Raw genomic sequence first — 109,229 nt, 5'->3', positions numbered from 1 at the left:
GGCGACCGCCACGGTGAAACCGGCGAGCTGGACCGGGCTGAGGGACTGGTCCAGCACCAGCCAGCCGAGCGTGGCGGCGGTCAGCGGGCTGAGCGCGCCCAGCACCGACACCCGGGCGGCCGGCAGCCGGGCCGCGCCCCGGAACCAGAGCACGTACGCCAGCGCGGTGCCGACCAGCCCGAGCCAGGCGTACCCGAGCAGGGCGGGTCCGTCCGGCGCGGGCGGCGCGCCCTCGACGGCGGCGGCGACCGGCACGATCATCAGGCCGCCGGCGACGAGCTGCCAGCTCGTCGCGGCGAGGGTGCCGACGCCGGCTGGCCGACCCCAGCGGCGGGTGAGCACGAGGCCGGTGGCCATCGCGGCGGTGCCGGCGAGCCCGGCGGCGACGCCGAGCGGGTCGAGCCCGGCGCCGTCCCGCAGCACCACCAGGGCGACGCCTGCCGGCGCGGCGAGCGCGGCGAGCAGCGCCCGGCGTCCGGGCCGCTCGCCGAGCGCTGCCACGCCGAGCGCCGCGACCAGGAGCGGCTGGGCCGCCCCCAGCACGGCCGCCGTGCCGCCGGGCAGCCGGTACGCGGCGACGAAGAGCAGCGGGAAGAACGCGCCGATGTTGAGCGCGCCGAGCACCGCGGCCCGCCACCACCAGCGGCCGTGCGGTCGTCGGCGGGTCAGGGCGAGTAGCAGCAGCCCGGCCGGCAGGGCGCGCAGCGCGCCGGACCAGAGCGGCCGGCCGGCCGGCAGCAGCTCGGCGGTGACCAGGTACGTCGTGCCCCAGGTGGCGGGAGCGGCGGCGGTGAGCGCGACGTCGGTCCAGCGGCGGTCCATGGCAACCCTCTTTCCTCGCTGCTAAGTAGCTTAGCGCTAAGCTAATCAGCGTCGAGCGAAAGGGGAAGTGCGAGGTGCGGCACAATCCGTACGTGGCAGCGGACGAGGTGGACGTGATCGTCGAGCAGTGGCGGCGGGAGCGCGCCGGGCTGCGGCCCGAGCCGATGGCCGTCTTCGGGCGCATCTACCGGCTGGCCCGGCTGGTCGGCGACCGCCAGGAGCGGGTGTACGCCGGCTGGGGCATCGGCCGGGGCGAGTTCGACGTGCTCGCCGCGCTGCGCCGCTCCGGTGCGCCGTACACCCTGGCTCCCAAGGCGCTCGCCGCCGCGTTGATGCTCACCTCCGGCGGGATGACCGGCCGGCTGGACCGGCTGGAACGGGCCGGCCTGGTCCGGCGCGCCCCCGACCCCGCCGATCGGCGCGCGCTGCGGGTCAGCCTCACCGACTCCGGCCTGCGGGTGATCGAGGAGTCGGTCGAGGCCGGCCTTGCCGTGCAGCGCCGGATCCTCGACGTGCTGCCTCCCGACGACCAGCAGCGCCTGGCCGACCTGCTCCGGACGCTGCTCGCCGCCGCCGAGGCGGACGAGCCCGATCGGGCAGGATGATCTCGACCGTCACCGACCGGAAGGACGACCATGCCCGCCAGCGAACCGACCATCGTCGCCACCAGCATGGGCTTCAGCGGCCGCCGTCGCGGCCCGTGGGACGCCAAGCCCGGGCCGGTCTTCGACCTGATGGCCGAGCTGGCGCAGGCCGGCGACGCGCCGAAGATCTGCTACCTGAACCAGGCGGTCGGTGACCAGCCCACCTCGTTCACCGTCTTCCACGGCGCGTTCGCCGGCACCTGGTTCCGCGCCTCCCACCTGGCGCTGTTCCCGATGCCCAACGTCGACGACATCCGGGCCCACCTGCTCGCCCAGGACGTCATCTGGGTCGGCGGCGGCAGCGTCGCGAACCTCTGCGCCGTGTGGCGGGTGCACGGCCTGCCGGACATCCTGCACGAGTGCTGGCAGGCCGGGGTGGTGCTGGGCGGCGTCTCCGCCGGGTCGATCTGCTGGCACCGCGGCGGCGCCACCGACAGCTTCGGCCCGACCCTGCGGCCGTTCACCGAAGCGCTCGGCTGGCTCCCGTACGGCAACGGCGTGCACTACGACAGCGAGGAGCAGCGCCGGCCGCTGATGCACCAGCTGGTCGGCGACGGCACCCTGCCGACCAGCCACTGCACCGACGACGGGGTCGGGCTCGTCTACCGGGGCACCCGGCTGGTCGAGGCGGTGGCGGACCGGGAGGGCGTGGCCGCGTACGAGGTGAGCCGTGCCGAGGACGGTAGCGTCCGGGAAACCCGGATCGAGCCCCGGCTGCTGACCGCCCAGCCGGCCTGAGCGCGGCGGGGGCGAGCGCCGCGGAGATCCGCGGCAGCTCGTGGTCCGCCGTGACCGCCGTCCCTTTTCCGGCCCCGGCGGACCTGCCTGCCCGGGACTCGCGGCGAACCGCGTAAGCTGGCTCGTCGTGAGTCTCACCATCGGCATCGTCGGCCTGCCCAACGTGGGCAAGAGCACCCTGTTCAACGCGCTGACCAAGAACGACGTGCTCGCCGCGAACTACCCGTTCGCCACCATCGAGCCGAATGTCGGCGTGGTCGGGCTCCCCGACGAGCGGTTGACCACGCTCGCCGAGATCTTCTCCTCGCAGAAGGTGCTGCCGGCGCCGGTGTCGTTCGTCGACATCGCCGGCCTGGTCCGGGGCGCCTCCAAGGGGCAGGGCCGCGGCAACGCCTTCCTGGCGAACATCCGCGACGCCTCGGCGATCTGCCAGGTGGTGCGCGCCTTCTCCGACCCGAACGTGGTGCACGTTGACGGCAAGGTTTCCCCGGCCGACGACATCGAGACGATCAACACCGAGCTGATCCTGGCCGATCTCCAGACCCTCGAGAAGGCGCTGCCCCGGCTGGAGAAGGAGGCCAAGCTCCGCAAGGACCGGGCCGCCGCCGTCGAGGCCGCCAAGAAGGCTGTCGAGGTCCTTGACACCGGCGTCACCCTGTACGCGGGCGCGGCCGCCGCCAAGATCGAGCTGGAGCACCTGCGCGAGCTGCACCTGCTCACCACCAAGCCGTTCCTCTACGTCTTCAACGTCGACGAGGCGGAGCTGGGCAACGCCGAGTTCCTCGACGAGCTGCGCGCCCTGGTCGCCCCGGCCGAGGCGGTCTTCATGGACGCCAAGATCGAGTCCGAGCTGGTGGACCTCCCCGAGGAGGAGGCCCGCGAGCTGCTGGAGTCGATCGGGCAGTCCGAGCCGGGCCTGGACCAGCTGGTCCGGGTCGGCTTCCGCACCCTCGGGCTCCAGACGTACCTGACGGCCGGCCCCAAGGAGGCGCGGGCCTGGACCGTCCCGGTCGGCGCCACCGCGCCGGAGGCCGCGGGGGTCATCCACAGCGACTTCCAGCGCGGCTTCATCAAGGCCGAGGTGGTCTCCTACGCCGACCTGGTCGCGGCCGGATCGATGGCGGCGGCCAAGGCCGCCGGCAGGGTCCGGATCGAGGGCAAGGAGTACGTCATGCAGGACGGCGACGTCGTGGAGTTCCGCTTCAACGTCTGAATCCGGCCCGTTCCCGCAGGTCAGGAGGGTGTGCCCTCGCTCTGGGGCACACCGGGGGCACAACCCCACGCCTCATCGACCGCCCGGCGGGTGCGCTCCTCCGAGCCCGGCATCAGGTGCCCGTTCGTCGACCATTGACACGTCCCAGACCCCTCCGGGCCTGGCAGCAGAGCTGGTCGACCAGGCAGTGCGACACGGTCAGCCCTGTCACGTTCGCGCGTGGCTCGTCGCCCACTCGAGCGCGTAGTCGGCCACCTGCTCCCAGCCAGGCTCGACACCGGTGAAGTGTGAGCGGTCCGGAAACTCGTAGGTCTCTGTCGTCGCCTCGGAGTTGCGGTATTTCTTCGCGTTCGAGCGGATCACCGAGGGCGGCATCAGGTGGTCTTTGCCGCCGATGATGAACAACAGCGGAGCACGGTCGTCCAGGTCGTAGTCGACCCAGGTCTCCTGGTGGCCCGGCTTCCAGTTGGCTATCAGGCCATAGGCCCAGACCCAGTTGCCGGGCGCCGGGATGTGGAGGCGGTCGTACGCCGCGTCGGATTCCTCCCGGCTGACCGTGTTGGCGAAGGCATAGTGGAACTGCTCCTTGGTGAAGCCCACTGCGCGGTGCCGGTTGGCCGGGTTCTTGAGGATTGGGAACAGGGACTTGATCTGGGACGGCGGGTTCACCCGCACGCCCTCGGGTGGCGCCGAATCGATCACCACTGCGGCGGCGCCCAACCCGCGGTTCACTAGGAGTTGGGTGAAGGTCCCCCCGAAGGAGTGGCCCATGATGATCGGCGGACGGTCCAGGCGTTCGACCACCTCGCTGAGATGGTCGAGCGTTGCGGGAACGGAGGCCTCGGCGATGACCTCGGGCTTTTCCCGCAACGCCTCTACCTCGATCTCGAATCCCGGGTACGTCGGCACGAAGACCTCATGGCCCTTTGCCCGGTAGTGCTCCACCCAGCGGTCCCAGCTTCGGGCGGTCATCCAAAGCCCGTGGATCAGCACGATCGGCAGGGCATTGGTCGTCGGCTCGCTCATGATGCTCCTTCCGATGGCTGCAGCAATCGTCGGAACCCTCGGACAGCGGTAACCTCACGCCGCAGGGATGAAGTCGCGGCCCGCCGGCGAACGCTCTGCACCGCCGCCGGGTCGCCGGTTGCTCCCGTGAAATCCTAGCCGTCCGCACATCGGCCGGAGGCGGAAGCGACGTGTACGCCCGGACGCGTCGTCAGTTCGGCGCATCTGGTCACGGACGGTTACGCGCTAGCCCGGCCGGCTGCTGATCGGGTCACCCGTCAGGTGAAGCCGCCGTGTCACCCATCGGCCGGAGTCGGACAGCCGGCTGCCGCTGTCGGGTCTCAGGACCTGCGTGATGACAGATCAGTCTCCGGACGTGCGTGACACGCCCGGCTAGACGATCTTCGTTTCAGGGTACTGTTCAGGGCTCAGGTGGCCGCTCGTGACGCCCTAGGATCGGCGGGTGCTGGCTGACGAGGAAGGTCTTCCGCAGTTCCCTTATCACCCGGATCCGGTGGGGACGGGTTCGATCGTGGCCGCTGAGGTGGTGTGCGCGTGTTGCGGGCGGCGGCGGCCGTTCACGTATGTCGGCCCGGTCTATGCGGTGGAAGAGCTGGCGAGGGCGCTGTGCCCGTGGTGCATCGCGAACGGCACCCCCAGGTCCCGAGCGATCGCAGCCCGCGTCCACCCGCGGGCGGCGCGCTGCGCCACGGCGAGCTGATGCGGCGTCAGGGCCGGCCACCGGCTTCGCTGTGCGGGTACGGATGCGGCGTACGTGACGTCCCACAGTCGTCCCCGATCACCGGCTCGGCCCACGCCGCGTGGTCGAACTCCCAGGTCCACGTCGTGCCGTCCGACCTGCCCAGGGACCAGTCGACGGCGGCGGCGATCAGGTGCCGCCCGGGCGGCACGTACTCGACCCGCTGGCGGACCCGCGGCGCGTGGCGGATGCGGTAGCGCAGGCCCTCGACGTCGACGACACCGCACTCGTCACCCGGCTCGTCCACCGAGGACGACTGCACTGTCACGGGCCAGCCTTCCTTCTCGGCCTTGTAGCGCCAGACCTCGAAGGCACGCTGCTTCCCGTGCTGCTCCGACACCCGAGCGATGATCTCGATCGGGTCCGTTCGGTCGTCCATCCTCGTCCTCTGCCGGCCGGCGAAGACTGCACCTTAACCGGGTCGGGTGGTCCGGGCTGTCCCGTGGCGGCGTGGACGTCAGCCCCCCGGGCACCGGGTGTCGCCGCCGCTGAACTCCACGCAGTGGCCGGGTGGCCCCGGGGGCGGCGGTGGTGGGGTGAGGTCGCGGTAGGCGTGCGCGGCGACCCACAGACCAGGAATCCCGATCGCGACGGCCAGCACGAGGAAGACCAGCCCGGTGCGGACGAGCCGCATCCGGTACGCCACCAGCCCGATGACGGCCGGACCGCCGGCCCCGGCCGCGACCAGGACCAGCAGCAGCACATCCCCTTGCCGGCGCAGGTCCGCCGCGCGGGCGCCACCGTTCGAGTGCTGGTCGGCCCAGCCTTCCATGCCGAGGGTGAACCCCCACCAGACCAGTGCGAGCAGACCCAGCACCCAGAGCAGGACCAGGAACCCGATGACGGATCTCCAGCGGGTGGTCGTGGGCGAGGACGTCATGCGGTCCAGGCTGGTCCAGCCGGGCCGACCACGCATGAGCCGGCGTACTCAGGCCCCGGGCTCCCGCTCCCGCAGGCGGAGTTGATGGCTTCGCTTGTCGACGAGGTCCACCGCCTCGGGGAGCGAGGGCCGAGGGTTGACGCCGGACTCCTGCCACACGAGCCTGATGGCCAGGAATGTCTCGCGGCGACGGATCAGCTCGTCGATCCGGTCGCGAAAGTCCTCCGGCAGTTCAATCCAGCTGCGACGGACGCCGTCCGCCATGGTGTCAGCGCCTCAGGCCACGTTCGACGGCGCGTGGACCAACTCATGCAGGGCGTCCCGACAGCGGAGCAGGCGTGCGGTGATCTCGTCGAACATCCCCGGGTCGGTCCGGCCGCCCGGCCGCCACATGGCCCGCAGGGCGGCCTGGCTCACGGCGAGCTGGGTGCCGGCGCCCTCGACCATGTTGACGTGGTCGTCGCGATAGGCAGGGGGCGCGGACCGGACGGCCTCGCGCGCCGCCCGCAACGCCGCTCCGGGCTGTGCGAAGAGCGCGTCGGCGTCGCCGTCGGCCTCGTCCGCGCCGATCGAGGCCAGCGCGTGTTCCAACTCGGTCGCCGCGACGGTCATCCGGCCGATCGCCGCCAGTGTCTCCCCGGCCAGTTTCACCACGCCCCGACCATACTGCCGGCCGACTGGGCTGATCCAAATCCGGCACGTTAGCCTCGCCGCCGTATGACTCGACGGCGACGGGTGGGTGGGCAGGGTGGACGGGTACGACGTCGCTGCCGCGTTGCGGGACGGGGTCGCCGACCGACGTGCGGCGTGGCGGTTCATCCGGACCTTCGCCGCCGCCTGGGCCGAACCCCTGCGGGACAACGACGGGGTCGATCCGCAGGAGCTCGGCGCGGCGCAGAAACGGCTGGGGATTCCGCTGCCGGCCGCGCTGCGCGAGGCGTACCTGTTGTTCGGCCGGCGCGACGACCTGACGAGCAACCAGGACTGGCTCGTGGCCCCGAACGGGCTCGCGGTCGACCGGGATGTGCTGGTCTTCCGCCACGAGAACCAGCACGCCGCCTCGTGGGGAATACCGGTGGCGGCCGCCGCCGACCCGGACCCGCCCGTGCTGGTGGAGCACGATGCCGGCTGGCAGCCTTTCCTGGACCGGGTGTCACTGGCCTGCGTCGAGATGGTGCTCTCCGAGACGCTGTTCGCCCCGGGTGACTGGGACAACGCCGCCGAGGTGCCGGCGGAGCTGATCGAGCTGGTGGAGAAGAACTACCGGCGGGTCAACTTCCCGGAATATCCGTCCTGGGCCGATCCGGCGGACCCGATCCGGTGGTACTCGGCTCCCGGGGAACTGTTGCGGATGGACGGCGAGGGCGAGTGGGCGTGGCTCTACGTCCGGGGCCGGACAGCCAAGGACCGGGAGCGGATCGAGCAGGCCGTCCCGGCGCGGTGGACGATCCGTCACTCGTAGCCGGTGGCCATCACCAGAGCTTCGGCGAATTGCTTCCAGGTCGGCGGGTCGGCGAAGTCCTCACCGTGGTTCCGATAGAGCTGCGGCAGGCCCTGGAGCGACCTCGACAGGGCATCGAGGAAGGTCTCCAGGCTGGTGTTCTCCCACTCGCCGGGGTGCGCCTCCAGATCGCAGAGCATCTCGTCGACGATTCGGGCGACGTCCGCTGGGCAGGCCACGCCGTCGAGGTCGCTGGTCTCGGCGAACCGGCCGCTCTCGTACGGGCTCACGCCGGACGGGTCAGCTCGACCTCGTCGGCGGCGAAGACCTCGACGCCGCCCTTCGGGTCGCGCACCTCCAGGACGGGTACGCCCTCGTCGAGCTGCATCGACCGGCGCTCGCCGCCGTTCGGCATCCGGGCGGTGACCGACGCGCCCGGTGCCAGCTCGACCTGCCGCCGCTCCGGAGCCTCCCGGACCCGGGTCCCGTGCCCGCGGCTCGTGGTGACGAGCCCTTCGGAGCGGAGCAGCGCGATGCCCATCCGGACGGCGTCCCGCCCGATCCCGTACTCCTGAACCAGGCGGGATTCGCTCCCGACGTTGGCTCCCGCTGCCAGGTCGCCGGACTCGATGCGCTGCCGCAGCAGGTCGGCGAGCTGCACATAGACCGGGGTGTGCGAGTACGGATCGATGGTCATACGGTGAGCCTTGTAGCCCTATCGGTAAAACCGGGTGCGGCCCTATGGGCATAAGTACTTGTGTCCCGATGGCTCCATGTCTAGAGTCTCAGTCACAGTCCGTGCTCGGGCGGAAACGCTCGAATATGCGGCTGTTGCTGACCAGCCCTGCTGCCGTACCGCTGATCGGAGCTGCGGTGGTGGGGCGGGGTGGTCGGCCCGCGCGCGGCGGGCGGGCACGGCCACCCCTTCCAGTCCTGAACCGAAAGAGGTGGGGCGTCCATGCGTGCCTTCTTCCGTTCGCTGCGCCGGAACGAGCGGCCGCGGCCCGGCGCGTCGACCTGTTACCGCTCCTCGACGTACGTCCCACTGTCGCCTTGGCAGGTGAAGCAGCGGCGGTTCCGGCCGACCCGGTTCGGTCGGCGCGGCCTCGACCCGGGCGAGGTGCAGGAGTTCCTGGACCGGGTGGCCGACGACCTCGCCGCCGCGTACCGGGCGCTGGGCGACAGCCGGCAGGAGACGGCCCGGATCAAGGACGCGCTGCGGCGCTGGCAGTCCGAGCAGGCACAGCAGGCCAATGCCGGGCGGTACCGCTGATGGTCGAGCGGGAACGCTTCGTCATCCACCTGCCCGTGGCCGCCGGGGACCTCACCGCCGCCGTACACCTGGCCCGGGTGGTCGCCCGTTGGGCGGGACTGCTGTCCCAGACCGACCCGGGGGAGACCACCGTCTCGGCCGAGGACGACCAGGGCGTACGCCATCGGGTCTTCTGCGACCTGCGGCTGCCCGGCGGTCGACGCTGCGTGTTGCGGGCCGACCACGGCGGACCGTGCGCCCGCCGGCTGACCCGCTGAGCGCGCCGTGTGCCCGGCTGTTGGCAGTCGTGGGGCGCTGCCCGGTGGCTGCGATAGGTTGCCGGCCGTGAGTTGGGTCAAAGACGCGCCCTCGTACGCGACCCGTCGGTGCCGCGCGCCCGGCGGGTGGCGGCGTGGCGGCGGTGCCTGCGCCGGTACGCGCCGTACGGATTCGACGCGACCCTGCGCCATCTGCACGACCGGTTCGGGTCGCTCGACGATCCCGCGGCGCTGATCGACGCACTGTCCGCCCTGGAGCGCAGCCGAGCGGTGTGGCTGGCGGAGGTGGACGAGTTCCGGCAGCATCGGCGGGCAGCCAAGGCCCGGGGCCGGCGTCGGCCGACCGCGGCAGACCTGGACCGGTACCGGCAGCAGGGGTGGCCCGGCGGCACGATGGCGGGCGGTCCCGTGTCGGGCAGTCTCGCCGACCGGCCGGTCGCCGCGGAGTTCCTCGCCCGGCACGGCATGACGCCGTGGATCCCTGCGCCGGTCAACCACCGTCGGAGGGTACGTCGGCTGCCGCAGGTCGAGACGATGCGCGAGGAAATCATCCCGCTGCTCGGATGCAGCGGCTTCCCGCTGGTGCTCATCGCCCTCGTCGTCGGGGCCCTCGCTGACGTGCCGGCGATCGCCTGGTGGACGTTCGGCACCGTGGCGCCGGTGGTGCTGGTCTTCCTGTGCTGGCGGGCGGCAGTGGAGAACGCGGCCCGGCGACGCGAGATCGTCGCCGAACGCGCTCGCGTCACCGCGCTGGCTGACGCCGCCGAGGAGCGGTGGCGGGCCGACCGGAGCCGCTCGTTCAATCTGCGGCCGGACCGATAACCGCGATGGGCCCGTGGTCGTGGCGGGGGCCGGTGGTCAGCGGGCGCGGAGGGCGTCCTCGACGCCGGTCTCGTGGCGGCCGAGGTGGACCGGGTCGCGGCCGGAGAGCAGGTCCACCGCCGCCTTGACGCAGGCGCCGTACTCGCGGGTGGAGCTGACCCGCCACCGCTCGGTGTACCGCCGGGCGGTGTCGTCGCCGACGCCGTTGGCTTCGATGCCGAGACGCCGGCACAGCGAGACGGCGCGGGGGAGGTGGAAGGACTGGGTGACCACCGTCGCGTGGTCCACCCCGAAGATGCGCTTGGCCCGCGCGCACGAGTCGTACGTGTCGAAGCCGGCGTAGTCCATGACCACTTTCCCCGCCGGCACGCCCCGGTCGACCAGCCAGCGCCGCATCGCCTCGGGCTCGTTGTAGCCGACGTTCATGTTGTCGCCGGACACCAGGACCACGCGGACCTTGCCGGCGTCGAAGAGCCGCCGTGCGATCTCCAGCCGGGCGGTGAGGAACGGCGACGGCGTGCCGTCCGGGTCCACCTTGGTGCCCAGGACCAGGGCGACGGGCGCCTCCGGCACGTCAGCCTCGGTGAAGACGTGGCCGTCGGCGCCACCGCGGACCCACGCCACGCTGGCGACCGTGGCGGCGGTCAGCAGCGCCACGCCGACGACCGCCGCGGCGAGCGCCCGGCGCAGGAGCGACCTGTGCGTCCGGCACCAACGCTTGACCACCGCGATTCGCCCCCGCATGCCGACGATTATTCCGGCGCGAGGGCCGGCACGCCGCCCCGGCCGCCGTTAGCGTGGGACTCTTCGACAGCGGGAGGAGGACGAGATGGCGGAGCGGCATCCCGCGCTCGCGCGGCTCGACGTGCTCGTCGGACGGTGGACCGTGCAGCCGAAGGTGGCGGGCCTCGGTGCCGGGTGGACGGAGTTCACCTGGATCGAGGGTGGCCAGTACCTGCGGCAGTTCACCGACGCGGAACCGGTGCCGGACACGGCCCCGCAGGCGTGGCGCGAGAACAACCCGCTGCCCGCCACGCAGCTGATCGGCCTCGACGACACGGCCGAGGCGTTCAGCGTGCTGTACGGGGACGCGCGCGGCGTGCACCGGGTGTACCAGATGACCTTCGCCGACGGTGTCTGGCGGATGTGGCGGGACGCACCCGGCTTCCAGCAGCGCTGGGTCGCGACGGTGGGCGACGACGCCATCGACGGACGCTGGGAGAAGTCGGCGGACGGCGCCGACTGGGCGCTCGACTTCGAGTTGACGTACCGCCGCTGACGAGCCGACTTCCTGGGAGCGATCTCCCCCGGGGCGGGGAGTCGGAACACGGCCGACCGGTGCAGACTTCCGCCGTGGAAAAGCCTGCGGTATACGGCAGCGACGTCGTTCGTCGGCTCTGCGTCTGCGCCCTGGTGACCCTGGTGGTCCGGCCGGTGACCTGGGTGGTGACCTTCGGCTTTCTCGGCCCCGCCTTCGGGTGGTTCGACTACCTGGCGTGGGACGCCACGGACGGCGACGGGCAGCGAGCCATCATCGTGGCCATCTGGCTGCTTCCCGCCGTCGCCGTGGTGGTCGCACTGAAGGTGGCCCAACAGGTCCACCGGGGATCCGAGCGGGCCGCCCGGGCCGTTCCGGCGCTGGGCTTCGTCTTCCTGGCCGCCACGGCGGTCTACCTGGCGGGCATCGCCGTGGTGGGGCTGCGCTACGCCCCCCTGGTTCAACCGGCCGTCCTGGTGGTGGTCGTGCCGGTGGCGGCCGTGCAGCTCTACCTGCTGCGGCTGTCCTGGCGAATCTGGCGGTGGCGCCCCGAGACGGCGTGAGTCAGGGCGCCGCGCGGGCGACGACGATCAGCTCGCCGTCGGCGCTCGTGCCGACCGGCTCGCCGGACCAGCCGCCGTACACCCGCTCGACGGTGAAGCCGGCGTCGCCGAGGGACGTCCGCAGCTCCGCCTCGTCGCGGAAGCGCAACGTGCCCGGGCTGCACAGCTCCCCACCGTCAGGGAAGACGTAGTGCTGGCGGAAGCTGACCAGCCCGTCGCGCACCTCGGTCAGCTCGGTCCAGGCGTCGACGACGGTGCCGTCCGGCAGGGCGAGGCGGCGGCGGGAGGCGTCCGGGGTCCAGCGTTCCCAGCGGCGGGCCGCCGGGTCGCGCGAGTCGAACGCCAGCCGGCCGCCCTCGACCAGGGCCCGGCGCAGGTCGGCCAGGGTACGCGCCCACTCGTCGTCGTCCCGGATCTCCTGCGCCACGTGGCTGGTCAGCAGGGCCAGGTCGTACGCGGCGTCGGGCAGGTCGGCGGCGGTGCCGTGGCGCCAGGTGACCCGGTCGGCGCCGGGCTTGGCGCGGGCCGCGTCGAGGGAGGTGCGCAGCGGCTCGACCCCGGTCACGGCGTGGCCGGCGGCGGCCAAGGCCAGGGTGAGCCGTCCGGTGCCGCAGCCCAGGTCGAGGACACGGGCCCGGGTGCGGCCGGCGACGCCCAGGAAGAACTCGTCGTCGCGCCCCCAGCGGTTCTCCACGTCATAGAGCGCGGTCAGCCGGTCCGTCATGACCGGTCAGGCTAGCGGTCAGGAGATGTGGTGGAGGATCACGTTGTGCACGTGGTGGCTCTTCTGCGCGCCGCGGAATTCCACCTCATAGGTGTGCGCGCCGACGTGGATGGCGATCGCGCCGGTGGAGAAGAACGAGCCGCCCCAGGACTTGTTGCTGACCACGCTGACGCTGGTGATCTTCGAGTACGGGATGCTGGTGATGGCGTACCGCTTCCCGACGAACGAGCGGTCCTGGATGATCACCCGGCGGTCGGTGAGGCCGATGAATCCGGTGCCGCCGCCGATGGCGTCGTAGACGGCGATGATCTGCTCGCCGGCCAGCAGGCCACTCTGGATCTGCTGGAACTGTTCCCTGCGGTCGTACGTCGGATCAGCCATGCCGCCGACGGTAGGTGGGGCGTGCCAGTCGGCTCAGGGTTCGGTGACCGCGCGGACCGCGTCCTCGATCCGGGCGGCGAGGAGTACCTCACCCTCGGTGAGTGGCTCGCCGTCGCCGTGGCCCACCCTGATCTGCGTGCGGCCGGCCCGGCGGCTGATCTCGGGGCGCAGGCGCAGCGCGTCGGCGACCACCGCGACCCGCTCGGTCAGTGCGGCGTGCTGGGTGTCGTCCAGGGCGAGAGTGCGGCGGATCTGCTCACCCTCGCGGGTCCACCCGGACAGCAGGGCGAGAGCGTCGTCGAGGTAGTCGCGCTTCTGCCGGCTGTTGAACAGCACACGCATCACCGCACCTCCCTGGCGCCGTTGCCGGCTTGTGGCCAAATCGTCGCCATCCCGTGTCCTCGTCGACGCCCTCTAGTCTCTCGTCTGCCCAGATGGTGTGTCCACGCCCACACTTCCGTGTTCTGTTGACCTGACGTCGGCCTCAGGTACCCAAACCGCCGATTGATCTGGCACCCTGGACGCCCGTGCGGACCGAACGGGTAGGCGGAAGCGGGCAGGCCGATCGGCGTGAGCCGAAGGTCGTCGTCGGGGCGGCGATCATCGCGGACGGCAGGGTGCTGGCCTGTGAGCGGTCGGCGCCCCCGGAGGCTGCCGGCCGCTGGGAGTTCCCCGGCGGCAAGGTCGAGCCGGGGGAGAGCGAGACCGCCGCGCTGATCCGCGAGTGCGCCGAGGAGCTCGGCGTACGGGTGGAGATCGGCGCGCGGGTCGGCCGCGACGTACGGATGGCCCACGGCCGGTCCGTCCTCCGGGTGTACGTGGCCCGCCTTCTCCATGGTGACCAGCCGAAGGCGCTGGAGCACTCCGAGCTGCGCTGGCTCTCCGCCGCCGAACTCGACACCGTGCCCTGGCTCCCCGCCGACGTGCCGGTGGTCGCCGCACTGCGCCCGCTGCTCACCACCGCCTGAGCGCCGGAAGCCGACACGGGGGCGAAAACAGGACGGGGGCCGGCGGCATGTGCCGCGGCCCCCGTCGTCGTCGCCGTGCTGTTCAGTGCTTCGGCTCGTCCTGCTGCGGGTGAGCGAAGTTGAGGTGCTCGGGCGGCAGCGGGAAGGTGACGTCGTCGCCGAAAGGCGACGGCGCGGCCGCCCTGTCGAGGGTCAGCTCCGTGAGCGGCAGCTTGCCGTTGGCGTCGACCGGCGGGGCCGTCGGGTGCGGCACCTGCCGGTGCCAGTTCACGCCCCTCTGCGCCTGCGCCTCGGACCGCGGGTCGTGCGAGCCGCCGGCGTGCGAGTGCACCACGGTCTGGGGGTCACTGGCGGTCGCGGGGCCGCTGTGGTGCCCGCTGGTCACGCTGGTCTGAGGCACCTGACCCCTCCGGAAGATCTTGCTACCAAGCCACACAAGGGGATCGTACCTGCGGTCGACGACCCGCTCCTTCATGGGGATGATCCCGTTGTCAGTGATCTTGATGTGCTCGGGGCAGACCTCGGTGCAGCACTTGGTGATGTTGCAGTAGCCGAGCCCCATCTCGGACTGCGCGTACTCCTTGCGGTCGGTCTTCGCGTCGAGCGGGTGCATGTCCAGCTCGGCGGCCCGGATGAAGAACCGGGGGCCGGAGAACGCCTGCTTGTTCTCCTCGTGGTCGCGGATCACGTGGCAGACGTTCTGGCACAGGAAGCACTCGATGCACTTGCGGAACTCCTGCGAGCGCTCGACGTCCACCTGCTGCATCCGGTAGTCGCCGGGGGCCAGGTCGGCCGGCGGCGCGAACGCCGGGGTCTCCCGGGCCTTCTCGTAGTTGAACGAGACGTCGGTGACCAGGTCCCGGATGACCGGGAACGTCCGCAGCGGCGTGACCGTGACGGTCTCGTCCTCCTCGAACGTCGACATCCGGGTCATGCAGCTCAGCCGCGGCTTGCCGTTGATCTCCATGGAGCAGGAGCCGCACTTGCCGGCCTTGCAGTTCCACCGGCACGCCAGGTCCGGCGCTTCGGTGTTCTGCAGCCGGTGGATGACGTCGAGGACGACCTCGCCCTCGTTCACCTCGACCGTGTAGTCCTTCAGGTCGCCGCCGGTGTCGTCGCCCCGCCAGATGCGGAACTGTCGCTTGGTCCCCATTACTTGCCCGCCTCCTCAGCGAGGGCGTCGAACTCGGCGAGTTCCTCGTCGGTCAGGTACTTGGCCAGCTCCGCCCGGTCGAACAGGCTGATCAGCTCCGCACGCATCTCCGGCAACGGCTTCCGGGTCAGCCGGACCGCGTCGCCGTCCAGCGCGCAGACCAGGTTCACCTGCCGCCACTTCGGGTCCATCTTCGGGAAGTCCTCGCGGGTGTGCCCGCCGCGCGACTCCCGCCGCTCCACCGCCGCCTTCGCGGTGCACTCCGAGACCACCAGCATGTTGCGCAGGTCCAGCGCCAGGTGCCAGCCCGGGTTGTAGCGGCGGCCGCCGGCCGCGCTCACCTTGGCCACCCGCTCGCGCAGCTCGCTCAGCTTGCCCAGGGCGTCCGCAAGCTCGCCCTCCCGCCGGATGATCCCGACCAGGTTCCCCATGACGGCCTGGAGGTCCGCCTGCAGGGTGTAGGGGCTCTCCCCGGTGTCCCGCTGGAGCGGGGCCAGGGCCATCTCCACCGCGGCCTCCACCGTCGCCACCGACACCGCCGGGCGCGAGGTGAGCTGGTCGGCGTACGAGGCGGCGTGGCCGCCCGCCCGCTTGCCGAAGACCAGCAGGTCGGAGAGGGAGTTGCCGCCGAGCCGGTTGGAGCCGTGCATGCCGCCGGAGACCTCACCGGCGGCGAAGAGCCCGCGCACGGTGCCGTACGCCGCGCCGGAGTCCGGGTCCACCTCGACGCCGCCCATCACGTAGTGGCAGGTCGGGCCGACCTCCATCGGCTCCTTGGTGATGTCGACGTCGGCCAGCTCCTTGAACTGGTGGTACATCGACGGCAGGCGGCGGCGGATCTCCTCGGCCGGCAGCCGGGAGGCGATGTCCAGGTAGACGCCGCCGGCCGGCGTACCCCGACCGGCCTTGACCTCGCTGTTGATCGCGCGGGCGACCTCGTCGCGGGGGAGCAGCTCGGGCGGGCGCCGGTTGTTGTCCGGGTCCTTGTACCAGCGGTCCGCCTCGGCCTCGTTGTCCGCGTACTGCTTGCGGAATACGTCCGGTACGTAGTCGAACATGAACCGCTTGTCCTCGGAGTTCTTCAGCACCCCGCCGTCGCCGCGGACCGACTCGGTGACCAGGATGCCCTTCACCGAGGGCGGCCAGACCATGCCGGTCGGGTGGAACTGGAGGAACTCCATGTTGATCAGCGTCGCCCCGGCGCGCAGCGCCAACGCGTGACCGTCCCCCGTGTACTCCCAGGAGTTCGAGGTGACCTTGTAGGAGCGGCCGACGCCGCCGGTCGCCAGCACCACGGCCGGCGCCTCGAAGAGGACGAACTCGCCGGACTCCCGGTAGTAGCCGAACGCGCCGGCGACCCGGTCCCCGTCGAGCAGCAGCTCGGTGATGGTGGTCTCGGCGAAGACCCTGATCCGGGCCTCGTAGTCGCCGAACTCCCGCTTGTCCTCCTGCTGGAGGGAGACGATCTTCTGCTGGAGGGTACGGATCAGCTCCAGGCCGGTGCGGTCACCGACGTGCGCGAGCCGCGGGTACTCGTGACCGCCGAAGTTCCGCTGGGAGATCCTCCCGTCCTTGGTGCGGTCGAAGAGCGCGCCGTACGTCTCCAGCTCCCAGATCCGCTGCGGCGACTCCTTCGCGTGCAACTCGGCCATCCGGAAGTTGTTGAGGAACTTGCCGCCGCGCATGGTGTCGCGGAAGTGCACCTGCCAGTTGTCGCGCGGGTTCACGTTCCCCATCGCGGCCGCCGCGCCGCCCTCGGCCATCACCGTGTGCGCCTTGCCGAACAGCGACTTGGAGATGATCGCGGTCTTCTTGCCAGCCAGCCGAGCCTCGATCGCCGCGCGCAGGCCGGCGCCGCCGGCCCCGATCACGACGACGTCGTAGTGGTGTCGTTCGATTCGCGTCTCAGTCATGTCCAGGGCCTCTAGTTGATGAACCGCAGGTCGTTGAACCAGCCGGCCGCCACCGCCATGACGTAGAAGTCGGTCAGCGCCAGGGTGCCGAGGGTGATCCAGGCGAGCTGCATGTGCCGGACATTCAGCCAGGAGATGAAGGTCCAGCTCTTGTAGCGGAGTGGGTGCTTCGAGAAGTGCTTGAGCCGGCCGCCGATGATGTGCCGGCAGGAGTGGCAGGAGATGGTGTACGCCCAGAGCATCACCACGTTGCCGATCAGGATGAGGTTGCCCAGGCCGAAGCCGAAGCCCTTCGGCGAGTGGAAGGCGTAGACCGCGTCGTACGTGTTGATGATCGAGATGATCGCCGCGGCGTAGAAGAAGTACCGGTGCAGGTTCTGGCCCAGCAGGGGGAACCGGGTCTCGCCGCCGTACGCCTGGTGCCCGTCGGGAACGGCGCAGGCCGGCGGGGACAGCCAGAACGATCGGTAGTACGCCTTGCGGTAGTAGTAGCAGGTGAGCCGGAACAGCAGCAGGAACGGCAGGGTCAGCGCCGCGTCGGGGATGATCCACCAGCCGGGCAGGAAGCTGCCGAAGTGCGAGGAACCCTCGACGCACCGGTCGGTCACACAGGGGGAGTAGAACGGCGTCAGGTAGTGGAACTCGTCCACCCAGTACCACTTGTGCATGAAGACCCGGACCGTCGCGTAGATGACCCAGGCGCTGAGCCCGACGACGGTGATCAGTGGCTGGAACCACCAGCGGTCGGTCCGCAACGTCTTCGCCACAATCGCGGCGCGTGCCCGCGCCCCTCGCGGCCTCGTTGCCGTTGATGTCATTCGAGTCGTCTCCCTGACGGCGCCCTCGCGGGGCGGCGGATCACCTTCCGTACCGGTCAGCGGACCGGGCGAGACCGCGTCCACTGCCACGTCTTGCGCACGGATGCGGCCGCACCGGCGAACCGGCGCAGCTAAGTGACACACGTTACGCCGATCTTCGCGGCCCGGCCGCGCAACGCAGTGTCCCGTGTGGTTCGCGGGTTGGAAAGACCCGGGCCATGATCAATATCTGGGCGGCCCGCCCGGGCGCGCGTCCGCCGGCCGACGACGCACCGTCAGCCCGACGCGCCGCCGGTGAAATGCCATGACGCCAGGCGCAGCGGCGGTGCCTCCCACCAGTTGCCGTCCACCCGGTCCGGTTGGCGGACCGGGTGTCGGCCCAGGCCGAGCACCCGGCCCGGACCCAGGGCCCGGGGGTACGACTCGGTGAACCGGAAGTCGCGGGCCGCCCGGGTGGGCACCCCGTCCTCGACCAGCCACACCCCGTTGCGGGTCAGCCCGGTGATGACCAGACGCTTCGGGTCGAGCACCCGGGTGTACCAGAAGTCGCTGACCAGCAGCCCGCGCGCCACCCCGGCGACCAACGCGGCGGTGTCCGGGTCGGCCAGCGCCCCCGCCGTCCCGCTCGCCGCCGACCCCCCGACGGGCGCGGGGCTGTCGCCACCGACCGCGCGGGCGGCGGCGGGAAGCAGGCGGAGGTTGTGCGGGATCGGGCCGAAGGTGGCGGCGCCGGGCATGCCGTGACCCGTGGACGCCACCCCCGCCTCGGCGCCGCTGCGCCGGTCGTGGGTCACCGCCGTGGTGGTGCCGGCGTCGACCAGGGTCAGCGCGTGTCGGGGGGTGCCCTCCAGGTCGTACGGCAGGGCCGAGCCGTGTAGCGGGTCGTCCACCAGGGTCACCGCCGGGTCGAACTGGGCCGTGCCCGGCTCGGCGAAGGACTGCCGCTCGGCGTACCGCTTGCCGTTGAAGCCGAACCAGGCGAAGTTCTGCAGCAGGTCGGCGACGGCGGCCGGTTCGAGCACCACCTCGTACCGCCCCGGGGGCAGCTCGACCGGATCGGCCGCGGCCCGCGCCTTCGCCGCCGCCCGGACACCGAGCGCGGCGCCGTCCACCTCGGCCAGCCGGTCGGCGCAGCGCCGGGCCACCCCGTCGGCCCCGCCGGTACGCGCGATGCCGTCCATCGCCGCCTCCGCCGTCCGCCCCACCGCCGAGTGCCCCGCCGAGTTGGCGAACGCCCCCGACCGGTAGGCAGTCCGGCAGTAGCCGGCTGCCTCCAGACCGCCGACCGCGTCCACGAACGCGCGTACCCGGGCCGCCCGCTCGTCGGGCGACGCGTACGCGGTGGCCTCGTCGAAGACGCCGGCCGGCGGGACCGGCGACGCCGGGGCGAGCCCCGGCCAGGCCGGGTCGGGCGGGCCGAGCCGCGCCGCCGCCAGGGTCCGCTCGACCAGCGCGGTCAGCCCGTCGGGGTCGACCAGACTGCCACTGCCGGCGGCGGTCCGCCCGTCGACGTGCAGCCGCAGCCGCACCGCGGTCCCCGACTCAGCGACGTTCTGGTGGATGAACGAGTTCGCGAACCGGGTCAGTGCCAGGTCGGCGCGGGTCACCACCACCTCGGCCTGCGCGTCCGGCCCGGCGAGCCGCCGGGCCAGCTCCACCACCTGACCGGCGAGGTCCAGTTCGGTCATGCCCGCACCCCCACCCGGACGTTGCGGAAGCGGGCCGGGGCGGCCGGGTGGCCGGTGTGCCCGACCTGGCCGGGCTGCCCCTTGCCGCAGTTCGGTGTGCCCCACGGGACGATCTCCGAGGAGAGCATGTCCATCGAGCGCCAGAAGACCGGCCCGATCCCGGTGTACGTGGGGTTGCGCAGCATCCGCCCCCGCCGGCCCTTCTTCACCTCCCAGCCGATCTCGCAGCCGAACTGGAAGTTGAGCCGCCTGTCGTCGATCGACCAGGATCGGTTGATGTCCATCAGCACCCCGTCGTCGGTGGCGTCGATGATCTCGTCGAGGGTGTGCGGGCCCGGCTCCAGGCCCACGTTGGTCATCCGCACCATGGGCAGCCGGGCCCAGCCGTCGGCCCGTACGCTGCCGCCGTAACCGAGACCGGCGACGGCGGCCGAGTCCCGGCCGGCGAGCACCCCGACCCACCGTCCGGCGCGGACCGCGTCCCGCTTGACCGCCGGGGAGCCCTCGTCGTCGAAGCCGAAGCTGCCCAGCGCGCCGGGGATCGTCGGGTCGATGGTGACGTTCATCAGCTCGGAGCCGTAGCGCAGCGAGCCGAGCCGGGTCAGGTCCAGCCAGGACGTGCCGGCGAAGGCCGCCTCCCAGCCGAGGATCCGGTCCAGCTCGATGGCGTGCCCGACCGACTCGTGGATCTGCAGGGCGAGCTGCTCGCCGCCGAGGATCAGGTCGGTCTCGCCGGCCGGGCACTCCGGGGCGGTGAGCAGCTCCCGGGACTCCTCGGCGATCCGCGCGGCGTGCGCGGCGAGGTCGAGCGAGGTGACCAGCTCCCAACCGGTGGTGCCGTACTGGCCGCGGTAGCTCGGGTACGACCGGCGCTGGGTCTCGCCGTCGCCGATCGAGGTGGCGGAGATGCCGCCGCCGCACTCCCGGATCCGCTGGTCGATCCGGTGTCCCTCGCTGGAGACGAACCACTTCGCGGTGTCCCAGATCTGGTAGAGCCCCTCGGCCAGGTCGGCGCCGTGCGCGCGCATCGTCTCGGTGGCCCGGACCAGCAGGTCGCCCTTGTCGGAGAGGGGGACGCCGAGCGGGTCCACCGCGCAGCCGGAGGCCCAGCTCGCGACCCTGGCCTCGACGGGGACCAGGTCGATCGGCGGGCCGGGGACCCGCGCGCTCGCGGTGGCGGTCGCCGCGGCGCGCCGGCCGGCGTCGCGGGCCGCGGCGTCCGACAGGCCGGGTACGGCGTGGAAGCCCCAGCTCGAGCCGACCAGCGCCCGGACGCCCAGCCCGATGCTCTCGTCCTGGGTCAGCTCCTCGATGTCGCCGTTGCGGGCCGACATCGACTCGTACCGGCGGTGCATCGCTCGGGCGTCCGCGTACCGGGCTCCCGCGTCGAGGGCGGCCTGGACGGCGGCGGTTGCCGCGTCGAACTCGGTCATGCGCCGACCCTAGGCGAGCAGACCGACATCCGTCAGCGGACGAGATCCTCCGGCCGGATCGTCGCTCGCACGGGGTCGCTCAGCTCCAGCACCTCGCCCCGCTTGGCAGTTGACTGTTCCGCGTAGTGGCCGCCGCGGCGACGGTAGAGGCGCAAGCTGCCAGTCTCCTGCTCGACCAGCAAGTACCACTCGATGCCGGCGGCGGCATAGTAGTGCATCTTGAGCACCTTGTCGGTGGCCGCATTGCTTGGCGAGATGATCTCGCAGACCAACCGCACCGCGTCCGCCTCGATGATGAGTTCGTCGAGGTCGACCGGCTCGGTGACGACGAGGTCGGGGATGGGGATGCGGCCGTGCCGGAGCCGCACGTTCACCGCCTCCAGCAGTTCCAAACCCACGGCTTCGGCTGCCGCTTCGAGAATGTTGCCGAGCTTGCGTGAGATCCGCTGGTGCCGTGGCGTGGGGGCTGGGGTCACGTGGAGGCTCCCGTCGAAGAGTTCGACACGCTGCTGCGTCTCGCCGAGGGCGAGGTACTCCTCTTCGGTCCACGGGCCGTCGTGGCCGAACACCGCCGCGGTCATGGTCACCTCCACCTCGTGTCGGCCGGAATCCTCACCTGAGCCTCACGACCATGGTCGCACTCGCCGTGCGACGGTGCGGCGGAGACATCGAGTTGTGGACGTGAATCTCCTGCTGAGGGCTGGTCAAGCCCGAAACCCACTCGTTACGCTCAGGCCGCTGACAGCCCGCGTTTTGTAGCTTATTTTCGCCTCCAGAACTTTGTTGTAAGTTCTCTTCGTCACTGAGGGAGGCGGTCGTGGGCAGGTCGGAGTCGGCGCCGTCCGGGGAACCGGACCGCCCAGCGGTGCCGGAGCAGCGCTCCGGAGAGGGTCCCTATCTGCGGGTCAAGGACCTGCGGGTCCGGTTCGACACCGAGGACGGCGTGGTCCGCGCCGTCGACGGGGTGTCCTTCTCGGTCGAGCGCGGTCGCACCCTCGGCATCGTGGGGGAGTCCGGCTCGGGCAAGAGCGTCACCTCGCTGGCCATCCTCGGCCTGCACAACGCCAAGCGCACCACCATCAGCGGGGAGATCTCCGTCGGCGGCCGCCAGCTGGTCGGCCTGCCGGACGAGGAGGTACGCCGGCTGCGCGGCCGGGACATGGCGATGATCTTCCAGGACCCGCTGTCGGCGCTGCACCCGTACTACACGGTGGGGCGGCAGATCGCCGAGGCGTACCGGGTGCACCACCCGCGGGCCGGCAAGCGGGAGGCCCGTAGCCGGGCCGTTGACATGCTCGGCCGGGTGGGCATCCCGCAGCCGGCGAAGCGGTACGACCAGTACCCGCACGAGTTCTCCGGCGGCATGCGGCAGCGCGCGATGATCGCGATGGCCCTGGTCAACGACCCGGACCTGCTGATCGCCGACGAGCCGACCACGGCGCTGGACGTGACGGTGCAGGCGCAGATCCTCGACCTCCTCGCCGACCTCCAGCAGGAGTTCCAGTCGGCGATCATCCTGATCACCCACGACCTCGGCGTGGTGTCGCAGGTCGCCGACGACGTGCTGGTGATGTACGGGGGACGGGCGGTCGAGCACGGCAGCGTGGAGCAGGTGCTGCGCCGGCCGCAGCATCCGTACACCTGGGGGTTGTTGTCGAGCGTGCCGTCGTTGCACGGTGACGCCGACGCGGACCTGGTGCCCATCAAGGGCAACCCGCCGTCGCTGATCAACCTCCCGTCGGGGTGCGCGTTCCACCCGCGCTGCCGCTACGCGGACCGCAACGGCGACCGCTCGCGGACCGAGGTGCCGGAGCTGCGCCCGGCCGGGGAGGCGGGCCACCTGGTCGCTTGCCACCTGCCGGCCGAGGAACGCACCCGGCTCTACCAGCAGGACATCGCCCAGGTGGGGGTGGCGCAATGACGGAACCACTGCTGAAGGTGCGCGGGCTGACCAAGCACTTCCCGGTTCGCGACGGGTTCCGCTCCGGCGGCGCCGTGCGCGCGGTCGACGGGCTGGACTTCGACGTCCGCCCGGGTGAGACGCTGGGCCTGGTCGGGGAGTCCGGCTGCGGCAAGACCACCACCGGCCGGATGCTGGTCCGGCTGCTGGAACCCACCTCGGGCAGCATCGAGTTCGACGGCCGGGACATCACCCACGCCCGGCGGCGGGCGCTGCGGCCGCTGCGGCAGGACCTCCAGATCATCTTCCAGGACCCGTACGCCTCGTTGAACCCGCGCCACACGGTGGGCCGGATCGTGGCGATGCCGTTGCAGGTCAACGGCATCAACCCGCCCGGCGGCACCAAGAAGCGGGTGCAGGAGCTGCTGGAGCTCGTCGGCCTGAACCCGGAGCACTACAACCGCTACCCGCACGAGTTCTCCGGCGGCCAGCGGCAGCGCATCGGCATCGCCCGCGCCCTCGCCCTGCGGCCCAAGCTGATCGTCGCCGACGAGCCGGTCAGCGCGCTGGACGTCTCCATCCAGGCCCAGGTCGTCAACCTGCTGCGCGACCTGCAACGCGACCTCGGCCTGGCCTTCGTGTTCATCGCCCACGACCTGGCCGTGGTCCGGCACTTCTGCCACCGGGTCGCCGTCATGTACCTGGGGAAGATCGTCGAGATCGGTGACCGGGACGACATCTACGAGCGCCCGCAGCACCCGTACACCCGGGCGCTGCTGTCCGCGATCCCGGATGTGACCACCCTCGGCCCGGCCGGGCGGATCCGGCTCACCGGGGACGTGCCGACCCCGCTCAACCCGCCGTCGGGATGCCGGTTCCGGACCCGGTGCTGGAAGGCGCAGGAGCGGTGCGCCGAGGAGGAGCCGGCGCTGGTGACCCGCGGTGGCAACCAGGCCATTGCTTGCCACTTCCCGGAGACGGGAACGATCAGCCAGGACTCTGGACCGGTCGCCGCGACCGCCGAGGAGGTGTCGAAGTGAGCCTGTCCCCGGTCGAGGGCGTGGCACTGGCCGAGATCCAGTCGACCGGTGAAGGCCCCGAGGAGAAGCAGCTCGTCGGGCGTTCACCGGGCCAACTGGTCTGGAGTCGGCTGCGACGCGACCGTACCGCCCTGATCAGCGGCATCGTGTTGGCCGTGTTCGTGCTGGCGGCGTTGGCCGCGCCGCTGCTCCAGCGGCTCTATGGGATGTCGCCGAACCAGCAGTTCGGTGACCTGCTGGATGCCACCGGGATGCCCCTCGGCTACGTGGGCGGGGTCAGCGGCCACCACTGGTTCGGCCTCGAACCCGGCCTGGGCCGGGACATCTTCATCCGGATGATCTACGGCATCCGCACCTCGCTGCTGATCGCGCTCGGGGCCGCCGTGGTGACCACGACGATCGGCGTGGTGCTCGGGATCATCGCCGGTTACCTGGGCGGTGTGGTCGACGCCGTGATCGGCTGGGTCACCGATGTCGCACTGGCGATGCCGTTCCTCGTCTTCGCGCTGGCCGTGGTGCCGACGTTCTCGCTGCGCTTCTACGGTCCCCGCGACGCGATCCCGACCTGGTTCGCGGTCACCACGTTGATCGTGGTGTTCGCCGCCTTCGGGTGGACCGGAACCGCCCGCCTGGTACGCGGGCAGGTGGTGTCGCTGCGCGAGCGGGAGTTCGTGGAGGCCGCCCGCGCCAGCGGGGCGGGGCTGGGACACATGCTGTTCCGGCAACTGCTGCCGAACATCTGGGCCCCGATCCTGGTGGCGTTCTCGCTCGCCGTGCCGTCGTACGTGACGGGCGAGGCGGCGCTGTCCTTCCTCGGCGTCGGGTTGCCCGAGTCGGTGCCCAGCTTCGGCCGGATGATCTACCGCAGCATCGACTACCTGCAGACCGACCCGGCCTACGTCTTCTTCCCCGGCATCACGATCTTCGCGCTGGTGCTGGCGTTCAACCTCTTCGGCGACGCGCTCCGCGACGCGCTCGACCCGAAGTCGTCACGGTAAGGGGTACGGCGCATGATGCGGTTCCTGCTGAAGCGGCTGCTGCTGGCGGTCTCGGTGCTGCTCGCGGTCAGCATCGTCAGCTTCCTGATGTTCTTCGCGCTGCCCCGCGACCCGGTGACCGGGATGTGCCCGAAGAACTGCAACGCCGAACGCCTGGAACGGGTGCGTACCGAGCTTGGGCTGAACGACCCGAAGCCGCAGCAGTACGTCAACTACATGAAGGGCATTTTCGTCGGCCGTGACCTGGGCAGTGCGCAGGGTGGCAAGTGTGAGGCGCCCTGTCTCGGCTACTCCTACGTCAACAGCGAGGCGGTCAGCGACACCTTCGCCCGGGTGCTGCCGGTGACGTTGAACATCGTCATTCCGGCGGCGGTGCTGTGGCTCGCCATCGGGGTGGGGCTCGGCATGATCTCGGCGCTCCGGAGAGGTTCGCTGCTCGACCGGATCTCGATCGGGCTCACCCTGACCTTCGCCTCGTTGCAGCTCTACTTCGTCGGTGCCGTGCTGTTGCTGATCTTCGTCTACTCGCTGAAGATCCTGCCGACCCCGCGGTACGTGTCCCTCTTCGACGATCCGGTGGAGTGGGCGCGCGGGCTGGTGCTCGCCTGGGTGACCCTGGCCCTGCTCTTCTCCGCGATCTACGCGCGGCTGTCCCGGGCCCAGATGCTCGAGACGCTGTCCGAGGACTTCGTGCGGACGGCCCGGGCCAAGGGCATGTCGAAACCGAAGGTCTACGGGCGGCACGCGCTGCGGGCGGCGATCACGCCCATTGTGACGATCGCCGGCCTGGACGTGGGTGCGGCGCTCGGCGGCACGGTCATCACGGAGACCACGTTCGGCATCCAGGGGCTGGGTCGCACGGCCGTGGAGGCCGTCCGCCAGGGCGACCTGCCGACCATCATGGCCACCGTGTTGATCTCGGCGTTGTTCGTGGTCGTCGCGAACATCGTGGTCGACCTGCTCTACGCGTTCATCGACCCACGGGTACGCCTCGGCTGACCTCCCGCGTCGTGGGTGGTCGATCGTTGTGGCCCCGTTATCTGCTCGAAATTTACCGCGGATGAAAGCTAGGCGAAGCTTTCCTTCATCGGACCCGGAGGAGTGAGTATGCGAGCAAGACTCGCCACCGCCATGGGCGGTGCGATGGCACTGGTGGTTGCCCTCAGTGCATGCAGCAAGAACACCGGCGACAACGACAACGGCGTGGACACCAACAAGGCGCGCACCGGCGCCATCGCGACCGACCCCAAGGACTCGCTGGGCCCGGCACCGGAGGTGCCCGGTGCCGCCAAGGGCGGGACCTTCTACATCCTGCGGGAGAACAAGATCTCCCACCTGGACCCGCAGCGGGTCTACTCGTTCGCCGGCCTGATGGGGAGCCAGCTCTACGCCCGCTACCTCACCACCTTCAAGGACGACGGCAAGGGCAACGTGACCCTGGTCGGCGACCTGGCCGAGACCCCCGGCAAGAACGTGAACAACGACTGCAAGGTCTGGGAATTCAAGATCAAGCAGGGGGTGAAGTTCGAGGACGGCCGGCCGATCACCTCCAAGGAGATCGCCTACGGCATCGCCCGCTCGTTCGACCCAGACCTGACCGGTGGCCCGACCTACCTTCAGGAATGGCTGGCCGACAGCCCGCAGTACGACACCAAGTGGAACTTCAAGGCCAACAAGACGTCGCTCCCGCCGGGCCTCAGCACGCCGGACGACCGCACGCTGCGCTTCGAGTTCGACAAGCCGCGCTGTGACCTGCCGTTCGCCGCGTCGCTGCCGGCCACCGCGCCGCTGCCGCCGGACAAGGACACCGGCGTCAACCTCGACATGCAGCCGTTCTCGTCCGGGCCGTACAAGATCACCAAGCACCAGCCCGGTGTGGAGATGGTGCTCGAGCGCAACCCGAACTGGGACCCGGCGACGGACCCGGTGCGGCACGCCTACCCGGACAAGTTCATCTGGTCGTTCGGCGCGGACAACGCCACCCAGACCAACCGGGTGCTCGCCGGCACCGGCAACGACGCCGCGGCGGTCGCCACCGGTGGCGTGCCGACGGAGCTGATCGCCAAGGTCACCGGCGACGCCGCGCTCAAGGAGCGGATGATCGTCGCGGCCACGCCGAACGCGTACCGGCTGAGCATCAACACCTCCAAGGTCACCGACCTGTCCGTGCGGCAGGCGATCAACTACGCGATCGACCGGAGCAGCATCACCAAGAACCTCGGCGGCCCGTACGGCGCCGTGCCGCTGACCACGCTGCTGCCGCCCACCACGCTCGGCTACAAGAAGTTCGACGCGTACCCGGCCGGTGACAGCGGCAACCCGGACAAGGCGAAGGCGCTGCTCGCCGGCAAGACGGTGAACCTGGTGCTCGGCACCTCCGACGACACCCCGTCGCAGGAGACGGCGACCCAGGTCAAGAACGCCCTGGAGAAGGCCGGCTTCACCGTCACCGTCAAGCCGATCCCGGAGGACGGTTACCTCGACTTCGTGAAGAAGAAGAGCAACCCGTGGGACCTCTGGGTCGACTCGTGGGCGGCCGACTGGCCCAGCGGCGCGTCGATCCTGCCGGTGCTCTTCGACGGCCGCAACATCAAGGCCGAGGGCAACAGCAACACGTCCCAGCTCAACAACGACGCCATCAACGCCGAGTTCGACCGGGTGCTCGCGCTCGACCCGGCCAAGCAGGCCGACGAGTGGAGCAAGCTGGACGAGCGGCTCATGAAGGAATCGGCGCCGGCGGTGCCGCTGTACAACGAGGTCGTCTCCGTCGCCCACGGCGAGAAGGCCGGCGGCGTCTTCATCGGCAGCATCTTCGGCTGGACCAGCTTCGTGAACGCCTACGTGAAGCAGTGACGGCCTGAAAGCAGGGGCCCCTTCTCGACGCCAGGCGTGGAGAAGGGGCCCCTCCTCACAGGTGCCGGCGGAGGAAGTCCAGCTCCAGGCGGAGCAGGCGTTCGGCGACGCCGCCGGCGGCCATGTGGCTGGCCCCGGTCAGCGGCAGCACCGCGTGCGGCCGGCCGGCGCCCAGCAGCGCCGCCGAGAGGCGCAGCGTGTGCGCGGCCAGCACGTTGTCGTCGACCAGGCCGTGCACCAATAACATCGGCCGGGCGTGCGCCGGGTCGCCGACCGGCTCGGCGGCCAGCTCCACCAGCGAGTGGTGGGCGTAGACGTCCATCCCGTCGTCCGGCATGCCCAGGTAGCGCTCGGTGTACGCGGTGTCGTACAGCGTCCAGTCGGTGACCGGTGCGCCGACCACCGCGCAGCGGAACAGCTCCGGGTGGCGCAGCAACGCCAGCCCCGCCAGCCAGCCGCCGAACGACCAGCCGCGCACCGCCACCCGATCCAGGTCCAGGTCCGGGTGCTTGCCGGCGAGCGCGGTCAGCGCGTCCACCTGGTCGGTCAGGATCACGTCCGCCATCCGCCGGTGGATCGCCTTCTCGAACGACGGGGCGATGCCCGGGGTGCCCCGGTTGTCGATCGTCACCACCGCGAAGCCCTGCTCGGCCCACCACTGCCGTTCCAGCCACGCCGACCGGGCGGCGATCACCTCCTGGTGCCCCGGCCCGCCGTAGACGTCCAGCAGCACCGGTAGCTTCGTGCCCTTGACGTGCTCGATCGGGTAGAGCACCGCGCTGGGCAGCCGCCGGTCGGTCACCCGGACCATGGTGGGCCGGGGCGCGTACGGCGGGGGCGCGGCCAGCGAGCGCAGCTCGCCCACCTCGCGGTCGCCGTGCCACACCCGCCAGCGGGTACCCGGGTGCTCCAGCGAGGCGACGCCGACCACCAGGGTGGCGCCGCCGATCGCCGCGGTGTGCCAGCCCGGGTCGCTGCCCATCCGGCGGGCGTCCACGCCGCCGCCGATCACCGTCCGGACCCGGTAGAGGTGGCGCTGGCTCGGCTCCCCCTCGCTCGCCTCCACCAGCAGTTCCGCCGGGGCGTTCGGCCCGGCGGGCAGCCGCCCCACCACTCGGCGCACGTAGAGCGACGGCGGGGTGAGCAGGGTGCCGTCGGCGAACAGGCAGCGAGCGTCGTACCCGTCGTGGGCGAGCTCACCGCCGACCAGCACCCGGCCGTCGGGCAGGTGCGCCGGGGTGCCGGGGATCGGCTCCACCCAGCGCGGGTCGGCCAGCTCGGCGTGCACCTGCGTCTCGCCGGTCCGCGGATCCACCGCGAGCACCAGGCCGTGCTGCTGGGACCGGCGCAGCACGGTGATCAGCGGCCCGCCGTCCGCCCAGTCGACCGAGGTCAGGTACGGATAGGTCTCCCGGTCCCAGTGCACGTCGACCCAGCCGCCGTCGAGGTCGAGCAGGTGCAGGCTGACCTGCGCGTTCGGCCCACCCGCCCGGGGGTACGCGACGGTCGTCGGCGGGCTCGCCGGGTCGGCCGGGTCGTGCAGGTGCCAGTGCGGCAGCCGGGACTCGTCCACCCGGGCGGCCAGCACCGAACGCCCGTCCGGCGCCCACCAGTAGCCGCGGAACCGGTGGAACTCCTCCGCCGCGATGTGCTCGGCGAGCCCCCAGGTCACGCCGCTGTCCTCGCCGGCGAGGAGGTTGTCCGTGCCGTCCGGTTCGACCACCCGCAACTGGCCCCGGCGGACCCCCTCGGCGGCGTCGGTGACGTAGGCCAGCCGCTCGCCGGTGGGATCGGGACGCGGGTCGATCACCGGGCCGACCGCGGTCACCTCGACCACGTCGCCGTGCACCAGGTCGGCCCGGAACAGCCGGCCGGCCAGGGCGAACGCGGCCACCCGGCCGGCGGCGTCCAGGGCGTACGAGCCGATGCCGGCGGCGGCCAGCCGCAGCCGCTCGCGCAGCGCCCGCTCGCCCGGCGAGAGCGCGGTGGCGTCGCCGTCCGAGCCGAGCAGCACCGCCGGGTCGGCGACCAGCCGCTCCTCGCCGGAGGTGACGTCCAGCAGCCAGAGCGCGTCGGCCGGATCCTCCGGTCCGGAGGAGCGCAGGAAGATCACCCGGGAGCCGTCGTCCGCGACGGAAACGGCGCGCGGCGCCCCGTGGCTGAACCGACGGGTACGGGCGGCCAGCTCGGGAAAGTCCACGCTTCGGATCGTAGGCGCGCGTCGGGCGTGATGTGGCCGACCTGCGCGGACGCGTAAACGTCGGCAAGGCAGGACCGCCGGATAGAGTGACGGTCGTGACGACCCTGCCCGATCGACGCCTTCTGCTGGTCCACGCGCATCCCGACGACGAGTCCATCGGCACCGGCTCGACGATGGCCCACTACGCCGCCACCGGCGCCCACGTCACCCTGGTGACCTGCACGCTCGGCGAGGAGGGCGAGATCCACGTACCGGAGCTGGCCCAGCTCGCCGCGGCCGAGGCCGACCAGCTCGGCGGTTACCGGATCGGTGAGCTGGCCGCTGCCTGCGCCGCGCTCGGCGTCACCGACCACCGCTTCCTCGGCGGGGCGGGCCGCTACCGCGACTCCGGCATGATGGGCCTCGCCACCAACGAGCACCCCCGGGCCTTCTGGCAGGCCGACCTCGACGAGGCCGCCGGTCACCTGGTGGAGGTCATGCGCGAGATCCGTCCGCAGGTCATGATCACGTACGACCCGAACGGCTTCTACGGCCACCCCGACCACATCCAGGCGCACCGGGTGGCGATGCGCGCCGTCGAACGGGCCGCCGCCGAGGGGTTCGCCCCGGCGAAGGTCTACTGGACGGCCATGCCGCGCAGCGTGCTGGCGGCCGGCCTGGACGCCTTCACCGAGTCCGCGGACAACCCGTTCGCCGGCATCGAGAGCGCCGACGAGCTGCCCTTCGGCACCCCGGACCCGGAGATCGCCGCGCGGATCGACGCCACCGACCAGCACGTCGCCAAGGAGGCGGCGATGCGGGCGCACGCCACCCAGATCCCGGCCACCTCCTGGCTCTACTCGATCGCCGGCAACTTCGGCGCCGAGTTCATGGGCGTGGAGTACTTCACCCTCGCGGTCGGCGAGAAGGGCCCGGGCAACGGCCCGTACGGCTGGGAGGACGACCTCTTCGCCGGGCTGGCGCTGGACGGGCCGGACCGGTCCCCGGTCGCGGCGGCCGGCCTCCGGTGACGCTGCCGGCCGTACCGATGTCGGTCGCCCCCGATCAGCAGCCCGCCGCGCCCGCCCGGTCGGGGCGGGCCCTCGACCTCGCCCTGCGGATCGCCGGCGGCGTGGTGACGGTCTGGGCGGGCGTGCTCGCCGCGGTGCTGGAGCTGCTCTTCGCCACCTGGGCCTGGGAGGTGGTCAAGGGTCGGGCCGGTGGCCTGCCGAAGGCGGTGGTCGGCCTCTCCGCCACGCTGGGCGGCCTCGCCGCGGTGGTCGTCCTGACGGTGCTGGTGGGCTGGTTCGCGCACGCCGCCGTCGGGACCCGGTGGGCGGTGGCGCTGGCCGCCCTGCCGTGGTTCGTGGTGATCCTCGCGGGTGGCACCCGGACCACCGAGGGGGACCTCGCGCTCCCCAGCGACAACGTGCTCGGCCTCGCGCTGGTCGTGGCGGGCGCGGTCACCTTCGCGGTGCTGGGCTTCCGGCAGCTCGTGGTGCCGCCGCCCGCGCCTCGCTGAGGGTGCAGACGCGGCACCGGTCGCGGTGGTAGATATTCCTGCCAGGAGCCTGCCGTGGGGCGGGCGTACGGCGGGAGGCGTGCGATGAGGGAGCGGTGGCGCGCGATCGGCGTGCTGGCGGCGGCGCTGTTCGTGGTCAATGTGGTGGCCCGGCTGGTCATCAAGTTCGGCTTCCCGAACGACGACGCCGCCGCCGATCGGGTCTCGTGGCTGATGTTCCTGGCGATCGGGCTGATCCTGGCCGTGGTCGCGTTCCGCTGGGGGCGGGACCGTCCGGTGGGCCGCTGGCTCGCCGACCTGGCCGGCGGGGTCGCGGTGGCCCTGGCGTTGACCGTGTTCGTCGGCCCGCTGCTGGTCGGGGAGAACCCGTTCGGCGGGGGCGCCGGGCTCTTCTTCGCGCAGATCTGGCTCTACCTGGCCGCCACGGCGGCCGGGGTGCTGGTGGGCTTCCTGACCCTGACCGCGCTGGGTCGGGACTACCGCTCCCAGCAGCTCAAGCGGTACGCGGAGCTGAAGGCCGCGAAGCCGCGCAAGATCGTCCGCCGCTGACCCGTGCCGGTCAGGCCGGGGCGACCCGGGTCAGGTACGTGTGGTGGGTGGTGAAGCCGAGCCCCCGGTAGAGGGCCACGGCGGGGGTGTTGCGCTGCTCCACCTGGAGGAAGGCGTGCGTGGCACCCTCCGCCACGCCCCAGTCGACCAGCGACCGGATCACCCGGCCGGCCAGCCCCTGCCGGCGGGCCTCGGGCAGCACCTCGATCAGGGTCAGGCCGAGCCAGCGCCCCTGCCCGGTCACCGTGCCCCGGCCGACGGCGAGCAACCGCCCGTCCAGGTGGACCTGGGCGAAGCGGATCCGCTCCACCGCGGTGAGCACGTGTCGCGCGGCGTCCGGCAGGCCGCCCTTGCGTCCGGCGGCGACGGTCAGCCAGTCGTCCGACGGGGTGGTGGTCAGCTCGACCGGCGGCAGGTCGGCCCGGCCGGGCAGCAGCGCGCCGAGCGGGACGGTTTGCACCAGCACCGGCGGTCGAGCGTCCCAGCCCCGCGCCTCCAGCTCCGCGCCGACCGGCGCGGCCAGCGGCAGCGGGGTGTTCACCAGGGCTGGCTGGCCGTGCTCGGCGTACCAGCGCTGCACCGCGTCGAGCGCGGCGGGCAGCGGGCGGTCCGGGTCGCCGACCGGGAGCGCCGAGTTGGCCCGGCCGGTCCAGCCGTCCGCGCTGCGCAGCAGCCAGTCGCCGAGCCGTTCGCGTACCGGGGCGGGCCACGCCTCGTCGGCGGCCAGCTCGAGGGCGACCACCGCGGCGGCGGTGGGCCGGCGGGCCGGCGGTACGCGCTTCGCGCGGTGCACCTCGCCGACCGGGACCTGGAGCCGGCCCGTCTCGGTGGCGAGCGTGATATGGGTCTCGCTCAGTTCGACGAGCTCGCCGAGTGCGTCGGTGAACAGCGGCCGGCCTTCGCGAATACCCACAATCCGGCGGACCACGATCCGGTGTCCCACATCCTGCTGTCGGAGCACGATCGACCCCCTCCCCGGCGAGATACTAGGCTCTTACCGTCGCGGGTGATCGCGATGAGTCTTGCGGAGGAGAAGACCGGTGACCTACATCATCGCCGAGCCGTGCGTGGATGTGCTCGACAAGGCATGCATCGAGGAGTGCCCGGTCGACTGCATCTACGAGGGCAACCGGATGCTCTACATCCACCCCGACGAGTGCGTCGACTGCGGTGCCTGTGAGCCGGTCTGTCCGGTCGAAGCGATCTTCTACGAGGACGACGTCCCGGAGCAGTGGAAGGACTACACCGGGGCGAACTACGAGTTCTTCGAGGACCTGGGTTCACCCGGCGGCGCCTCCAAGATCGGCAAGGTGGAGAAGGACGCGTCGTTCGTGGCCGCCCAGCCGCCGCGCGGAGAGGGCCACTGAACCGGCCCGCGCCGGTCTCGTCGCGGCTGCCCGACTTCACCTGGGACACCCTGGACGCCGCGGCCGCGACGGCCGCGGCGCACCCGGGCGGTCTCATCAACCTCTCGATGGGCACGCCGGTCGACCCGGTGCCTCCGGTGATCCGGCAGGCCCTCGCCGACGCGTCGAACGCGCCGGGCTACCCGCTGACCGCGGGCACCCCCGCGCTGCGCGGCGCCATCGCGGCCTGGGTGTCCCGGGCCTGCGGCGCGGGCCTCGACGGGCTCGGCGTGCTGCCGACGATCGGCTCCAAGGAGCTGGTCGCCTGGCTGCCCACGCTGCTCGGCGTCGGCCCCGGTGACGTGGTCGTGGTGCCCGCCATCGCCTACCCGACCTACGAGGACGGGGCCCGGCTGGTCGGCGCCACCACGGTGCGCGCCGACTCGCTGACCGCGGTCGGGCCGACCCCCCGGGTACGCCTGGTCTGGGTCAACTCGCCCGGCAACCCGACCGGGCGGGTGCTGCCCGCCGCCCACCTGCGCAAGGTGGTCGACTGGGCCCGCGAGCGCGGGGCGGTGGTCGCCAGCGACGAGTGCTACCTCCCGCTGGGCTGGGACGCCGAGCCGGTCTCGATCCTCTCGCCCGACGTCTGCGGCGGATCGTACGAGGGCGTGCTGGCGGTGCACTCGCTCTCCAAGCGCTCCAACCTGGCCGGCTACCGGGCCGGGTTCGTCGCCGGTGACCCGGCGCTGGTGGCCGAGCTGCTCAAGATCCGTAAGCACGCCGGCATGATCGTCCCTGCCCCGGTGCAGGCGGCGATGGTGGCCGCGCTGGGCGACCAGGCGCACGCCGACGAGCAGCGGGAGCGGTACCGGGCCCGGCGGGAGCGGCTGCGCGCCGCGTTCACCGGCGCCGGCTTCACCGTCGAGCACTCGGAGGCCGGGCTCTACCTCTGGATGACCCGAAACGAGGACTGCTGGGACACGGTCGACTGGCTGGCCCGCCGGGGCATCCTCGTCGCCGCCGGCGTCTTCTACGGGCCGGCCGGCGCCCGGCACGTCCGGGCCGCGCTGACCGAGTCCGACGAGCACGTCGCGGCGGTCGCCGACCGGCTGCGTGACTGACGCCCGGGCGGTGGCGGTGACGGGCGGCGTGACCGAGCGGGGCGGCCCAGCCGGCGTCGACCCCGCGGTGGTCGGCGTCCGCGCCGCGGTGGTCGGCACCGGACTGATCGGCGGCTCGCTGCTGCTGCGGCTGCGGGACGCCGGGCTGGACGTGGCCGGCTGGGATCCGGATCCGGTCACCCGGGGGCACGCGCGCCGGTGGGGCGTACCGTGCCCGGACACCGTCGAGGAGGCGGTGGCCGGCCGGGACCTGGTGTTCCTCTGCGGTCCGCTGCCCACCCTGCCCGAGATGTTGCCCCGGGTGGCCGCCGCCACCGGTGACGAGTGCGTGCTCACCGACGTGGGCAGCACGAAAGCGGAGGTGGCCACCGCCGCCACGGTGCAGGGGCTCGGGCACCGGTTCGTCCCTGGTCACCCGATGGCCGGCGCGGACCGGGCCGGGCTGGCCGCGGCCGATCCCGGCCTGCTCGTCGGGGCCGCCTGGGTGCTCTGCCCCGGCCCGAACGGGATGGCCGCGTTCCGTCGACTCGCGGCGCTGCTGATCGAGGTGCTCCAGGCCCGGGTGGTGCCGATGTCCGCGCCCGAGCACGACGCCGCGGCGGCACTCAGCTCGCACGTGCCGCACCTGCTGGCCGGTGCGCTGGCCGGGGCGGTGCAGCGGTCGGCGCTGCGCGACGCCGTGCTCGCCCTCGCCGCCGGGAGCTTCGCCGACGGCACCCGGGTGGCCGGCGGGCCGGCGCAGCGGACCGCCAACATGTTGCTCGGCAACCGGGGCGACGTGCTGACCGGTCTCGCGTCCGTCCGCGCGGTCCTCGACGAGCTGGCCGCCGCGCTGCGGGCCGGGGACGCCGCCGCCCTGACCGCCCGGCTGGACGAGGGGCGGACCGCCCGCGCGGCACTGGCGGAGCGCTCGTTCGACACCCACCAGCGCGAGTTCCCGGCCACCGCCGACCACGCGGGGGAGCTGGCCTACCTGCGGCAGTTGGGGGCGGCCGGTGGTCACCTGACCGGCTGCCGGATGACGGCCGGTGGCGTCACCTACACCGGGCACCTGCCGCAGCCGCCCGATCCTGCCTGAGCCGGGCGCCGGGCACCGCGGACAGGTCATAGGGTGAGAGGCATGGTGGACGCACCGGTCGTGGCGGTACGCGGTGAGGCGTACCGGGAGGTCGCTCCCGAGCTGGCCCGCTTCACGGTGACCGCGACCGCCCGGGACCGCAGCCGGGAGACCACCCTCGCCAGGCTGGCCGAGCGGGCCGCCGCCGTCCGGGTGCTGCTGGACCGCGCTGAGCCGACCGTGGAGCGGCGGGAGACCGGCCAGCTCCGGGTGTGGCCGGAGACGAAGCGGTCCGGTGAGCGGGTGGTGGCCTACCGCGGCAGCGTCAGCACGACCGTCACCGTCGGCGACTTCACCGCGCTCGGCGAGCTGATGCTCCGCCTGGCCGACCAGGACCAGGTCGAGGTGGCCGGCCCGTGGTGGTCGCTCCGGCCGGACAGCCCGACGTACCGGGAGGCGCGGCACGCCGCCATCGGGGACGCGCTGGCCCGGGCCCGGGAGTACGCGGAGGCGCTCGGCGCCCGGATCACCGGGCTGCTGGAGCTGTCCGACAGCGGGCTGTCCGCCGCGCCGCCGATGTTCGCCCGGGCCGCCGCCGCCCGGGGTGGCGGGCCCGGTGGCGCCCCGCCCGAGCTGGAGCTGGACCCGTCTCCGCAGCCGGTGCAGGCGGCGGTCGAGGCCCGGTTCACCATCAGTGAGCCGGTGCTCGGCTGATGCCGCCGGCGCGGGAGCTCCCCCTCGACGAGCTGGTGGCCCGGGCGCGGGCCCTGGCCGACGCCGGCCCGCGGCAGCTGCTCGGCATCGCCGGCGCACCCGGGGCGGGCAAGTCCACCCTGGCCGAGCGGATCGTCGCCGAGGTGGGGCCGATCGCCCGGCTGGTGCCGATGGACGGTTTCCACCTGGCCCAGTCGGCGCTGGTCCGGATCGGGCGGGAGGGGCGCAAGGGCGCCCCGGACACCTTCGACGTCAACGGGTTCGTCTCCACCCTGCGCCGGCTGCGCCGGCTCGAGCCGACCTCGGTCTGGGCGCCGCTGTTCCGTCGTGACCTGGAGGAGCCGGTAGCCGGGGCGATCGAGGTGCCGCCCGAGGTCCGGCTGGTGGTCACCGAGGGCAACTACCTGCTGCTTCGCGACGACCCGTGGGAGGAGGTGCGCACGCTGCTGCACGAGGTCTGGTTCCTGGACCTCGATGCCGACCTGCGGATACGCCGGTTGACGGCCCGGCACGAGGCGTACGGGAAGACCCCGGAGCAGGCGCGCGCCTGGGCGCTGGGCAGCGACGAGGCGAACGCCCGCCGGGTAGCGGCCACCGCCGACCACGCCGACCTGGTGGTCCGGCTGACCGACCCGCTGCCGGGGTGACGGGCTCGCCCGGAGCGGCAGCGTTCTGGCACCTCAGGTGGGCTGTTCGAGGGTGCGTACCGGTCGAGCGGGATTGCCGAGCGCCACCACATTGGCGGGAAGGTCCCGGGTCACCACGGCGCCCGCACCGACCACCGTGTTCTCGCCGATGGTGACGCCGGCCAGCACGATGGCCCCACCGCCGAGCCAGACGTTGTCGCCGATGGTGATCGGCTTCGCCGCCTCCCACTTGGCTCGTCGGGCCTCCGGTTCGACGGGATGGGTGGCGGTGAGGAGCTGGACGTTCGGTCCGACCTGGACGTCCGCGCCGATGGTGATCCGGGCGACGTCGAGGAAGACCGCGTTGAAGTTGACGAAGCTGCGCGGCCCGATGTGGGTCTGCCAGCCGTAGTCGCAGTAGAACGGCGGCCGCACCCAGGTGTCCTCGCCGACCGAGCCGAGCAGTTCGCGCAGCGCGGCGAGCCGTCCCGCCGGGTCGTCGGCGGAGCTGGTGTTGAAGCGCTCGGTGAGCCGGGCGGCCCGATCCAGGTCGGCGATGATCTCGGGGTCGTCGGCGATGTAGAGCTCGCCGGCGAGCATGCGTTCCTTCATCGAGGCCATCGGTTTCGTCCGCCGTCAATCATTGGCGTGCAGCGCCGCGTTCAGCTCGATGCCCCGGCCGGTACGCGGCTTCGCCTCCAGCGCGCCGGTCACCGAGTTGCGCCAGAAGAGCAGGCCGTCCACTCCGGAGAGCTCGCGGGCCTTGACCACCCGGCCGTCCGGCAGAGTGATCTTGGAGGCGACAGTGACGTAGCAACCCGCCTCCACCACGCAGTCGTCGCCGAGCGAGATGCCGATGCCGGCGTTCGCGCCGACCAGGCTCCGCTCGCCGATCCGCACCTTCTCGGTGCCGCCGCCGGAGAGGGTGCCCATGATGGACGCGCCGCCACCGATGTCGGAGCCGTCGCCGACCACCACGCCCTGCACGATCCGCCCCTCGACCATCGAGGTGCCCAACGTGCCGGCGTTGAAGTTGACGAAGCCCTCGTGCATCACGGTGGTGCCGGCGGCCAGGTGCGCGCCGAGCCGGACCCGGTCCGCGTCGGCGATCCGCACGCCGGAGGGGACCACGTAGTCGGTCATCCGGGGGAACTTGTCCACCCCGTACACGGCCAGGTGGCGGCCGGCGGCGCGCTCGATGACGCGCAGCTCGTCCACCCGCTCCGGGGGGCACGGGCCGGCCGAGGTCCAGGCCACGTTGGCCAGCTTGCCGAAGATGCCGTCGAGGTTGAGCTCGTTGGGCCGCACCAGGCGGTGGGAGAGCAGGTGCAACCTGAGGTACGCGTCGGCGGCGTCCTTGATCGGGTCGTCCAGCGAGCCGATCACGGTGATCACCTGGACCGTACGCAGGCCGGGCAGCGCCCGCTCGCCGATCGCGCCGGGCGGCAGGTCGAGCACGTCGGCCTGGTCCTCCCCGGGGACCAGCGGCAGCTCGCCGAGTCCCAGCTTGCCGGTCGGGTACCAGGTGTCGAGCACCTGGTCGTCAGCGGTGATCGTGGCCAGGCCGATGCCCCAGGCAGACTGTGCGGTCGTCACGAAAATGACGGTACCGTGCGACACATGCAGAACCCGCTGACCCCCGAGGTCTTGGCTGATCCGGTGGCGCTCACCCGCGCGCTGGTCGACATAGAGTCCGTCTCCCTCAACGAGAAGGCGATTGCCGACTGCGTCGAGGAGGTGCTGCGGGGCGTGCCGCACCTGACCACCTTCCGGCACGGCAACACGGTGATGGCGCGTACCGACCTGGGCCGGGCGCAGCGGGTGGTGCTCGCCGGTCACCTGGACACCGTCCCGCTCAACGACAACTTCCCGTCGACCATGCGCGGCGACCTGATGTACGGCTGCGGCACCTCGGACATGAAGTCCGGGGTGGCCTTCGCGCTGCACCTCGCGGTGACCCTGCCGGACCCGCGTTACGACGTGACGTACTTCTGCTACGAGGCCGAGGAGATCGAGTCGCAGTACAACGGGCTCACCCTCGTCTCCCAGGCCCACCCGGAGTGGCTCCAGGCCGACTTCGCGGTGTTGCTGGAGCCGACGTACGGCCTCGTCGAGGCCGGCTGCCAGGGCACCATGCGGGCGATCGTCACCACGCACGGCGAGCGGGCCCACGCGGCGCGGTCCTGGCACGGGGTGAACGCCATCCACGGCGCCGGTGAGGTGCTGCGCCGGCTGGGCGCGTACGAGGCGCGCCGGGTGACCATCGAGGGCTGCGACTACCGCGAGGGCCTGAACGCGGTGCGGATCACCGGCGGGGTGGCCGGCAACGTCATCCCGGACCGCTGCGAGATCGAGGTCAACTACCGGTACGCCCCGGACCGCGACCCGGCGGCGGCCGAGGCGCACCTGCGCGAGGTCTTCGCCGGCTTCGACCTGGCGATCACCGACGCGGCGGCCGGTGCGGCCCCGGGCCTGGACAACCCGCCGGCTCAGGAGTTCCTGGCCGCGGTCGGTGCCGCGCCGATCGGCAAGCTGGGCTGGACGGACGTGGCCCGGTTCGCGGCCATGGGGATCCCGGCGTTGAACTTCGGCCCCGGCGACCCGAACCTGGCCCACCACAAGGACGAGCACGTCGAGCTGACCAAGATCCGCGACGGCGCGGCCACCCTGCACCGCTGGCTCGCCTCCGCCTGAGCCGGCCCGGAAGATGCGATCGGGGGGTCCGCGTCACCGACGCGGACCCCCCGAGGTCGTGCCGGCGGGCCGTCAGGCGGTCGTGGTCAGCGAGGAGTCCGTCTCGCTGGGCTCGCCGGTGAGGTCGGTTTGGTGGGCTTCCATCATCCGGGCACGGCGGCGCTCGGCCACCACGTCGCGGATCCGCCGCTGCATCTGCCGGCGGATCCGGATCATCTCGGTGTTGCTGATCAACGCCTGCTCCTCCCCCGAAGGCCACGCGCCGGGGCATACCCCGTATGTGAATAGTAAGACGTACGAGCGACCGAATTAGTTGCCCAAGATCGCGAAGAATTTCGCCGGCGCGCCGGCCTCCGCACCCGACCGGCGTGCCTCCACTACGGTGGCTCCATGAGCCAGAGCAACGGGCGCCAGCCCGGTCGCGGCCCGGGCGCGGAGCGGCACCGGGGCGCCGTGACGCTGCGCAACCGGGCCATCCCGACCAGCACCGCGGACCAGCGGCTGCTGGACTCCCGGGGTCGGGGCGACTGGAAGACCAAGGACGCCTGGCGGGCGCTGCGCATCCTGTCGGAGTTCGTCGAGGGCTTCGACACCCTGGCCGACCTGCCGCCCGCGGTCAGCGTCTTCGGTTCGGCCCGCAGCAAGCCGGACAGCCCCGAGTGGCGGATGGCCGAGGAACTGGGCGGCGCACTGGCCCGGGCCGGGTACGCGGTGATCACCGGCGGCGGCCCGGGCGTGATGGAGGCGACCAACCGAGGCGCCAGCGAGGCGGGCGGGCTCTCCGTCGGGCTCGGCATCGAGCTGCCGTTCGAGCAAGGCCTCAACGACTGGGTCGACCTGGCCATCGACTTCCGCTACTTCTTCGCCCGCAAGACCATGTTCGTCAAGTACGCGCAGGCGTTCGTGGTGCTGCCGGGCGGCTTCGGCACCATGGACGAGCTCTTCGAGGCGCTCACCCTGGTGCAGACCGGCAAGGTCACCCGCTTCCCGGTGGTGCTGATGGGCGCCGACTACTGGCGGGGCCTGCTCGACTGGCTGCGGGACGCCATGGTCGCCGACGGCAAGATCGGCCCGACCGATCTGGACCTGATCTGCGTCACCGACGACGTCGACGAGGCGGTCCGGCACATCGTGGAGGCCGAGGCGGTCCTCTCCGCCGAGCAGGAGGCGATCCGCGAGGAGGCGGTCGCCCGGGTCGCCGCCGACCAGCAGGCCGCCGCCGAGGCCGCGCCCGAGCGCCCGGCGGGGCAGGGCTGACCGGTGGCCGCGATCTGCGTTTTCTGCGCCTCCTCCCGAAAGCTGGACCTGCGCTGGCTGGACCTGGCGACCGAGACCGGCGCGGAGCTGGCCCGGCGCGGGCACACCCTGGTCAGCGGCGGCGGCTGCGTCGGCATGATGGGCGCGGTGGCGGACGGGGCGCGGGGCGCCGGCGGGTACACCCTCGGCATCATTCCTCAGGCCCTGGTCGACCTGGAGGTCGCCGACCTCGCCTCCGACGAGCTGCTGGTGACCGACGGGATGGCCAGCCGCAAGACCCTGATGATCGACAAGTCGGACGGGTTCGTCGCGCTGCCCGGCGGCCTCGGCACCCTGGACGAGCTGTTCGAGGTGTGGACCACCGCCACGCTGGCCCTGCACAGCAAGCCGATGGTGCTGGTCGACGCCGACGGCTTCTACCGCCCCCTGCTGGACTGGCTGCGCACCCTCGCCACCCAGCACTTCCTCAAACCCGCCGGCCTCGACCTCCTCCTCGTGGCGGACACCGTCCCCGAGGCCCTGGACCTGCTCGACTCCCGCCTCGCCTGACCGTGGATGGGGTGAGGTGTCGTACCGGCATGGTGGGATGAGGTGATCGACGTGCCTAGCGCATCGGTCCCTGGCTTAGCCGTGGGTCTTTCGGTGCGACTCCCAGCGTGGTGTGTCAGAAGCGCCCGCGGCGGGTGCTTTGCGCTCGGAGTGGGGAACGGCTCGGGCAGTTCGTCCGCGAGGTGGTCGAGGAGAAGGGGGCGTGGCTGGTGGCTGTGGATGTCATGCCCGGCCAGGTGGACCTGCTGGTCGAGGTCGATCCGCAGTTCGGCACTCGCAAGCTTGTCGAAGGCCGCCAAGGGGCGTATGTCTGGGGTGCTGCGGCAGGAGTTCGCGTCGCTGCGCTCGCGGCTGCCCACCTTGTGGGCGAACTCGTACTTTGTGGCGCCCACCGGAGGTGCTTTGCCGGCGGTGGTGAAGCGGTACGTTGAGCAGCAGAAAGTTCGTTGAATGCTGACCGGGCGGCGCTACCTGCTCGCGTTCACCGATGAGCAGGCCGGCTACGCCGAACAGGTCGGCGCAGCGTGCCGGGCGGTGTGGAACACGGCGTTGGAGCAGCGCCGTGAGTACCACCGTCGTGGCGTGTTCATCGGCTACGTGGAGCAGGCTCGGCAGGTGGCCGAGGCGAAGAGGGACCCGGGCTGTGCGTGGCTGGCCGATGCGCCCTCGCATACGTTGCAGCAGACCCTGCGGGACCTGGAACGGGCGTGTAAGGCGCATGGCACGTGGAAGGTGCGGTGGCGGTCCAGGACGCGTACCGCCCCGTCGTTCCGGTTTCCCGACCCCCGCCACATTGCCGTGCGGCGACTCAACCGTCGTTGGGGCGAGGTGCGGCTGCCGAAGTTCGGGCCGGTCAGGTTCCGCTGGACCCGTCCGCTCGGCGGCGTCATCCGTAACGCCACCGTCTCCCGCGACGGTGGACGCTGGTACATCTCCTTCTGCGTCGAGGACGGCGTGACCGAGGTGGCCCCGAACGGAAAACCGCCGACCGGCGTGGACCGGGGTGTGGTGGTCGGTGTGGCCTCCGGCGGCGGCCTGCATGACCGGTCCTTCGTCACCCACGGCGAGGTGGCGAGGCTCAAGCGGTTGCAGCAACGCCTGTCGCGGTCGTTGCACGTTCACGGCCGCAACCGTCGGTCGAACCGCCGCGACACGGTACGTGCTGAGCTCGCACGGCTCAACGCCCGCATCCGTAACCGGCGGGCCGACTTCGCCGCGCAGGCATCAGTGCGGCTCGTCCGCGACCACGGCCTGGTCGCCGTCGAGGGCCTGCGGATCAAGAACATGACCGCCAGCGCCAGGGGCTCTATCGAGCAGCCTGGCCGCAAGGTCCGCCAAAAGGCCGGCCTGAACCGGGCCATCCTCGCCAAAGGCTGGGGCGGGTTCCTGCTGAAGTTGGAGCATGCCGCTCGCTACCACGGAACAAAGATCGTCAAGGTCAACCCCGCGTACACGTCGCAAACCTGCAACGCCTGCAAGCACGTCGCCCGGGAGTCCCGCGAGAGCCAAGCGGTCTTCCGGTGCGTCGCCTGCGGGCACCAGGACCACGCCGACGTGAACGCGGCCAAGAACATCCTCGCCGCCGGGCTGGCGGTGACAGGGCGTGGAGACCTCGCCGATGGGCAGTCTGCGAAGCGCCAACCATCCCGAAGGCCTGCGGCATGAACACGCCTCAGCCTCGCGAATCCCTCGCCTTCAGGCGTGCAGTGGAAGTCAAGCAGGCGTACCGGTTGGTGCGTCGGCCCGGCGGGGCGGGGACGGGGGTCTCCCACACCAGCGGGCCGGGGCAGGGGGGTGGTCGGTCCGGTGGGCCGGCCGGAGTGGAGCCGCGGTCCGGGGGGTCGGCGGGCGATGCCGCGCACCCGCGCCGGCCCGACCCCGTGCAGGCCGAGGTCGTCGCGCACACCGACGGGCCGATGCTGGTGGTCGGCGGCCCGGGCACCGGCAAGACCAGCACGCTGGTCGAGGCGGTCGCCGCCCGGGTGGCCGAGGGCGTCGACCCGGAACGCGTGCTGGTGCTCACCTTCGGCCGGCGCGGCGCCACCGACCTGCGCCACCGGATCGAGGCGCGGATCGCCGGCGACGGACACCGCGTGGTCCGCGAGCCGCTGGTGCGCACCTTCCCGGCGTACGCGTTCGGACTGCTCCGCCGGGCCGCCGCCGAGCGGGGCGAGCCGTCGCCGCGGCTGCTCACCGGGCCCGAGCAGGACCTGATCATCCGCGAGCTGCTCGACGTGGTGGGCGAGGAGCCGGGCGACGACCCGGTCGGCTGGCCGGAGGACCTGCGGCCCGCGTTGCGTACCCGGGCGTTCGCCCAGCAGCTCCGTGACCTGCTGATGCGCGCCGCCGAGCGGGGCGTCGGCCCGGTCGAGCTGGCCCGGCTGGGGGAGAAGCTGGGCCGCGCCGACTGGCCGGCCGCCGCCCGCTTCCTCCGGGAGTACGTCGCCGTCCTCGCCCTGCGCGACGTCAGCAACCGGGGCTCCATCGCGTACGACCCGGCCGAACTGGTCCGCGCCGCCACCGGCATGCTGCTCGACGACCCCGAGCTGCTGGCGGCCGAGCGCCGCCGGCTGGCCCACGTCTACGTCGACGAGCTCGCCGACACCGACCCCGCCCAGCTCGACCTGCTCGCCGTCATCGCCGGCGGCGGCAAGCCCCTGGTCGCCTTCGCCGACCCGGACTCCTCCACGTACGCGTTCCGCGGCGCCGACCCGGCCGGGGTGGCCACCTTCCCGCACCGGTTCCGCACCGCCTCCGGGGCGCCGGCCGCGCAGGTCGTGCTGACCACGTCGTACCGGGCCGGGCCGGAGCTGCTGGCGGCGACCGCCCGGCTGGCCCGCCGGCTGCGCGGCCCGGCGGCGCACCGGCGGCGGCACCCGCTGCCCGACGCGCCACCCGGCACGGTCGAGGTGCGCACCTTCCGCTCGGCCACCAGCGAGTCCGCCTGGCTGGCCCACGCCCTGCGCGAGGCGCACCTGCTCGACGGGGTGCCCTGGTCGCGGATGGCGGTGCTGGTCCGGTCCACCGGCCGGCAACTGCCGTCGCTGCAACGCGCCCTGCACACCGCCGGGGTGCCGACCGTGGTGCACGGCGAGGACCTGCCGCTGCACCTCCAGCCCGGGGTGGCACCGCTGCTGCTCCTGCTCCGCTGCGCCCTGGAACCGGACCGGCTGGACGAGGAGGCGGCGGTCGCGCTGCTGCACTCGCCGCTCGGCGGCGCCGACCCGCTCGCCGAACGCCGGCTGCGCCAGGGGCTGCGCGCGCTCGCGCTGGCCGGCGGTGACCGCCGCCCGTCCGGCGAGCTGATCGTCGAGGCGCTGCGCGACCCGGCCGAACTGGCCATCGTGGAGCGGCGCTGGGCGGCCCCCGCCCAGGCGGTGGCCCACCTGCTGGCGACCGCCCGGCAGGCCGCGGCCGCCCCGGGCGCCACCGCCGAGGACGTGCTCTGGGCGGTGTGGAAGGAGAGTGGCCTGGCCGAACGCTGGGCCGGGGCGATCACCCGGGGCCGGGCCGCCACCGGGGAGCACGAGACCGCGCAGCGCTGGCGGGCCGAGGCCGCCGACCGGGACCTCGACGCGGTCATGGTGCTCTTCGACGCGGCGGCCCGGTTCACCGACCGGCTCCCCGGTGCGCGTACCGAGGTCTTCCTCGACCACGTGCTCGGCCAGGACCTGCCGGCGGACACCCTGGCCGCCAGCGCCGACCGGGGCGAGGCCGTCCGGCTGCTCACCGCGCATGCCGCCAAGGGCCTGGAGTGGGACCTGGTCGCGGTCGCCGGGGTGCAGGAGGGCGTCTGGCCGGACCTGCGGCTGCGCGGCAGCCTGCTCGGCTCGGAACGGCTGGTGGACGTGCTCGCCGGGCGGGCCGACGGCACCGGCATCCGGGCCAGCCTGGTCGGGCAGACCTCGGCGCTGCTGGACGAGGAACGCCGGCTCTTCCACGTCGCGATCTCCCGGGCCCGGCGTCGGCTGCTGGTCACCGCGGTCGCCTCGGCGGCGGTCGGCGGCGACGACCACGAGGAGCAGCCCAGCCGCTTCCTGCACGAACTCGGCGCCACCGAGCCACCGGCCGTCGGCGGCGGGGGAGCCGTCCCGGTGGGACCCGGCCCGGGACCGGGCGGCCCGGCCGAGGGCCCCGCCCCGGCCGGCGAGGACCCGCAGGACGGGCCGCCGGGCGTACTCCCGGTCACCCTGCCGCCGCGGGGGCTGACGCTGTCGGCGCTGGTGGCGGAGCTGCGTACCGCGGTCACCGACCCGGCGGCGCCGCCCACCCGGCGGCGCGCGGCGGCGGGCGAACTGGCCCGACTGTCCGCCGCCGGGGTGCCCGGCGCGCACCCGGACGACTGGTGGGGGCTGCGCGGGCTCTCCGACGACCGGCCGCTGGTCGACGAGGGCGAGCCGGTCCGGGTCACCCCGTCGGCGATGGAGAGCGCGCTCCGGTGCAGCCTGCGCTGGCTGCTGGAACGGCACGGCGGCAGCGCCCCGGCCAGCGCCGCGCAGGGCGTCGGCAACCTGGTGCACGCCGCCGCCATGCTGGCCGAGGACGCCAGCGTCGACCGGACCACCCTGCTGGAGTACGTGGCCGCCCGGTTCGACGCGATCGAACTGGCCGCCCGCTGGATGGTCGGCCCGGAACGCGCCCGCGCCGAGGGCATGGTGGACAAGCTGCTCCGCTGGCTGGCCGGCAACCCGCGCCGGCTGCTCGCCATCGAGCACGAGTTCGCGGTCCGGCTGGACGACCCGGACCGGCCGGTCGAGCTGACCGGCCGGGTGGACCGGCTGGAGGTCGACGCCGACGGCCGGCTCGTGGTGATCGACCTGAAGACCGGCAAGTCCACCGCGGTCACCGAGCGGGAGGTCGCCGAGCACCCGCAGCTCGGGGCGTACCAGGCGGCGGTGGAGGCGGGCGCCTTCGCCGACTTCGGCGACGAGTCCGGGGGCGCCGCGCTGGTGCAGCTCGGCACCGCCGCCAAGGACGCCAAGGAGCAGTCCCAGGCCGCCGCCGGGGAGGGGCCGGAAGCGGGTTGGGCCACCGCGCTGGTCCGGCGCACCGCCGATACGATGGCCGCCGCCACCTTCGCGGCGGTCGCCAACTCGAAGTGCCGGGTCTGCCCCGTCCGCACGAGCTGCCCGGTGTCCGGGCAGGGCCGCCAGGTCGTCGAGCCGCCCACGGAGCACACATGACGACCCAGCCGACCCTGTTCAGCAACGCCACCCCGGCGCCCCGGGCCGCCGATGCCGGACCGCGCTACACGCCGATCGAGCTGGCGAAGCTGCTCCGGCTGCCGGCCCCCACCCGGGAACAGGCGGCGATCATCGCGGCGCCGGTCGAGCCGCTGCTGGTGGTCGCGGGCGCCGGCTCCGGCAAGACCGAGACGATGGCCGCCCGGGTGGTCTGGCTGGTCGCCAATCAGTACGTCCGGCCCGAGCAGGTGCTCGGCCTCACCTTCACCCGCAAGGCCGCCGGTGAGCTGGCGCACCGCGTGCGTACCCGGCTCGACCAGCTCATCCGCCGGCTCGGCCGGCAGGGCCGGGACCCGCACGACGATCCCCTCGCGGGCGAGCCGACCGTCTCCACCTACCACTCGTACGCCGGGCGGATCGTCACCGAGCACGGCCTGCGGGCCGGTTACGAGCCGACCACCCGGCTGCTCACCGAGGCGTCCCGCTGGCAGCTGGTCGACCTGCTGGTGCGCAACTACGACGGCGACATGTCCGCTGTGGACCGGATGCCGAGCACCGTCACCGACGCGGTGCTCGCCCTGGCCGGGGAGTTGGACGAGCACCTGGTCGACCCGGACGACCTGGCCGCCTGGACCGGTCGGTTCTTCGCCGACGTGCAGTCCCGCCCCGGCCGGGTCTACGCCGACGTGCGGAAGGCGTTGCAACTCCAGCAGACCCGGCTGAAGCTGCTCCCGCTGGTCCGGGCGTACGCCCGGCGCAAGGACGACTTCGAGGCGATGGACTTCGCCGACCAGCTCGCCCGGGCGGCCCGGGTGGCCCGGGACCACCCCGGCGTCGGGGTGATCGAGCGGGACCGGTTCCGGGTGGTGCTGCTCGACGAGTACCAGGACACCAGCCATGCCCAGGTGGTGTTGCTCAACGCGCTCTTCGGCGGCGGCCACCCGGTCACCGCCGTCGGCGACCCCTGCCAGTCCATCTACGGCTGGCGGGGCGCCAGCGCCGGCACGCTGGACCGGTTCCCCGCCGAGTTCGCCCGCGCCGACGGCACCCCGGCCCGGGTGCTCAGCCTCACCACCAGCTGGCGCAACCGGCCCGAGATCCTCGGCGTCGCCAACGCGCTCTCGGTGCCGCTGCGGGCCGCCGGCGCGCGGGTGCCCGAGCTGCACGCCGCGCTCAGCGTCCGCGAGCCGATCCCGCACCGCAGCCCCCGCGGTCAGGCCGCCGGCACCGTGCACTGCGCGCTGCTCGAGACGTACGCCGACGAGGCGGAGTGGATCGCCGACAGCGTCCTCGCCGCCTGGCGGGGCGCGGCCGGTGCACCCGGGGCGCTGCCCGAGTACATCCCGGTCCCGCGGCGCCCCACCACCGCCGTCCTGGTCCGGCTGCGCAGCCAGATCCCCGCGATCGAGTCCGCGCTGCGCGCCCGGGGCCTGCCCGTCGAGGTGGTCGGGCTCGGCGGCCTGCTGGACACCCCCGAGGTGCGGGACGTGGTCTGCACGCTGCGGGTGCTCGCCGACCCCACCGACGGGGCCGCCCTGCTGCGGCTGCTCACCGGGGCGCGCTGGCGGATCGGTCCGCGCGACCTGGTCGCCCTGCACCGGCGGGCGAAGTCCATCGCGAAGGCCCGCCGGGAGCTGGGCGGCGGGGACGGGCCGGAGATCACCGTGGATGCGCTCGACGAGGCGACCCTGGTCGAGGCGCTGGCCGACCTGGGGCCGGCGCAGGCGTACTCGGCGGAGGGGTATGCCCGGTTGCGGACGTACGGGATGGAGCTGGCGCTGTTGCGCTACCGGCTGGACCAGTCCCTGCCCGAGCTGATCGCGGACATCGAGCGGACCATCGGCCTGGACGTGGAGGTGGCGGTCCGGGCCGGCCGGGACGGCACCGGCGACGCCGGCCTGGCCCGCGGCCACCTCGACGCGCTCGGCGACGTGGCGGCCCGGTTCAGCGGCGAGACACCCGGCGCCACGCTCGCCGGCTTCCTCGCCTACCTGGCCGCCGCCGAGGACGAGGAGCGCGGCCTCACCCCCGGTGAGGTCGAGGTGGTGGAGGGCGCGGTGCAGATTCTCACCGCGCACGCCGCCAAGGGTCTGGAGTGGGACGTGGTGGCGGTCGCCGGGCTCACCCGGGGCGTCTGGCCGGGGCCGGTCCGCAACTCCGACCACTGGCTGGGCGGCCTGGGCGTGCTGCCGTTCCCGCTGCGCGGTGACGCCGACGGGCTGCCCGAGCTGGGCCTTCACGGGGCCGAGGACCAGCGCGGGGTGGCCCGGGCGCTGGAGGACTTCACCGACGCCTGGCGGGCCCACGACGAGCGGGAGGAACGCCGGCTCGGGTACGTGGCGGTGACCCGGCCCCGGCGGCTGCTGCTCTGCTCCGGCTACTGGTGGGGGGAGGGCACGAAGAAGTTCCGCGGCCCCTCGGTCTTCCTGCGTGAGGTGCACGACGCCTGCCTGGACGGCGCGACCGGGCACCTGGTCGACGAGTGGGCCCCGGAGCCGGCCGGTGACGCGGTGAACCCGACCACCGAGGTGGTGCTCCGGGCCGAGTGGCCGGCCGACCCGCTCGGCGCCCGCCGGCCGGCGCTGGCCGAGGCCGCCGCCCTGGTCCGCCGCAGCCTGGCCGACCCCGGGGCGGCGCGCCGCGAGGACGCCCTGGCCGCGGCCGGACCCGACGACGACCCCGAGGTGGCCCGGTGGCGGCGGGAGGCCGACCTGCTCCTTGCCGAACGCGCCGAGCTGCTGCGCGGGGCCGAGGCGGTCGAGGTGGAGCTGCCCGGGCACCTGTCGGTGACCCAACTGGTGGCGCTGCGCCGCGACCCGGAGGCCCTGGCGCGGGCGCTGCGCCGCCCGATGCCCAGCGAGCCGAACCCGTACGCCCGGCGGGGCACCGCCTTCCACACCTGGCTGGAGCAGCGCTTCGGGGCTGACCGGCTGCTCGACGTGGACGAGCTGCCCGGCGCGGCGGACGACGACGCCGCCCCGGACGAGGCGCTCACCGAACTGCAGGAGCGCTTCCTGGCCAGCGAGTGGGCCGACCGGGTGCCGGTGGAGGTGGAGGTGCCCTTCGCCACGGTGATCGCCGGGGTGGTGGTGCGCGGCCGGATGGACGCCGTCTTCGCCCGCTCCGGCGGCCGGTACGACGTGGTCGACTGGAAGACCGGCCGGCAGCCCACCGGGCGGGCGGCCGACGCGGCGGCCGTGCAGCTGGCCGTCTACCGGCTGGCCTGGGCCGAGCTGGCCGGCGTGCCGGTCGAGCGGGTGGGCGCGGCCTTCCACTACGTCCGGGACCAGGTCACGGTGCGGCCGGCGGACCTGCTCGACGCCGACGGGCTGACCGCGTTGATCGCCGGCGTGCCGGAATTTTCGGCGGACGGCCCGGCGTTGCACAGTTCGTGGTAGGTTAGGCGCGTTGCAGTTTTGGTTTCCAGAGACTCTGTGTGCGCCTGGCGGATTGTGGCCCCAGGCGCACTTTGTTGTGTCCGGAGTTCTCCGGGCGGGGCGACCAGCAGCGACAGGTGTGGCGCGCAGTCCAGCGCGACACACTCCTCCGGCCCCACAACAGGTGTGGGGCCGACCGTTCCGTCAAGGAGACGAAACAAATGGCTATTGGCACCGTCAAGTGGTTCAACGCTGACAAGGGCTTCGGCTTCATCACCCCGGACGGCGGCGGCGCCGACGTCTTCGCCCACTTCTCGGCGATCCAGTCCTCCGGCTACCGGAGCCTGGACGAGAACCAGCGGGTCGAGTTCGAGGTGACCCAGGGCCAGAAGGGCCCGCAGGCGGAGAACATCCGCCCGCTCTGATCTTCGGATCAGCCAGCACCATCCACCGCGCCCTCAGGGCACGGTGACGGGTCCGGTCCGCCGCGCCGCCCCCCGCTCCGGCGGGTGGGCGGCGCGCTGCGGCGGGCCGGCCCGTACCCCTTCGGTTCGTGCTTGTGAGTCCCGGTGGACGAGTCCCCGGTCGACAGCGCCGCTTCCGGCGCCTCCCTCGACACGTGCCGCGTCGAGGAAGGCATTCCGCATGACCATGACCGTTCCCACGTTCGCCGCGACGGGCCTGGCCTCCGCGCTGCTCGCCGAGTTGTCGGCGCAGGGCATCACCGAGCCGTTCCCGATCCAGGCGGCCACCCTGCCGGACTCGCTGGCCGGTCGCGACGTGCTCGGCCGGGGACGCACCGGCTCCGGCAAGACCCTCGCCTTCGGGCTGCCGCTGCTGTCCCGCACCGCCGGCCGTAGGGCTCGCCCGGGCCGCCCGCTGGCCCTGGTGCTGGTGCCGACCCGTGAGCTGGCCCAGCAGGTCACCACCGCGCTCGCCCCGTACGCCCGCGCGGTCGGGCTGCGTTGCGCGACCGTCGTGGGCGGTCTGTCGCTGCAACGGCAGGCGGACGCGCTGCGCGCCGGTGCCGAAGTGGTCATCGCCACCCCCGGCCGGCTGCACGATCTGATCAACCGCGGTGACGCCCGGCTCGGCGAGGTGGCGATCACCGTGCTCGACGAGGCCGACCAGATGGCCGACATGGGCTTCCTGCCGCAGGTCACCAAGCTGCTGGAGCAGGTCGCGCCGGACGGCCAGCGGATGCTCTTCTCCGCCACGTTGGACGGCGGCGTGGACAAGCTGGTCCGCCGCTTCCTGACCCGGCCGGTGTCGCACTCGGTCGACCCCGGCACCGCCACGGTGACCGCGATGACCCACCACGTGCTGCACGTCGACGCGGTCGACAAGCCCGCCGCGCTGACTCAGATCGCCGCTCGTGAGGGTCGCACCATCCTCTTCATGGGGACCAAGCACCGCGCCGACCGGCTCGCCCGCCAACTGCTTGCCAAGGGCGTACGCGCCGCCGCGCTGCACGGCGGCAAGTCGCAGCCGCAGCGCACCCGGATCCTGGAACAGTTCCGTACCGGTCAGGTGACCGCGCTGGTGGCCACCGATGTGGCGGCCCGCGGCATCCATGTGGACGGGCTGGACATGGTGGTCAACGTGGACCCGCCAACCGAGGCGAAGGACTACCTGCACCGGGGCGGGCGTACCGCCCGGGCCGGGGAGTCCGGCACCGTGGTCACGCTGGTCCTGCCGGAGCAACGCCGGGACGTCTCCCGGCTGATGAGCGTGGCCGGGATCAGCCCGCGGACCACCCAGGTCCGTCCGGGCGACGCTGAGCTGGCCCGGGTCACCGGGGCGCGGGAGCCCTCCGGCGTGCCGGTGACGATCGTCGCCGCCCCGTCGGCGCCCGCGGCGCGGGCCGGGGCGCCCCGGGGGCGCCGGGCGGCCGGCAACGGCGGTCGCATCGCTGCCGACTCCGGCCGCGTCGCAGAAGGCCTCCAGTCCGCCGGGGAGGCCGACGCCACTCCGCGTCCGGCGCACCGCGCGTCCGGCCGACGCCGTCGCCCCCAGCGTCCCCGTACCGCCTGACCTCGCCTCCGTCGTCTCCGCCGCTGGTCCCCGTTGAGTCTGGGATCAGCGGCGGTTGCGTCTGATGGGCGACTGTCCCGGGTCTCGTTTCCGCCAATGCTGGGCTTCGGGGAAGAGGCCGGGTGGGCCGGCCGGACGCGGGAGGGGTGACCATGGCGGGCGACGCCAGCTCGGGGGCGACGCGCGAGCTGCTGCTGGTACTCGCGGTCGCGGGGGTGGGTCTGGCGCTCGCCATGGTGGCCGCGTTCGGGCCCTGGCACCCGACCTCCGGCGATCCCGCCCGGGCCGGGCTGGTGGAACTGCACAGCCCGACCGGGCGGGCCACCGGGGCGACGGCCGGCTGAACGCCGCTCCGGGCCGCCGACTGAGCAGGACGTCACGGGATCAGGCGCCGGCCTGGTCCAGCACGCCCCACCGGCGGCGGATCGCCTTGTCCGCCGCGCCGAACGCGGCGTCCACGAGCAGGCCCACCATCAGGATGACGATCATGGTGGAGAGCAGCCACGGGGCGTCGGAGAGTTCCCGGGCGTACGTGAGCTGCGCTCCCAGCGACGTCTTCGAGATGCCCACCACGATCAGCTCGCCGGCCATCAGGCTCCGCCAGGAGAAGGCCCAGCCCTGCTTGAGCCCGGCCACGATGGCCGGCAGCGCGGCCGGCGCGATGACGTACCGGTAGAGGTTCAGGCCCCGGGCGCCGAGGTTGCGACCGGCCCGCACCAGCAGCGGCGGCACGTAGTCGACCCCGCTGATCACGCCGTTGGCGATGGACGGTGCCGCGCCGAGCACCACCACGAAGAAGATCGCCTGCTCGCTCAGTTCGAAGAGCAGGATGGCCAGGGGGAACCAGGCGATCGACGGCATGGTCTGCAGGGCGGTGATCATCGAGCCGATGGCCGCGCGGAGCACCCGGGAGCGGGCCACCGCGAGGCCGACCAGCAGGCCGACGCCGACCGAGAAGACGTACCCGACGGCGGCCCGGCGCAGCGTGGTGGCGATTCCCTCCCAGAGCTGCGGGCCGCTCGCCTGGCGGAGCAGCTCCTGCCCGACGGTGACCGGTCCGGGCAGCGAGTACGGCGGCTTCCAGCCGCTCCACACCACGAGCTGCCACACGCCGATGGCGATGGCGAGGGCGGCCAGCTTCGGCCAGGTGGCCGACCAGATCCGGGCTGCCCGGGAGGTGGGCTTCTCCCGGCCGGCGATCTCCAGGGCGTCCAGGCCGGAGATCTCCGCATCCGTACGCGGGGTCCCGGCGAGCGTGTCACTGGCCATGGCGGCCCACCTCCGTACGCAGCCGGTCGGTCACCTCGGCGGCGATGGTCGCGATCTCCGGGGAGTCGATCCGCCGGGGACGGGGCACGTCGACCCGGGTGGACCAGATGATCCGGCCGGGTCGGCTGGAGAGCAGGATGATCCGGTCGGCGAGGCGGGCCGCCTCCCGGACGTTGTGGGTCACGAAGAGCACGGTGAGCCCGCGCTCGGACCAGATCCGTTCCAGCTCGTCGTGGAGGATGTCCCGGGTCATCGCGTCGAGCGCGCCGAACGGCTCGTCCATCAGCAGCACCGGGGTGTCCAGGGCGAGGGTGCGGGCGAGCGCGACCCGTTGCCGCATGCCGCCGGAGAGCTGGTGCGGGCGCTTGCGGCCGAAGTCGGCCAGGTGGACCGTGCGCAGCAGGCCGGCGACCTTGGCCCGGCGCTCGGTCCGGGGCAGCCCGCGCAGCTTGAGCGGCACCTCGACGTTGGCCTCGACGGTGAGCCAGGGGAAGAGCGCCGCCTCCTGGAACATCAGCCCCGGGTTCGCGTCGCCCAGCTCGATCCGGCCGCCGCTGGGGCGATCCAGCCCGGCGATCAGGTTGAGCAGGGTGCTCTTGCCGCAGCCGGAGGCGCCGACGAGGCAGACGAACTCGCCGGGCTCGACGTCCAGCGACACCCCGTCCAGGGCCAGCACGGCGTGCTCGCCCTGGCCGTACACCTTGGTCACGCCGCGCAGCGCGACCGAGCCGGTCGCGCTGCGCGGGGTCGTCGTGGTCGACGTCACGGCTGGGTGACCTCGGACTTGCCCTGCGCCTTGAGCACCTCGTTGAGGTAGGACAGGTCGTAGAGGCCGTTGAGGTCGACCGGCTGGGTCAGCCCGACGGTGACCGCGTGGTCCAGGCCGGTCTTCAACGAGGCCGCGATCGGGTCGTTGGTGAACTCCAGGGTGGGCCACGCCTGCTTGATCAGCTTCACGTCCAGCGGCTTGCCGGTGATCTTGCCGATGTGGTCCGAGATGGCCTGCTGCGCCTTGTCCGGCTTGGTGTTCACGAACTCGTTCGCCGCGACCTGCCCCTCGACCAGCTTCTTCACCACGTCCGGGTGGGCCTTGAGGAACTTGGTGCTGACGATCAGGTTGGTGATCACGAACTTCTTGTCCGGCCAGAGGTCACGCTCGTCCACCAGGACCTTGCCGCCGGCGTTGACCAGGCGGGAGACGAACGGCTCGGGCACCCAGGCCCCGTCGATCGCGCCGCTGCTGAACGTCTCGACCGTCTGCGCGTTCTCCTGCGGGACGACCTGCACGTCGCCGCCGCCCTCCTTGGTGGTCCGGAGGCCCTTCTCGTTGAGCCAGTAGCGCAGCGCGACGTCCTGGGTGTTGCCGAGCTGCGGCGTGGCGATCTTCTTGCCGCGCAACTGCTCGACCGAGGTGATCTCCGGCTTGACCACCAGCGCGACGCCGCCGGAGGCGGCGCCGGAGACGACCCGGACCGCCTCGCCCTTGGACTTGGAGAAGGCGTTCACGGTCGGGTTCGGACCGATGTACGTGGCGTCGAGCGCGCCGGAGAAGAGCGCCTCGATGGCGGCCGGGCCGGCGTTGAAGGTCGTGGTCTGCAGCTTCACGCCGGTGCCGAGCTTCTCGGCGAAGATGCCCTTCTCCACGCCGACGACGGCCGGCGCGTGGGTGATGTTCGGAAAGTAGCCGAGGCGCAGCGTCACCGGTCCGGAGCTGCCCGCGTCGGCGTCGCCGCCGCAGGCCGCCGTGGTGCCCAGGGTGGCCACGCCGACGACGGCGAGGGTGGCGACGGAGAGCAGCCGACGGAAGGGGAGCCGTCTCATCATGATTCCAATCCCGAGTATTCCTACTTAATTAGTAGGAAGAGTGGGGCAGGCGATGAACGGCGTCAAGGCCCATCCACGATCCGGGACGACCGGCCTCGGCATTCTCGGCAATTCCCACCTGTTCGGTGGAACATGCCGGCCCGCTCGGCCCACCCTCCCGGCGGCCGCCCGGAGTGCCGGGCCACACCGCCGGTGCGGGCGTTGCCGGCGCGTTAGGGTCGAGGACGTGCCGACGCGGAGAGCGAAAATTCCAGCGACGAAATACCCGGTCGAGCGGTTCACCCTCGACAACGGCCTGCGGGTGGTGCTCACCCCCGACCGCAGCGCCCCGGTGATCGGGGTGGCGGTGGTCTACGACGTCGGCATCCGGTCCGAGCCGGAGGGGCGCACCGGCTTCGCCCACCTCTTCGAGCACCTGATGTTCCAGGGCTCGGAGAACCTGGAGAAGCTGGCCCACTTCCGCCACGTCCAGGGCGCCGGCGGCACCTTCAACGGCTCCACCCACCTCGACTACACCGACTACTTCGAGACGTTGCCGAGCAACGCGCTGGAGCGGGCGCTCTTTCTGGAGGCCGACCGGATGCGCGGCCCCCGGCTGACCGAGGAGAACCTGCGCAACCAGGTCGACGTGGTCAAGGAGGAGATCCGGGTCAACGTGCTCAACCGGCCGTACGGCGGGTTCCCCTGGCTGACCCTGCCGCCGGTCATGTTCGACACCTTCCCCAACGCCCACGACGGCTACGGCTCCTTCGACGACCTGGAGTCGGCCACCGTCGCCGACGCCGCCGACTTCTTCCGCCGCTACTACGCCAGCGGCAACGCGGTCCTCGCGGTCAGCGGCGACATCGACGTGGTGGAGGCGACCGCGCTGATCGAGCGGCACTTCGGGGACGTGCCGGCCCGGCCCGCCCCGGAGCGGCCCGACTTCGCCGAGCCCGACCTGACCACCGAGCGGCGGAAGTCGTACACCGACAAGCTGGCCCCGCTGCCGGCGGTCGCCGGGGCCTGGCGGGTGCCCGACCCGGTGACCGACTTCGCCGGTTACCTGCCCTACGTGGTGCTGGCCGAGGTGCTCACCGACGGGGACGCCTCCCGGCTCGTCGAGCGGCTGGTCCAGCGGGACCGCACGGTCACCAGCCTCGGCGGCTACCTGGGCTTCATGGGCGACCCGTTCGACGTGCGCGACCCCACCGCGCTGCTGCTCCAGGCCCACCTGCCGCCCGGCGGCGACGTGGACAAGGTGCTGCGCACCATCGACGAGGAGTTGGACCGGCTGGCCACCGACGGGCTGACCGAGGGGGAGCTGGCCCGCACCCAGGCGCGGATGGCCACCCACCTGCTGCGGGACACCGACGCGGTGCTCGGCCGGGCGCTGCGGATGGCCGTGCTGGAACAGCAGCGCGGCGAACCCGGCCTGCTCAACGAGCTGCCCCGGCTGGTCGGCGAGGTGACCGAGGAGCAGATCCAGGCCGCCGCCGCGACCGTGCGGCCGCAGCGCCGCGCGTCCATCGAGGTCATCGCCGGAGGTGCCCGGTGAGCGTGACGGCAACCGTGGAGACCGGGACGCGACCGCTGCCGCCGCTCGGCCCCAACCGCAGGCTCAAGCTGCCGAAGCAGGCCGAGCGCACGCTCGGCAACGGGCTCACGGTGATCGCCGTACGCCGGCCGGCGGTGCCCCTGGTCGAGCTGCGGCTCTGGATGCCGTTCGGGCGTACCCACCTGGCCCGCGGCGCGATGCTGGCGCAGACCGTGCTCTCCGGCACGGCGGAGCTGACCGCGACCCAGATCGCGGCCGAGCTGCAGAAGGTCGGCGGCGGCCTCTCCGCCGGCGTCGACCCGGACCGGCTGATGCTCTCCGGGGCCGGCCTGGTCACCGGGCTGGACCGGATGCTGGAGATCCTGGCCGACGTGCTGACCGGGGCCACCTACCCGACCGACTGGGTGGAGACCGAGCGGGACCGGCTGGTCGACCGGATCCAGGTGGCCCAGAGCCAGCCCGCCCACCTGGCCCGGACCGCCCTGCTCAAGCGGATCTACGGCCGGCACCCGTACGCGATCCAGACCCCCGGGCCCGACCAGGTTCGCGCGGTCCGCCCGCCGGTCCTGCGCCGGCTGCACGCCGAGCGGGTGCACCCGGCGGGCGCGGTGCTGGTGCTGGTCGGCGACGTGCAGCCGGAGCGGGCCCTGGACGCCGCGGAGACGGCGCTGTCCGGCTGGAACGGGGAGGGGCACGTCGCCGAGCTGCCGCCCGCGCCGCCGCTGGAGCCCGGTCCGCTGCTGCTGGTCGACCGGCCCGGCTCGGTCCAGTCCTCGCTGCGGATCGCCCTGCCCGCGGTGCCCCGCACCCACCCCGACCACGCGGCGCTGCAACTGGCCAACCTGGTCTTCGGCGGCTACTTCTCCTCCCGCTGGGTGGAGAACATCCGCGAGGACAAGGGCTACACGTACGGGCCGCACTCGCTGGTCGAGCACTCGGTGGCCGGATCGGTGCTGGTTGCCGGCGCCGAAGTGGCCACCGAGGTGACCGGCCCCGCGTTGCTGGAGACCAGCTACGAGCTGGGCCGGCTGGCCACCCTGCCGCCGAAGCCGGACGAGCTGGAGCAGGCCCGCCAGTACGCCCTCGGCACGCTGCAGCTCGGCATGTCCACCCAGGCCGGGCTGGCGTCGTTGACCAGCGCGTACGCCGGCAACGGGCTGCGCCTGGACTTCCTCGCCGAGCACGCCGCCAGGCTGGCCAAGGCGACCGTGGACGACGTGGCCGAGGTGGCGGCCCGCTACCTCGCTCCGGCGAAGGCGGTCACCGTCGTGCTCGGTGACGCGGAGCGGGTCGCGGATTCCCTCGCCACCCTCGTCCCGGTCCGCACGGAGTCCGTGTGAGCGGCGAGAAGTCTCCTCCGCTGGCCCGCTCCACCCTGGACCGGTCGGCGCACCGGCGTACCGACCCGGACTGGCTCGCCGAGGCGTGGGAGCGGGCCCGGGTGCTGGTGCTGGACTCGGCCGACGACGGCCGGGCGCTGGTGCGCGGCGGGGTGGCCCCGCCGGAGCTGGTGCTGATCGGCCCCGGCGAGCTGCCCGAGGTGCCCCGCTCGGTGCCGATGTTCCTCGGCGTCGAGCCGGACGGCGTACCGGTCTTCGCGGTGGACGCGGCCCTGCCGGAGCTGCCCGGCACCCGGCGGGCCAATCTGCGCGAGGTGGGCCACCTCCTGGTCGACCGGGACGCGGGCATCTTCACCACCGCGCTGGCCCTGCTGAACTGGCACGTCCGGCACGGCTACTCGTCGATCACCGGGCACCCGACCCGGGTGGACGAGTCCGGCTGGTCGCGGGTCGACCCTGACGGCGAGCGGGTCTGGCCGCACACCGACCCCGCGATGATCGTGCTGGTCCACGACGGGGTTGGCGGCCCGGACGGGCGCTGCCTGCTCGGCAACAACGCCACCTGGCCGCGCAGCCCGGGGCAGCGCCGCTACTCCTGCCTGGCCGGCTACATCGAGCCGGGGGAGTCGGCCGAGGCCGCCGTGCTCCGCGAGGTCCGCGAGGAGGTCGGCGTCGGGGTCGACGAACCGGCGTACGCCGGCAGCCAGTCCTGGCCGTTCCCCGGCTCGCTGATGCTCGGCTTCCTGGCCCGCGCGGACGCCGACGAGCCGATCCGGGTCGACCCGGCGGAGATCGCCCACGCCCGCTGGTTCACCCGCCGGGAGATCGGCGCCGCGTTGGCCGGCGAGCCGGTCGAGGCCGACGGCGGCGACCGGCTGGTGCTCCCGCCGCCGTCCTCGATCGCCCTGTACCTGATCCACCGCTGGCTCGACGGCCACTGCTGACTGCTGACCCGGTACGGGGCCCCGGCCCGCGACCGTCGTTGCCGCGGCGGTCACGGGCCGGGGACACGGGCCGCCGTGGTCGGGTGAGGCGAGGAACGCGGCGGGGAGCCGGTCCGACCACGGCGGACGTCAGGTGCGGGTCAACTCCAGCGGTACGACCATGCCGGGTCCGGGTCGGGGTCCGCGATCGGAAGCACCTTGACCCGGTGCCGGCCGGCGCGGACGGCCCCCACCGACGCCAGCGCCCGGGCCAGCAGCAGGGCTGCGTCCCGGTCCTCGGCGTGGACGACCTGGCGGCGCGGCTCCGGCGCGGTGGTCTCGTCCCGCAGTCGACCGCCGCCGGCCCACGCGGCCGCGATGTCGGTGTCGGCGACGGATCGGATCTCGGTGCGGACGATCAGGAACCGCATGAGTGTCCCCCGGGTACGGATGGACGGATACGCGCTGGAACTTCCACGTCACTCTTCCGTCATGTTACGCCGGGTGGTCGTCCCAGCAAGTGAAACTCGACGATTGTTCGAGTGCGTGGTCCGATCGGTGGACCCCAGGTCAGCACGCTTGTCGGGGGTGGACACACGAGGGCCGCCGGCACGACGCCGACGGCCCCGCGGTGTTCGGCGGATCAGTTCAGATCGAACTGCCCGTTCTTTGCGCCGGCGATGAAGCCCAGCCATCCGGCCCGGTTGAACAGCAGCACCGGCCCGCTGCGGTCCTTGCTGTCGCGGAGCGCCACCGCCGCCGGCCCGGTACGCAGGGGCGCGACCTCGACGCAGTTCGAGGTCTGGCTCCGGGTGCTCTTGCGCCAAGCGGCGCCGGCGAACTGCCGCGCGAGGTCGGCCGAACTGGTGCGGATCTCGTTCATGGTCCTGCTCCTGCTCTGGAGTGCTCCGATGGGGACGAGTGACGCCGCAGGCCGGACGGCCGGTCCTGGATGGATCACCGGTCCGTCGTGAGACGCCCCGAGTTGCGGCGGCGCTGGGCCGGCGCGGCCGCCGGTCCGAACGCCGCTGTGGACTCGGCTGCCGTTTCGGTCCGACCCGTCGCCTCGAAGAGCCAGGTGAGGGTGTCCGATGCGGAGAGCGCCGCCGAGCATAGCCACTCGAACACCACTTTATAGCGATTTAGGGTGTTTGCCTCGGTGGACATGACGTCGGTGAACCCGCCTTCGATGGCCAACGTCTCAGGGTCGAGCGGGTCGGCGAACCGGTAGACCGAGAACGCGGTCGGCGGGAGGTAGAAGTCGCCGACCCGCGCGTCGCGCAGCTGCATGCGCAGGGTGACGTTCGGCAGCAGGGCCAGCTCGCAGAGGTGGGCGAGCTGCTCGTGCAGCACCTCGGGCGGGCCGGCCCGCCGGCCGACCGCCGCCTCCTCCAACACCGCTGTGTACCGGGGCGCGTCGGGGCGGGTCAGCAGCGACTGCCGGGCCTGGCGCGCGCGTACCTCGGTCTCCGGGTCCTCGCCGGCCTCCGGGTCGCCGGCCTGCTCCGCCACCCGCGCCGCGGAGATGATCCGGTGCCGGGCGTACCCGGGGGTCTGGAGCAGCCCGGGGACCAGCACCGGGTTGTACTCGGAGATCTCCGCGCAGCCCGCCTCCAGCTCGGCGAAGCCACGCTGCTGCTGGGTCATCACCGGGAAGTTCTTCAACCAGCCACGCATGTCGCCGGCTTCCTGCGTGATCGCGAGCAGCTCCGTGCGCAGCTCGTCGCCCGCGCCGTAGAGGGTCAGCAGCACGCCGACGTCGTCCGGGTCGGGACGGCTGCGTCCGTTCTCCAGCCGGGACAGCTTGGACGCGGAGGCCCAGCCGATCCGCTCGATGACCTGGTCCCCGGTGAGGCCGGCCTGCTCGCGCAGCCGGCGCAGCTCGGTGCCGAGCCTGCGACGGCGCAGGATCGGGCCTGGTGCGGCAGGAGGCACGGTGCCCTCTCTTCTCCGTCGGCCGTAGGACGCGGCGGCAACTGTGTGACAGTCACCACCCACGGTCAGTATGGACGTCGTGACCAGGACCGGAAGTTCCGGTGCGGGCGTGTCTCGCGACAAAAAGAGGACGCTGGCGGGGGCTCGACGCTCCGGACGAGGACGTCCGGGACCGGACACCACCCCTCGACGCCGAAGAGCGGCCGCCCCGGGTGGGGCGGCCGCTCTTGACGGGTGCGAATGGGGATGGGTCAGCGGGCGGCGCTGGCGAGGTGCTGCTTGACCTGGTTGATCGACGGGTTGGTCAGGGCGCTGCCGTCGTCGAAGCGCAGCGTCGGCACGGTCTGGTTGCCGCCGTTGACGCTCATCACGAACTCCGCGGCCTTCGAGTCCTGCTCGATGTCGACCACCTCGTACGCGATGCCCTCCCGGTCGAGCTGCGACTTCAGCCGGTGGCAGTAGCCGCACCACGAGGTGGAATACATCGTCAACATGGTCAGGTCCTCCAAGGGGTGGCTCCACGCCCGGTCCGGGTCAGGCCAGGCTAACCGCTGCAACATCGGCGAGGGCTGAGATGATTCCTGGCTGTGGTGGTTCACTCAGCGGCGGAACGCGTGCTGGCCGGACTGGATCCGGAGCAGCGGTCCGCGGTGACCGCCCCGGCCGGCCCGGTGTGCATCCTGGCCGGCGCCGGGACCGGCAAGACCCGGGCGGTGACCTCCCGGATCGCCCACCGCGCGCTCACCGGGGACATCTCGGCCCGGCACGTGCTGGCGGTCACCTTCACCGCCCGCGCCGCCGCCGAGATGAGGGCCCGGCTCAACGTGCTCGGCGTCACCGGCGTCCAGGCCCGCACCTTCCACGCGGCGGCGCTGCGCCAGGTCCGCTACTTCGCGCCCCGGCTGCTGGAGGGGCGGGCCATGCCGGAGTTGCTGGACAGCAAGGTCCGGGTGGTCACCCTGGCCGCCGCCAAGGTCGGCCTGCGCGCCGACCGGGCCGCCGCCCGCGACCTGGCCGGCGAGATCGAGTGGGCCAAGTCGTCGCTGGTCGAGCCCGCCGAGTACGCGGTGGCCGCGGCCAAGGCGCTGCGCGAGACCCCGTACGAGCCGGCGAAGGTGGCCGAGGTCTTCGCCGCGTACGAGCGGCTCAAGCGCGGCAACGGCGTGATCGACTTCGAGGACATGCTGCGCGCCGCCGTCTGGGGGATCGAGGAGCACGCCGACGTCGCCGAGCAGGTACGCGGCCAGTACCGGCACTTCGTCGTCGACGAGTACCAGGACGTCAACCCGCTCCAGCAGCGGCTGCTGGAGGCCTGGCTCGGCGGTCGGGCCGACCTCACCGTGGTCGGCGACGCCAGCCAGACCATCTACTCGTTCACCGGGGCGACCTCGTCGTATCTGGTCGACTTCCCGCGCCGCCACCGCACCGCCACCGTGGTCCGGCTGGTCCGCGACTACCGCTCCACGCCCCAGGTGGTCGGGCTGGCCAACGCGGTGATCTCCCAGGCCCGGGGCGCGGAGTCGCGGCTGCGGCTGGAGCTGCACGGTCAGCGTCCGCCCGGTCCGGAACCCGAGCTGCGGATCTTCACCGACGAGCCGGCCGAGGCCAACGCGGTCGCGGCCCGCTGCCGGGCGCTGATCGACGGCGGCACCCCGGCCCGGGAGATCGCCGTGCTGTTCCGCACCAACGCCCAGTCCGAGGCGTACGAGAAGGCGCTCACCGAGGCCGAGGTGCCGTACGTGGTGCAGGGGGCGGAACGCTTCTTCGAACGGCCCGAGGTGCGCCAGGCGATGGTGGCGTTGCGCGCCGCCACCCGGTCCGTCCCGGGGGAGACCCCGCTGCCGGCCGCCGTCGTGGCAGGGCTCGCCGCGGTGGGCTGGGCCCCGGACGCACCCCCGGCCGGCGGCGCGGCGCGCGAGCGGTGGGAGGCGCTCGCCGCCCTGGTCCAGCTCGCCGAGGAGTACGCGGCAACGCCCGAGGTGGTGCCGGTCGGCGAGGCCGTCGCCATCGAGCGGCCGGTGACGCTGGCCGACTTCAACGAGGAACTGGCCCGGCGGGCGGCCCAGCAGCACGTGCCCACGGTCGAGGGGGTGACGCTGGCCTCGCTGCACTCGGCCAAGGGCCTGGAGTGGGACGCCGTCTTCCTGGTCGGTCTCGCCGAGGGCACCCTCCCCACCACGTACGCGAAGACCCCGGAGCAGGTCGAGGAGGAGCGGCGGCTGCTCTACGTCGGCATCACCCGGGCGCGGGAGTGGCTCTGGCTGTCGTACGCCGCGGCCCGCTCGCCCGGCGGCCGGGCCCGGCGGCCCTCCCGCTTCCTGCCGCAGCTCGACCGCTCGGGCGGCGCCGAGCGGGCCGGTGCCGGCGCGGCCCGGCGGACCGAGCGGCGGCGGACCCAGGTGGTCTCCTGTCGGATCTGCGGGGCCACCCTGCTCGCCGGGGCGGACCGGAAGCTGGGGCGCTGCCCGACCTGTCCGTCGGACATCGACGAGGAGCTGTACGAGCGGCTACGAGAGTGGCGGCAGCGGGTGGCCGGGGCGCAGAAGGTGCCGGCGTACGTGGTCTTCACCGACGCCACGCTCACCGCGTTGGCCGAGCGGAGGCCGGGCCGCACCGAGGAGCTGATCGCGATCGCGGGGATCGGCCCCCGCAAACTGGGACTTTACGGGGATACAGTGCTGGCCCTGGTGGGCGGCGCGACGGTCGACGAAGTCTGCCCGCAGAAAAGTTTCGAAATCTAGCCGTAAATCGTTTGCCCTCGCCCCGAGGCGAGGAATAGCCTCAGGACACACCTCGCGAGCGGCGCCATTCTGGCTGCTCACGAGGGATGAGTCCATGGTCGGCACGAGGAACGTGAGGGAGGTGGCACCCGTGGAGATCTTCACCTATGAGCGTCCGGCGGCGATGCCAGCTGCCTGCGCTCCGCTGGCGGCTGTCCGGGTGGCCCTTGCCGCTCGACCGTCGGTTCCGCAGGTGCACCAGGTCCGGGTTCAGGCCGAGCTGAACCTGACCGTGGCGCCGCTGACTGGAATCGAGGGGACCAGTGGCTTCACGGGCATGGGCATCGGTGACGTCAAGAAGCGCACGGATGTCCGCGGCGTTCCACCTCGAGGTAGACCGGTCTGATCCACCAGACCACCGGCTCACCTCGAGGCCGCGGAACCCGCACACCGGGATCCGCGGCCTCAGTTTTTTTTGCACCGCCGTAGTGCCGAAGTACGTCGGAAATGCGATCCACGAGATCGAAGTGAGAGAGAGGTGACCGGAGGATGAGTCTGGCGTTGGCCCCGCTCGACGTGAGCGTCGAGGTGGAGGCGAACCTGCCCTGCCGGAAGTTCGACCCCGACCTGTGGTTCTCCGACTCGCCCACCGAGCTCGAGCTGGCCAAGTCGCTCTGCGGGGACTGCCCGCTGCGCGTCGAGTGCCTCGCCGGTGCGGTGGAGCGGGCCGAGCCCTGGGGCGTCTGGGGCGGCGAGATCTTCGAGCGTGGCGCGGTCGTCCCGCGCAAGCGGCCCCGTGGCCGTCCGCGCAAGGAGGACCTCGCCCGCGACGCCCAGCTTCGGGTCGAGGCCGAGGCGCGACTGGCGGCCAGTGGGCTGTCCGAGTCGCGCAGCGCGGTCCGGCTGGCAGCCTGACACAACCCCGTTCCAACGTCCCCGCCGGTGACCTCACCGGCCGAGAAAAGAAAGCCGAAACCGATGCTGCACCTGCCGAACGGAACCGAGATGCAACTACTCCACGAAGCGTTGTCCCGGGCTCGAATGCCCCGGCCTCAGGCCGGTCGCACCACGAGCACTGAGGCAACCCGTTCCGCCCGTACCGTCGCGATGAAGAGCCGGAGCCAGTCGGCTCGCGACCTGGGCGTTCTCTAGATCCCTACCCAGTACGACGGGGGCGGTGGCCGGACGGCCACCGCCCCCGTGGCGTTCCCGACTCAGGCCACCGGGGCGAAGCCGGGCAGCCAGCGCTCCAGGATCGTCCGGTACGGCGCCTTCGCCTCCAGTTGGCAGAGCACCCCGATCGAGCCCAGCGTCACCCGGTGGATCATCAGGTACGACGGGGGCAGGTTGAGCTGACTTCTGAGCTGGTACGCCGGCGAGCGGGGGCTGGCCAGCCGGGCCGCCTCGCCGCGCAGCCAGGCCCGGGTGAACCGGAACTCCTCGGCGGCGATCGGCTCCAGCATCGGCCCGAGGAAGTCGAGCACCCCCTCGGCGTCGATCGGCTCGGTCTGGCTGACGAAGCCCTCCGCGCGCAGCCCGGCCACCACCGCCCCTGCGTCGCCGCGCAGCGCCAGCGCGGCGATCCGGCCGATCGGCTCGGGGGTGCCCTCCGGCATCCTCGCCACCGCGCCGAAGTCGATCACGCCGAGCCGGCCGTCCGGCAGCAGCCGGAAGTTGCCCGGGTGCGGGTCGGCGTGCAGCAACCCGGCCCGCATCGGCGCGGAGAGGTGCAGCTCCGCCATCAGCCGGCCGGCCTCGTCGCGCTGCTCCTCGCTGCCGTTCCGGATGATCTCCGCCAGCGGGGTGCCCTCGACCCATTCGGTGATCAGCACCCGGGGCGAGGCGTCCAGCACCGCGGGGATGTAGATGTCCGGGTCGTCGGCGTACGCGGCGGCGAAGGCGCGCTGCGACTCGGCCTCCAGCTCGTAGTCCAGCTCCTCGGTGATCCGTTCGCGCAGCTCGACCAGGAGCGGCTTGACGTCCAGCCCGGGCTGGATCGCCCGGAACATGCCGCCCAGCCGGGAGAGCTGCTTCAGGTCGGCGAGCAGCGCGTCCCCCGCGCCCGGGTACTGGATCTTCACGGCCACGTCCCGGTGCTTCGGGCCGCCGTTCGGGCCGTACCCCGGGTCGCGCCAGACCGCGCGGTGCACCTGGCCGATGCTGGCGGCAGCGGCCGGGGTGTCGTTGAACTCCACGAACCGATCCCGCCAGTCCGGCCCGAGCTGCTCGGCGAGGACCTTGTGCACGGACGCGGCGGGCAGCGGCGGGGCGGCCTCCTGGAGCTTGGTGAGCGCCTGCCGGTAGGGGGCGGCGATCTCCTCCGGCAGCGCCGCCTCGAAGACCGACAGCGCCTGACCGAACTTCATCGCCCCGCCCTTGAGCTGCCCGAGCACGCTGAACAGCTGCTCGGCGGTGCGCTGCTGGATCTCGGCGGAGATGACGTCGGACGCGAGCCCGGTGACCCGCTTGCCCATGCCGAGCACGGTCCGGCCGGCGAAGCCGAGCGGCAGGGCGGCGAGCTTGGCGGTCCGGGATACGGCGCGGCGCGGGATGTCGGTCACCCGGTCATTGTTACCGACTCGGGGGGTCCGCTGTTGCTCCGAAGCCGGGAGCGGGTGAGGCTGCCCGGATCGGGCGACGTCCGGAGCACCGGCAGGACGGATGCGGCGGCCACCGGCGGCGCCGGAAGTGGCCGGCCCCGGCGACCTCGACCGCGCAGCCGAGGGTCTCCGGGACGCCGCCGTCGAGGTGGGCCAGCGCCTCGGCGACCGCGTACGCGACCGCCGCCAGGCGGGTGGTGGCGGTGCAGGCGCGCTCGGTGTCGTCGGCCGCGAGCTGGGCGGCGAGCGCCGGCCAGTCCGGATCCCGGTCGACCCGATGCAGGTCGAGGCAGTTCAGACAGGGGCCCACCGGCGGCCGGACCAGCGGCCCGACCACCGGTACGCCGCCGCGCAGGTCGACCAGGAGGTGGGGCTGGCGGCGCTGCGCGTAGCCGGCGGCGAGCAGCGCCGCGGGCCGGTCCGTGCCGAGCCGGACCACCAGGTCGACCGGGCCGCGGCGGAGCGCTCCGGTCTCCGTGCCGGGCGCGCACCGGCTCAGCGCACCCCGGACCGCCGCGGCCAGCGGCCGGCCCACCTCGGCCGCGGTCAGGCCGGTGCCGACCAGGTCGGCCGGACGGACCGGGCCGGCCAACTCGGGCGCCACGTGCCCGACGCCGGCCTGGGCCAGCGCCACCGCGATCGCCCCGCCACCCCGGCCGGTGCCGGTGACCAGCACGCGGGCCGCCCGGCGGCGGCGCACCACCTGGGCCGGCGTGCCGGGTGGGCCGGCCGGCGCGAGCGCCAGGGCGTCCGCCTCGCCGGCGAGCCGGGCCCGGACCGGCCCCGCGAGGTCGCGGGGAAGCAGGCTGTGCGCCGGTACGACGAGACCGGCGGCGCGGAGCGTGTCGAGCAGGACCCGGGCCTCGTCCGGCGCCACCTGGGCGGTGGCCGCGTGGGCGAGGACCGCCCGCTCGCTGCGAGTGCCGTCCAGCAGGTCGAGCAGCCGGGCGGCCCGGGGATTGGCCACCTCCAGCAGCATCGCCCGGCCGGGTTCGACCCCGAGCTGGAGGGTGTGCCGGTCCCGCCAGAGGCGGGTCAGGCCCGGCAGGAGGGTGGGGCGGGGGAGCGGCGTCGGGTGGGACATGACACGGATAGTGACCGTGTCTCCGCTCTCCGTCGATCGTTGTCCACAGGTGCGCCCGCTTGGATCCGGGGTTGTCCACAGCGTTGACCAGGGTTGTCCACAACCAGCCGGTAACCAGTGTCGGCCAGCCGACAGTCAGGCCCGGACGCGAAACGGGGGAGGGTGGCCGACGGCCACCCTCCCCCGTTCGAGCCCTACGGGTCAGACCTTGGCCTTGCCGAGGATGCGGTTCACTGTTGTGCCGCACACCGGGCACTTGCCCTTGGCCATGTTCATGCCGGTCTTCGAGACCTCGATGCGGCCCTCGAAGTCCCGCTTCTCCTTGCACTTCACGCAGTAACCGTTGTAGGTCTGGGCCTGGTCGGCCACGGTAGCCCCTCCTCGTCTCGTCCGCCGGGCACGCCGTCCCGGTGGGTTTCCCTGCGGCGGGCCACGCGCGGCACCGGCGCCGGGGGGTTCGGCGGCCACGCTCGTGACCGCTGGTTGGCGGACCCTACCCAGGTATGGGCAGTTCCATGTCAGCTGTGCGTTGACTCTGTGAGCAAGTCGACGTCGAGAGTGTGCATGCCGAGTTACGTCGGATAAGTCAGTTTGGCGGGGACACGCCGGGTGAATGCGCTCAGATCCCCCTTAGGGAGGGCCCCACGCGACGGCCCGTCCGTAGATCACCTAACGTGGGCGGGGGCCGACAGGTGACGGTCGAACGCGTCGCGCGGGTCACCCGCAAAGAAATTTTTCCGACTCCTGACGACCAACCGCCATTTTCCGGGCGCGTGTCGTCGTGTTGACTCTTGCGGACTGCTGGTCAGTACGCATTAGCTTTCCCTCGTGACAGTCATCCGAGGCTGCGCGGACCAGTGATGGCCGGGACGCGGAAGCCCGTCGTCGAGGTACGGCGCAGTCAGCGCCGGCGACGCACGGTGTCCGCGTACCGGGACGGGGAGCGGGTCGTGGTGCTCATCCCGGACCAGTTCTCCCGCGCCGAGGAGAGCGAGTGGGTCGACCGCATGCTGGCCCGGCTCGCCGCCCGGGAGGGCCGGCTCGCCCGCTCCGACGCCGAGTTGCTGGCCAGGGCCACCCGACTGACCAACCTCTACCTGCCCGAGCACGGCGCCGAGGCCGCCCCGGCCAGCGTCCGCTGGGTCACCAACCAGAACGGCCGCTGGGGCTCCTGCACTCCGGCCGACCGGACAATCCGGATCTCGCACCGGATCCAGGACATGCCCGACTGGGTGATCGACTACGTGCTCCTGCACGAGCTGGCGCACCTGATCGTGCCGAGCCACAACGCCTCGTTCTGGGCCCTGGTCGGCCGGTACCCGAAGTCCGAGCGGGCCCGCGGCTACCTGGAGGGCGTCGCCTCCGCCGCCGGCATCTCCTTCGCCGACTGATCCCAGCCCGCCCCGCCTCGCCGAATGGTCGCGCGGATCTTGGGGCGTGGGCAGGGGTTAGGGTCGGGCAATGGCCCGACGTGTGGTGGTGGCGTTGCTCGGACCGGTGGCCTGGACGCCGCCGGGGATCGACCCGACCCGGTGGCGTACCTCGCTGGCCGAAGACGTCGTGGACCTGCTGGCCACGCTCAACGAGGTGGAGACGGCGGTCGCGGTGACCCCGGGGGACCGCTGGTTGGCCGACGCCGTCGTCTGGCCGGGCACCGCCGTCCTCGAGGTGCCGGCACCCACCGTCAATGCTGTGTTCGCCACCCTGGCCGGGCCCGCCGACGCCGCGTCGCCCGGCGACGCCGGGCGGGCCGGGGAGGCCGCGCCGCTTGTGGATGCCGCTTCGCCGGCTGGCACCGGACCGGCCACTGAGGCCGCATCGGCTGTCGGCGCCGGGAGGACCGGGTACGACCAGGCGGCCGTGGTGGTCGCCGACGCACCGGACGTGCCGGGGCTCACCCTCGGCAAGCTGCTCCGGCCGCTGTCCAGCCGGCCGGTCGCGGTGGCCCCGGTGGAAGGGAACGGCCTTGGCCTGCTCGGCGTGGCGGCCCGGCTGCCCGTACCGAACTGGCTGCCGGCGGTGGATTTGAACACGACCGGCCCGGCCGAGGTGCGGGCGGCCGCCCCACGCCCCGGGGACGTGGCAGTCACCGCCGGCTGGCGCCGGCTGCGTGGCCCGGCCGACCTGGCCGCCCTCGACCCGGCCTTCGAGGGCTGGGAGGCAACCCGCTCCCTGCTCTCCGGCCACCCGAGCTGATCTGCCGGGACCCGCTGTGCTCGGCGAGCGGGAGGCCCCCGCAGCAAGATCCGCACAACTCCCGGGAAAGAGTGGCCTCAGCACCGCGGCGTGAGGGCACAGTTTCCCTGAAGTTGTGCGGATCTTGGGGGATGGAGGGGCTCAGGACTTGTCGCCGTCCTCGCCCGGGGGCTGCTCCTCGGGGGCACCGGGAGCGGTGAAGTCGAAGTTCGCCAGCTCCTCGTCGAGGTCGGTGCTCGTCGTGGCGAACGCCTCCGGGTTGGCGAAATCGTCGTCCGAGGGGAGCAGGTCCGGGTGGCCCCAGACGGCGTCCCGGCCGGCGATCCCACGGTGCTCGGTGAGTGCCGCCCAGAGCACGGTGGCCTCGCGCAGCCGGCGCGGCCGCAGCTCCAGGCCGACCAGGGCGGCGAAGGTCTGCTCGGCCGGCCCGCCCGCCGCCCGGCGGCGGCGGAACGCCTCGCCGAGGCGTACGACGTTGGGCAGCCGCTCGCCCGCGGCGCTGTCGACCACGTGGCACACCCAGCCCTCGACCAGGGCGAGCACCGTCTCCAGCCGGGCCAGCGAAGCCTTCTGCGCCGGGGTGTCCTCCGGGGTGAAGATCCCCTCCAGGGCGATCGCCTGCATCGACTCCGGGTCGGTCGGGTCGACCCGGCCCATCGCCTCCTCGATCGCCTCCCGGTTGACCCGGATGCCGGCGGCGTAGTTCTCCACCGCCGTGAGCACGTGCCCGCGCAGCCACGGCACGTGCTGGAAGAGCCGCTGGTGGGCCGCCTCACGCAGGGCGACGTAGAGGCGTACCTCGTCCTCGGGCAGCTCCAGGCCCTCGCCGTACGCCCGGATGTTGGCCGGGATGAGTGCCGCGGTGCCCGCGGGGCCGAGCGGCAGGCCGATGTCGCCGGCCGAGAGCACCTCGGCGGCGAGCGAGCCGAGCGCCTGGCCGAGCTGGCCGCCGAAGAGCGCGCCGCCCAGCGTGGCGACCATCGACTGCATCGGGCCGAGCTGGGCCCGGGCCTCCGGCGGCACCAGGTCGCCCATCGCGCCGACCATCCGGCTGGCCACCGGGTCGCAGAGCTTGCGCCAGACGTCGAGGGTCTTGTAGATCCACTCGTTGCGGTTCCAGGCGACCGACGCCCGGATGCCGGAGGGCCACGAGGTGGCCGGCTCCAGCCAGAGGTCCGCGATGCGCAGGGCCTCCTCCACCGCGTTGCGTTCGAACGGCGAGACCGCCGGGTCGCCGGCGGCGGCGAGCTGGCTGGCGGCCACCTGCCGGGCGAGGTCCCAGTTGACCGGCCCGCTGCCCGGCGCGGAGAGCAGGTGCTGCAACTGCGACATGAACTGCTGCATCTGCGCGGGATCGTTGGGGTCTGGTGGTTGCCCACCCGGGAGCGCGAAGCCGAATGGAATATCAGGCACGACGTCTACGGTACGCGTGCCGCGCCGCAGGTCGCGCCCGCTGGCGTTGCGCTGAGGGCGAAGTCCGGCGGTCGTCGCGCCGGACATCACACCCCCGTCGGTACGCTCTGCCGCATGAGACGTCGCGGCGTGACCGTACTCCTCGGTGCACTGCTCACCGCCCTGCTCAGCGTCGGGGTGCTGAGCGTGCCCATCCCGTACGTGGTGCTCGGTCCCGGCCCGACGGTCAACACCCTCGGCACCGCCGACGGCAAGGAGGTCATCCAGGTCGACGGGCGGCCCACGTCCACCTCCGCCGGCCAGTTGCGGCTCACCACGGTCGGCGTGCAGCCCACCGTCCGGCTCCGCTCGGCGCTGGCCGGCTGGTTCTCCCGGGACGAGGCGGTGGTGCCGCGCGAGCTGGTCTATCCGCCGGGCGAATCGCAGGAGGAGGTCGAGAAGCGCAACGCCGAGGACTTCCAGAACTCGCAGACCAGCGCCGAGACGGCCGCGCTGCGGGAGTTGGGCTACCCCATCCAGGTGCTGGTGAAGGCGGTCACCCCGGGCGGGCCGTCGGTCGACGTGCTCAAGACCAACGACGTGCTCACCTCGGTCGACGGCCAGCAGGTGACCAGCGCCGCCCGGCTCACCGAGCTGATCCGGGCCAAGCCGGCGGGGACCGCGCTGAAGATCGGGTACACCCGGGCCGGCGTCCCGGCCACCGCCACGCTGACCAGCCGGGAGCAGGACGGCCGGCCGCGGATCGGCATCGAGATCGACCAGCAGCAGCCGCACCCGTTCACCCTCAAGATCGACCTCGGGGACATCGGCGGGCCGAGCGCCGGGCTGATGTTCGCCCTGGGCATCGTCGACAAGCTGGAGCCGGCCGACCTGACCGGCGGCAAGGTCATCGCGGGCACCGGCACCATCGACGACGAGGGCCGGGTCGGGCCGATCGGCGGCATCGCGCAGAAGCTGGTCGGCGCCAAGGAGGCCGGGGCGAAGGTCTTCCTGGTGCCCGCCGACAACTGCGCCGAGGCGGTCCGTAACCCCCAGCCCGATCTGCCGTTGCTCAAGGTGGCGTCGTTGGACGACGCGCTGAAGGCGCTGGAGACGCTGCGCGCCGGAGGGCAGCCGACCCGCTGCTGAGCCGGGACCTGGTGGTCCCGCCGGACGATCGTGACGTGACCTTGACCCGACGTGTTCAGGAACACCCCGTACTCTGGGTGCCTGGTCGGAGCCGATCACATCGAGCGTGCGGAGCCAACAGTGGTCATGCATAGCAGCCCCCTGCCGAGGATGAGCCGGCGCGGACGCGTCACCATCGGGGTCCTGATCGGGGTGTTCCTGCTGTTCACCCTGGTCGGGTGGGGGGTCAACGCGTGGACCGACTGGCTCTGGTTCGACGAGGTCCGCTACACCCAGGTCTTCACCGGCGTCCTCGCCACCCGGCTGCTGCTGTTCCTGGTGGTCGGGCTCGGCATGGCGCTGATCATCGCCAGTAACCTCTGGCTGGCGTACCGGCTGCGGCCGCAGCTGCGTCCGCACTCCCCGGAGCAGGCCACCCTGGAGCGCTACCGGATGATGCTGAGCCCGCGGCTCGGCACCTGGATCGCGCTGGCCGCCGCGATCATCGGGCTCTTCGCCGGGCTCTCCGCGCAGAGCCGGTGGAGCCAGTGGCTGCTGTTCCGCAACGGTGGGAGCTTCGGCGTCAAGGACCCGGAGTTCGGGGTCGACGTCGGGTTCTACGTCTTCCAACTGCCCTTCTGGCGCTACCTGCTCGGGGTCGGGTTCACCGCGGTGGTGCTCGCCCTGCTCGGCGCGCTGGCCGTGCATTACGTCTTCGGCGGGGTGCGGCTGCAGGGCGTCGGTGACCGGATGACCAATGCGGCCCGGGCTCACCTGAGCACGCTGGTCGCGATCTTCGTCCTGCTAAAGGCCGTCGCGTACGTGCTGGACCGGCGGGCGATGCTGCTGGAGTACAACGAGGGCGCCAAGCTCTACGGCGCCGGCTACGCCGACGTGAACGCCCTGCTCCCGGCCAAGGAGATCCTGGCGTACATCTCGATCGTGGTGGCGATCGCGATCATCGTGTTCTCCAACGCGCTGATGCGGAACCTGGTCTGGCCCGGCATCGCGCTGGCGCTGCTGGGCGTCTCGGCGGTGGCGATCGGCGGCATCTACCCGTGGGCGGTGCAGACCTTCGAGGTCAAGCCGAGCGCCCGGGACAAGGAGGCCCCGTACATCCAGCGGAGCATCGAGGCGACGCGGGCCGCGTACGGGCTGACGGACACGAAGGCCACGCCGTACGCGGCGAACAACCTCGTCCCGCCGGCCAGCCTGGCCACCGACACCTCGGTGGTGCAGAACGTCCGGCTGCTCGACCCGCAACTGGTCTCCGAGACGTACACCCAGCTCCAGCAGGTCCGGGGCTTCTACGACTTCGGCTCGAAGCTGGACATCGACCGGTACGCGGTGGCCGGCAAGACCTCCGACTACGTGGTCGGGGTCCGCGAGATCAACTACGGCGAGCTGACCGACCAGCAGAGCAACTGGATCAACCGGCACACCGTCTACACCCACGGCTACGGCCTGGTCGCCGCCCCGGCCAACCAGGTGGTCTGCGGCGGTCAGCCGTTCTTCGTCTCCGGCTTCCTCGGCGACAAGGCGCAGGAGGCCTGCTCCTCGCAGGCCGAGCAGATCCCGGCCCAGCAGCCGCGGATCTACTACGGCGAGCGGATGGAGCCGGACGACTACGCGATCGTCGGGCAGACCGGCGACCGGAACGTCGAGTTCGACAAGCCGACCTCCGCCGGTGGCGAGCAGTACTACACCTACACCGGCGAGGGCGGCGTCAAGATCGGCTCGTTCACCCGCCGGCTGCTCTACGCGATCAAGGAGCAGGAGTCGAACTTCCTCCTCTCGGAGGCGGTGAACAACGACTCCAAGCTGCTCTACGTGCGCAACCCGCGGGACCGGGTGGAGAAGGTCGCACCGTTCCTCACCGTGGACGGCGACCCGTACCCGGCGGTGGTGAACGGCCGGGTCCTCTGGATCATCGACGGCTACACCACGGCGGCCACCTACCCGTACGCCGATCGGGTCAACCTCCAGGCCGAGACGGCCGACGAACTCACCGGGCGGGGCACCTTCCAGCTCGCCCGGGAGAACGTCAACTACATCCGCAACTCGGTGAAGGCCACCGTCGACGCGTACGACGGCACGGTGAAGCTCTACGCGTTCGACGACGCGGACCCGGTGCTGAAGGCGTGGAACAAGGCGTTCGGCGGCGACCTGGTGCTGCCCAAGGGAGACATCCCGCCGGAGCTGGCCGAGCACTTCCGCTACCCGGCCGACCTGTTCAAGGTGCAGCGCAACCTGCTCACCAAGTTCCACGTCACCGACCCCGGCGACTTCTACTCCGGGCAGGACTTCTGGCAGGTGCCCAACGTGCCGGACGCGCCGGACAGCGGGCAGAAGCAGCCGCCGTACTACCTCTTCACCCAGTTCCCGGGCCAGGAGGGGCCGCGCTTCCAGCTCACCTCGGCGGTCACCCCGAACCGGCGGCAGAACCTGGCCGCGCTGGTGTCCGGGTCGTACGTCGACGGGCAGCCGAAGCTGGAGGTGCTGGAGCTGCCGGACCAGACCCGGATCTCCGGTCCGGTGCAGGTACACCAGCAGATGACCAACAACGGCGACATCCGGCAGCAGCTCAACCTGCTCTCCTCCAATCAGGCACAGGTGCAGTACGGCAACCTGCTCTCGCTGCCGTTCGCCGACGGGATGCTCTACGTCGAGCCGGTCTACGTGAAGAGCAGCAACCAGGACGCGTACCCGTTGCTGCAGAAGGTGCTGCTCTCGTACGGCGACGGCGGCTCGTACGTGGTGCTGGCGAACAACCTCAGCGACGGCATCAAGCAGCTCGTCGAGCAGGGCAAACGAGCGCAGGGCGGCACTCCGCCCGCGGCGGGCGGCACTCCGCCGACGGGCGGCACTCCGCCGACGGGCGGCACTCCGCCGACGGGCGGCACCAGCCCGCCGGTGCTCACCGGTGAACTGGCCCAGGCCGCCGAGCGGGTGCAGGGCGCGATCGCCGAGGTCAAAGCCGCTCAGGCGTCCGGTGACTTCGAGCGGTACGGACGAGCGCTGAAGGCGCTGGACGAGGCGATGACCGCGTTCCAGCAGGCGCAGTCGGCGGCGAATCCGTCGACCCCGGCGCCCGGCGGCAGCCCGTCGGCCTCGCCGTCACCGAACGGCTGACGCCGACCCGACCACGCGAGCCCGTGGCCCGGAAACCCCTAGCGGTCCCGGACCACGGGCTCGTGTCGCTTTCCGGGCGGAACGCCCGCAACCCGGCAGTGCCACCGCGCCGGGCGGCCGACGGGTTGCGGAGGTGGCTGGGCTGAGAGCCCGCTTTTGCGCCCCTTGGGGTCGGTGCGCTACGGTAGACGAGCCGACGCGGGGTGGAGCAGCTCGGTAGCTCGCTGGGCTCATAACCCAGAGGTCGCAGGTTCAAATCCTGTCCCCGCTACTCGTCGCGAAGGGCCCCGGAGATCATCTCCGGGGCCCTTCGCCGTATGTCGTTCGCCGCGATCGGGGACCCGGCTGATCTCCACGGCGGAGATGCGATAGGCTGTACGAGCCGACGCGGGGTGGAGCAGCTCGGTAGCTCGCTGGGCTCATAACCCAGAGGTCGCAGGTTCAAATCCTGTCCCCGCTACTCGTCGCGAAAGGCCCCGGAGACTTCTCCGGGGCCTTTTGTCATTCTTCGGCTCGGAAGGCCCTCACCTGGCACCACTCCATCGAGGAAGGCTTGCCGGGAAAATTCTGAGAGGATACTCTCGAAACATGTCTCTCAGAAATCCCGAGCCCGAGGGCAACCCGTACGGCGACCTCGAGCTGACCGACCCGACGGCGATGCGGGCGCTGTCGCACCCGGTCCGGCTCGCCATCCTGTCGCGGCTCCAGCGGCACGGCGCGGCGACGGCCACCGAGCTCTCCGAGCACGTCGGCGCGTCGCCCTCGGTGACCAGCTGGCACCTGCGCCACCTGGCGCGGTTCGGCCTGGTCCGGGACAGCGCCCACGGCGGCGACGCGCGCAAGAGGTACTGGGAGGCGAGCGCGCGCGGCTTCCGGTTCCAGTTCCCCGACGACGAGGATGGGCGGGTCGCGAGCCAGGTGCTGAGCCGGACGATGTTCGCGCAGCACGAGGACACCCCGCGGCGCTGGATGGCGGAGGTCGAACCGCGGTTGGAGCCCGAGTGGCGCCGGGCAGCCGGCCTGTCCAACACCGGGGTGCGGCTGACCCCGACCGAGCTGGCCGCCGTCAACGCCGCGATCGAGCAGGTCCTCGCGCCGTACGTCACCCGCGACCCGGCCGATCAGCCGCCGGGCTCCCGGCACGTGCGGATCATGCGGTACGTCATGCCCGAGGCGGACGAGCGGTGAGCGGTCCGGCGGCGGCCCGCCCGCCACTGCTCCGCGAACCCGGCTTCCGCTCGTTCTTCGTCGCGCACACCGTCTCCCAGTTCGGCGACCGAATCTCCGAGCTGGCCTTTCCGCTCCTCGCGGTGCTTCTCCTCGACGCCACCGCCGTCCAGGTGTCGGTGCTGACCGCCCTGGTATGGCTGCCGAACCTCGCCGCGATCTTCCTCGGTGCCTGGGTGGACCGGCAGCCGAACAAGAAGCGGCTGCTGGTGGCGGCGGACCTGATCCGGGCCGGGCTGCTGGTGACGGTGCCGCTCGCGTTCGCGTTCGACGCCGGCACGCTGGCCCAGCTCTACGTAGTGGCGTTCCTGACCGGCACCGCGGCGGTGCTGTTCAACACGACCTACCCGGCCTTCTTCGTGCTGCTGGTGGACCGGTCCCGCTACCTCGACGCCAACGGCGCGCTCAGCGCCAGCCGGTCGGTCTCCTTCATCGCCGGGCCGGCCATCGGGGGTGCGCTGGTCCAGGCGCTGACGGCCCCGGTCGCGATGCTGGTCGACGCGGTCTCGTTCGCGCTCTCCGCCCTGGGTATCACCCGGGCCCGGCCGGACGGCGCGGTGCCGCCCGTGCCGGCGGACGACCCCGGGGCCGGGACGTTGTGGCAGCGGGCCCGGGACGGGCTGCGGTTCACGCTCCGGGACCCGGTGCTCCGCGCGAGCCTCGGCTGCACGACCACGGTCAACTACTTCACCTTCGTGTTCAACGCGCTGCTCGTGCTGTTCGCCACCCGTACGCTCGGGCTTCCGTCCGGACTGCTCGGTCTCGCTCTGGGAGCCGGGGCGGTCGGCGGCCTGCTCGGCGCGGTCGTCACGCCCCGACTCGCCGGCCGCATCGGCGTGGGTCGCGGCGTCATGCTCGGCGCCGTCGTCTTCCCGGCCTCGATCGCGATCGTCGCGGTGGCCGACGGGCCGCTCTGGTCGAAGGCCGTGCTGGTGGGCGCGGCGGAGTTCCTCTCCGGCGTGGGCGTGATGCTGTTCGACGTCAACCTCAACGCGCTCAAGGCCGCGGTCATCCCGGACGGCCTGCGCAGCCGGGTGGCCGGTGCGTACTCCGCGATCAACTACGGGATCCGGCCGCTGGGCGCGCTGACCGGTGGGGCGCTCGGCAGCTGGCTCGGTCTGCGCCCCACGCTGTGGATCGCGGCGATCGGGGGGACCTTGTGCGTGCTCTGGTTGCTCCCGTCGCCGATCCCCGGGATGCGTTCCCTGGACGACGTCGACCGGCTGGGCCGGCCGGAGCCGGAGCCGGCGGGCGCCGGACGATGACGCGCATCTACCCTGCCCCGGTTGCATGTCTCGGCGACGATGAGGGCATGTCTGCTTGGAGCAAATGGTGGGGCCGGCTCGGCGCGGTCCTCGGCGCGGTCGTGCTCGCGGTGTTCGTGCCGGTCGCGGCCTGGGCGTCGACGGGGAATGGCGAGCTGGTGGTGGAGGCCGTCCGGCGGCGCTCCCGGGGTGGCGGTGGCTTCCTCGGGCTGCTCTGCTGCCTGGTGGTGGTCGTGGTGATCGTGCTGCTGGTGCTGCGGCTGATGCGCAACCGGCGCGGCGGCCCGCCGCGCTGACCCGACGGCCGGCGCCCGGTCCGCCGGCCGGGCGCCGGCCGCCGACGGGTCACGCGGCCAGCGCCGCGTTCGCCTGCGCCATGAACCGGGAGGTCGCCGACCGGGCCCCGGACCGCTTCGCGCGGATGCTCTCGGCGGCGGCGATGAGCAGGGTACGCACCCGCGCGTGCCCCTTCGGCGGGGGAGCGGGCGCGGGTCCCATCAGGGCGCCGAGCTCGTTGCCGAAGGCGATCAACCGCTTCTCGGCCCGGTCGGTGACGCCGTCGGTGACGAACTGCCGGACCGGGACGCTGGCGTTCAGCCCGCGCTCGGTGCCGAGGATGCGGCCGGCCGCCACGTTGTTGGTCAAGAAGTTGATCACGTCGATGACCACGTCGGGCTGGCGGGTGCCCCGGAACGCCGCCCAGTACATCGACGCCCGGGGCCACTGCGCGGCCGGGGTGCCCGGGAGGGCGGTCATGCCCAGTTCGTCGTGGGTCCGGCGCTGGAGGTCCGGGAGCTGGTGCGACCAGGCGAAGGATCCCGCCGTCTGCCCGGTGACCACCAACCGGCGGTCCAGCTCGCCGCTGTCCGCCAGCTCCACCAGGGCGACGCTCGGGGTGGCCCGGTCGTAGCGGGCCACCTCCCAGTATTCGAACCAGTCGAGCAGCTCGGCGGAGCTGAAACCGAGCTGCCGCCCCTGGTAGAGCTCGCTGCCCTGGCCCCGCAGCCAGAGCCAGAGCGCCCGGTAGTCACCGGAGGCGTCCATCGTGCCGGCCACCCGGTTGCCGGAGGCGTCGGTGACGTCAGCCGCCCAGCGGGCGTAGTCCTTCCAGGTCATGCCGGTGTGCGGCTCGGGTCGGCCCAGGCGGCGCAGCAGGTCCCGGTTGTAGACGAGCGCGGCGTTGGTCTGCGCGGCGGCGACCGCCATGGTCCGGCCGTCCACCTGGCCGTACCGGGCCAGGTTCTCCGGTAGGCCGCGCAGGTCGAGCCGGTTGTCGGCGACGTACCGGCTGAGGTCGAGGACGATCTCCCGCTGGGCGTACTCGGTCAGCATGGTGTCCTCGATCTGGAACAGGTCGGGCACGTTGCCCCCGGCGGCCTGGGTGGCCAACCGGTCGTAGTAGCCGGTGCGGCCCTGCCAGGTGAGCCGGAACCGCACTCGGGGGTGCTGCTGGGAATAGAGGCGCAGCGCCTTGTCGGTCGCCTCGGCCCGCCGGGCCTCACCCCACCAGAACACCGACAGCTCGATCGGCTCGTTGTCGACCCGGCGTTCCACCTCCGGCGCGCAGCCGGCCAGTCCGCCGCCGAGCAGCGGCAGCCCGGTGAGTGCGCCGAGGAGCCGCCGCCGGTCGAGACCGGGACGGGGCACGGACTGCGGAGGGCGCACGGGGTTCTCCTGGGGCGCGGGCGGCGGCTGCGGACGGACCATTTACACAGGCCCCGGGCGAGGGTGTCAACGTCGGCGTCGTACGCCGTCGACCCGGGGTGGGCGGGACGGCCGGTGGCCGCACCGGGAGATCAGCCTGCCCCATGGTGTACTAGGCGCCGTGGAACTTCTGCACTCGGGCAAGGTCCGGGACGTGTACGCCGACGGCGACGACCTGATCCTGGTCGCCTCCGACCGCATCTCCGTCTACGACGTGGCGCTGCCGACCCCGATCCCGGACAAGGGCCGCCTGCTCACCGCCCTGTCGCTGTGGTGGTTCGAGCAGCTCGCCGACCTGGTGCCGAACCACGTCATCTCCGCCACCGACGTGCCCGAGGAGTTCGCCGGCCGGGCGATCCGCTGCCAGCGGCTGGAGATGGTCCCGGTCGAGTGCGTGGCGCGGGGCTACCTGACCGGCGGCGGCTTTGCGGAGTACCAGCGCACCGGCGCGGTCTCCGGCGTGGAGCTGACCCGCGGCCTCGTGGAGGCGTCCATCCTGGCCGAGCCGATCTTCACCCCGTCGACCAAGGCGCCCACGGGCGAGCACGACGAGCCGATCACGTACGCGCAGGTGGTCGACAAGTTCGGCGCGGAGACCGCCGAGCGGCTGCGGCAGATCACCATCGACGTCTACCGGCGCGGCGCGGAGATCGCCGCCGACCGGGGCATTCTGGTCGCCGACACCAAGATCGAGCTGGGCTGGGCGCCGGACGGCACCCTGGTGCTCGCCGACGAGGTGCTCACCTCCGACTCGTCCCGGTTCTGGCCGGCCGAGTCGTACCAGCCGGGCCGCGCCCAGTTCTCCTACGACAAGCAGTACGTCCGGGACTGGGCCACCGAGAGCGGCTGGGACAAGCAGCCGCCGGCCCCGGAGGTGCCGGCCGAGGTGGTCGAGGCGACCCGGGCCCGCTACGTCGAGGTCTACGAGAAGCTCACCGGCAACCGCTGGGACTGAGTCGGCCACGGCAGCGCCGCAACTGCCGGAGCGTGCCGCGCCTCCCCTCGGTCGACCCGTACGATCAACAGGCGTGCGTGACATTGCCGTCTTCAGCGGAACCGCCCACCCCGACCTCGCCGCCGAGATCTGCACCCACCTCGGCGTACCGCTGCACCCGGTCCGGGTGTCCCGGTTCGCCAACGACTGCCTCGAGGTGCAGTTGCAGGCGAACTGCCGGGAGCGGGACGTCTTCCTGATCCAGCCGCTGGTGCCGCCGGTGCAGGAGCACCTGGTGGAGCTGCTGCTGATGATCGACGCGGCCCGCGGTGCGTCGGCCGGGCGGATCACCGTGGTGCTGCCGCACTACGCGTACGCCCGGTCGGACAAGAAGGACGCGCCGCGGATCTCCATCGGCGGCCGGCTGGTGGCCGACCTGCTCACCTCGGCCGGCGCGGACCGGGTGCTCGCGATGACCCTGCACTCGCCGCAGGTGCACGGCTTCTTCAGCGTCCCGGTGGATCACCTGCACGCGCTGCGGGAGCTGGCCGCCCACTTCAAGAGGTACGACCTGAGCAACGCGGTGGTGGTCTCGCCGGACCTGGGCAACGCCAAGGAGGCGGCCGCCTTCGCCCGGCGGCTCGGCACCCCGGTCGCGGCCGGCGCGAAGCAGCGGTACAGCGACGACCGCGTCGAGATCAGCACGGTGATCGGCGACGTGGCGGACCGGGACGTGATCGTGCTGGACGACGAGATCGCCAAGGGCAGCACGATGATCGAGCTGATGGCCCACCTGCGCGAACGGAAGGTCCGCTCGATCCGACTGGCCTGCACCCACGGCCTGTTCTCCAGCGGCGCGCTGAAGCGGCTGAGCGAGCAGGAGGGGGTGCTGGAGATCGTCTGCACCAACACCGTGCCGATTCCGGCGGAGAAGCGGGTGCCGAAGCTGGAGGTGCTCTCGGTGGCGCCGGCCCTGGCCGAGGCGATGCGGCGGATCCACAACGGCGAGTCGGTGAGCGCCCTGTTCGAGTGAACCGCCCGGTCGCGCCCGCCGGGTCCGGGTCAGCCCTCGGCGGGGCGGGGGATGTGCTGCCGGGCGGCCAGCGCGGCGCTGATCCGGACGACGGTGCCGGCCGCCCCGGTCTCGACCGCCATGGCGTCGCTCAGCTCCCGGGCCAGCCAGAGGCCCCAGCCGCCGGCGGTGTCCGCCGCGGGCCGGCTCCGGTCGCTGAGCCGCCGGACGCTGATCCCGTGCCCGTGGTCGGCGACCTCGCAGATCAGCTCCTCGGCCTGGCGCCACAACCGCAGCCAGCCCTGGCCGCCGCCGTGCCGCACGGCGTTGGTGATCAGCTCGTTGACCGCCAGCACGAAGTCGTCCAGCCGCTGGCCGTCCAGCCCGGCGGCCCGCGCGCAGGAGGTGACCGAGTGCCGTAGCGCGGTCACCCGGCCCTGGTCGAAGGCCTCGCCGATGAGAAGGGAACGTTCGATGGGCACAACCGTACGCGGTGCGGGGGGTTCTGCGTTCGTCATGGCCCCGTCCCGGCGGTTGGTCTCGGCGATTTTCGCGGCATTTCCACCGTACGTCAGGGTTTCCCACGTCGCACCCGCCGCCCCCGCCCGGCCGAACTGTGGGATGGTGTCGCGCATGCCGTCGTCCCCGGGTGGCCTGGAGGTCCCGCTCTGGCGGTCCATCGCGGTGTTCCGCTTCGCCTCGCTGGCGTACGTGGGCCTGCTGGTCCTCCGCGACGCCCACCGGTACGCGCACCCGCTCGCCGCCGGCGGCGTACTCCTGGTCATGCTGGCCTGGACCGGGGTGACCGCGGCCGGCTACGCGCGCCCGGCCGGGCGGCGCTGGCCGTTGCTCCTGGCCGACCTCGGGGTGGTCCTCACGATCATGCTGGCCACCCCGTGGGTGGTGGGGCGCGTGGCGCTCGCCGCCGGCGTGCCCACCCTGACCGTGGCCTGGCTGGCCGGGCCGGTGCTGGCCTGGGCGGTCGCCGGCGGCCGGCGGCGCGGCGCGGTCGCCGCCCTGGTGCTCGGCGGGGTCGACCTGGCCACCCGGGAGCGGATCAGCCAGTCCTCGCTCACCGGGGTGATCCTGCTGCTGCTCGCCGGGGTGGTGGTCGGGCACGTGGCCCGGCTGGCGGTCACCGCCGAGGAGCGGCTGCAACGGGCGGTGGAGCTGGAGGCGGCCACCCGGGAGCGGGAGCGGCTGGCCCGGGACATCCACGACTCGGTGCTCCAGGTGCTCGCGCTGGTGCAACGGCGCGGCGCCCAGCTGGACGGCGAGGCGGGCGAGCTGGCCCGGCTGGCCGGCGAGCAGGAGGCCGCCCTGCGCGCGCTGATCGGCCGCGCCGGCGCCGGGCCGGCCGACGAGGGGGACGTCCGGGACCTGCGCGACCTGCTCGACCGGTACGCCTCGGCGACGGTCGAGGTCGCCGCGCCGGCCACCCCGGTCCCGCTGCCCGGCCGAGTGGCCGGGGAGCTGGCCGCCGCGGTCGGGGCGGCGCTGGACAACGTGGCCCGGCACGCCGGCGGGCGGGCCTGGGTGCTGGTCGAGGACGAGGGGGAGACGGTGACCGTCTCGGTACGCGACGGGGGACCGGGGATCCCGGAGGGGCGGCTGGCCGAGGCCGCCGCGCAGGGCCGGCTCGGGGTGGCGCAGTCGATCCGGGGCCGAATGGCCGACCTGGGCGGCGAGGTGCGCATCGTCTCCGCCCCGGGCGTCGGCACGGAGATCGAGTTGAGCGTGCCGAGGAGCGGCCGATGAGCATCCGGGTGATGGTGGTCGACGACCACCCGATGTGGCGGGAGGGAGTGGCCCGCGACCTCACCGAGGCCGGCTACCTGGTGGTGGCGACCAGCGGGGAGGGGCGGCAGGCGGTGCGGGTGGCCCCGGCGGCCCGCCCCGACGTGGTGGTGCTCGACCTGCAACTGCCGGACGTCTCCGGGGTCGAGGTGGTCCGCGGCCTGCGCGCCGCGCTGCCGGACGTCCGGGTGCTGATGCTGTCGGCGAGCGGCGAGCCGCAGAGCGTGCTGGACGCGGTCAAGGCCGGCGCCACGGGCTACCTGGTCAAGTCGGCCGCGCCGGCCGAGTTCCTGGACGCCGTGCGCCGGACCGCGGCCGGCGAGCCGGTGTTCACGCCCGGGCTGGCCGGACTGGTGCTGGGGGAGTACCGCCGGCTGGCCGCCGCGCCCGCCGCCCCGGACGACGCGGCACCGCGGCTCACCGAACGGGAGACCGAGGTGCTGCGTCTGGTGGCCAAGGGCCTGTCGTACAAGCAGATCGCCGAGCGGCTCGGGCTCTCCCACCGCACCGTGCAGAACCACGTGCAGAACACGCTCGGCAAGCTCCAGCTCCACAACCGGGTCGAGCTGACCCGCTACGCCATCGAGCGGGGCCTGGACGACTGACGGTCAGTGCGACTCCGGCGGTCGGGTCTCGTGGACGGCCAGTTCCTCCGCGGTCGCCCCGCCACCGGCCGAGCCGGCGTCGTACGCGACGTTGTCGGTCTCCTGGTCGGTGTGCGCGCCCTCGTCCGGCTCGACCAGCCGGCCCACTTCGTGGTCGGCCACGGTGCCGAGCTGGCCGTGGTCGTAGATCGAGATCGGCGAGTGCGGGTCGGAGGTCGGGCCCGGGTCGATCACGTCGGCGTCGAGCTGGGCCTGCGCGGCGGCCTCCTCGCTGTCCGCCTCCGCGGCGATGTCCGGGTCGACCGGGCCGGCGAGCGGGTCGTCGGCGGGTCGCTCGTACACCTCCCGCTGGAGCTTGTAATCCAGCGACTCGCCGTCGAGCTGCTCCTCGGCGGTGGTCCCGAACCGGTCCACGGCCACCGGGTTGCGGTCGCTGGGCAGCTGGGCCGGCTCCGGGCCGTCCGCCTCGCGCCCGGTCAGGACGTCGTCGTTGGCGGTCGAGTCGTCGTCGGCCGTGTCGGGCAGGCCCTCCGCCTCGGGATCGGACACGGGGGTGGGGTACTCGTCGTCGCGCATGACCGGTCACTACCCGCTGCGCTCGTCGCATTAACCGCGTACCGGCGGGTGGAACGGGAGGAAGGGGGTGAAACCGGCCCTCAGCCGTGGAACGCCTCCTCGTCCTCGGCGTGCAGGACGCACCAGACCGCCTTGCCGTCCGGCAGCGGCGTGCTGCCCCAGCGCCGGGCGACGGTGTCGATGAGCAGCAGCCCGCGACCCCCGGCCGAGGTGAGCGGCGCCAGCCCGGCGTACGCCGGCCGCCGGGCGGAATGGTCGCGGACGGCCAGGTGCAGGGTGCTGTCCCGCGGGCCGACCCGGACGGTCATCGGCGTCCCGGCATGGGCGACCACGTTGTTGACCAGCTCGGTGACCGCGATGCAGGCCGGCTCGGCCAGGTCCGGCACACCCCACCGGGCACAGCCGTCGGTCACCAGCGCCCGGGCCTCCCGGGCCGCCGCCACCACCGGCGGCAGGTCGGCGTTGAGCACGGCCGCCAGCGGCGCGCCGACCAGCGCGGCCTGCGCCTCGTCCAGGGACCGGTAGACCGGGGCGTCGCCCCCGGGGTCGCCCGAAGGGTCGAGCACCAGCAGACCGGCCGCGGGCCAGTCGGTCACCGTGCGGTGCACGTCGTCGACGACGGCACGGGCCCCGGGCTCGACGACCCGGACCGTCGACAGGTCGACGATCACCGGGCCGGGCCGCTGCCAGAGCCGCGCCAGCAGAGCATCGCGGACGGCGTCCGCCCCGGCCAGGTCGAGCACGCCGGTCAGCCTGACGGTCGCGGAGGATTCATCCGCCTCCACCAGGCATCGCACGTCCGTCGGCCCGATCGTCCCATGGTGCAGGCCAGGTCGGCGGCGCGCATCGGGCCGGTCGACGGGGTTCATGCCCGTTCCGCCCTAGACCGGCGGGTCATCGCGGCCGCCGTGCCGACGGCGGTGCCCGCCGCGGCCAACCCGAAGGCCGCCGTCATCCGCAGCAGCTGCCGGCGCCGGCCGTGCCAGCCGCCGGTCCGCTCGGCCTCCGCGCCCGGCCGGAACACGTTCCCGGTGCTGTCCAGGCGTACGCCCGGGCCGAACTGGGTGCGCGCGGTGTACCAGGCGAGCACCCGCTCGGCCAGCGCCGGCGCGAGCCGCCAGGGAAACCCGATCAGCCGGGCCGTGCCCCCGGCGTACGCCTCGCGGCGGGGCCGGCGTAGCAGCCGGACGATCGTCTCGGCGACCACCTCCGGCGGGTAGACCGGCGGGGGCGGGGTCAGCTCGTGCCCGCTGTGGTTGGCCGCGTGCCGGAAGAACGGGGTGTCGATGCTGGCTGGCAGCACGGTGCAGATGGAGATGTTGCCGCGCCCGGTGACCCGCAGCTCCTGCCGGACCGTGTCCGCCAGCCCGCGGATGCCGTGCTTGCTCGCGTTGTACGCCGACTGGTAGGGCATCGCCGCCTCGGCCAGCACGGAGGCGTTGTTGACCAGGACGCCGCCGCCGGACGCGTCCAGCCAGGGCAGCGCCGCCTTCGTCCCGTACACGGCACCGAGCAGGTTAACCGCCACCACCCGGCGGAACTCCTCGACCGGGATCTCGTCGAAGAGCCCGACGGCGCTCACCGCCGCGTTGTTGATCCAGGCGTCGATCCGGCCGAACTCCGCCGCCGCCCGCGCCGCGAGCTGCCGCACCGCCTCCGGGTCGGTCACGTCGGTCGGCACGATCAGCGCCCGCCCGCCCAGCTCCCGGCAGTGCGCGGCGACCTGGCGCAGCGCCGGCTCGGTCCGGGCCGCCAGCACCACGTCGGCGCCCCGGCGGGCCAACGCGTACGCCGTCGCCGCGCCGATCCCGCTGGAGGCGCCGGTGATCACCACCGTCGCGTCGTCGAGGGTGCGGGTGAGAGGCATTCTTCGCCCGTACCCCCGGTCCGGGCCGGTCATGCCGCCGCGGTAGCCCGGATCACGGTCGACCCGGGGGCGGTTCCGGGCAGGTGTCCCGAAGCTGGCGGAACGTCGGGGTGTCCCAGCCCGGCGCGGTGCGTCGGACCGATCCCGATCTGCCAGGTTTCGGCGCACCGGGGCCGGGTTAATGGGACCCTCTGACCGGAGGACCACCGCTCGCGAGAACGCATGGAGGTGCACCATGCGCGTCGGCCTTGTGTGCGCGCACGCCGGCCCGTCCGTCGACGGTCCGACCGTCGGTACGCACCAGCACATCGCGCGGGTCGCGGCCGAACTCGTCGCACGGGGTCACGACGTCCGGGTGTACGAGCGCCGCGACGAGCCGGGCCAGCCGGAGTCCGCCGAGGTGGACGGCTACGGTCTGGAGCGCGTGCCGGTCGGCCCGCCCGCCCCGCTGCCCACCGCCGAGCTGGTGCCGTACGTGGCGGAGTTCGGCGGCTGGCTGGCCCGGCGCTGGGCCGGCGAGTGGGCGCCGGAGGTCGTGCACGGGCACTACTGGCTCGGTGGGCTGGCCGCCGCCAACGCCGTACGTGAAACCGACATTCCGGTCGTGCAGACCTTTCACTCGCTCGGCGTCGAGCAGCTGCGCCACCTCGGCCGGCGGTACGACGGGCCGGGGGAGCGGATCCCGCTGGAACGGGCGCTGACCCGGGCGGTCGACATCGCGGTCGCCCAGTGCAACGACGAGGTCGACGAGCTGACCCGGATGGGGCTGCAACGCACCGCGGTGGCGATGGTGCCGACCGGGGTGGACACCGGGCAGTTCCACCCGGACGGCGAGGCGGCGCCCCGGGACCAGCGGGCCCGCATCCTCTCCGTCGGCGGGTTGGCGCCCGGGCACGGCCAGGACGACCTGATCCGGGCGATGCGGCTGGTCGGCGACGCCGAGCTGGTGATCGCCGGCGGCCCACCCGCCGAGCAGCTCGCCCACCACGCCGAGGCCCGCCGGTTGCACGAGCTGGCCGAGCAGAACGGGGTGGCCGAGCAGGTGAAGCTGGTGGGCGCGGTGCCGCACGACCAGATGGCCACCTGGTACCGCTCCGCCGACGTGGTCGCCTGCACCCCGCACTACTCGTCCGCCGGGCGGGTGTCGCTGGAGGCGATGGCGTGCGGTGTGCCGGTGGTCGGCTACGCGATGGGTGGCATCGCCGACGCGGTGGTCGACGAGGTCACCGGCAAGCTGGTCCCGCCCGGGGACGTACGCACCCTCGGGGTCACCCTGCGCCGGCTGCTCGCCGACAACGCCGGGCGGTTCGCGTACGGGCATGCCGCGGTGGACCGGGTCCGGTGCACCTACACCTGGGAACGGACCGCCGCGGCGCTGGAGCGGCTCTACGAGCGGGTGATCGGTCGCCGCCGGCCGGTCGAGGCGGCGGAGGCGCGCCAGCCCGTCGAGGCGGCCGAGGTGCGCGGTCCCGTCGAAGCGGCCTAGAGCCCGCTCAGCGGCGAGGCCGGGCGGCGGGGGCGCCGGCGCCGATCATCGGGCGCTCCCGGTCGCGGGCGACCGCGTGGTGGTGCTGCGGCTCCGCGTAGCGGGTCAGGCCGACCACCGAGACCAGCGTGGCCAGGAAGCCGACCCCGGCCAGCCACTCCCGCCCCGGCCAGATCCGGTCGTTGAGCAGCAGCAGGCCGACGATCGCCGCGGGCACCGCGCCGGCGGCGTCCATCGCGGCCACCGCCGCCGTGGTGGAGCCGCGCTGCATGGCCAGGCCGAGCAGGAGCTGCCCGACCACCGAGTGGGCGACCAGCAGGTAGAGCAGCGGGTCGCGGACGAACGCCTCCGCCGTGTCGGCCGAGGCGAGCGGCCGGGCGGCCACCGCCGCGGCGGAGAACGCCATCCCGGCCAGCGAGCCGAGCGCCACCGAGCCTGGTGGCCCGTGCAGCCGGGCGGCGAAGAACCCGAGTACGGAGATCACCACGAGCGCGCCCGCCAGGCCGAGCAGCCCGGCCGCGCCGAGCTGCCGGGACGGCGCCGGCTCGGCGGCCAGCACCAGCGCGGTGATCCCGCCGAAGAGCAGCACCAGCAGCGCGATCTCGGCGGCCGGCAGGCGCCACTTGAGCACCACCACCCCGATGACCGCCGTCACCCCGAGCCCGGCCGCCACGCTGGCCTGGACCAGGAACAGCGGCAGGTCACGGCGGGCCAGGAAGGCCAGCACGAAGCCGGTGACCTGGCACAGCAGCCCGACCAGGTAGGTGCGGTGGCTGGCCAGCCGGAGCAGCAGCCCGGGGTCGAAGGTGTGGTGCACGGTGGTCCGCGCCGCGGCCACCGACTGGAGCAGGTTGGCGAAGCCGTACGCGACGATCATCGTCGCCAGGAAGCACCAACCAGAGGACACCACCTGGCGAGGATAGAGGCTGTCGCCGGGTCAGTGCTCGGCCGGCCGGCCGAGCCGGGCCAGGATGTCGTCGTGTAGCGGGCCGTTGGTGGCGATCGCGCTGTTCTCCCCGCCGGCCGGTGCCGGAGCTCCGGACAGGTCGGTGAACGTCCCGCCCGCCTCGGTGACGATCGGCACCAGCGCCGCGACGTCCCAGAGCGACAACTCCGGCTCCACCATCACGTCCAGTGCCCCCTCGGCCAGCAGCATGTAGCCGTAGAATTCGCCGTACGCCCGGCTGCGCCAGACGTCCCGCATGACCTGGAGCATGGCGTCCAATCGGCCCGCCGCCTCCCAGCCGGTCAGCGACGAGTAGCAGAAGCTGGCGTCGGCCAGGCCCGCGACGCCGGAGACCCGGATCGGCGCGCCCGAGGCCAGGTCGGGGCCGGCGTACGCGCCGCCGCCGAGGGCGGCCCACCAGCGCCGGCCCAGCGCCGGGGCGGAGACCAGGCCGAGGACCGGGCGGTCCCCCTCGAGCAGGGCGATCAGAGTGGCCCAGACCGGTACGCCCCGGACGAAGTTCTTGGTGCCGTCGATCGGGTCGACCACCCAGCGCCGGCCGTCCGGGCCGGCCGCGGGCAGCTCGCCGTACTCCTCGCCGAGCAGGCCGTCACCGGGTCGATGGTCGGCCAGCAGGGCCCGGATCTGCCGCTCCACGGCGGTGTCCGCGTCGGAGACCGGGGTCAGGTCCGGCTTCGACTCGACCCGCAGGTCCAGGGCGCGGAACCGGACCGTGGAGATCGCGTCGGCGGCGTCGGCGAGCCGGTGGGCGAGGGCGAGGTCGTCGGCGTACCGGGTCATGCGGACAAACTAGCTGTCAGCGGTCGAGGGGATCCCCGGGGTTCCGCTGGTCGGACTCCCCGCGAGGGTCGCCCTCGCCGCTGCGGGAGGCCAGCAGCCGACGGTACGAGGCCAGCCGGCGCGGGTCGGCCTTGCCGGCGGCCACCCAGCCGTCCAGCGCACAGTCCGGCGCGTCGGCGGTGTGCGGGCAGTTCGGCGGGCAGTCGACGGTCGCCTCGACCAGGTCGGGGAAGCCGTGCAGCAGGCTGTCCGCGGAGACGTGTGCCAGCCCGAAGCTGCGTACCCCGGGGGTGTCGATGATCCACCCTGCGGCGGCTCCAGGTCGCGGCGCGGCGTCAGACGCGCCGAGCTGGAGTTGCCGGAGGTCGCCGTCGGCCCCGGGTGCGGGCGGGAGCCGCAGCGCCACCGCGCTGGTCGAGGTGTGCCGGCCCCGGCCGATCGCGCTGACCGAGCCGACCGCCCGCTCCGCCTCCGGCACGAGCCGGTTGACCAGCGTCGACTTGCCCACCCCGGAGTGCCCGACCAGGACCGAGATCCGGCCGGCGAGCAGCGCGCGCAGCGCGTCCAGGTCGGAGTCCGGCTGGATCAGCACGTACGGCAGCTCCAGCTCGGTGTAGTAGTCGAGCACCGCCTCCGGGCCGGCCAGGTCGGCCTTGGTCAGGCAGAGCAGCGGCTCGATGTCGGCGTCGTACGCGGCCACCAGGCAGCGGTCGATGAACCCGGTGCGCGGCGGCGGGTCGGCCAGCGCGCTGACGATCACCAGCTGGTCGGCGTTGGCGACGACCACCCGTTCCAGCCGCCCCTCGGCCGTGGTGGCGTCGTCCTCGGCGGTCCGCCGCAGCACCGAGCTGCGTTCGGCGATCCGGACGATCCGGGCCAATGCGCCGGGCCGGCCCGAGGTGTCGCCGACCAGCCCGACCCGGTCACCCACCACCACCGACTTGCGGCCCAGCTCACGGGCGCGCATCGCGGTGACGGTCAGGGCGTCCGACCCGGCGTCGGGGAGCACGCAGGTGTAGCGGCCCCGGTCGACGGCGATCACGAACCCGTCGACCGCGTTCTCGTGCCGGGGCCGGGTCCGGGTACGCGGGCGCGAGGACTTGCCGGGTCGCACCCGGACGTCGTCCTCGTCGTACTCCCGCCGCCTGGTCGCCAGGACATCCCCCCGTCGGGTCAGTTCTTGCCGGTCACCATCCCCGACCATAGTGCCGGGAACTCCGGCATGGTCTTCGAGGTGCACGCCACGTCGTCGACCTCGACGCCGGGTACGGCCAGCCCGGCCACCGCCGCGGCGTGCGCCAGGCGGTGGTCGGCGTAGGTCCGGAAGGTGCCGCCGCGCAGCGGGCGGGGCCGGATCGCCAGCCCGTCGGCGGTCTCGGTGATGTCCGCGCCCAGCGCGGTGAACTCCTTGGCCAGCGCGGCGATCCGGTCCGTCTCGTGCCCCCGGATGTGCCCGATCCCGGTCAGCTGGGACGGCGAATCGGCCAGCAGGGTCAGCGCCGTGAGCACCGGGGTCAGCTCGCCGACGTCGGAGAGGTCGGCGTCCAGCCCGTGCACCGCGCCGGTGCCGCGGACGGTCAGCCCCGATGTGCCGAGCGTCACCTCGCCGCCCATCCGGGTCAGCAGGGCGCGGAGCTGCTCGACCGGCTGCATGCTGCTGCGCGGCCAGCCCTGGAGGGTCACCTCGCCGCCGGTGACCAGCGCGGCGGCGAAGAACGGCGCCGCGCCGGAGAGGTCGGGCTCGATCTCCCAGCCCCGCCCGGTCAGCGGGCCGGGCTCGACCGTCCAGACGTCGGGGGTGGTGTCGTCGACCGCCGCTCCGACGGCCCGGAGCATCTGCACGGTCATCCGCAGGTGCGGGGCGGACGGCACCGGGGCGCCCTGGTGCCGGACCACCACGCCCCGGTCGAAGCGCGGCGCGGCCAGCAGCAGGCCGGAGACGAGCTGGCTGGAGGCGGAGGCGTCGATGACCACCTCGCCGCCGGCGACCCGCCCGGTGCCCAGGACGGCCAGCGGCAGGCTGCCGGTCTCCGGGGTGTCGATCCGCACGCCGAGGGAGCGCAACGCCCCGATCAGCGGGCCGAGCGGGCGGACCCGGGCCTGCGGGTCGCCGTCGAAGGTGACCCGCCCCTCGGCGAGGCCGGCCACCGGCGGCAGGAAGCGCATCACCGTGCCGGCCAGGCCGACGTCGACGTGGGCGGGGCCGACCAGCTGGTGCGGCCGGACCAGCCAGCGCTCGTCGTCCGAGACCGAGACGTGCGCGCCCAGTTCGCGCAGCCCGCCGGCCATCAGCTCGGTGTCCCGGGCGCGCAGCGGGCGGTCGAGCGTCGACGGCCCGCTGGCCAGGCCGCTGAGCACCAGGGCCCGGGCGGTCATCGACTTGGACCCGGGCAGGCGCAGCGTGGCGCCGACCGGATCGGAGGCGGTCGGTGCGGTCCACGGCTGCGGCGGACGCGTCGCGGTCAGATTCCCCACGCTCACATTGTGCCAACTCCCGGAGCCGGTGGAACCGCCAGTCGTCCCAGCTCCCGGCTGTCGGGACAGCCGGGACGCCGGAGGCGCGTTAGCGTGTGGGCCATGTGCGGGAGGTACGCGACGAGCCGGAGTGCGGGCGACCTGAGCGCGCTGTTCGAGTCGTACGACGAGACCGGCGGCGGGATCGGCCCGGACTGGAACGTCGCCCCGACCGATCCGGTGCCGCTCGTCCGGTCGGCGCCGGAGGGGCACCGGCTGCTCTCCGTCGGCCGGTGGGGCCTGGTGCCGCACTGGTCCCGTAGCGCCTCGAGCGCGACCCGCATGATCAACGCGCGGGCGGAGACCGTCGCCACCAGCCGCGCGTACGCCCCGTCCTTCGCCCGCCGGCGCTGCCTGGTCCCGGCCGACGGCTGGTACGAGTGGGTCCGCGAGCCGGGCGGCCGGCGGCAGCCCTACTACATGACCCCGACGGACGGCTCGGTGCTCGCCTTTGCCGGCATCTGGTCGGTCCGGGAGGCGGCGGCCGCGGAGCTGCTCACCTTCAGCGTGCTGACCACCGCGGCGGTCGGCGAGCTGGCCGAGGTGCACGACCGGATGCCGCTCCTGCTCCCCCGGGAGCGATGGGCGGCCTGGCTGGGCTCGACCGGTGATCCGGCCGCGCTGCTCGCCCCGCCGGCGCCGGAGTGGCTCGCCGGACTGGAGGTCCGCCCGGTCTCCCCGGCGGTCGGCGACGTCCGCAACGACGGTCCCGGGCTCACTGTCCGGGTTCCCCTGGCGCGCGAGGAGGCCGTCACGGAAATGACCCTCTTCTGAGCACTGTCGGCACATTGTCGTGTGCTGATTTGCCGGGGTTACGCCTGAAACGTCGCCCGGCCGTTTAGCCATGTTTGCGGATAGAGTCTTGTCTCCGCGTCACCAAGTGCGATAGAACACAGCGCCGGTGTTGGGCGTCTGTTCGCACGGGGCGGATGGCACCCATCGATCTCCCATGATCACTGCCGGTCCCACGGGGGAGGTGGGTGTATTGACACGGGCACGTATGCCCCGCCCGCACGAAGTGGCCGCCGCGCGACGAGACCCGCGACTGCTGCGGGCGTTGCGCGAACGGCGACAGGACGATGCGTGGCGGACCAGAGGAACCTGCCGGAGCGTGGATCCGGAGACGTTCTTTCCGGCGCCCAACGAACCGGCCGACGCGGCCGTCGCGCTCTGCCGCAGTTGTGACGTCCAGGGGTCCTGCCTGGCCTGGGCGCTGGAGGTGGGCGACTGCCACGGCGTCTGGGGCGGCACCACGCCGCGCGAGCGCCGGGCGATGCTGGTCGCCTGGCGCAGCGAGGTGCAGCCGGATCCGGATGCCGTCGACGAGGCCGGTCCGCCGGTCCGCGACCGACTGCTCACCCTGGTGCCGCTGAGCTGACCGCGATTCCACCGCCCGCGTTCCCGTCCGGGATGCGGGCGGCGGCATTTCCGGCGGATTCCGCGCTCCGCGGCCGCGCGTCCCGCGTTCCGGCGCGCCGTTCGCCGTCCCGACCGGGAGGCCCGGGACGCAGAGTGATTACTGCGGCGCATCTGCGCCGGTCGGCGTCGGGCGTCTCGGCCCGGGAAGCAGAATGGGCCGGTGCGGCACGGCGACGAGATCGAGACGCCCCGTGGCCCGGCCCGGGTCGACACCGACCTGCCCGGCGCGGGATGCGCCACCCTGCTGGTGCTCGGCCACGGTGCGGGCGGTGACGTGGACGCCCCGGACCTGATCGCGGTCCGGGACGCGGTCGTCGAGGCCGGGGTGGGCGTGGTCCGGGTGACCCAGCCGTACCGGGTCGCCGGCCGGCGGGCGCCCGCCCCGGCCGGGCACCTCGACGAGGCCTGGCGAGCGGTGCTGGCCGCGCTCCGGGAACGCCACCCGACGGTGTCCCGCTGGGTAGTGGGTGGGCGCTCCAGTGGCGCCCGGGTCGCCTGCCGCACCGCCGGTTCGGTCGGCGCGGCCGGTGTGGTCGCGCTCGCCTTCCCGCTGCATCCGCCGGGGCGTCCGGAGCGCTCGCGTGCCGACGAACTCCGCACCGGCCTGCCCACCCTGGTGGTCAACGGCGACCGCGATCCGTTCGGCGTCCCGGAGCCGGGCCCGGGCGTGGCGGTGGTGGTCCGCCCGGGCGAACGACACGACCTGCGGGGTGACCCGGCAGGCACCGCCGCCGTGGTCCGCGACTGGCTGCGCGCCCGGGGCTGGACACCCGGCTGACTCCGCCGACGCTGGCGAGTGGGGCGTGACCGGGGGTGGCGGCGGTTCGTTGGATCGGTTGGTACCGGAGCGCCCGGTTCGGGCGTATCGGTACCACCTCCCAGGCCCTTCCTGGTCCCAGCGTCGGTTCGCGGCCGAGGTCGGGACCAGGAACGGCGGGGTGGCGACGGAATGTGCCGGACCGTGCCGCGCGTTACTACCCCTGGACGACATTTCCAGCCGAGGGGGGTGACCGGTGCCGACCGAGACACGGAGCCGGGAGCGGGACGAACGGGACGCGCGGCAGCTCAGGCAGTTGCTCGACGCGCCGGAGTGGCCCGCGGCGGCGTCGGCCGTGAGCACCAGCACAGAGTCTGGAAGTGAATCTGTCGGCAGGTGGGTACGCGTATCCTCGGCGGGAAAGCATCCGACGCGAGGGGATGTGCGGTTGACCACCGAGAAGACGGACGAGCGCAGGGCCCGCTTTGAGCGGGACGCGATGCCCTTCGTCGATCAGCTCTACGCTGCCGGGCTGCGGATGACGCGCAACCCGGCGGATGCCGAGGATCTGGTCCAGGAGACGTACCTGAAGGCGTACGCGGCCTTCCACCAGTTCGAGCAGGGCACCAACCTGAAGGCCTGGCTCTACCGGATCCTGACCAACACCTACATCAACTCCTACCGGAAGCGGCAGCGCCAGCCCGTCCAGGCGCCCACGGACGAGATCACCGACTGGCAGCTCGCCGAGGCCGAGTCGCACACGTCCAGCGGGCTGCGCTCGGCGGAGACCGAGGCGCTGGACCGGCTGCCGGACAGCGACGTCAAGGAGGCCCTCCAGCAGTTGCCGGAGGAGTTCCGCCTGGCCGTCTACCTGACCGATGTCGAGGGCTTCTCCTACAAGGAGGTCGCCGACATCATGGGCACGCCGATCGGCACCGTGATGTCGCGGCTGCACCGCGGTCGACGTAATCTGCGCAAGCTGCTCGAGCAGTACGCGGCGGAGCGGGGCTTCAGCGCCGCACCGTCGAAGGGTTCGACCGCCGCCGCCGGCCGGGAGGTGTGACCATGAGCTGTGGAGAGCCGCACGAGACGGACTGCCGTGAGGTGCTCGCGGAGGTCTATCTCTACCTGGACCTGGAGTGCGCGGAGGAGCGGCGCGTCCTGATCCGGACCCACCTGGAAGAGTGCGGGGGCTGCCTGCGTGAGTACGGCATCGAGCAGGAGGTGAAGGCGCTGGTGGCCCGCTGCTGCGGCAACGAGGTCGCGCCGGAACAGCTGCGCGAGCGGCTGCGGGTGCGCCTGACCGAGCTGGTGGTCTTCGAGACCACGGAGTCCCGCGAACTCGCCGACTGAGCGCGACACAAGCTGAAGACACCGGTGGCCCGGGTCCGTTCGGACCCGGGCCACCGGTGTGTCCGGCCCGGGGGCCCTGATCGGGCGCGCCGATCAGGAGTTGGGGCGCTTGCCGTGGTTCGCGCTGCTCTTCTTGCGGGCCTTCTTCTTGCGGGCCTTCTTCGCCATGCTCTGCCTCCTTGTGCTGGTCACGGTCCGGCCGCGGCGAGCGCGGCGGAGGTCGCGTAGCGGTCCGCCGGATGTGCCGGGAACCGACCCGCTGATGCTAGTGCCGGCGGTGCCGGCAGGGGTCCGGTGGGGCGCATTCCGGCGTGCCGGCGGTCAGGGGTTCGGGCGTGACCCACGCCATGATTGGATACCGTTCGCAGGCAGACCGGTGGAGAGGGAGGGCCGTGGGAATGGCCGAGGAGATCCGCGCCGAGATGGTGGCGAACGTCTGGAAGGTCGTCGCGTCGGCCGGGGACACCGTGTCCGAGGGGGACACGCTGGTGATCCTGGAGTCGATGAAGATGGAGATTCCGGTGGTCGCCGAGTCCGACGGCGTGGTGCAGCAGATCGCCGTCAACGAGGGTGACGTCGTGCAGGACGGCGACCTGATCGCGGTGATCGGTTGAGCGGCCTGATGGTCCGCCGGGCCGAGCCGGCGGACCATCCGGCGGTGGCCCGCCTGACGGTCGCCGCCTACGAGGCGGATGGGCAGCTCAAGGGCGGGAATGGCTACGGTGCGGTGCTCGCCGACGTGGCCACCCGGGCGGATACCGGCGAGGTGCTGGTCGCTGTCGACGAGGCGTCCGGGGCGGTGCTGGGCGCGGTGACGTTCGTGCTGGCCGGCACCCCGTACGCGGAACTCGCCGGGCCCGGCGAGGCGGAGTTCCGGATGCTCGCGGTCGACCCGGCCGCGCAGGGCCGCGGCGCCGGCGCGGCCCTGGTTCGGGCCTGCGTGGCCCGGGCCGTCGAGTTCGGCTGCTCGGCCGTCGTGATCTGCGTACGCAGCGGGATGGCCGCGACGGCGCACCGGCTCTACGAGCGGCTCGGGTTCGTCCGGGTGCCGGAGAAGGACTGGTGCCCGCTGCCGGGCGTCGAGCTGCTGGGGCTCCGCCTGGACCTGACCGGGCGCGGCTGACCCGGCCCGTCAGTCGCCGTCGGCGATCTTCGCGAGCAGCTCGTCCGCGACCTGGAGGGAGATCTTCCGGCGCTCCTCGTCGGTGATGCCCGGGGTGCGGACCGCGAACCAGCTGCTGTGCACGGCGAAAATGGTGAGCGCGGCGCGGAGCTGGGCCTCCGGCGATTCGTCGCCCCGGCACAGCTCGTTGGCGAGCTGCATCATCCGGTCCCGCATCTGCATCCCGGCGGCGAGGCTCTTCAGCACGGTCTGGTTCTGCTCGAAGAAGCGCATCACCGCGGGCAGTTCGTCGGAGAACATGGTGTCCGCATACCGGCTGATCAGCGTGTGCCGGGTCTGCAGGTTGGCCGGCTGGGTCCGGGCCCACTCGATCAGCTCGTCCATCCGGCGCAGCCGGTCCTCGACGAAGCTGTTGACGATCTCGTCCTTGCTCTTGAAGTGGTAGTAGAGGGCGGCCTTGGTCACGCCCAGCCGCTCGGCGATCTCCCGGAGCGAGGTCTTCTCGTAGCCCTGCTCGGTGAAGAGCTCCAGCGCGACGGACTGGATCCGCGCCCGCGTGCCGCCTGTGCTCTCCCTCACCTGAACCACCTAACTCGCTTGACCGACTTTTGCTGTCCAACTTACCGTGCGGCTAGTAAGGTAACTAGCCGGGCGGCAAGTAAGTCGGTCACAGATCTTCGGGGGAGCTTACCCATGAGTCAACCAACACAGACGGTAGCGAGACCCAATGTCCGGGTGGTGCTGTTCGGCCTGATGATCGCGATGATGCTCGCGATGCTCGACAACATGATCGTCAGCACCGCGCTGCCCCGGATCGTGGGCGAGTTCGGCGGCGTCGACCACTTCACCTGGGTGGTCACCGCGTACGTCCTGGGCACCACCGTCTCCACCCCGATCTGGGGCAAGCTCGGCGACCTCTACGGGCGCAAGGCGGTCTTCCTCACCTCGGTGGTCATCTTCCTGATCGGCTCGGCCCTCTGCGGCATGTCCGGGTCCAGCATGTTCGGCGGCGTCGAGGACGGCATGGTCGAGCTGATCGCGTTCCGGGCCGTCCAGGGCCTCGGCGCCGGTGGCCTGATGGTCGGCGTCATGGCGATCATCGGTGACCTGGTGCCGCCCCGCGAGCGGGGCCGCTACCAGGGCATGATCGCCGGCATCATGGCCATCGCCATGGTGGCCGGTCCGCTGGTCGGCGGCTTCATCACCGACCACCTCTCGTGGCGCTGGGCGTTCTACGTCAACCTGCCGCTCGGCGGCGTCGCCCTGCTGGTCCTCGCCACCACCATGCACCTGCCGAAGTACCGCACCGAGCACAAGATCGACTGGCTGGGGGCCGGCCTGCTCTCCGCCGGCATCACCGCGATCGTGCTGATCACCACCTGGGGCGGCAACGAGTACGACTGGACCTCGCCGCAGATCCTCGGCCTCGCCGCGCTCGCCGTGGTCGCCCTGGTGAGCTTCGGCTTCGTCGAGCGCCGGGCCCCCGAGCCGATCCTGCCGCTGGGGCTCTTCGCCAACCGCAACTTCGCCCTCATCTCGGTGATCGGCTTCCTGCTCGGCTTCGCCATGTTCGGTGCGATGAACTTCCTGCCGTTGTTCCAGCAGACCGTGCAGGGCGCCTCGGCCACCAACAGCGGCCTGCTGCTGCTCCCGCTGATGTTCGGCATGCTCGTGGTCTCGCTGGTGGTCGGCCGGGCGATCACGAAGACCGGCCGCTACCGGGCCTTCCCGATCATCGGTGGCGTGGCGATGACCGCCGGCATGGGCCTGCTGACCCGGCTCGATGTCGACACCAGCAAGGCCGAGTCCTCGCTCTACATGATCGTCCTCGGCGTCGGCATGGGCTTCCTCATGCAGACCTCGATGCTGATCGCACAGAACAGCGTGGAGCAGAAGGACCTGGGCGCGGCGAGCGGCGCGGCCACCTTCTTCCGGTCCATCGGCGGCTCGTTCGGCATCTCGCTCTTCGGCGCGATCTTCGCCAACCGGCTCGCCGACTCCGCCGGGGGCGGCGCGTTCAGCGGCGGCTCGGGCGAGGGCCGCGGCATGGACCTGGCGAAGCTCAAGGAACTGACTGGGCCGGTGCGGGAGTTGGTCCTCGGCGCCCTGGCCGACGGCATCTCCCACGTCTTCCTGTGGGCGGTGCTCTTCACCGCGGTGGTCCCGGTGCTCGCCTGGTTCATCAAGGAGGTCCCGCTCCGCTCGGCGAACGACGCCCCGCCCGCCGGCGCCACCCCCGAGGACGAGGCCGAAATCGCCCTCGGCAAGGCCCCCGTCGCCTGACCCACCCTCCGTCGCGGCCACGCCCGCCCCACCTGGGGTGCGGCGTGGCCGCGCCGTCTGTCCACCCCCAAACTGAAGACCCGTGCAGATTCACGGAAAAGAGTGTCTTTGGCGGCCGGGATAGGGCCGCTTTCCGTGAATCAGGGGCGGATCTTCGCCGAGCGCGTCGGCGTCGGGGTGGGTCAGGGGCGGTGGAGGAGGGCGGTGAGACGGCGCCACAGGCGGCGCCAGACGCCGGCCGGGCTGGCTGCCGGAGGACCGGTGATCAGGGTGTGGGCCAGGTCGCGGGTGGGCGGGTCGAGGTCGGGGGTGGCCAGGGCCAGGTGGGCCAGCGACACCGCGATCGGCACCCGGCGCTCGCGGGCCACGGCCGCCACGTCGGCGAGCCGCTCGGCCACCACCCGGGCCACGTCGGGGCGTACGGCGGGGTCCACCCAAGCGGCGGTGACCAGGGCGAAGAGGGCCGCCTCGGTGATCCAGTCCTCCACGCCCCAGACCAGTTCCAGCAGCACCCGGCGGCGGGTCGACCCGGCCCAGGGCTCGTCGGTGCGGTGGTGCAGCAGGCCGAGGCAGGCCCAGACCTGCACGCATCGGACCCAGAGCGACGGGTCCTGGCCGGCGAGCACCCGGCCCAGCGCGGTGGCCGGCGCCTCAGGCGGGTGCACCAGCAGGCCGAGCAGGTCGGCGAGGTCCACCGTGGCCAGTCCCACCGCGGCGTCGTAGGCGGCCGGTGGGTGGGGCCAGGCCGGGTGGGCGAGCTGCTGGATCCGCTCCGCCGCCTCCGCCGAGGGCGTGGGCACGATGGGCGCGGCGGTGGTGCCCTCGTACCGCCAGAGCTGGCAGGTCGTGGCCCGGCGGGGTTCCCGCGGGTCCGGGTCGGCCACCGCGGCCACCTCGACGTCCAGCCCCGGTACGGCCGCCGTCGCGGTCCGCATGGCGCTCGGTGGTTCGAGCGCGTCGAGGCGTACGGCGACCCGGGCGGCGCCCTCGGCGGCGAGGGCCCGGCGCAGCGCGTCCAGCACCGGCCCGCCGGCCGGGGTCACCTGCCCGAGCCAGGGACGGCTGCGGCAGCACTCGGCCAGGTCGCCGTGCTCGTGGCTGTCGTCCGGGTGGTCCCGGACGAAGTCGGCGAGGGCCACCAGGTGGGCCACGTCCCCGTCGCGCTGAAAGCGCAGCCGGTGCGCGGTGTGCACCGCACAGTCGAAGGTGGGGTCGCGGGCCAGCGCCCGCTCGGTCCAGTCCAGCGCCTCGTCGAGCCGGCCGTGGTCGGCGAGGGTGCCGGCGATGTCCGCGTAGACGGCGAGGTCGTCGGGGTCGTGTGCGACGGCCCGGCCGAGCGCGGCGAGGGCGTCCCGGGTTCGTCCGGCGCTGCGGTACGCGTACCCGAGCCAGACCTCGCCGAGCTTGGTGGGCTGTGCGCGTACCCCGCGGGCGGCCCAGGTGACGGCGAGGGCGACCTCGCCGAGGCGCCGGGCCAGCGCGGACGCCGCCCCCAGCAGCAGCGGGTGGCCGGGGTGCACGGTGACCGCGTTGCGGGCCAGCGTGAGGTACGGCCGCAGCGGGTCGCGCAGCCGGCGGGGCACCGGGTCGGGCACCGCCGTGCAGATCTGCATGAGGATCCGGGCGGTGCGCTCGGGGTCGAGCCGTTCGGGCAGCTCGGGCGCGGTCACCCAGGGGACGCCGGCCCAGTCGGCGCCGCGCGCGTAGCCGGTGGCCGCGGCCAGCAGGTCCAGCCCCTCGGCGGGGCGACCGGCGGCGGCGAGCAGGTGGGCGCGGGCCACCACCGCACCGACGAAGGCGTGGTGGCCGAGTGGGAAGAGCTCCAGGTCCCCGCCGCTGGCCGCGTTCACCCGGGCGAGCGTCTCGTGCACCTCGGGGAGCGTCGGGGCCTGGACGAGGGCGGCGGCGACGTGGCTGGCGGCGTGCGGCAGGTCCCCCTCGTCCAGCGCCAGCCGGGCGAGCGCGAGCTCCTCCTCGGCGGAGAGCGCGGAGTCCTCGGGCACGTGGTCCTCTCGGTGGTGTCCGTCAGCCGGGCAAGCGTAGGGGATCACGGGTCGGCATGGTGATCCACTGCGCACTACTGTTCGTTCCATTGCTCATAGCGGCCTAAAGATGCAAGACTGAGCACAGTTCGCGCGGGAATCGCGCAGGAGGGGGTCTCAGGTGACGCGTCCAGGGGTCGGCATGGCGGCCGACATCGACGAGCAGCCGGCCGGCTACGACCGTCTGCTCTCCGCCGAGCACGCCGGGGCCATCGCCCGGGTCGCGGCGGTGATCGCCGAGCGTCGGCCCCGCCACGTGGTCTTCACCGCCCGGGGCACCTCCGACCACGCGGCGCTCTACGCGGCGTACCTGACCGAGATCCGGCTCGGCCTGCCCGCCGGCCTCGCCTCGCCCAGCGCGATCACTGTCTACGGTGCCCGGCCGGACCTCTCCGACGCCCTGGTCGTCGGCGTCAGCCAGAGCGGCGGCTCGCCCGACCTGGCCGAGGTGCTGCGGGTGGCCCGGGCCTCCGGCGCGCTCACCCTCGCGGTCACCAACAACCCGGACTCGCCGCTGGTGCGGACCGCCGAGCTGAGCGTCGACATCGCCGCCGGACACGAGCGCGCCGTGGCGGCCACCAAGACCTACACCGCCGAGCTGCTCGCGCTGCTGATGCTGGTCGAGGGGGTACGCGCCGGCGACGGCGTGCTCCCCGCCGAGGAGCGAGCCGCCCTCGCCCGCCTGCCCGAGCTGGCCGAACGCACCCTGGCCGACGACACCCCGGCCCGGCTCGCCCCGCGCTACCGGTTCGCCGCCCAGCTCGTCACCACCGGCCGGGGATACGCGTACCCGACCGCCCGGGAGGCGGCGCTCAAGCTGATGGAGACCTCGTACCTGCCCACGCTCGCCTTCTCCGGCGCCGACCTGCTGCACGGCCCCCTCGCGATGACCGACCCGGACGTGCCCGTGCTCGCCGTGGTCGGCTCGGGCCCCGGCGGGCGGTCGATGCAGGAGGTGCTGCCCCGGCTCGGCGAGCGCCGGGCCGACGTGGTGGTGGTCGGCTCCGCCGACGTCGAGGCGACCGCCCGGATGGCGGTCCCCGACGTCGACGAGCGGTACGCCCCGCTGCTGGACATCCTCCCGCTCCAGCGGCTCGCGCTCGCCCTCGCGCTGGCCCGCGGCGAGGATCCGGACGCCCCGCGCGGCTTGAAAAAGGTCACGGCGACGATGTGAGGCCCGGCGTGGCACGCTGTTGAGCGTGTCCACGCTGCGCGACCTCGCCGAGGAGCACACCCAGCTCCGGCCGGCCGACATCGACCACCTGCACCGGATCGCCGGCGACTGGCAGCTCCTCTCCGACTTGTCCTTCGCCGACCTGCTGCTGTGGGTGCCGGTGGACGGCGACGGCACGTACCTCTGCGTGGCCCAGGTCCGCCCGACGACCGCGCCGACCACGTACCTCGACGACCAGGTCGGGCGGATCGTCGGCGGGCTGGAGGTGGCGCACCTGGAGGTGGCCCACCGGCAGGGCCGGATCTGGCGGGAGGGCGACCCGGTCTGGTACGGCGACGTGCCCGCCCGGCACGAGGCGGTCCCGGTCCGGCTGCGCGGCACCGACGGGGAGTCCGGCGAGATCATCGCCGTGGTCGGCCGGGACACCAACCTCTCCACCGCGCGGACGCCCAGCCAGCTCGAGCTGAACTACCTGACCACCGCCGACGACCTGGCCCAGATGATCGCCGACGGCACCTTCCCGCCGCCTCGGCACCCCGGCGAGACCACCTCCGCGCCCCGCGTCGGCGACGGCCTGGTCCGGCTCGACGCCAACGGGAAGGTCACCTACGCCAGCCCGAACGCGCAGTCCGCGTACCGCCGGCTGGGCTACGCCTCCCACCTGGTCGGGGAGGACCTGGCCAAGCTGCACCGCCGGCTGGCCGGCGACCCGCTGGAAGGCACCGACGCCGGCAACGCGGTGCTGGCCGCGCTGCGCGGCGATTCCCCGCCCCGGCGGGAGATCGACGCCCGCGGCGCCACCATGCTGACCCGGGCACTGCCGCTGATGCCGGCCGGCGTGCCGATCGGCGCGCTGGTGCTGGTCCGCGACATCACCGAGGTACGCCGCCGCGACCGCGCCCTGATCACCAAGGACGCCACCATCCGGGAGATCCACCACCGGGTGAAGAACAACCTGCAGACCGTCGCCGCGCTGCTCCGCCTCCAGGCCCGCCGGGTCGCCATGCCCGAGGCCCGGGTCGCCCTGGAGGAGTCGGTACGCCGGGTCGCCTCCATCGCGCTGGTCCACGAGACGCTCTCCTTGTCCAGCGACGAGGCGGTCGAGTTCGACGGCATCGTCGACCGGGTGGCCAGCGCGGCCACCGAGGTCGCGGCCACCGAGGTGACCGTCGGCATGCGCCGGCAGGGCAGCTTCGGCGTACTGCCCGCCGAGATCGCCACCTCGCTGGTGATGGTCCTCAACGAGCTGCTGCTCAACGCGGTGGAGCACGGGTTCCCGCCGGCCGGGGAGGAGGGCGCGGCCCGGGCGGAGGGCGCGGCGGAACCAGAGGTGGTGGTCTCCGCGCACCGGTTCCGCAAGCAGCTGCACGTCTCCGTCGCCGACAACGGGCGCGGCCTGCCCGAGCAGTTCGACGCCGAACGGGGCGGCAACCTCGGCCTGCAGATCGTCCGGGCCCTGGTCACCGGGGAGCTGCGCGGCACCATCGAGCTGCGCAACGGCGCCGAGGGCGGCACCGAGGCCAGGTTGGTCGTCCCGCTGTCCCGCGACACCACCGACCGCCTCACCACCTGACCGGCACGCCCCCGCGCTCCCAGGATCCGCGGATCCCGACGGGCGGCGGGCGGTGGCCGGGTCAGCGGGTGAGCAGGGCGACGGTGATGCCGGGCGGGGGCGTGACCTGTTGGACGGTGAAGGTGTCGCGGAGGGCCTGTCCCTTGGCACCAGGGACCGCGGCCAGCGGGTCGGCCGGCCGGCCGGAGACCACCAACCAGACCCGCTCCACTCCGGCCAGGCACTCCGCCGGGCGGTCGCACTCGCTGGCCCAGAAGTCCGCGCGCTGCCGCTGGTCGCGGACCAGCAGCACGTCGCGGGGCTGCCGCGACCCCAGGTGGTACGCGATCCCCAGGTCGAGGAAGCGCCAACTGTGGCGGGGCGAGAAGACGATTGCGTCGCCCGGCTGCTCGTGCTCGGCGATGACCCGGGCCGCACCCCGGTAGTCGACGGGGGCGCTGCGCGGCCACTCGTGCGTACGGCGCAGCGCCGCCTGGTCGGGCAGGCCGAGGAGCCCGGCCAGGGTGACCACGGCGACCGCCGGTGCCAGGCGTACGCCGGCCAGCGCCGCCCCGGCCAGCAGGCAGGCGAACGGTACGGCGAAGAGCAGGTACCGGGTCACCCAGAGCGGTACGAGCGCCCCGGCGGCGAAGAGCAGCAGCACGGGCAGCAGGATCGCGGCGCCCGGCAGCAGCGCCCGCCGGCCGAGCCGTACCGCGCCGAGCGCGGCGAGTCCGACCAACAGCCCGCCCACCACCCCGCTCTGCGCCACCCCGCCGGGCAGCGCCGCCAGGTCACCCAGGCGGTCCAGGTTCACCCAGTCGAGCTGCCGGGACCGCTGCCCCCGGGCGACCAGCACCAGCGGGGTGACCAGCAGCGCGGCCGGCAGCAAGGCGACCAGCCACCGCCAGACCAGCCCGGGACGCGGACCGCCGTCCGCCCGGTCGGCCGGCGGCTGCTCGCCCTCCGCCTGCTCGCCGGCCGTTCGGTCCTCGGCCGCTCGGTTCCCCACCGTGCGGTCACCGGCCGGGTCTGCGGGGGCAGGGGCCGGCGCGCCGGGGCCGATCGACGTCCTGCCGCGCCACGCGACGAGCAGCACCGCCACCGCATGGGCGGCGAGCAGGGTGAGTGCTATCAGGTGGCTCAGCCCGAGGGCGGCGACGGCCGCGGCGTACCCGGCCCACCGCGTCCAGGTGGGCCGGTGCAGCGCCTCGACCAGCAACAGAGTCGCGAGCACCGCGAAGAGCGTGGCCAGCGCGTACGGGCGGGCCTCCTGGGCGTACCGGGAGGTGCCGGGGAGGACGGCGAAGAGCAGCCCGGCGAGGAGCCCCACCCGGGCGTCGACCAGCCGCTCGCCGAGTCGGGCGGTCAGCCCGGCCGCCACCGCCATGGCCAGCACCGAGGGCAGCCGCAGCGCGGTCGCGGAGTCGCCGAACACCCCGACCCAGCCATGCATGAGCAGGTAGTACGGCCCGGTTGCGGCGTCGATGGTGCCGGCCAGCCGAACCAGGTCTCGGACCGGTCGGGTGGCCGCGCTCCAGGTCGCCAGCTCGTCCCGCCACAGCTGAGCCCGGCCCACCCCGGTCGTGGTGACGACCAGCGTGAGCAGCGTTGGCCAGAGCCACGCCAGTCTCGCCCGCCACGCTGAGTCGGCCGGCCCGCCGACCACCGGAGCGCCGTCCCCGCTGGGCCGCGAACCTGAAGAGACGGTCACATCTCGCAGCGTCACACAACCACGGGGTCCGGCGTGCGACAACTCCTGCCCAGCGCGTCCGACGCCGCGCCGCGACCAGGAGCCGTCCCACGTGTCGGCTAGCGTCTGCCGCATGGATGAGACGGCCAGGACCCGGCAGGTCGCCGCTGAGTACGTCGACAGCCTCGAACACCGTGACTGGCCACGGCTGACTGCCGTGCTCGCCGAGGACGTGGTCTATGAGATGCCGCAGACGCGCGAGCGGATCCGCGGCCGGTCCAGGTTCCTCCAGTTCAACATCGAATACCCGGGGGACTGGCACCTACAGCCGCGTCGCGTGGTCGCCGATGGCCGGCTGGCCGCCCTGTGGCTCGATGTTCGGGTGGCCGCCGAGCGGCAGGACGCCTGCGTCTGGCTTGAGGTGTCCGAGCAGGGGCTCATCAACCGGGTCACTGACTACTGGCCCGAGTCCTATGACCCGCCGGCGGGACGAGAACATCTCGTCGAACGCTGGTAGCAACCGTTCGATGCGGCCCGCGTGGCCCGTGATGTGGGATGAAGCACGCGAATGTTGGCCGGGCCCTCGGGCGTGTGGAAGCATGGCGCCCATGACCGCCGCTGTCGTCCGCCGCTTCGTGGCCCGTCGCCACGTTGATTACGGCCGCGTGCGCAGCGCGATCTGTCCGGCCCACTGACGACGCCCGACCCAGCCGTCTCGGGCGCGCTCCGCGCCGGCCGTTTCCGACATCGCCGTCCACGGCCCTCCCCAGGGCCCGCCGTCGCGTCCGCGCATCCGGGCACACCAGACAACGGAGGACGCCGCGATGGCGGTCAGCAGCACCCCCACCCGGTCCGATACCCCGCCCGCCGCGCGCGTGCCCCGCTGTGCCCGGGGCGAGGGGCAGTGGGCGCTCGGGCACCGCGAACCGCTCAACCCCAACGAGCGGATCAAGAAGGACGACGACCCGCTGAACGTCCGGGCCCGGATCGAGAACATCTACGCACACCGGGGCTTCGCGTCGATCGACCCGCAGGACCTGCGCGGCCGGTTCCGCTGGTGGGGGCTCTACACCCAGCGCAAGGCGGGCATCGACGGCGGGCGCACCGCGGTGCTGGAACCGCACGAGCTGGAGGACGAGTTCTTCATGCTCCGGGTCCGGGTGGACGGCGGCCAGCTCGACCTGGCCCAGCTCCGGGTCATCGCGGACATCTCCCGGGAGTTCGCCCGGGACACCGCCGACATCACCGACCGGCAGAACATCCAGTTCCACTGGATCCGGGTCGAGGACGTGCCGGAGATCTGGCGCCGGCTGGAGGCGGTCGGCCTGCAGACCACCGAGGCGTGCGGCGACTGCCCGCGGATCGTGCTCGGCAGCCCGGTCGCCGGGGTGGCCCGGAACGAGGTTGTCGACCCGACGCCGGCGATCGACGAGATCGTCCGCCGGTACGTCGGTGACAGGCAGTTCTCCAACCTGCCCCGCAAGTTCAAGTCCTCGATCTCCTGGCTGGTCGACACCCCGTACGAGGCGAACGACATCGCGTTCCTCGGCGTGGAGCACCCGGAGCACGGTCCCGGGTTCGACCTCTGGGTCGGTGGCGGCCTCTCCACCAACCCGATGCTCGCCAAGCGGCTCGGCGTCTGGGTGCCGCTGGCCGAGGTGCCCGACGTGTGGGCGGGCGTGGTCGGCATCTTCCGGGACTACGGCTACCGGCGGCTGCGCAACCGCGCCCGGTTGAAGTTCCTGCTCGCCGACTGGGGCGTGGAGAAGTTCCGCGAGGTGCTGGAGAAGGAATACCTGGGCCGTACGCTGCTCGACGGCCCGGTTCCCGAGCTGCCGGAGAAGCCGGTCGACCACATCGGCGTGCACCGGCAGCGGGACGGGCGCAACTACGTCGGTGCCGCCCCGGTGGTGGGTCGGGTCTCCGGCCCGCAGCTCGCCCGGCTCGCCGACGTGGTCGAGGCGCACGGCAGCGACCGGGTGCGGCTCACCCCGTACCAGAAGCTGCTGGTGCTGGACGTGGCGCCGGAGCGGACCGACTCGCTGGTGGCGGAGCTGCGGGCGATCGGCCTGGAGGCCCGGCCGTCCGCCTGGCGGCGCGGCACCATGGCCTGCACCGGCATCGAGTTCTGCAAGCTCGCCATCGTCGAGACCAAGCGGCGCGGCGAGGAACTGGTGGCCCGGCTGGAGGAGCGGCTGCGCGACTTCGACGCCGACATCTCCATCCACCTCAACGGCTGCCCGAACGCCTGCGCCCGGACGCAGGTCGCCGACATCGGGCTCAAGGGCCAGCTGGTGGTGGGTCCGGACGGCCGCCAGGTGGAGGGCTTCCAGGTGCACCTCGGCGGCGGCCTCGGCATGGCCCAGGGGCAGACCGCCGGTTTCGGCCGCAAGCTGCGCGGCCTGAAGACCACCGCCGACGAGCTTCCGGAGTACGTGGAACGACTGGCCCGCCGCTACCTGGCCGGCCGGACCGAGGGCGAGACCTTCGCCAACTGGGTGATCAGGGTCGACGAGGAGGAACTCCGATGAGTGAAACCCGTTCCGTGCCGCTGTACTGCCCGTACTGCGGGGAGGAGGACCTGCGGCCGAGCGAGGCCGGGCACGGCGCCTGGGAGTGCCACGCCTGTGCGCGGGTCTTCACCGTGAAGTTCACCGGGCTGCTCTCCCGGGCGTTGACCCGATGAGCGGGCTGACCTCCGCCGCCAACCTGGGCCTGGTCGGGGTCGGCGGCCCCACGCCCGCCGACCCGGCCCGGCGGGACCCGGAGGAGCTGCGCGTGCTGGCCGAGGAGGCCGGCCGGGAGCTGGAGGGCGCCCCGGCGCTGGAGATCGCCCGCTGGGCCGCCGAGACCTTCGGCGACCGGTTCTGCGTGACCAGCTCGATGGCCGACGGCGTGCTGGCGCACCTGGTCTCCCGGGTCGCGCCCGGCGTCGACGTGGTCTTCCTGGACACCGGGCTGCACTTCCCGGAGACGCTCAAGGTCCGCGACGAGGTGGCCCGGCGGCTGCCGGTGACCGTGCGCTCGATCCGCCCCAGGCTGACCGTCGGCCAGCAGGACGGCCAGTACGGTCCGCGCCTGTTCAGCCGGTCCCCGGACGACTGCTGCCAGCTTCGCAAGGTGGAGCCGCTGGAGCGGGCGCTGACCGGGTACGACGCCTGGGCCGCCGGGCTGCGCCGGGACGAGTCGCCCACCCGGGCCAACACCCCGGTGGTCGCCTTCGACGCCCGGCGCGGCAAGGTCAAGGTGAACCCGATCGCCGCCTGGACCCAGCGGGACGTGGACGCCTACGTCGCCCGCTACGACATCCCGGTCAACGAGCTGTTCAGCCGCGGCTACGGCTCGGTCGGCTGTTGGCCCTGCACCCGCCGGACCAGGGCGGGGGAGGATCCGCGGGCGGGCCGGTGGGCCATGTTCGAGAAGACCGAGTGCGGTCTGCACACCTGACGGCCGACCCGACCACGGCGCCGGTGGTGCTGGTCGCGCACGGCAGTCGTGACCCGCGGGCGGCCGAGGCGACCCGGGCGCTGGCCCGGGCCGTGGCGGCCGCCCGCCCCGGCACCCCGGTGCTGCCGAGCTGGCTGGACCACACCGAGCCGGGGCCGGCGGCCGTGCTGCGGGAACTCGCCGCCGCCGGTCGGCCCCGGGCGGTGCTGGTGCCGCTGCTGCTGACCGCCGCCTACCACCGGAAGGTGGACATTCCCGCCGCCGTGGCCGCCGTCCGTGAGGCGGGGGCACCGATCGAGGTACGGGTCACCGACGTGCTGGGCCCGGCGGACGGGGTGGCGGACGCCCGGCTGCTGGCCGGGTTGCGCCGCCGGCTGGCCGAGGCGGAACCTGGCGGGTACGACGCCCTGGTGCTGGCCGCGGCCGGTACCCGGGATCCTCGGGCGCGCGGCTCGGTCGGCCGGGTCGCCGCGATCCTCGGCGCCGAGCTGGGCGTCCGCTGCCGCGTGTCGTACGCCTCGGCGGCACCCCCGCAGGCGGGCGTCGCGGTGGCGAAGCTGCGCGCGAGCGGGGCGCGCCGGGTGGCGGTGGCGGCCTACTTCCTGGCGCCGGGCCTGTTCCACGACGGCGTCGTGGCCGTGGCGGAGGAGGCCGGTGCGGTGGCGGTCGCCGACCCGCTCACCGATCTGCCTGAGCTCGCCGACCTGGTCCTGTGCCGGGTGGACGCCGCCGCCGAGGGCTGGGATGGCACGGCGGACCGGTCGCGGTGACGAGCGTCGGCGACGGGGTAGCGGGGGAGACATGTGCGCCGGACAG

The 109,229-nt window shown here is 73.0% G+C and carries 111 protein-coding genes, 2 tRNA genes and 3 pseudogenes; 69 read left to right on the top strand and 47 right to left on the bottom strand.

The annotated features are described in order from the left end of the window. Positions 1–6: 6 nt before the first annotated feature. Positions 7–822, bottom strand: a pseudogene (locus tag ACFYOS_RS01105) (EamA family transporter); the annotation flags it as partial. 92 nt (positions 823–914) lie between these two features. On the opposite strand from ACFYOS_RS01105, the gene ACFYOS_RS01100 reads away from it, so the two are divergent. From ACFYOS_RS01100 to ychF, 3 genes are all read left to right on the top strand, one after another. Beyond that, complete coding sequence (locus tag ACFYOS_RS01100; protein WP_387134567.1) at positions 915–1,427, top strand: MarR family winged helix-turn-helix transcriptional regulator; 513 nt, start codon at positions 915–917, stop codon at positions 1,425–1,427. 30 nt (positions 1,428–1,457) lie between these two features. Continuing rightward, positions 1,458–2,204: a Type 1 glutamine amidotransferase-like domain-containing protein gene (locus ACFYOS_RS01095; protein WP_387134565.1), complete on the top strand. Its 747-nt coding sequence runs from the start codon at positions 1,458–1,460 to the stop codon at positions 2,202–2,204. Between the two features lie 127 nt (positions 2,205–2,331). After that, on the top strand, positions 2,332–3,417 hold the full coding sequence (ychF, locus tag ACFYOS_RS01090; protein ID WP_387134562.1) for a redox-regulated ATPase YchF: 1,086 nt from the start codon (positions 2,332–2,334) through the stop codon (positions 3,415–3,417). Between the two features lie 207 nt (positions 3,418–3,624). Here ychF and ACFYOS_RS01085 read toward each other — a convergent pair whose 3' ends face one another. Then, positions 3,625–4,443, bottom strand: a complete 819-nt coding sequence (locus ACFYOS_RS01085; protein ID WP_387134559.1) for an alpha/beta hydrolase — start codon at positions 4,441–4,443, stop codon at positions 3,625–3,627. A gap of 442 nt (positions 4,444–4,885) precedes the next feature. Between ACFYOS_RS01085 and ACFYOS_RS01080 the strand changes: the two genes are divergently transcribed. After that, positions 4,886–5,143, top strand: coding sequence for a CbrC family protein (locus ACFYOS_RS01080; RefSeq protein ID WP_387134557.1), 258 nt, complete (start codon positions 4,886–4,888; stop codon positions 5,141–5,143). A gap of 7 nt (positions 5,144–5,150) precedes the next feature. On the opposite strand, the gene ACFYOS_RS01075 is transcribed toward ACFYOS_RS01080, so the two are convergent. The 4 genes from ACFYOS_RS01075 to ACFYOS_RS01060 all read right to left on the bottom strand — a co-directional run bounded on the left by ACFYOS_RS01075 (position 5,151) and on the right by ACFYOS_RS01060 (position 6,716). Beyond that, the gene (locus ACFYOS_RS01075; RefSeq protein ID WP_387134554.1) at positions 5,151–5,561 is read right to left on the bottom strand and encodes a hypothetical protein; all 411 of its coding nucleotides are present in this window, start codon (positions 5,559–5,561) and stop codon (positions 5,151–5,153) included. Positions 5,562–5,639: 78 nt separating this feature from the next. Continuing rightward, on the bottom strand, positions 5,640–6,062 hold the full coding sequence (locus ACFYOS_RS01070; protein ID WP_387134552.1) for a DUF6234 family protein: 423 nt from the start codon (positions 6,060–6,062) through the stop codon (positions 5,640–5,642). Positions 6,063–6,110: 48 nt separating this feature from the next. Beyond that, positions 6,111–6,326: a hypothetical protein gene (locus ACFYOS_RS01065; protein ID WP_387134549.1), complete on the bottom strand. Its 216-nt coding sequence runs from the start codon at positions 6,324–6,326 to the stop codon at positions 6,111–6,113. A 12-nt stretch (positions 6,327–6,338) separates the two neighbouring features. Next, on the bottom strand, positions 6,339–6,716 hold the full coding sequence (locus ACFYOS_RS01060; RefSeq protein ID WP_387134546.1) for a hypothetical protein: 378 nt from the start codon (positions 6,714–6,716) through the stop codon (positions 6,339–6,341). Positions 6,717–6,810: 94 nt separating this feature from the next. Between ACFYOS_RS01060 and ACFYOS_RS01055 the strand changes: the two genes are divergently transcribed. Further along, positions 6,811–7,524: a hypothetical protein gene (locus tag ACFYOS_RS01055; RefSeq protein ID WP_387134544.1), complete on the top strand. Its 714-nt coding sequence runs from the start codon at positions 6,811–6,813 to the stop codon at positions 7,522–7,524. On the opposite strand, the gene ACFYOS_RS01050 is transcribed toward ACFYOS_RS01055, so the two are convergent. Next, positions 7,515–7,793 (bottom strand): hypothetical protein, encoded by a 279-nt coding sequence (locus tag ACFYOS_RS01050; protein ID WP_387134541.1) that lies wholly within the window; start codon positions 7,791–7,793, stop codon positions 7,515–7,517. The two genes, ACFYOS_RS01055 and ACFYOS_RS01050, sit on opposite strands and share 10 nt — an antisense overlap. Continuing rightward, positions 7,790–8,200 (bottom strand): GntR family transcriptional regulator, encoded by a 411-nt coding sequence (locus ACFYOS_RS01045; protein ID WP_387134539.1) that lies wholly within the window; start codon positions 8,198–8,200, stop codon positions 7,790–7,792. The genes ACFYOS_RS01050 and ACFYOS_RS01045 overlap by 4 nt, the downstream gene beginning before the upstream one ends. Positions 8,201–8,461: 261 nt before the next feature. On the opposite strand from ACFYOS_RS01045, the gene ACFYOS_RS01040 reads away from it, so the two are divergent. The 3 genes from ACFYOS_RS01040 to ACFYOS_RS01030 all read left to right on the top strand — a co-directional run bounded on the left by ACFYOS_RS01040 (position 8,462) and on the right by ACFYOS_RS01030 (position 9,855). Next, positions 8,462–8,776 carry a DivIVA domain-containing protein gene (locus tag ACFYOS_RS01040; RefSeq protein WP_387134536.1) on the top strand — a complete coding sequence of 105 codons (315 nt, stop codon included), beginning with the start codon at positions 8,462–8,464 and terminating at the stop codon, positions 8,774–8,776. After that, positions 8,776–9,033, top strand: a complete 258-nt coding sequence (locus tag ACFYOS_RS01035) for a hypothetical protein (RefSeq protein WP_387134533.1) — start codon at positions 8,776–8,778, stop codon at positions 9,031–9,033. The genes ACFYOS_RS01040 and ACFYOS_RS01035 overlap by 1 nt, the downstream gene beginning before the upstream one ends. 72 nt (positions 9,034–9,105) lie before the next feature. Then, on the top strand, positions 9,106–9,855 hold the full coding sequence (locus ACFYOS_RS01030) for a hypothetical protein (RefSeq protein ID WP_387134530.1): 750 nt from the start codon (positions 9,106–9,108) through the stop codon (positions 9,853–9,855). A gap of 36 nt (positions 9,856–9,891) precedes the next feature. On the opposite strand, the gene ACFYOS_RS01025 is transcribed toward ACFYOS_RS01030, so the two are convergent. Then, complete coding sequence (locus ACFYOS_RS01025; RefSeq protein ID WP_387134527.1) at positions 9,892–10,599, bottom strand: vancomycin high temperature exclusion protein; 708 nt, start codon at positions 10,597–10,599, stop codon at positions 9,892–9,894. Between the two features lie 85 nt (positions 10,600–10,684). On the opposite strand from ACFYOS_RS01025, the gene ACFYOS_RS01020 reads away from it, so the two are divergent. Together ACFYOS_RS01020 and ACFYOS_RS01015 are read left to right on the top strand one after the other, a co-directional pair. Continuing rightward, positions 10,685–11,134: a hypothetical protein gene (locus ACFYOS_RS01020; protein WP_387134524.1), complete on the top strand. Its 450-nt coding sequence runs from the start codon at positions 10,685–10,687 to the stop codon at positions 11,132–11,134. A gap of 74 nt (positions 11,135–11,208) precedes the next feature. Next, positions 11,209–11,676, top strand: a complete 468-nt coding sequence (locus ACFYOS_RS01015) for a hypothetical protein (protein ID WP_387134522.1) — start codon at positions 11,209–11,211, stop codon at positions 11,674–11,676. Between the two features lies 1 nt (position 11,677). On the opposite strand, the gene ACFYOS_RS01010 is transcribed toward ACFYOS_RS01015, so the two are convergent. From ACFYOS_RS01010 to ACFYOS_RS01000, 3 genes are read right to left on the bottom strand one after another with little or no spacing between them, the layout of a single operon-like run. Beyond that, on the bottom strand, positions 11,678–12,400 hold the full coding sequence (locus tag ACFYOS_RS01010) for a class I SAM-dependent methyltransferase (protein ID WP_387134520.1): 723 nt from the start codon (positions 12,398–12,400) through the stop codon (positions 11,678–11,680). Positions 12,401–12,418: 18 nt separating this feature from the next. Beyond that, a complete protein-coding gene (locus ACFYOS_RS01005) occupies positions 12,419–12,781 on the bottom strand; it encodes a PH domain-containing protein (RefSeq protein ID WP_387134517.1) in 363 nt (120 codons plus the stop codon). Positions 12,782–12,814: 33 nt separating this feature from the next. Next, positions 12,815–13,123, bottom strand: a complete 309-nt coding sequence (locus tag ACFYOS_RS01000; protein ID WP_387134515.1) for a 4a-hydroxytetrahydrobiopterin dehydratase — start codon at positions 13,121–13,123, stop codon at positions 12,815–12,817. 185 nt (positions 13,124–13,308) lie between these two features. Between ACFYOS_RS01000 and ACFYOS_RS00995 the strand changes: the two genes are divergently transcribed. Next, positions 13,309–13,749 carry a (deoxy)nucleoside triphosphate pyrophosphohydrolase gene (locus ACFYOS_RS00995; protein WP_387134513.1) on the top strand — a complete coding sequence of 147 codons (441 nt, stop codon included), beginning with the start codon at positions 13,309–13,311 and terminating at the stop codon, positions 13,747–13,749. Positions 13,750–13,831: 82 nt separating this feature from the next. Here the strand turns inward: ACFYOS_RS00995 and ACFYOS_RS00990 are convergent, their stop codons facing one another. From ACFYOS_RS00990 to ACFYOS_RS00965, 6 genes are all read right to left on the bottom strand, one after another. Next, on the bottom strand, positions 13,832–14,902 hold the full coding sequence (locus tag ACFYOS_RS00990) for a succinate dehydrogenase/fumarate reductase iron-sulfur subunit (RefSeq protein WP_387134510.1): 1,071 nt from the start codon (positions 14,900–14,902) through the stop codon (positions 13,832–13,834). Continuing rightward, positions 14,902–16,815, bottom strand: coding sequence for a fumarate reductase/succinate dehydrogenase flavoprotein subunit (locus tag ACFYOS_RS00985; protein ID WP_387134507.1), 1,914 nt, complete (start codon positions 16,813–16,815; stop codon positions 14,902–14,904). Before ACFYOS_RS00985 ends, ACFYOS_RS00990 begins: the two co-directional genes overlap by 1 nt. An 11-nt stretch (positions 16,816–16,826) precedes the next feature. Further along, positions 16,827–17,633, bottom strand: a complete 807-nt coding sequence (locus tag ACFYOS_RS00980; protein WP_387134505.1) for a hypothetical protein — start codon at positions 17,631–17,633, stop codon at positions 16,827–16,829. Positions 17,634–17,908: 275 nt separating this feature from the next. Next, on the bottom strand, positions 17,909–19,321 hold the full coding sequence (locus tag ACFYOS_RS00975) for a TldD/PmbA family protein (protein WP_387134503.1): 1,413 nt from the start codon (positions 19,319–19,321) through the stop codon (positions 17,909–17,911). Beyond that, a complete protein-coding gene (locus ACFYOS_RS00970; protein ID WP_387134501.1) occupies positions 19,318–20,754 on the bottom strand; it encodes a TldD/PmbA family protein in 1,437 nt (478 codons plus the stop codon). Before ACFYOS_RS00970 ends, ACFYOS_RS00975 begins: the two co-directional genes overlap by 4 nt. A gap of 32 nt (positions 20,755–20,786) precedes the next feature. Beyond that, positions 20,787–21,335 (bottom strand): Uma2 family endonuclease, encoded by a 549-nt coding sequence (locus ACFYOS_RS00965; RefSeq protein ID WP_387134498.1) that lies wholly within the window; start codon positions 21,333–21,335, stop codon positions 20,787–20,789. A 236-nt stretch (positions 21,336–21,571) separates the two neighbouring features. Here ACFYOS_RS00965 and ACFYOS_RS00960 point away from each other — a divergent pair, with 236 nt between their 5' ends. From ACFYOS_RS00960 to ACFYOS_RS00940, 5 genes are all read left to right on the top strand, one after another. Further along, positions 21,572–22,675, top strand: coding sequence for an ABC transporter ATP-binding protein (locus ACFYOS_RS00960; RefSeq protein WP_387134495.1), 1,104 nt, complete (start codon positions 21,572–21,574; stop codon positions 22,673–22,675). Beyond that, complete coding sequence (locus tag ACFYOS_RS00955; protein WP_387134493.1) at positions 22,672–23,694, top strand: ABC transporter ATP-binding protein; 1,023 nt, start codon at positions 22,672–22,674, stop codon at positions 23,692–23,694. Before ACFYOS_RS00960 ends, ACFYOS_RS00955 begins: the two co-directional genes overlap by 4 nt. Beyond that, a complete protein-coding gene (locus ACFYOS_RS00950; RefSeq protein WP_387134491.1) occupies positions 23,691–24,692 on the top strand; it encodes an ABC transporter permease in 1,002 nt (333 codons plus the stop codon). Before ACFYOS_RS00955 ends, ACFYOS_RS00950 begins: the two co-directional genes overlap by 4 nt. 12 nt (positions 24,693–24,704) lie before the next feature. Beyond that, positions 24,705–25,691: an ABC transporter permease gene (locus ACFYOS_RS00945; RefSeq protein WP_387134489.1), complete on the top strand. Its 987-nt coding sequence runs from the start codon at positions 24,705–24,707 to the stop codon at positions 25,689–25,691. 108 nt (positions 25,692–25,799) lie between these two features. Then, a complete protein-coding gene (locus ACFYOS_RS00940) occupies positions 25,800–27,545 on the top strand; it encodes an ABC transporter substrate-binding protein (protein WP_387134486.1) in 1,746 nt (581 codons plus the stop codon). A 55-nt stretch (positions 27,546–27,600) separates the two neighbouring features. Here ACFYOS_RS00940 and ACFYOS_RS00935 read toward each other — a convergent pair whose 3' ends face one another. Then, positions 27,601–29,745 (bottom strand): prolyl oligopeptidase family serine peptidase, encoded by a 2,145-nt coding sequence (locus ACFYOS_RS00935; protein ID WP_387134483.1) that lies wholly within the window; start codon positions 29,743–29,745, stop codon positions 27,601–27,603. A gap of 86 nt (positions 29,746–29,831) precedes the next feature. On the opposite strand from ACFYOS_RS00935, the gene mshB reads away from it, so the two are divergent. From mshB to ACFYOS_RS00920, 3 genes are all read left to right on the top strand, one after another. Beyond that, positions 29,832–30,755, top strand: a complete 924-nt coding sequence (gene mshB / locus ACFYOS_RS00930; protein ID WP_387134480.1) for an N-acetyl-1-D-myo-inositol-2-amino-2-deoxy-alpha-D-glucopyranoside deacetylase — start codon at positions 29,832–29,834, stop codon at positions 30,753–30,755. 17 nt (positions 30,756–30,772) lie between these two features. After that, complete coding sequence (locus tag ACFYOS_RS00925) at positions 30,773–31,246, top strand: hypothetical protein (protein ID WP_387134477.1); 474 nt, start codon at positions 30,773–30,775, stop codon at positions 31,244–31,246. Positions 31,247–31,330: 84 nt separating this feature from the next. Beyond that, on the top strand, positions 31,331–31,795 hold the full coding sequence (locus ACFYOS_RS00920) for a hypothetical protein (RefSeq protein WP_387134475.1): 465 nt from the start codon (positions 31,331–31,333) through the stop codon (positions 31,793–31,795). Positions 31,796–31,805: 10 nt separating this feature from the next. Here ACFYOS_RS00920 and ACFYOS_RS00915 read toward each other — a convergent pair whose 3' ends face one another. After that, the gene (locus ACFYOS_RS00915; protein ID WP_387134472.1) at positions 31,806–32,756 is read right to left on the bottom strand and encodes a GNAT family N-acetyltransferase; all 951 of its coding nucleotides are present in this window, start codon (positions 32,754–32,756) and stop codon (positions 31,806–31,808) included. Between the two features lie 79 nt (positions 32,757–32,835). Here ACFYOS_RS00915 and fdxA point away from each other — a divergent pair, with 79 nt between their 5' ends. Genes fdxA through ACFYOS_RS00890 form a run of 5 tightly spaced genes read left to right on the top strand, consistent with a single transcriptional unit; the run spans position 32,836 to position 36,683 of the window. Continuing rightward, positions 32,836–33,162, top strand: a complete 327-nt coding sequence (gene fdxA, locus ACFYOS_RS00910; protein ID WP_089005361.1) for a ferredoxin — start codon at positions 32,836–32,838, stop codon at positions 33,160–33,162. Beyond that, the gene (gene dapC / locus ACFYOS_RS00905) at positions 33,159–34,265 is read left to right on the top strand and encodes a succinyldiaminopimelate transaminase (RefSeq protein ID WP_387135227.1); all 1,107 of its coding nucleotides are present in this window, start codon (positions 33,159–33,161) and stop codon (positions 34,263–34,265) included. Before fdxA ends, dapC begins: the two co-directional genes overlap by 4 nt. A gap of 28 nt (positions 34,266–34,293) precedes the next feature. After that, on the top strand, positions 34,294–35,343 hold the full coding sequence (locus ACFYOS_RS00900; protein ID WP_387135224.1) for a prephenate dehydrogenase: 1,050 nt from the start codon (positions 34,294–34,296) through the stop codon (positions 35,341–35,343). Positions 35,344–35,385: 42 nt separating this feature from the next. Continuing rightward, entirely contained in the window at positions 35,386–36,036 is a 651-nt protein-coding gene (locus ACFYOS_RS00895; protein WP_387134469.1) for an SIMPL domain-containing protein, read from the top strand. Further along, positions 36,036–36,683: a nucleoside/nucleotide kinase family protein gene (locus ACFYOS_RS00890; RefSeq protein WP_387134467.1), complete on the top strand. Its 648-nt coding sequence runs from the start codon at positions 36,036–36,038 to the stop codon at positions 36,681–36,683. Before ACFYOS_RS00895 ends, ACFYOS_RS00890 begins: the two co-directional genes overlap by 1 nt. A 33-nt stretch (positions 36,684–36,716) precedes the next feature. Here ACFYOS_RS00890 and ACFYOS_RS00885 read toward each other — a convergent pair whose 3' ends face one another. Beyond that, on the bottom strand, positions 36,717–37,283 hold the full coding sequence (locus tag ACFYOS_RS00885) for a sugar O-acetyltransferase (protein ID WP_387134464.1): 567 nt from the start codon (positions 37,281–37,283) through the stop codon (positions 36,717–36,719). Positions 37,284–37,298: 15 nt separating this feature from the next. After that, the gene (gene dapD, locus ACFYOS_RS00880) at positions 37,299–38,258 is read right to left on the bottom strand and encodes a 2,3,4,5-tetrahydropyridine-2,6-dicarboxylate N-succinyltransferase (protein WP_387134461.1); all 960 of its coding nucleotides are present in this window, start codon (positions 38,256–38,258) and stop codon (positions 37,299–37,301) included. Between the two features lie 24 nt (positions 38,259–38,282). On the opposite strand from dapD, the gene dapE reads away from it, so the two are divergent. Next, the gene (gene dapE, locus ACFYOS_RS00875; RefSeq protein ID WP_387134458.1) at positions 38,283–39,356 is read left to right on the top strand and encodes a succinyl-diaminopimelate desuccinylase; all 1,074 of its coding nucleotides are present in this window, start codon (positions 38,283–38,285) and stop codon (positions 39,354–39,356) included. Between the two features lie 72 nt (positions 39,357–39,428). Here dapE and ACFYOS_RS00870 read toward each other — a convergent pair whose 3' ends face one another. After that, positions 39,429–39,590: a hypothetical protein gene (locus ACFYOS_RS00870; RefSeq protein ID WP_387134456.1), complete on the bottom strand. Its 162-nt coding sequence runs from the start codon at positions 39,588–39,590 to the stop codon at positions 39,429–39,431. A 156-nt stretch (positions 39,591–39,746) separates the two neighbouring features. On the opposite strand from ACFYOS_RS00870, the gene ACFYOS_RS00865 reads away from it, so the two are divergent. The 9 genes and pseudogenes from ACFYOS_RS00865 to ACFYOS_RS00825 all read left to right on the top strand — a co-directional run bounded on the left by ACFYOS_RS00865 (position 39,747) and on the right by ACFYOS_RS00825 (position 52,100). Then, complete coding sequence (locus tag ACFYOS_RS00865) at positions 39,747–40,613, top strand: TIGR00730 family Rossman fold protein (protein ID WP_387134454.1); 867 nt, start codon at positions 39,747–39,749, stop codon at positions 40,611–40,613. Positions 40,614–40,616: 3 nt separating this feature from the next. Beyond that, positions 40,617–41,162, top strand: a complete 546-nt coding sequence (locus ACFYOS_RS00860; protein ID WP_387134451.1) for a TIGR00730 family Rossman fold protein — start codon at positions 40,617–40,619, stop codon at positions 41,160–41,162. 62 nt (positions 41,163–41,224) lie between these two features. Then, positions 41,225–41,612: pseudogene (gene tnpA, locus ACFYOS_RS00855) on the top strand (IS200/IS605 family transposase). Beyond that, entirely contained in the window at positions 41,613–42,827 is a 1,215-nt protein-coding gene (locus ACFYOS_RS00850) for an RNA-guided endonuclease InsQ/TnpB family protein (RefSeq protein ID WP_387134449.1), read from the top strand. It abuts the pseudogene before it with no gap. Next, the gene (locus tag ACFYOS_RS00845; RefSeq protein WP_387134447.1) at positions 42,824–46,345 is read left to right on the top strand and encodes an ATP-dependent helicase; all 3,522 of its coding nucleotides are present in this window, start codon (positions 42,824–42,826) and stop codon (positions 46,343–46,345) included. Before ACFYOS_RS00850 ends, ACFYOS_RS00845 begins: the two co-directional genes overlap by 4 nt. Then, positions 46,342–49,743: an ATP-dependent helicase gene (locus ACFYOS_RS00840; protein WP_387134444.1), complete on the top strand. Its 3,402-nt coding sequence runs from the start codon at positions 46,342–46,344 to the stop codon at positions 49,741–49,743. Before ACFYOS_RS00845 ends, ACFYOS_RS00840 begins: the two co-directional genes overlap by 4 nt. A gap of 200 nt (positions 49,744–49,943) precedes the next feature. Then, positions 49,944–50,147: a cold-shock protein gene (locus ACFYOS_RS00835; protein ID WP_007464836.1), complete on the top strand. Its 204-nt coding sequence runs from the start codon at positions 49,944–49,946 to the stop codon at positions 50,145–50,147. Positions 50,148–50,367: 220 nt separating this feature from the next. Continuing rightward, positions 50,368–51,756, top strand: coding sequence for a DEAD/DEAH box helicase (locus tag ACFYOS_RS00830; protein WP_387134442.1), 1,389 nt, complete (start codon positions 50,368–50,370; stop codon positions 51,754–51,756). Between the two features lie 152 nt (positions 51,757–51,908). Beyond that, on the top strand, positions 51,909–52,100 hold the full coding sequence (locus ACFYOS_RS00825; protein WP_387134440.1) for a hypothetical protein: 192 nt from the start codon (positions 51,909–51,911) through the stop codon (positions 52,098–52,100). A gap of 40 nt (positions 52,101–52,140) precedes the next feature. Here the strand turns inward: ACFYOS_RS00825 and ACFYOS_RS00820 are convergent, their stop codons facing one another. The 3 genes from ACFYOS_RS00820 to ACFYOS_RS00810 are packed head-to-tail and all read right to left on the bottom strand — an operon-like array spanning position 52,141 to position 54,846. Beyond that, positions 52,141–53,025: an ABC transporter permease gene (locus ACFYOS_RS00820; RefSeq protein ID WP_387134437.1), complete on the bottom strand. Its 885-nt coding sequence runs from the start codon at positions 53,023–53,025 to the stop codon at positions 52,141–52,143. Then, positions 53,015–53,791: an ABC transporter ATP-binding protein gene (locus ACFYOS_RS00815; RefSeq protein WP_387134435.1), complete on the bottom strand. Its 777-nt coding sequence runs from the start codon at positions 53,789–53,791 to the stop codon at positions 53,015–53,017. Before ACFYOS_RS00815 ends, ACFYOS_RS00820 begins: the two co-directional genes overlap by 11 nt. Further along, complete coding sequence (locus ACFYOS_RS00810) at positions 53,788–54,846, bottom strand: ABC transporter substrate-binding protein (RefSeq protein ID WP_387135222.1); 1,059 nt, start codon at positions 54,844–54,846, stop codon at positions 53,788–53,790. The genes ACFYOS_RS00815 and ACFYOS_RS00810 overlap by 4 nt, the downstream gene beginning before the upstream one ends. Before the next feature lie 229 nt (positions 54,847–55,075). On the opposite strand from ACFYOS_RS00810, the gene ACFYOS_RS00805 reads away from it, so the two are divergent. The 3 genes from ACFYOS_RS00805 to nudC are packed head-to-tail and all read left to right on the top strand — an operon-like array spanning position 55,076 to position 58,670. Continuing rightward, positions 55,076–56,386: a M16 family metallopeptidase gene (locus ACFYOS_RS00805; protein ID WP_387134433.1), complete on the top strand. Its 1,311-nt coding sequence runs from the start codon at positions 55,076–55,078 to the stop codon at positions 56,384–56,386. 2 nt (positions 56,387–56,388) lie between these two features. Then, positions 56,389–57,726, top strand: a complete 1,338-nt coding sequence (locus tag ACFYOS_RS00800) for a M16 family metallopeptidase (RefSeq protein ID WP_387135220.1) — start codon at positions 56,389–56,391, stop codon at positions 57,724–57,726. After that, positions 57,723–58,670: an NAD(+) diphosphatase gene (gene nudC / locus ACFYOS_RS00795; protein WP_387134430.1), complete on the top strand. Its 948-nt coding sequence runs from the start codon at positions 57,723–57,725 to the stop codon at positions 58,668–58,670. Before ACFYOS_RS00800 ends, nudC begins: the two co-directional genes overlap by 4 nt. A gap of 140 nt (positions 58,671–58,810) precedes the next feature. Here nudC and ACFYOS_RS00790 read toward each other — a convergent pair whose 3' ends face one another. From ACFYOS_RS00790 to ACFYOS_RS00775, 4 genes are all read right to left on the bottom strand, one after another. Beyond that, positions 58,811–59,080, bottom strand: a complete 270-nt coding sequence (locus ACFYOS_RS00790; protein WP_387134427.1) for a hypothetical protein — start codon at positions 59,078–59,080, stop codon at positions 58,811–58,813. A gap of 212 nt (positions 59,081–59,292) precedes the next feature. After that, on the bottom strand, positions 59,293–59,532 hold the full coding sequence (locus ACFYOS_RS00785) for a DUF397 domain-containing protein (protein ID WP_387134425.1): 240 nt from the start codon (positions 59,530–59,532) through the stop codon (positions 59,293–59,295). Positions 59,533–59,606: 74 nt separating this feature from the next. Beyond that, positions 59,607–60,584, bottom strand: coding sequence for a helix-turn-helix domain-containing protein (locus ACFYOS_RS00780; RefSeq protein WP_387134423.1), 978 nt, complete (start codon positions 60,582–60,584; stop codon positions 59,607–59,609). Between the two features lie 251 nt (positions 60,585–60,835). Beyond that, positions 60,836–61,078: a mycoredoxin gene (locus tag ACFYOS_RS00775; RefSeq protein ID WP_387134420.1), complete on the bottom strand. Its 243-nt coding sequence runs from the start codon at positions 61,076–61,078 to the stop codon at positions 60,836–60,838. A gap of 93 nt (positions 61,079–61,171) precedes the next feature. Here ACFYOS_RS00775 and ACFYOS_RS00770 point away from each other — a divergent pair, with 93 nt between their 5' ends. The 3 genes from ACFYOS_RS00770 (at position 61,172) to ACFYOS_RS00760 (ending at position 64,219) form a co-directional block, all read left to right on the top strand. Further along, the gene (locus ACFYOS_RS00770) at positions 61,172–63,325 is read left to right on the top strand and encodes an ATP-dependent DNA helicase UvrD2 (protein WP_387134418.1); all 2,154 of its coding nucleotides are present in this window, start codon (positions 61,172–61,174) and stop codon (positions 63,323–63,325) included. Between the two features lie 130 nt (positions 63,326–63,455). After that, positions 63,456–63,710, top strand: a complete 255-nt coding sequence (locus tag ACFYOS_RS00765) for a hypothetical protein (RefSeq protein WP_387134416.1) — start codon at positions 63,456–63,458, stop codon at positions 63,708–63,710. A gap of 143 nt (positions 63,711–63,853) precedes the next feature. Continuing rightward, positions 63,854–64,219, top strand: coding sequence for a WhiB family transcriptional regulator (locus ACFYOS_RS00760; RefSeq protein ID WP_091068617.1), 366 nt, complete (start codon positions 63,854–63,856; stop codon positions 64,217–64,219). Positions 64,220–64,518: 299 nt separating this feature from the next. Here the strand turns inward: ACFYOS_RS00760 and ACFYOS_RS00755 are convergent, their stop codons facing one another. The 3 genes from ACFYOS_RS00755 to ACFYOS_RS00745 form a co-directional block, all read right to left on the bottom strand. Next, a complete protein-coding gene (locus ACFYOS_RS00755) occupies positions 64,519–65,865 on the bottom strand; it encodes an ABC1 kinase family protein (protein ID WP_387134414.1) in 1,347 nt (448 codons plus the stop codon). A 10-nt stretch (positions 65,866–65,875) separates the two neighbouring features. Continuing rightward, a complete protein-coding gene (locus ACFYOS_RS00750) occupies positions 65,876–66,988 on the bottom strand; it encodes a TOMM precursor leader peptide-binding protein (protein WP_387134411.1) in 1,113 nt (370 codons plus the stop codon). A 201-nt stretch (positions 66,989–67,189) separates the two neighbouring features. Further along, positions 67,190–67,357 (bottom strand): DUF5679 domain-containing protein, encoded by a 168-nt coding sequence (locus ACFYOS_RS00745; protein ID WP_165945332.1) that lies wholly within the window; start codon positions 67,355–67,357, stop codon positions 67,190–67,192. 491 nt (positions 67,358–67,848) lie between these two features. Here ACFYOS_RS00745 and ACFYOS_RS00740 point away from each other — a divergent pair, with 491 nt between their 5' ends. After that, positions 67,849–68,379, top strand: coding sequence for a M48 family metallopeptidase (locus tag ACFYOS_RS00740; protein WP_387134408.1), 531 nt, complete (start codon positions 67,849–67,851; stop codon positions 68,377–68,379). 70 nt (positions 68,380–68,449) lie between these two features. Beyond that, positions 68,450–69,184, top strand: a complete 735-nt coding sequence (locus ACFYOS_RS00735; RefSeq protein ID WP_387134406.1) for a hypothetical protein — start codon at positions 68,450–68,452, stop codon at positions 69,182–69,184. Positions 69,185–69,325: 141 nt separating this feature from the next. On the opposite strand, the gene ACFYOS_RS00730 is transcribed toward ACFYOS_RS00735, so the two are convergent. Beyond that, positions 69,326–70,528, bottom strand: coding sequence for a zinc-dependent metalloprotease (locus tag ACFYOS_RS00730; protein ID WP_387135218.1), 1,203 nt, complete (start codon positions 70,526–70,528; stop codon positions 69,326–69,328). Positions 70,529–70,711: 183 nt separating this feature from the next. Here ACFYOS_RS00730 and ACFYOS_RS00725 point away from each other — a divergent pair, with 183 nt between their 5' ends. The 7 genes from ACFYOS_RS00725 (at position 70,712) to ACFYOS_RS00695 (ending at position 77,624) form a co-directional block, all read left to right on the top strand. Next, entirely contained in the window at positions 70,712–71,725 is a 1,014-nt protein-coding gene (locus ACFYOS_RS00725) for a PDZ domain-containing protein (protein ID WP_387134405.1), read from the top strand. 150 nt (positions 71,726–71,875) lie between these two features. Further along, a complete protein-coding gene (locus tag ACFYOS_RS00720) occupies positions 71,876–74,836 on the top strand; it encodes a UPF0182 family protein (RefSeq protein ID WP_387134402.1) in 2,961 nt (986 codons plus the stop codon). Positions 74,837–75,033: 197 nt separating this feature from the next. Further along, positions 75,034–75,107, top strand: a tRNA-Met gene (locus ACFYOS_RS00715). A 115-nt stretch (positions 75,108–75,222) separates the two neighbouring features. Continuing rightward, a tRNA-Met gene (locus ACFYOS_RS00710) sits at positions 75,223–75,296 on the top strand. A gap of 128 nt (positions 75,297–75,424) precedes the next feature. Beyond that, the gene (locus ACFYOS_RS00705) at positions 75,425–76,024 is read left to right on the top strand and encodes an ArsR/SmtB family transcription factor (RefSeq protein WP_387134400.1); all 600 of its coding nucleotides are present in this window, start codon (positions 75,425–75,427) and stop codon (positions 76,022–76,024) included. Beyond that, positions 76,021–77,328 (top strand): MFS transporter, encoded by a 1,308-nt coding sequence (locus tag ACFYOS_RS00700; RefSeq protein WP_387134398.1) that lies wholly within the window; start codon positions 76,021–76,023, stop codon positions 77,326–77,328. The genes ACFYOS_RS00705 and ACFYOS_RS00700 overlap by 4 nt, the downstream gene beginning before the upstream one ends. A gap of 47 nt (positions 77,329–77,375) precedes the next feature. Further along, complete coding sequence (locus ACFYOS_RS00695) at positions 77,376–77,624, top strand: hypothetical protein (RefSeq protein ID WP_387134396.1); 249 nt, start codon at positions 77,376–77,378, stop codon at positions 77,622–77,624. A 49-nt stretch (positions 77,625–77,673) separates the two neighbouring features. On the opposite strand, the gene ACFYOS_RS00690 is transcribed toward ACFYOS_RS00695, so the two are convergent. Then, the gene (locus ACFYOS_RS00690) at positions 77,674–78,993 is read right to left on the bottom strand and encodes an ABC transporter substrate-binding protein (RefSeq protein WP_387134394.1); all 1,320 of its coding nucleotides are present in this window, start codon (positions 78,991–78,993) and stop codon (positions 77,674–77,676) included. 160 nt (positions 78,994–79,153) lie between these two features. Between ACFYOS_RS00690 and ACFYOS_RS00685 the strand changes: the two genes are divergently transcribed. Beyond that, positions 79,154–79,987, top strand: a complete 834-nt coding sequence (locus tag ACFYOS_RS00685) for a phosphoribosylaminoimidazolesuccinocarboxamide synthase (protein ID WP_387134392.1) — start codon at positions 79,154–79,156, stop codon at positions 79,985–79,987. A gap of 73 nt (positions 79,988–80,060) precedes the next feature. Next, positions 80,061–80,999 carry a ribose-phosphate diphosphokinase gene (locus ACFYOS_RS00680; protein WP_387134390.1) on the top strand — a complete coding sequence of 313 codons (939 nt, stop codon included), beginning with the start codon at positions 80,061–80,063 and terminating at the stop codon, positions 80,997–80,999. A 29-nt stretch (positions 81,000–81,028) separates the two neighbouring features. Here ACFYOS_RS00680 and ACFYOS_RS00675 read toward each other — a convergent pair whose 3' ends face one another. Beyond that, a complete protein-coding gene (locus ACFYOS_RS00675) occupies positions 81,029–81,496 on the bottom strand; it encodes an ATP-binding protein (RefSeq protein ID WP_387134388.1) in 468 nt (155 codons plus the stop codon). A gap of 115 nt (positions 81,497–81,611) precedes the next feature. Between ACFYOS_RS00675 and macS the strand changes: the two genes are divergently transcribed. Continuing rightward, on the top strand, positions 81,612–82,736 hold the full coding sequence (gene macS, locus ACFYOS_RS00670) for a MacS family sensor histidine kinase (RefSeq protein ID WP_387134386.1): 1,125 nt from the start codon (positions 81,612–81,614) through the stop codon (positions 82,734–82,736). Beyond that, a complete protein-coding gene (locus ACFYOS_RS00665; protein WP_387134384.1) occupies positions 82,733–83,380 on the top strand; it encodes a response regulator in 648 nt (215 codons plus the stop codon). The genes macS and ACFYOS_RS00665 overlap by 4 nt, the downstream gene beginning before the upstream one ends. A 3-nt stretch (positions 83,381–83,383) precedes the next feature. Here ACFYOS_RS00665 and ACFYOS_RS00660 read toward each other — a convergent pair whose 3' ends face one another. From ACFYOS_RS00660 to ACFYOS_RS00650, 3 genes are all read right to left on the bottom strand, one after another. Then, positions 83,384–83,956, bottom strand: a complete 573-nt coding sequence (locus ACFYOS_RS00660) for a DUF5709 domain-containing protein (RefSeq protein ID WP_387134382.1) — start codon at positions 83,954–83,956, stop codon at positions 83,384–83,386. An 80-nt stretch (positions 83,957–84,036) separates the two neighbouring features. Further along, complete coding sequence (locus tag ACFYOS_RS00655; protein WP_387134380.1) at positions 84,037–84,825, bottom strand: ATP-binding protein; 789 nt, start codon at positions 84,823–84,825, stop codon at positions 84,037–84,039. Then, a complete protein-coding gene (locus ACFYOS_RS00650; RefSeq protein ID WP_387134378.1) occupies positions 84,822–85,823 on the bottom strand; it encodes an SDR family oxidoreductase in 1,002 nt (333 codons plus the stop codon). Before ACFYOS_RS00650 ends, ACFYOS_RS00655 begins: the two co-directional genes overlap by 4 nt. Before the next feature lie 235 nt (positions 85,824–86,058). Between ACFYOS_RS00650 and ACFYOS_RS00645 the strand changes: the two genes are divergently transcribed. Next, positions 86,059–87,309 carry a glycosyltransferase gene (locus tag ACFYOS_RS00645; protein WP_387134376.1) on the top strand — a complete coding sequence of 417 codons (1,251 nt, stop codon included), beginning with the start codon at positions 86,059–86,061 and terminating at the stop codon, positions 87,307–87,309. 7 nt (positions 87,310–87,316) lie between these two features. Here ACFYOS_RS00645 and ACFYOS_RS00640 read toward each other — a convergent pair whose 3' ends face one another. Genes ACFYOS_RS00640 through aroA form a run of 4 tightly spaced genes read right to left on the bottom strand, consistent with a single transcriptional unit; the run spans position 87,317 to position 91,531 of the window. After that, positions 87,317–88,186: a hypothetical protein gene (locus ACFYOS_RS00640; protein WP_387135216.1), complete on the bottom strand. Its 870-nt coding sequence runs from the start codon at positions 88,184–88,186 to the stop codon at positions 87,317–87,319. Between the two features lie 60 nt (positions 88,187–88,246). Beyond that, the gene (hisN, locus tag ACFYOS_RS00635) at positions 88,247–89,056 is read right to left on the bottom strand and encodes a histidinol-phosphatase (RefSeq protein ID WP_387134373.1); all 810 of its coding nucleotides are present in this window, start codon (positions 89,054–89,056) and stop codon (positions 88,247–88,249) included. A 16-nt stretch (positions 89,057–89,072) separates the two neighbouring features. Next, positions 89,073–90,260: a ribosome small subunit-dependent GTPase A gene (gene rsgA / locus ACFYOS_RS00630; protein ID WP_387134370.1), complete on the bottom strand. Its 1,188-nt coding sequence runs from the start codon at positions 90,258–90,260 to the stop codon at positions 89,073–89,075. Continuing rightward, a complete protein-coding gene (gene aroA / locus ACFYOS_RS00625; RefSeq protein ID WP_387134368.1) occupies positions 90,230–91,531 on the bottom strand; it encodes a 3-phosphoshikimate 1-carboxyvinyltransferase in 1,302 nt (433 codons plus the stop codon). Before aroA ends, rsgA begins: the two co-directional genes overlap by 31 nt. A gap of 102 nt (positions 91,532–91,633) precedes the next feature. Here aroA and ACFYOS_RS00620 point away from each other — a divergent pair, with 102 nt between their 5' ends. The 5 genes from ACFYOS_RS00620 to rsrA all read left to right on the top strand — a co-directional run bounded on the left by ACFYOS_RS00620 (position 91,634) and on the right by rsrA (position 95,099). Then, the gene (locus tag ACFYOS_RS00620; protein WP_387134366.1) at positions 91,634–92,344 is read left to right on the top strand and encodes an SOS response-associated peptidase; all 711 of its coding nucleotides are present in this window, start codon (positions 91,634–91,636) and stop codon (positions 92,342–92,344) included. A gap of 211 nt (positions 92,345–92,555) precedes the next feature. Then, entirely contained in the window at positions 92,556–92,948 is a 393-nt protein-coding gene (locus ACFYOS_RS00615) for a WhiB family transcriptional regulator (protein WP_387134364.1), read from the top strand. Positions 92,949–93,149: 201 nt separating this feature from the next. Next, entirely contained in the window at positions 93,150–93,767 is a 618-nt protein-coding gene (locus ACFYOS_RS00610; RefSeq protein ID WP_387134362.1) for an alpha/beta family hydrolase, read from the top strand. 235 nt (positions 93,768–94,002) lie between these two features. Beyond that, a complete protein-coding gene (locus tag ACFYOS_RS00605; RefSeq protein ID WP_387134359.1) occupies positions 94,003–94,809 on the top strand; it encodes a sigma-70 family RNA polymerase sigma factor in 807 nt (268 codons plus the stop codon). A 2-nt stretch (positions 94,810–94,811) separates the two neighbouring features. Then, on the top strand, positions 94,812–95,099 hold the full coding sequence (gene rsrA, locus ACFYOS_RS00600) for a mycothiol system anti-sigma-R factor (protein WP_387134357.1): 288 nt from the start codon (positions 94,812–94,814) through the stop codon (positions 95,097–95,099). Positions 95,100–95,192: 93 nt separating this feature from the next. Here rsrA and ACFYOS_RS00595 read toward each other — a convergent pair whose 3' ends face one another. Next, positions 95,193–95,267 carry a 50S ribosomal protein bL37 gene (locus ACFYOS_RS00595; RefSeq protein ID WP_369752275.1) on the bottom strand — a complete coding sequence of 25 codons (75 nt, stop codon included), beginning with the start codon at positions 95,265–95,267 and terminating at the stop codon, positions 95,193–95,195. 224 nt (positions 95,268–95,491) lie between these two features. On the opposite strand from ACFYOS_RS00595, the gene ACFYOS_RS00590 reads away from it, so the two are divergent. Then, entirely contained in the window at positions 95,492–95,713 is a 222-nt protein-coding gene (locus ACFYOS_RS00590; RefSeq protein WP_387134354.1) for a biotin/lipoyl-binding carrier protein, read from the top strand. A gap of 8 nt (positions 95,714–95,721) precedes the next feature. After that, positions 95,722–96,222, top strand: coding sequence for a GNAT family N-acetyltransferase (locus tag ACFYOS_RS00585; protein ID WP_387135213.1), 501 nt, complete (start codon positions 95,722–95,724; stop codon positions 96,220–96,222). Here ACFYOS_RS00585 and ACFYOS_RS00580 read toward each other — a convergent pair. Next, positions 96,120–96,801, bottom strand: a pseudogene (locus tag ACFYOS_RS00580) (TetR/AcrR family transcriptional regulator). The gene ACFYOS_RS00585 and the pseudogene ACFYOS_RS00580 sit on opposite strands and share 103 nt — an antisense overlap. 114 nt (positions 96,802–96,915) lie before the next feature. Here ACFYOS_RS00580 and ACFYOS_RS00575 point away from each other — a divergent pair. Next, complete coding sequence (locus tag ACFYOS_RS00575; RefSeq protein WP_387134352.1) at positions 96,916–98,505, top strand: MDR family MFS transporter; 1,590 nt, start codon at positions 96,916–96,918, stop codon at positions 98,503–98,505. A 182-nt stretch (positions 98,506–98,687) separates the two neighbouring features. On the opposite strand, the gene ACFYOS_RS00570 is transcribed toward ACFYOS_RS00575, so the two are convergent. Next, positions 98,688–100,508 carry a tetratricopeptide repeat protein gene (locus ACFYOS_RS00570; RefSeq protein ID WP_387134350.1) on the bottom strand — a complete coding sequence of 607 codons (1,821 nt, stop codon included), beginning with the start codon at positions 100,506–100,508 and terminating at the stop codon, positions 98,688–98,690. A gap of 181 nt (positions 100,509–100,689) precedes the next feature. On the opposite strand from ACFYOS_RS00570, the gene ACFYOS_RS00565 reads away from it, so the two are divergent. Beyond that, positions 100,690–101,721, top strand: coding sequence for an SIS domain-containing protein (locus ACFYOS_RS00565; protein ID WP_387135210.1), 1,032 nt, complete (start codon positions 100,690–100,692; stop codon positions 101,719–101,721). 25 nt (positions 101,722–101,746) lie between these two features. Beyond that, entirely contained in the window at positions 101,747–103,294 is a 1,548-nt protein-coding gene (locus ACFYOS_RS00560; RefSeq protein WP_387134348.1) for a histidine kinase N-terminal domain-containing protein, read from the top strand. Between the two features lie 61 nt (positions 103,295–103,355). Here ACFYOS_RS00560 and ACFYOS_RS00555 read toward each other — a convergent pair whose 3' ends face one another. Further along, a complete protein-coding gene (locus ACFYOS_RS00555) occupies positions 103,356–104,903 on the bottom strand; it encodes a glycosyltransferase family 39 protein (protein WP_387135208.1) in 1,548 nt (515 codons plus the stop codon). A 196-nt stretch (positions 104,904–105,099) separates the two neighbouring features. On the opposite strand from ACFYOS_RS00555, the gene ACFYOS_RS00550 reads away from it, so the two are divergent. The 5 genes from ACFYOS_RS00550 (at position 105,100) to ACFYOS_RS00530 (ending at position 109,183) form a co-directional block, all read left to right on the top strand. Further along, positions 105,100–105,483 (top strand): nuclear transport factor 2 family protein, encoded by a 384-nt coding sequence (locus tag ACFYOS_RS00550; protein WP_387134345.1) that lies wholly within the window; start codon positions 105,100–105,102, stop codon positions 105,481–105,483. A gap of 307 nt (positions 105,484–105,790) precedes the next feature. Then, positions 105,791–107,497 (top strand): nitrite/sulfite reductase, encoded by a 1,707-nt coding sequence (locus ACFYOS_RS00545; protein ID WP_387134343.1) that lies wholly within the window; start codon positions 105,791–105,793, stop codon positions 107,495–107,497. Further along, complete coding sequence (locus ACFYOS_RS00540) at positions 107,494–107,652, top strand: hypothetical protein (RefSeq protein WP_387134341.1); 159 nt, start codon at positions 107,494–107,496, stop codon at positions 107,650–107,652. The genes ACFYOS_RS00545 and ACFYOS_RS00540 overlap by 4 nt, the downstream gene beginning before the upstream one ends. Then, positions 107,649–108,413: a phosphoadenylyl-sulfate reductase gene (locus ACFYOS_RS00535; RefSeq protein WP_387134339.1), complete on the top strand. Its 765-nt coding sequence runs from the start codon at positions 107,649–107,651 to the stop codon at positions 108,411–108,413. Before ACFYOS_RS00540 ends, ACFYOS_RS00535 begins: the two co-directional genes overlap by 4 nt. A 23-nt stretch (positions 108,414–108,436) precedes the next feature. Continuing rightward, positions 108,437–109,183 carry a sirohydrochlorin chelatase gene (locus ACFYOS_RS00530; RefSeq protein ID WP_387135206.1) on the top strand — a complete coding sequence of 249 codons (747 nt, stop codon included), beginning with the start codon at positions 108,437–108,439 and terminating at the stop codon, positions 109,181–109,183. The last annotated feature ends 46 nt before the right edge of the window (positions 109,184–109,229 follow it).

This window comes from Micromonospora sp. NPDC005806 (genome assembly GCF_042871425.1).
Classification (GTDB): Bacteria; Actinomycetota; Actinomycetes; order Mycobacteriales; family Micromonosporaceae; genus Micromonospora.
Note: the sequence above shows the minus strand (reverse complement) of the source record. Positions and strands in the feature narration are given on the sequence as shown.

What these genes read in the sequence shown, in the direction of transcription:
- ACFYOS_RS01095 (WP_387134565.1), top strand. Translation starts at nt 1,458, where the DNA reads ATGCCCGCCAGCGAACCGACCATCGTCGCCACCAGCATGGGCTTCAGC.
- ACFYOS_RS01085 (WP_387134559.1), bottom strand. Translation starts at nt 4,443, where the DNA reads ATGAGCGAGCCGACGACCAATGCCCTGCCGATCGTGCTGATCCACGGG.
- ACFYOS_RS01075 (WP_387134554.1), bottom strand. Translation starts at nt 5,561, where the DNA reads ATGGACGACCGAACGGACCCGATCGAGATCATCGCTCGGGTGTCGGAG.
- ACFYOS_RS01070 (WP_387134552.1), bottom strand. Translation starts at nt 6,062, where the DNA reads ATGACGTCCTCGCCCACGACCACCCGCTGGAGATCCGTCATCGGGTTC.
- ACFYOS_RS01065 (WP_387134549.1), bottom strand. Translation starts at nt 6,326, where the DNA reads ATGGCGGACGGCGTCCGTCGCAGCTGGATTGAACTGCCGGAGGACTTT.
- ACFYOS_RS01045 (WP_387134539.1), bottom strand. Translation starts at nt 8,200, where the DNA reads ATGACCATCGATCCGTACTCGCACACCCCGGTCTATGTGCAGCTCGCC.
- ACFYOS_RS01040 (WP_387134536.1), top strand. Translation starts at nt 8,462, where the DNA reads ATGCGTGCCTTCTTCCGTTCGCTGCGCCGGAACGAGCGGCCGCGGCCC.
- ACFYOS_RS01035 (WP_387134533.1), top strand. Translation starts at nt 8,776, where the DNA reads ATGGTCGAGCGGGAACGCTTCGTCATCCACCTGCCCGTGGCCGCCGGG.
- ACFYOS_RS01025 (WP_387134527.1), bottom strand. Translation starts at nt 10,599, where the DNA reads ATGCGGGGGCGAATCGCGGTGGTCAAGCGTTGGTGCCGGACGCACAGG.
- ACFYOS_RS01020 (WP_387134524.1), top strand. Translation starts at nt 10,685, where the DNA reads ATGGCGGAGCGGCATCCCGCGCTCGCGCGGCTCGACGTGCTCGTCGGA.
- ACFYOS_RS01010 (WP_387134520.1), bottom strand. Translation starts at nt 12,400, where the DNA reads ATGACGGACCGGCTGACCGCGCTCTATGACGTGGAGAACCGCTGGGGG.
- ACFYOS_RS01005 (WP_387134517.1), bottom strand. Translation starts at nt 12,781, where the DNA reads ATGGCTGATCCGACGTACGACCGCAGGGAACAGTTCCAGCAGATCCAG.
- ACFYOS_RS01000 (WP_387134515.1), bottom strand. Translation starts at nt 13,123, where the DNA reads ATGCGTGTGCTGTTCAACAGCCGGCAGAAGCGCGACTACCTCGACGAC.
- ACFYOS_RS00990 (WP_387134510.1), bottom strand. Translation starts at nt 14,902, where the DNA reads ATGGGGACCAAGCGACAGTTCCGCATCTGGCGGGGCGACGACACCGGC.
- ACFYOS_RS00985 (WP_387134507.1), bottom strand. Translation starts at nt 16,815, where the DNA reads ATGACTGAGACGCGAATCGAACGACACCACTACGACGTCGTCGTGATC.
- ACFYOS_RS00980 (WP_387134505.1), bottom strand. Translation starts at nt 17,633, where the DNA reads ATGACATCAACGGCAACGAGGCCGCGAGGGGCGCGGGCACGCGCCGCG.
- ACFYOS_RS00975 (WP_387134503.1), bottom strand. Translation starts at nt 19,321, where the DNA reads ATGACCGAACTGGACCTCGCCGGTCAGGTGGTGGAGCTGGCCCGGCGG.
- ACFYOS_RS00970 (WP_387134501.1), bottom strand. Translation starts at nt 20,754, where the DNA reads ATGACCGAGTTCGACGCGGCAACCGCCGCCGTCCAGGCCGCCCTCGAC.
- ACFYOS_RS00965 (WP_387134498.1), bottom strand. Translation starts at nt 21,335, where the DNA reads ATGACCGCGGCGGTGTTCGGCCACGACGGCCCGTGGACCGAAGAGGAG.
- ACFYOS_RS00955 (WP_387134493.1), top strand. Translation starts at nt 22,672, where the DNA reads ATGACGGAACCACTGCTGAAGGTGCGCGGGCTGACCAAGCACTTCCCG.
- ACFYOS_RS00945 (WP_387134489.1), top strand. Translation starts at nt 24,705, where the DNA reads ATGATGCGGTTCCTGCTGAAGCGGCTGCTGCTGGCGGTCTCGGTGCTG.
- ACFYOS_RS00940 (WP_387134486.1), top strand. Translation starts at nt 25,800, where the DNA reads ATGCGAGCAAGACTCGCCACCGCCATGGGCGGTGCGATGGCACTGGTG.
- ACFYOS_RS00925 (WP_387134477.1), top strand. Translation starts at nt 30,773, where the DNA reads ATGTCGGTCGCCCCCGATCAGCAGCCCGCCGCGCCCGCCCGGTCGGGG.
- ACFYOS_RS00920 (WP_387134475.1), top strand. Translation starts at nt 31,331, where the DNA reads ATGAGGGAGCGGTGGCGCGCGATCGGCGTGCTGGCGGCGGCGCTGTTC.
- ACFYOS_RS00895 (WP_387134469.1), top strand. Translation starts at nt 35,386, where the DNA reads ATGGTGGACGCACCGGTCGTGGCGGTACGCGGTGAGGCGTACCGGGAG.
- ACFYOS_RS00890 (WP_387134467.1), top strand. Translation starts at nt 36,036, where the DNA reads ATGCCGCCGGCGCGGGAGCTCCCCCTCGACGAGCTGGTGGCCCGGGCG.
- ACFYOS_RS00885 (WP_387134464.1), bottom strand. Translation starts at nt 37,283, where the DNA reads ATGGCCTCGATGAAGGAACGCATGCTCGCCGGCGAGCTCTACATCGCC.
- dapE (WP_387134458.1), top strand. Translation starts at nt 38,283, where the DNA reads ATGCAGAACCCGCTGACCCCCGAGGTCTTGGCTGATCCGGTGGCGCTC.
- ACFYOS_RS00865 (WP_387134454.1), top strand. Translation starts at nt 39,747, where the DNA reads ATGAGCCAGAGCAACGGGCGCCAGCCCGGTCGCGGCCCGGGCGCGGAG.
- ACFYOS_RS00850 (WP_387134449.1), top strand. Translation starts at nt 41,613, where the DNA reads ATGCTGACCGGGCGGCGCTACCTGCTCGCGTTCACCGATGAGCAGGCC.
- ACFYOS_RS00845 (WP_387134447.1), top strand. Translation starts at nt 42,824, where the DNA reads ATGAACACGCCTCAGCCTCGCGAATCCCTCGCCTTCAGGCGTGCAGTG.
- ACFYOS_RS00840 (WP_387134444.1), top strand. Translation starts at nt 46,342, where the DNA reads ATGACGACCCAGCCGACCCTGTTCAGCAACGCCACCCCGGCGCCCCGG.
- ACFYOS_RS00835 (WP_007464836.1), top strand. Translation starts at nt 49,944, where the DNA reads ATGGCTATTGGCACCGTCAAGTGGTTCAACGCTGACAAGGGCTTCGGC.
- ACFYOS_RS00830 (WP_387134442.1), top strand. Translation starts at nt 50,368, where the DNA reads ATGACCATGACCGTTCCCACGTTCGCCGCGACGGGCCTGGCCTCCGCG.
- ACFYOS_RS00825 (WP_387134440.1), top strand. Translation starts at nt 51,909, where the DNA reads ATGGCGGGCGACGCCAGCTCGGGGGCGACGCGCGAGCTGCTGCTGGTA.
- ACFYOS_RS00820 (WP_387134437.1), bottom strand. Translation starts at nt 53,025, where the DNA reads ATGGCCAGTGACACGCTCGCCGGGACCCCGCGTACGGATGCGGAGATC.
- ACFYOS_RS00810 (WP_387135222.1), bottom strand. Translation starts at nt 54,846, where the DNA reads ATGAGACGGCTCCCCTTCCGTCGGCTGCTCTCCGTCGCCACCCTCGCC.
- ACFYOS_RS00790 (WP_387134427.1), bottom strand. Translation starts at nt 59,080, where the DNA reads ATGCGGTTCCTGATCGTCCGCACCGAGATCCGATCCGTCGCCGACACC.
- ACFYOS_RS00785 (WP_387134425.1), bottom strand. Translation starts at nt 59,532, where the DNA reads ATGAACGAGATCCGCACCAGTTCGGCCGACCTCGCGCGGCAGTTCGCC.
- ACFYOS_RS00775 (WP_387134420.1), bottom strand. Translation starts at nt 61,078, where the DNA reads ATGTTGACGATGTATTCCACCTCGTGGTGCGGCTACTGCCACCGGCTG.
- ACFYOS_RS00760 (WP_091068617.1), top strand. Translation starts at nt 63,854, where the DNA reads ATGAGTCTGGCGTTGGCCCCGCTCGACGTGAGCGTCGAGGTGGAGGCG.
- ACFYOS_RS00750 (WP_387134411.1), bottom strand. Translation starts at nt 66,988, where the DNA reads ATGTCCCACCCGACGCCGCTCCCCCGCCCCACCCTCCTGCCGGGCCTG.
- ACFYOS_RS00740 (WP_387134408.1), top strand. Translation starts at nt 67,849, where the DNA reads ATGGCCGGGACGCGGAAGCCCGTCGTCGAGGTACGGCGCAGTCAGCGC.
- ACFYOS_RS00735 (WP_387134406.1), top strand. Translation starts at nt 68,450, where the DNA reads ATGGCCCGACGTGTGGTGGTGGCGTTGCTCGGACCGGTGGCCTGGACG.
- ACFYOS_RS00730 (WP_387135218.1), bottom strand. Translation starts at nt 70,528, where the DNA reads ATGCAGCAGTTCATGTCGCAGTTGCAGCACCTGCTCTCCGCGCCGGGC.
- ACFYOS_RS00725 (WP_387134405.1), top strand. Translation starts at nt 70,712, where the DNA reads ATGAGACGTCGCGGCGTGACCGTACTCCTCGGTGCACTGCTCACCGCC.
- ACFYOS_RS00720 (WP_387134402.1), top strand. Translation starts at nt 71,876, where the DNA reads ATGAGCCGGCGCGGACGCGTCACCATCGGGGTCCTGATCGGGGTGTTC.
- ACFYOS_RS00705 (WP_387134400.1), top strand. Translation starts at nt 75,425, where the DNA reads ATGTCTCTCAGAAATCCCGAGCCCGAGGGCAACCCGTACGGCGACCTC.
- ACFYOS_RS00695 (WP_387134396.1), top strand. Translation starts at nt 77,376, where the DNA reads ATGTCTGCTTGGAGCAAATGGTGGGGCCGGCTCGGCGCGGTCCTCGGC.
- ACFYOS_RS00675 (WP_387134388.1), bottom strand. Translation starts at nt 81,496, where the DNA reads ATGACGAACGCAGAACCCCCCGCACCGCGTACGGTTGTGCCCATCGAA.
- macS (WP_387134386.1), top strand. Translation starts at nt 81,612, where the DNA reads ATGCCGTCGTCCCCGGGTGGCCTGGAGGTCCCGCTCTGGCGGTCCATC.
- ACFYOS_RS00665 (WP_387134384.1), top strand. Translation starts at nt 82,733, where the DNA reads ATGAGCATCCGGGTGATGGTGGTCGACGACCACCCGATGTGGCGGGAG.
- ACFYOS_RS00660 (WP_387134382.1), bottom strand. Translation starts at nt 83,956, where the DNA reads ATGCGCGACGACGAGTACCCCACCCCCGTGTCCGATCCCGAGGCGGAG.
- ACFYOS_RS00655 (WP_387134380.1), bottom strand. Translation starts at nt 84,825, where the DNA reads ATGAACCCCGTCGACCGGCCCGATGCGCGCCGCCGACCTGGCCTGCAC.
- ACFYOS_RS00650 (WP_387134378.1), bottom strand. Translation starts at nt 85,823, where the DNA reads ATGCCTCTCACCCGCACCCTCGACGACGCGACGGTGGTGATCACCGGC.
- ACFYOS_RS00645 (WP_387134376.1), top strand. Translation starts at nt 86,059, where the DNA reads ATGCGCGTCGGCCTTGTGTGCGCGCACGCCGGCCCGTCCGTCGACGGT.
- ACFYOS_RS00640 (WP_387135216.1), bottom strand. Translation starts at nt 88,186, where the DNA reads ATGATCGTCGCGTACGGCTTCGCCAACCTGCTCCAGTCGGTGGCCGCG.
- hisN (WP_387134373.1), bottom strand. Translation starts at nt 89,056, where the DNA reads ATGACCCGGTACGCCGACGACCTCGCCCTCGCCCACCGGCTCGCCGAC.
- rsgA (WP_387134370.1), bottom strand. Translation starts at nt 90,260, where the DNA reads ATGGTCGGGGATGGTGACCGGCAAGAACTGACCCGACGGGGGGATGTC.
- ACFYOS_RS00620 (WP_387134366.1), top strand. Translation starts at nt 91,634, where the DNA reads ATGTGCGGGAGGTACGCGACGAGCCGGAGTGCGGGCGACCTGAGCGCG.
- rsrA (WP_387134357.1), top strand. Translation starts at nt 94,812, where the DNA reads ATGAGCTGTGGAGAGCCGCACGAGACGGACTGCCGTGAGGTGCTCGCG.
- ACFYOS_RS00585 (WP_387135213.1), top strand. Translation starts at nt 95,722, where the DNA reads ATGGTCCGCCGGGCCGAGCCGGCGGACCATCCGGCGGTGGCCCGCCTG.
- ACFYOS_RS00575 (WP_387134352.1), top strand. Translation starts at nt 96,916, where the DNA reads ATGAGTCAACCAACACAGACGGTAGCGAGACCCAATGTCCGGGTGGTG.
- ACFYOS_RS00565 (WP_387135210.1), top strand. Translation starts at nt 100,690, where the DNA reads ATGGCGGCCGACATCGACGAGCAGCCGGCCGGCTACGACCGTCTGCTC.
- ACFYOS_RS00550 (WP_387134345.1), top strand. Translation starts at nt 105,100, where the DNA reads ATGGATGAGACGGCCAGGACCCGGCAGGTCGCCGCTGAGTACGTCGAC.
- ACFYOS_RS00545 (WP_387134343.1), top strand. Translation starts at nt 105,791, where the DNA reads ATGGCGGTCAGCAGCACCCCCACCCGGTCCGATACCCCGCCCGCCGCG.
- ACFYOS_RS00540 (WP_387134341.1), top strand. Translation starts at nt 107,494, where the DNA reads ATGAGTGAAACCCGTTCCGTGCCGCTGTACTGCCCGTACTGCGGGGAG.
- ACFYOS_RS00535 (WP_387134339.1), top strand. Translation starts at nt 107,649, where the DNA reads ATGAGCGGGCTGACCTCCGCCGCCAACCTGGGCCTGGTCGGGGTCGGC.